Raw genomic sequence first — 102142 nt, 5'->3', positions numbered from 1 at the left:
GTCTCATATTTCGCTGCGCTCAATTTGAGCCGACCCCCCCCTCCAGGGGAGGATAAGCAGGCCCCCTACCCCCGCATCCTGGCCTTCGTGCCGGCGACGATCTGCATGGCGACGCCGGCGATCCAGGCGATGAAGACGAGCCAGGTCAGCGCGCTATGCGGCTCCAGCCGCAGCACGATGACGGCCACCGACACGAACGCGGCGAGCGTGGCGCACAGCGTGCCGGCGGAGCTGAGCAATTCGGCGGCGTCGATCTGGCTGTGGGCTTCATCGAACGGCATTTGCGGCGTGTCGATGCCGAGATAGAAGCCGACCACGCCGAGCAGCATCATCACCAGCAGAAAGCCCTGCGTGGTGAGCGAGGGTATCGTCGAGCCGACATAGGCGCCGACGAACAGCCCGCACGCAGCGCCAGCCATGGCAAGGCCAACGCGCTCCAGCACATGGGCAGCTTTGCGAAAACGAAAACGCATAACGGGCCTCATGGGGCTTGAGTGCGCGACAGGTTAGGCCTGTTTTGCGGCGGGTGGAAGGTAAGGTGGGTTACGGATGCGTGAGGTGAGAACGTGAGGGGCGCGATATGCGACCCACAATTTCCTCCGTCGTCCTGGCGAAAGCCAGGACCCATTACCCAAGGAAGACGTTTGGCGAAGAGCGGTTGTCCGGTACTCCTACCGCGCGCCATCGATAGACCTCGCGGTATGGGTCCTGGCTTTCGCCAGGACGACAGCGGAGTTTGTGGCCCCGCTATCGCGTCGCATCCCTACCGCGCCCCGAACGTGGTCTTGCCGAACAGCTGCTTCTGCGTCGAGGGCTGCGAGCGCCAGTATTGCGGCGGGGCTTCGACCTCGCCGCCGAGTTCGGCGGCGGCGTGCCAGCCCCAGCGGGGGTCGTAGAGCATGGCGCGGGCGAGCGCGACCATGTCGGCCTTGCCGGATGCGACGATGTCCTCGGCGTGCTTCGCTTCCGTGATCAGGCCGACGGCGACGGTCGGCAATCCCGTTTCGCGCTTGATCGCGTCGGCAAACTGCACCTGGTAGCCGGGGCCGAGCGTGATCTTCTGCAGCGGCGAGACGCCGCCGGAGGAGGCATCGATCCAGTCGGCGCCGCGCGCCTTCAGCGCCTTCACAAATTCAATCGTCTGCGGCAGATCCCAGCCGCCCTCGACCCAGTCGGTCGACGACACCCGCATGCCGACCGGCTTGTCGTGCGGGACTACGGCGCGCACCGCGTCGAACACTTCGAGCGGAAAGCGCATGCGGTTCTGCAAGCTACCGCCATATTCGTCGGTGCGCCTGTTGGAGATCGGGGAGAGGAACTGATGCATGAGATAGCCGTGCGCGCCGTGCAGCTCGATGGCATCGATGCCGATGCGCATCGCGCGGCGGGCCGAATCGACGAAGGCCTCGCGGATGCGCTTGAGTCCGCTGGCATCGAGCGCCAGCGGCGCGGCCTCGCCCTCCTTGTGCGGCACCGCGCTTGGCGCCACCGTCTGCCAGCCGCCCTCACTCACCGGAATCAGCTGGCCGCCGTCCCAGGGACGCGCGCTGGAGCCTTTGCGGCCCGCATGCGCGAGCTGCATCGCGATCGCCGTGCTGGAGTGCTTGCGCACCGAATTCATGATCTGCTTCAGCGCCGCCTCGCAGGCGTCGCTGTAGAGCCCGAGGCAGCCCGCGGTGATGCGCCCGATCGCCTCGACATGGGTCGCCTCGATGCAGAACATCGCCGCGCCCGACAGCGCCAGATTGTTGATGTGGGCAAAATGCCAGTCAGTGGCGACGCCGTCGTCGGCCGAATACTGGCACATCGGCGACACCACCAGACGATTCTTCAGCGTCAGGCCGCGCAGCTTGATCGGGGAAAACAGGGCGCTCATGCGGGGGAGTTCCGGAGATGGAGGGGGCGATGGAGGGAGTGTAGTGAGGGACGCGCGGATTTCCAGCGGCGCGGCGGACATGGCGGCTAGCGGCGCCGTGCATTGCGCTGCGGGTTTGGCGGAAGCCGTCGCCTCACATTCCGCCGTCGTCCCGGCGAAGGCCGGGACCCATAGCCATAGGGAGAAGTTTTGCGAGGATTGGTCGTTCGGGATTAGCACCACCCCAAATCGATAGACCTCGCGGTATGGGTCCCGGCCCCCGTGCGCAATTGCGCACTAGGCCGGGACGACGGCGGAGGGTGTGACGCGCCCCCTACTCCACCATCGTGAACTGCAGCAGCAGCGTACGCTGGAGAAACGAGAAATTGTCGTCGGAGACCAGCGTCAGCACGGTCTCGCCGTCGGCGGTGACGTGGGCGTCGATGCCTTCCATGTTGTCGATCTCGTGGCCGAGATCGGCCGCGAACAGCTCGGGGCCGTCGACCAGCGTGTTCGGCGCGATGGATTTGAGCGGAATCGCGCGGATGCGGATGTTGACGCCGGTGAACCAGGAAAACTTTCGCTCGAGGATGAGAAGCTCGCCGGAGGGCAGCAGCACCGCATCGCTGATGTCGAATTTTTCGGTGCGGCGGACGCTGAACTGGCCGGGCGTGGCACCGCCGATCAGGAACGCGACGAGATTGCCGTCGGCATCCAGTCCGCGCTCGGAGAAGGCGATCAAGGTGCCGGCGAGCGGCTGGCTCTTTGACACGTCCTTGGGCACGAATACCAGCGCCTCGAGCCCCTTGTTGTAGGGCAGCTTGCGCACGCCAGGCGGCACCGGCAGCACCTCACCGCGGGCGCGGGTGCCGCCTTTGGCAAAGTCGTAGCGCATGATCTGGTTGACGCGTTCGAGGCCGACATAGACCAAATTGCCATCGCGCGCGATTGACTCCGAATCATACCAGAGCCGCTTCTCGGTGATCGGCCGCCCTTCCGCATTGAGCAGCGGCGCGGCCTCGACATTGTCGAGCCCGGTCATCTCGCGGCCGGAATAGCGGATGGCGCCGGTGAACCAGCCGCCCTGATCGGAGATCGCGAGGAAGCGCTCGCCCTTGCTGTCGAGAAAGCGGAAACCGGACAATCCGCCGAAGCCGCGATAGGGCGAGGTCAGCACCAGGCCGCTGCGATATTGCAGCGAGCCGAAGCGCACGCGCGAACGGTCGCGCGGCTCGAACGCGGCAATCGGCCGCGCGTTGACCTCGATGGCAACCGGCTCGGTGACGGCGCGCTCGACCAGCGGCGGCTCGGCCGCAATCCGCGCTTGCGCAAATCGAGAGATTGCGAGGGTGGAGAATCCCGCCGCCGCGTGGCCAATAAAGCTGCGGCGGGATTGATGCTTGCTCACGAATGCAATTTGCGGCGCGGACGATTGGGAGCTTGCGTGGGCGCGGTGTTGGTCTCGCTGAAGAGTTCGGCGAGTTTCTCGGTGATGGCGCCGCCGAGCTCCTCGGCATCCACGATCGTCACCGCGCGACGATAGTAGCGCGTCACGTCATGGCCGATGCCGATCGCGATCAGCTCGACCGGCGAGCGGGTCTCGATCTCCTCGATGATGTGGCGCAGGTGCCGCTCGAGATAGTTGCCGGCATTGACCGACAGCGTGGAATCATCGACCGGCGCGCCGTCCGAGATCATCATCAGGATCTTGCGCTGCTCGGCCCGGCCGAGCAGGCGCTTGTGCGCCCAGTCCAGCGCCTCGCCGTCGATGTTCTCCTTCAGCAGCCCTTCGCGCATCATCAGCCCGAGGTTTTTTCGCGCACGGCGCCACGGCGCATCCGCGGACTTGTAGATGATGTGCCTGAGATCGTTGAGGCGGCCGGGATTGGCCGGCTTGCCGGCGGCAAGCCAGGCCTCGCGGGACTGGCCGCCCTTCCAGGCGCGCGTGGTGAAGCCGAGAATCTCGACCTTGACGCCGCACCGCTCCAGCGTGCGGGCGAGAATGTCGGCGCAGGTCGCCGCCACGGTGATGGGGCGTCCGCGCATCGAGCCGGAATTGTCGAGCAGCAGCGTCACCACGGTGTCGCGGAACGTCGCCTCCTTCTCGTGCATGAAGGAGAGCGGATGATAGGGATCGGTCACCACGCGCGACAGCCGCGCGGGGTCGAGGATGCCTTCTTCGAGGTCGAACTCCCAGGCGCGGTTCTGCTGCGCCATCAGCCGGCGCTGCAGCCGGTTGGCCAGACGCGCGACGATGCCTTGCAGATGCGCGAGCTGCTTGTCGAGATAGGCGCGCAGCCGCTCCAGCTCGTCATGGTCGCAGAGGTCCTCGGCGGCGATGATCTCGTCGAATTTCGGCGCGAAGGCGTGGTATTCCGGCCCGCGCGGCTCGTTGGCCCCGCGCGAATTCGGCCGCGTCGCCTCGCCCGGCGTCTCGTCGTCGCCGAGTTCGCCGTCGTCGAACGTATCCGAGGTCGAGGCCTGCGCGCTTTCCATCGCGCTCTCGCTCAACTCCTCGCTCGAGGCCTGGGCCTGGTCGGCGCTCATCTCCTGGGCGGCATCGGAATCGGGCGAGCCCTCGGCGCCGGACTGGTCGTTGTCGCCATCCCGGTTCTCGTCCTGATCGTCATCGTCCTCGCTGTCGGCATTGCGCTCGTCACCGAGCTCGAGCGCCGACAACAGATCGTGCACGGCGTCGCCGAACCGGGTCTGGTCCTCGACGAGGTGGTCGAGCCGGTCGAGCCGCCTGCCGATCTTGTCTTCGAGAATGGGCCGCCAGAGGTCGACTACCTTCTTCGCCGCCGTCGGCGGCGCCATGCCGGTCAGGCGCTCGCGCACCAGCATCGCCAGCGCGTCGGCGAGCGGCGCATCGGCGCGGTCGGTGATCTCGTCGAACTTGCCGCGGTGGAAATGGTCGTCGAGCATCGCGGTGAGGTTTTTGGCAACGCCGGCCATGCGGCGTGCGCCGATCGCCTCGACCCTTGCCTGCTCCACCGCCTCGAACACGCCGCGCGCCTGCGGATTGCCGGGCATCAACTTGCGATGCAGTTTTGGGTCATGACAGGCGAGCTTGAGCGCGATGGAATCGGCGTGGCCGCGCACGATCGCGGCATCCCGCTTGGTCATTTTTCGCGCCGGTTCGGGCAAACGGGCTTTACCTGGCGCAAGGCCCGGACGCTCGGCGGCGAAGCTGACGTCGAGCTCCGGCGTCTTGGCGATCGCCTTGAGGCAGGACGCGACCGAGCGCTTGAACGGCTCGGTCGGGGCTTCCTTGGTGTTGCGGAATTTGGAGTTGGAAGTGGTCATCTGACCCTATCTGTCGTCCCGGCGAAGGCCGGGACCCATAACCACCGGCCACTATTATTTCAGGAAACTATCAGCGTAGCTTTATCCGAAACATCACGCGGTATGGGTCCCGGCCTTCGCCGGGACGACATATCGCGAGAGATATCAGCTCAGCGCCACGTTGACCGCCGATTCCGGCAGCTCCGCGTTGAAGCAGCGCTGATAGAACTCGGCGACCAGCGGACGCTCGAGCTCGTCGCACTTGTTGAGGAAGGTGACCCGGAAAGCAAATCCGATATCGCCAAAAATGTCGGCGTTTTCCGCCCAGGTGATCACCGTGCGCGGACTCATCACCGTCGACAGATCGCCATTGGCGAACGCGTTGCGGGTGAGATCGGCGAGGCGCACCATCTTGTTGACGATGTCGCGGCCCTCCGTGGTGCGATAGTGCCTGGCCTTCGCCAGCACGATCTCCACTTCCTCGTCATGGCTGAGATAGTTCAGCGTGGTGACGATCGACCAGCGGTCCATCTGGCCCTGGTTGATCTGTTGGGTGCCGTGATAGAGGCCGGAGGTGTCGCCGAGGCCGACGGTGTTAGCGGTCGCGAACAGCCGGAACGACGGGTGCGGCTTGATCACCTTGTTCTGGTCGAGCAGCGTCAGGCGGCCGGAGACCTCCAGCACGCGCTGGATCACGAACATCACGTCGGGACGGCCGGCATCATATTCGTCGAACACCAGCGCAACGTTGTTCTGGAGCGCCCAGGGCAGGATGCCGTCGCGGAATTCGGTGACCTGCTTGCCGTCACGGACCACGATCGAGTCCTTGCCGACGAGGTCGATACGGCTGATATGGCTGTCGAGGTTGACGCGCACGCAGGGCCAGTTGAGCCGGGCAGCGACCTGCTCGATATGGGTTGATTTGCCGGTGCCATGATAGCCGGTGACCATGACGCGGCGGTTCTTGGCGAAACCGGCGAGGATGGCGAGCGTGGTGGCGCGGTCGAAGCGGTAATCGGAATCAACTTCGGGCACGTGAGGATCGACGGCGGCATAGGCCGGCACTTCGAGATCGCTGTCGATCCCGAACACCTGGCGCACCGACACCTTCATGTCGGGCAGACCGGAAATTTCCTCAACTTTGGACAGGGCGGCGGTCGTCATCAATCCTCCGAGGCCCCGGGCGGTCCCGAGACCAGTTATTTGCACGTTGAGCTGCGGCTGGGTGCGTTTGCGAACCTATCAGAGACAACGTGCCGGCAGAAGCCCGCGCCACAATCAAAGTTCCGTTGTCTTTTCATTTAGATAAGCAAGGAACGCAGTTTTTGGAGGGCTGCCTTGCGAATCACGCTTGAATTTCAGGCGGGGTGCCCGGCCCTGCCTAAGCGAATGGCACTTTTACCGCGGCCCGTTACTTATGTAGGGTCAGAGCTCCAAAGCTCCAGCCCAACACGAAAGACGACGTGACGTCCTTTCTCGATCCCTTTATCGCGTTCGTCTCGGCCCATGCGTGGCTGGCCTATTTGACCCTGTTTCTGGCGGCACTGCTGGAGGCCGTTCCGGTGGTCGGATCGGTGGTTCCGGGCTCGACCATCATCCTGGCGCTGAGCGCGCTGGTTCCGGGTGGGGAGCTCAAGCTGCAATGGGTGCTGCTGGCGGCGGCGCTCGGTGCGGTCCTGGGTGACGGCTCGGCCTACTTGATCGGCCACCGGCAGCAGCGTGAGATTCTCGACGCCTGGCCACTGGCCAACTATCCGCGCGTCGTCGAGCAGAGCGAAAGCTTCTTCAACCGCTTCGGCACCTGGGCCGTGTTCTTCGCCCGCTTCGTGCCGCCGATCCGCGCCTTTGTCCCGGTCACGGCCGGCGCGCTCGGCATGGCGCCGGCGCGCTTCTACGCCATCAACATCCCGGCGATCCTGCTCTGGGCACCGGCGCATGTGCTGCCGGGTGTTTTGGCGGTGTCGGCCCTGCACGAATATGCCGGGCTGCCGCATCATGAGCACGTCGGCAAGCACATCTGGATGCTCAGCGTCGTCGGCGTGGCGATCATCGCGGGACTGGCGATCTGGACCATCCATCGCCGCCACGGCGGCGGCGTGGCGGCTGCGAAGCCGCGGGGTTAGGACTTACCCTCCTCTGGAGGGTAAGCGCAGTTCGTTGCTTACGGGAACTGCGATCTGAGTCTCACTGCGCCTGATCAGGTCTTCAACTCCACAGCTCCCGATCTCCGCCCCGGCGCCGGCCCCACATAGCGCGCACGCGGGCGGATCAGCTTGCCGTGCTGCAACTGTTCGCTGGCATGAGCGATCCAGCCGACGCTGCGGGCCATGGCGAACAGCGCCAGCTCGCTGCCCGCGGGTAAGCGCAACGCATGCACGAGCACTGCGAGCGCATAGTCGATGTTGACGAGCTCGCCGGTCGCCTCTGCGATGCGCTCCGGCACCTCGCGCGTGAATTTGCGCGGCGCACCGGCGCGGGCCAGCGCATTCAGCAGCGACTGCGCGCGCCGGTCGCCGCGCTTGTAGACGCCATGGCCGAAGCCGGCAAAGCGCTCGCCGAGCGCGACGCGTTCGCGCACCATCGGCTCGACGTCACGATCCACCAGCGTCTTGACCAGCTGCGAGGCGAGCACGCCGGCGCCGCCATGCTTCGGCCCCTTCAGCGCCGCGAGGCCGGCGATGACGGCATCATAGAGATTGAGGCCGGTCGAGGCCGCGCAGCGCGCAGTGAAGGTGGAGGCGTTCAATTCATGCTCCGCCAGCAGCACCAGCGCGCGGCGGATGAGATCAGCGGCGTGCTTGTTGTCGGGCGCCCAGGCGCGCGCGATCTGCTGGTGCAACGGCTCGGCTGACGGCTCGGAGTTGAGCATGGTCGCGACCAGGAGCCGGACGATGCGGGCACCGACCATCGCACGTCCATCATGCGCGCGGGTGAAGGCGCGCGGGTCGGCGCTCGATGCAAGCGCCAGCACGGCGATGGCGCGATCGATCGGCGCGGCACGGCGCGCGGCCTGCGCGATCGCGCGCATCTCGTCGGAGACCACTGGATAATTGTCCGGCGCAAAGGGATCGACGCCCGAGACATCCCAGAGCAGCGTCGCGGTGTGCTCCAGCGTGTCGTTCTCGGCGAGATCGACGCAGTTGACGCCGCGGTAGATCGCACCGTCCTCGGTGATGGTCGAAATCTCCGTGTCCATCACCGGCAGGTCGGCGTCGAAGCTGCGCAGGCCGCGCGGCTCCGGCGACGGCACGCGGCGCTCCTTCAGGGCGCGGACGTCCTCGGCGCGGTAGCGGTTTTTTCGCGAGTCCTGCGTCGGCTCGGAGCGGATCAGGCCGCGGCTGACATAGGCGTAGAGCGTGGCCGGCGAGATCGCGAGCTCGGCGGCGGCCTCGCGGGCGGAGAGATAGAGCTCCAGAGAATTTTTCATATTGATTTATGTAATCAAGATTGATCAATCTGTCGAGAGGCCCGACTTTCCGCCTGTGAACAGGAGATTTGGGCCATGACCATCCACCTCACCAAAAGCCAGATCGGGCTGGACGGCGTTCCCGCGGCTGAAACCGTGCTGAGCCATGTCGACGGCGAGTGCGGCGAACTGATCATCGCCGGCGAGCATGTCGGCCGACTGGCCGCCACATCGAGCTTTGAGGGCGTCACCGCCCGGCTCTGGAACGGCGCCAGCAGGAGCACGCTGAGCGAAGCCAATGTGCGGGCCAGCCTCGGCGCCGCGCGCGAGCGCGCCTTCGCGCGACTGCCCGATCTTTTGCCGGCGACGCGCGGCATGGCCGTCATCGACGGGTTTCGTGCGGCCGTCGCGGGCCTGCGCGCAGAGAACGGGCTGGAGGATGAGGCCATCATCGTCGGCGCATTTCCGGTGATCGCCGGCGCACTGGTCCGGCGCGCCGGGGGTCTCGACCCCGTCACACCCGATCCGAACGCGAGCCATGCCGCCGATACGCTTCGGATGCTGCGCGACACGTCACCGGAGCCGCGCGAGGTCGCGGCGCTGGACGCCTATTTCGTCACGGTCTGCGATCACGGCATGAACGCGTCGACTTTCACCACGCGCGTGGTGGCCTCGACACAGGCTGATCTGTTCGCCGCGGTGACGGCAGGCTATTGCGCGCTGACCGGGCCCCTGCATGGCGGAGCGCCGGAGCCGGTGCTGGAAATGCTGGATGCGATCGGCTCCAGCGAGCGGATCAAGCCGTGGGTCGACGCGGCGCTGGCGCGCGGCGAGCGGCTGATGGGCTTTGGCCACCGCGTCTATCGGGTGCGCGACCCGCGCGCCGATGTGCTCAAGGCCGCCATTGAACGCCTCTCCGCAGGTGGCGCCGACCTGCCCTTCGCCGGCGAGGTCGAAGCCTATATCCGCGCGGCGCTGCGCAACAAGAATCCGGACCGGCCGCTGGAGACCAATGTCGAATTCTTCACCGCGATCCTGCTCGACGCCCTCGCCATCCCGCGCCAGGCCTTTACGCCGATCTTCGCCGTCGCCCGCGCCGCCGGGTGGACCGCGCACGCGCGCGAGCAGCAGCGGACGGGGCGGCTGATCCGGCCGAGTTCGTCGTATGTCGGGGCGACGCCGAAGGAGTGATGAAGCCGAATGGAGCGAAGTCCTCCCCCTCTCCCGTTGTGGGAGAAGGGAAGAGGACCGAGCGTGCGGCGCTAGTCACGGCAAGAAGGCTTACGCTTCCCGCACGACCGTCTTCAGGTAATTATACGCCTTGATGATCTCGATCAGGCGGTCCTCGGTCGAGCGGTCGCCGCCATTGGCATCGGGGTGATGCTGCTTCACCAGCGCCTTGTACTTGCTCTTGACGTCGGCGAGCGTGGCGTCGGGGCCGAGGCCCATCACCTGGAGCGCCTTGCGCTCGGCGTTCATCACCTTGCGCGTCTCGGGCTTGGGCGGGGCTTCCGGGCCCCGGCGCCAGGTGGCGCGGCCGTTGAGCTCCGAGAACATGCTGAACGGATCGAAGGCGCCATCGATCTCGGCTTCCGCACCCTTCTTGACGCCGCCATTGGCGCCCATCTTCCAGGTCGGACGGTGGCCGGTCAGCGCGTCCTTCTGGTAGCGCGCCACGGCATCGGCGTTCATGCCGGAGAAAAAATTGTAGGACTGGTTGTACTCGCGCACATGGTTCAGGCAGAAGTGCCAGTACTCGCGCGAATTCTCGCGGCCCTTGGGCGCGCGGTGGGCGCCCTTGTTCTGGCACCCGGCCCACTCGCAATTGACCACGGTGTCGCGCGGCTTCGCTTCCGGCTTGCCCTTGGTCGGCTTGACCCGGATGGAGTCGAAGAACTTTGATGAATCGATCGGCATGACCAACTTTGACTACGCAATGCCAAAACCTTCAAGTCTTGACATTGCGATTAGGACAAAACCCCCATAGCCGAAGCTTGCCTTCGGCGAAGGCCGGCCGCCGAATGCGGCCTATGGGGCATTGACTGAGTACGATCCGCGCACCTTAAAGGCACACATGATAAGTAAAGATCTAGCTACCAGAGACATTATCAGCAACAAGTTGCAGGAAGCTTTCGCGCCGGAAAGCCTGCAGGTCGTCGACGAGTCACATCTGCACGAGGGCCATGCCGGCCATCGGCCGAGCGGCGAGACGCACTTCCGCGTTTATATCGTGTCTGCGGCCTTCAAAGGGAAGAGCCGGGTCGAGCGCCATCGCATGATAAATTCAGCGCTGACCGCGGAACTCTCCGGCAGCGTTCACGCGCTGGCGATCCATGCACAGGCGCCGGGGGAAGACGGGAGCTAGCTTACCCTCCCCTGGAGGGGGAGGGTCGCTACGCATGAAGCGAAGCGCAATGCGTAGCGGGGTGGGGTGACGGTCTATCCGCATCGAACACTGCCCGAGTGGAGAGATCACCCCACCCCGTCTCACATTTCGCCACGCTCAATGTGAGCCGACCCTCCCCCTCCAGGGGAGGGTAAGAGAAATCAAAACGACGTCCCTGCCCGCCGCGGCTTGGCTTCCTCGACCTCGGCGTCGCGCGGCACCGGTGAAATACGGAGTGCGGTGATGCGGTTGCGCTCGCGGCGGAGCACGCGGAAGCGGAAGCCGTGGAAAGTGAAGCTCTGGCCGCGGTCGGGGATCGAACGCGCCTCGTGAATGACGAGGCCGGCGACCGTGGTTGCCTCTTCATCGGGCAGATGCCAGTCCATGGCGCGGTTGAGGTCGCGGATCGGCACCGAGCCGTCGACCACGACCGAACCGTCCGGCTGGGCCCGCACGCCGGCGACCACGACATCGTGCTCGTCGGAGATATCACCGACAATCTCTTCCAGAATGTCTTCCAGCGTCACGAGACCTTCAACCTCGCCGTACTCGTCGACGACGAGCGCGAAATGAGTCTTGCGACGGCGGAACGCCTTGAGCTGCTCGGAGACCGGCCGCATCTCCGGCACGAACCAGGGTGGCAGCGCGATGGTGGAGACATCGATGCGCGAGGTGTCACCGTCGGAGGCGCGGATCGCGCGCAGCAGGTCCTTGGCGTGAAGCACGCCGATGATGTTTTCCGGCTTTTCGCGCCAGAGCGGGATGCGGGTGTACTCGGTCGCCAGCACCTCGCGCACCAGTTCCTCCGGCGGCAGGTCGGCGTTGATCATCATCATCTCGGTGCGATGGATCATGACGTCGGAGACCTGAAGCTCGCGCAAATCGAGCAGACCGCCGAGCATGTCGCGGTCCTGCTTCTCGAACTTGCCTTCATGGTGCAGCAGGTCGACCGCGCCGCGCAGGCGCTCGGTCGGCGATAGGATCGCCTGGTGCTCGCCCGCAAGCCCGAACAGGCGCATCAACAGCCGCACCACGATTTCGACCACGTGAAGCAACGGACCGAGCACGTACATCGTCAGCCGCATCGGGCGCGCAACCGCCAGCGCCATGCGGTCCGGCGCGTTGATCGCGATGGTCTTGGGCAGAACTTCGGCGAAGATCACGACCAGCACGGTCATCACGCCGGTCGCATAGAGCACGCCGACATCGCCGAACCAGCCCGTGAAGATGCTGGTGGCCAATGCGGATGCACTGATGTTGGCGATGTTGTTGCCGAGCAGCAGCGCGCCGATCAGGCGCTCGCGCATGTCGAGCAGCCGCGAGACGACGTCGGCCTCGCGATTACCCTGCTTGGAGAGCCGCAGCATGCTGGCGCGCGAAGCGCCGGTCAGCGCGGTCTCGCTCGCGGCGAAGAATCCCGAGACCAGGAGGCAGAAAATGACGATGGTGAATCCAAGCCAGTCCATGCACCACTCGAGTTTCTTGCTTTGACGCGTTTTCTTTACGCGAACCGGTATCGCTCGAAAACGCTTTAGCGCCGTTCAGCCGCGCATCACGCCTTGCACGCCAGCTTGTCCTTGAGGAAATCACGCACCGGCGCCGGTTCGACGTCCTTGGCGATGACGGCGCGCCCCACAGCCTCCAGCAGGATGAAGGTGAGCTTGCCGCGCTTGACCTTCTTGTCCTGCGCCATCAAGGCCATCAGCGCGTCGGCGTCGCTGAGCCCCTCCTGCGCGAAGCCCGCGATATCCTGCAAGCGGGTCGGCAGGCCGGCCTCAACCAGATGACGCTCGATGCGCGCGGCATCCGCCTCGCCGATCATGCCGAGCTTCGCCGAGAACTGCGCCGCCAGCGTCATGCCGATCGCGACGCCCTCGCCGTGAAACAGCCGATCCGAAAAGCCGGTCGCGGCTTCCAGCGCGTGGCCAAAGGTGTGGCCGAGATTGAGCAGCGCGCGTTCGCCGGTCTCGCGCTCGTCGCGCGAGACGACGCCTGCTTTGGCGCGGCAGGAGGTCGCGATCGCATGCTCGCGCGCCGAGCCGCCCTTGAAGATGTCGGAATGGTTCTTCTCCAGCCAGGTGAAGAAGGCCTCGTCGCCGAGCACGCCGTATTTGGCGACCTCGGCATAGCCGGCACGGAATTGCCGCGGCGACAGCGTGTCGAGCACGGCAGTGTCGGCGATGACAAGCACCGGCTGATGGAAGGCACCGAGCAGATTCTTGCCCTGCGGCGAGTTGATGCCGGTCTTGCCGCCGACGGAGGAGTCGACCTGCGCCAGCAGCGAGGTCGGCACCTGCACGAAATCGACGCCGCGCCGCAGGATCGCCGCGGCGAAGCCGGCGAGATCGCCGACCACGCCGCCGCCGAGCGCGATGACAAGATCGTTGCGCTCGATCTTTGCGGCGATCAGGGCTTCGCTGACCTTTTCGAGGCCGGCATAGGTCTTCGAGATCTCGCCTTCTTCGACCACGACGCGCGAGGTCGGAATGCCGGCAGCTTTGAGCGATGCCTCGGCGGGCTCGAGCCAGTGCTTTGCCACGGTGCGGTCGGTCACAACAGCGGTGCGCACGCCGGGGCGCAAGGCAGCGATCCGTTCGCCGAGCGAGGCCAGCACGCCGCGGCCGATGACGATTTCATAGGCGCGATCGCCGAGCGCGACGTCGACGATGACGGGATCGGAATGCTTCAAAGGTGCGGTCATCGTGCGGCACTCGCGACGTCGGATGGTGGTTCGCCACACAGATGCGCGTGCAGCGCCTCGATCGTTTCGTCGACGATCCGGTCATGCGGCACGTCGCGCGAGGCGATGGTGAGGTCAGCATGGCCATAGACCGGCTCGCGCTCGGTGAGCAGCCGGGTGACGGTTCCCTCGGGATCTGGAGTTTGCAGCAACGGGCGGTCGGCCCGGCGGCGGACGCGGCGCATGATGACGTCGTGGTCCGCCTTGAGCCAGATCGAGACCGCCTTGGCGGCGATGCGCGCCCGGGTCTCCTCGCGCATGAAGGCGCCGCCGCCGGTGGCGAGCACGATCGGCCCGCCGTCCAGGAGACGCGCGATCACCCGCGCCTCGCCGTCGCGGAAATGCGACTCGCCGTGGCGCTCGAATATCTCCGGTATGGTCATCCGGGCGGCCGTCTCGATCTCGGTGTCGGCGTCCACGAATGGCAGCTTGAGCCGCGCCGCCATGCGCCGGCCGATGGTGGACTTGCCGACCCCCATCATGCCGACCAGCACAATCGAGCGCGCGCCAAGGGCCGACAAAATGTCGGTCTCAGGCGAGGCAGAGGCTGGCAACGCGGCGTCGGACATGTCCCTCGCTCGATCTGGCGCAAGATGCGACATCCGGCCACCTATACTACCCCCCGAGCGGCCCTCGCCAGAGGACTCTTGCCACGAAACGGCGAACATGTTGGATGATTTCATTGGTTAATTTGCCTATCTCAGACCTCGCCCGAGACCTTGCCCGATGCCCAGCCTGTTCCGCTTCCTGACGGTCGTCGCCGTGATCGCCGGCATCGTCTATGGCGTGCTCTTCGCGCTGGCGAACTTCGTCAATCCGAAGTCGCGGGAAATGACAGTGACGATCCCGCCTGACAAATTTCTCAAGAAATAGCAGCTAGGCTTGCGCCCATGCGCACCAAGCCCTCCGATACCAGACTGACCGGCCTGTTCCTCGACATGCTCGCGGCGGAACAAGGCGCCGGCGCCAATACGCTCGATGCCTACCGCCGCGACCTCACCGACTTCTCGGAATTTCTGGCCCGCGCCGGCCAGAATTTTGTGGATGCCGAAACGCAGACGTTGCGCGCCTATCTCGCCGATCTCGACGCGCGCGGCTTCAAATCCTCCAGCGTGGCGCGGCGGCTGTCGGCGATGCGGCATTTGTTCCGCTTCCTCCTGAACGAGCGCATCCGCAGCGAGGACCCCGCGGCGATCCTGTCCGGGCCCAAGCGCGGTCGCGGCCTGCCAAAAGTGCTGTCGATCGCCGATGTCGACCGGATGCTCCGGCGCGCCAAGGAAATGAGCGAGGCGGCGGATGCCTCGCCTGCGCAGCGGCTGCGCTCGCTCAGGCTCTACTGCCTGCTCGAGGTGCTCTATGCCACGGGCTTGCGCGTCTCCGAGCTGGTGGCGCTGCCGCGCACGGCGGCCAAGCGCGACGCTCGCATGATCGTGGTGCGCGGCAAGGGCGACAAGGAGCGGCTGGTGCCGCTGAACGAGGCCTCGCGGCAGGCGATGGTGGATTATCTTGCGGCGACCGAAGCCGCAAAGGGGGACAAGAAGAACAGCCTCGCCGCCTCGAAATGGCTGTTTCCCTCCTTCGGCGAGAGCGGGCATCTGACGCGGCAGCATTTCGCCCGCGATTTGAAAGAACTCGCCGTCGCCTCCGGCCTCCAGGCCCGGCTGGTGTCCCCGCACGTGCTGCGCCACGCTTTCGCCAGCCACCTGCTGCACAACGGCGCCGACCTGCGCATCGTGCAGACCCTGCTCGGCCACACCGACATCTCCACGACGCAGATCTACACCCACGTGGTCGAGGAGCGCCTGAAGAGCCTGGTGCGCGACCTGCACCCGCTGGCGGAGAAGTAGGTCGGCGGAGGAAAGAGCCGTCGCCGGGACGACAACTCCGCCTTGACTTCGACCCGATCTCCGCAGAAAGAGCCGGGGCCTCATGCGTGATTTGGCTGGCGCCCTAAAGAGCACACAGGCCAACTCATTGAATAACCTATACTTCTGTCCGCCAAGCCATAGCAAAGCCAACCCCGCTTCGCCGCCTCGTCCCGTCCCCCTATATTGAGTTGATGCCAGACCAGATGCGCAGCTATCTCGATTTCGAAAAGCCGGTCGCCGAGCTCGACTCCAAGCTCGACGAATTGCGCACGCTCGCTGCCTCCGGCACCGATATTGCCGACGAGATCGGACGGATCGAGGACAAGGCGGCGCAGGCGCTGGCGGACCTCTACACCAACCTGACGCCGTGGCAGAAGACGCTGGTCGCGCGCCATCCGCAGCGGCCGCATTTCTCCGACTTCATCAGGGGCCTGATCACCGAATTCACCCCGCTCGCCGGCGACCGCAAATTCGGCGAAGACGAAGCGCTGGTCGCGGGCTTCGGCCGTTTCCGCGGCGAAGCGATCTGCGTGATGGGCCAGGAAAAGGGCGATTCCACCGACAGCCGCATCAAGCACAATTTCGGCATGGCGCGGCCCGAAGGCTATCGCAAGGCGGTGCGGCTGATGGAGATGGCCGAGCGTTTCGGCCTGCCCGTGCTGTCGATCGTGGATTCCGCCGGTGCCTATCCCGGCATCGGCGCGGAAGAGCGGGGACAGGCCGAGGCGATCGCGCGCTCGACCGATGCCTGCCTGTCGCTTGGCGTGCCGAACGTGGCAATCATCACCGGCGAGGGCATGTCGGGCGGAGCCATCGCCATTACCACCGCCAACAAGGTCCTGATGCTGGAGCACGCCATCTACAGCGTGATCTCGCCGGAGGCGGCGTCCTCGATCCTGTGGCGCGACGGCACCAAGGCGCAGGAAGCCGCCAACAATATGAAGATCACCGCCCAGGACATGCTCCGCTTCGGGGTGATCGACAGCATCCTGAAAGAGCCGGTCGGCGGCGCCCACCGCGATCCCGCCACCATGATCGCCACCACGGGCGAGGCCATCGAAAAGGCGTTCGACGAGCTGCGAAACCTGGACGCGGACGCGATCCGCAGGCAGCGCCGTCAGAAATTCCTCGATATCGGCCGGAAACTGGGCTGATTCGCCCATTTTCGTGTCCCGGACGCGCTGCAGCGCTCTTGCGCTGCTGCGCAGAGCCGGGACCCAGCTGGCTCCAAAGATCAGCATCCGCGTGGGCCCCGGCTCTGCAGCGCACCGCTGAAGAAGCGCTGCGCTGCGTCCGGGGCACGAAAGGCTGCCCGGTAACCCCGCGTTAACCCTTTTTTGGCCCAAATCAGCGATCTCAGTCCTTGTTCGGCTGGAAGGCCCAAGTTACGTCCCAAGTCGGGCTCAAAGTAGCGTCAGGTTTAGTTTCTGTTGACCATGCCACTGGGCCAACGGGCTCGTGATCCCCGCTCGGGTTGCGACGTCATGACCCAGAGGTTAGAATTTTAATCAATGGCTTCAGGGCATAAGCGCTGGGGTTTGGTCTGCAAAAGCCGGTCTTGACCAAGGCGTCACGACGGGTCCGGATGTCCGGTCAGTCCATGCTCCAAGATTGGGGTTCGCGCGCGATGCCCGGCACGGTGTGGGGTCCATCTTGAGTTCTCGTTCGCTTGCTCGCGCGCTCTTGGCTTCGGTTGCGCTGCTGACGGCCAGTGTTCTGCTGGCCGGCTGCGACACCGATCAGGTCTCGCTCGCGACCAACGCCAAGGCCAATCAGCCGGTGCCGCCAAAGCTTCTCGCTGCGATGGTCGAGAAGGACATGGACCTGCAATCGCCGATCCTGGTGCGCCTGTTCAAGCAGGAAGCCGAGCTCGAGGTCTGGAAGCAGACCCGAAGTGGCCAGTTCGCGCTGCTCAAGACCTACCCGATCTGCCGCTGGTCCGGCGATCTCGGACCGAAGGTGCGCGAAGGCGATCGCCAGGCGCCGGAGGGCTTCTACTCGATCAATCCCGGCCAGATGAATCCGCAATCGGCCTACTATCTCTCCTTCAACACCGGCTATCCCAACGCGTTCGACAAGGCGCTCGGCCGCTCCGGCTCGCAGCTGATGGTGCACGGCGACTGCTCGTCGCGCGGCTGTTACGCGATGACGGACGAACAGATCGCCGAGATCTATTCGCTCGGGCGCGAGTCCTTCTTCGGCGGCCAGAAGGCGTTCCAGCTCCAGGCCTATCCGTTCAAGATGACGCCGGTGAACATGGCAAAACACCGGAACAATCCGAACATGCCGTTCTGGAAGATGATCAAGGAAGGCTATGATCATTTCGAGGTGACGCGGCAGGAGCCGAAGGTCGATTTCTGCGAGAAGAAGTACGTCTTCGACGCGACCCGCGCGCCCGACGCCAAGCGCGATCCCGTGTTCGACGCCTCGGCCAAATGCCCGGCCTATGTGATCCCCGAGGATGTCGCCAGCGCCGTGCGCGAGAAGCAGGCGAAGGACGAGGCGGAATACGCAAAGCTCGTCGCCAAGGGCACGCCGGTGGCGCGCATGAACACCGGCATCGACGGCGGCATGAACAAGATCTTTGCCGCCAAGATTCCGGAAGGCTCGACCGGCCTGTCGGAAGGCGCCGAAGGCAACACACTGCAGATGCTGGCGATGGCGAAGGCGCCGGGCACGATTCCCGGACACGTCAATCCGCCCAAACCGAACCTCGAGCAGGCCGCCGTCTCGCCGCGGCAGGAGCAAGAGCCTGTCGTCGCCGTGGCCGCGCCCGCCGCCACCCGCGTCGCCGCAGCGCAGCCGGTCGAGAAATCCGGCGGCTTCTTCTCCGGCCTCGCGCGCAAGATGGGCATGGGCACGGCGGACACCACCGCCTCGGCTCCGCCTGCAGCAGCCGCCACGCCGGCCGCGCCCGCCAAGCCGGCAGCCGCCGCGACAAAACCCGCCCCACAGCCCCAGGCGCCGAAATCGATCGTCGCCGTGAAGCCGCCCGAGCCGGCCAAGCCGGACACGAGGCTCGCTGCGACGCGCCCGACGCTGAAGCCGTCGGTGTCGGGTGGTGCGGCTGAAACGAGCAGTGCCCAGTTCGCGGGTGCCGCCCCCGTGGTGCCGGCGAACTCGTTCGACAGCCGGTTTTCGGCGGTGAAGTGAATTCGACCGCGATGGTTCCAATCTCTCGCTCAACTCAAACCTGAAGCTGTTGTCTGCTGCGACAACATCTCCCCGTCACCCTGAGGTGGCCGCTTCTTCAGCGGCCCTCGAAGGGCGACGGCCCGGCTGACGGCTTGGCCGTGCATCCTTCGAGGCTCGCTGCGCGGTGCATTTGCACCGCGCGCATCGGGATGACGGGATTGGCGGGATGCGCGTGGCTCGAGATTAGTTGGAAGCCGTAGCGAACCAGACCTACGGCGCCAGATACCGCAGCAACTCCGGATTGCCCCGCACCTCCCCTGCCGCGCCCTGCAGCGCCACGCGGCCGCGGTCCAGCACATAGGCGTAGTCGGCGACACGCAGCGCGAGGTCGAGGTGCTGCTCGACGATGATGACGGCAATGTTTTTGGCTAAATCGATCAGGCGCTCGGTGATTTCCTCGATGACGCCGATCCAGACGCCTTCGGTCGGCTCGTCCAGCAGAAGGAGCTTGGGATCGCCTAGCATGGCGCGGCCGATTGCGAGCATCTTGCGTTCGCCGCCGGAGAGCGTGCCGGCGGGCTGATCGAGGCGCTGGCCGAGCTTCGGGAAGATCGTCAGCACTTGGTCGACGGCGTCGGCCTTCTTGCTCGCGAGCGAGCCGACCGCGAGATTGTCGCGCACGGAGAGGCGCGCGAACACCGAATGCTCCTGCGGGACATAACCGATGCCGGCGCGCACGCGCTCCTGGGTGGCGCGGCGGCTGATGTCGCGACCGTCGAAGGCGAGCTCGCCGTTCCACGCCGGCAGCTCGCCGACGATGGTCTTCATCAGCGTGGTCTTGCCCGCGCCGTTGCGCCCCAGCACGGCGACGCCGCCGCGCCAGGGAATGCCGAGGTTGACGTCGAACAGGACCTGGCTGCGGCCATAGCCGGCGTCGAGATGCTTGATGTCCAAAAATTCAGGCACGGCGCAGATAAATCTCCTGGACGGCTTGGTTGGCCTGGATCTCGGATACGGTGCCTGATGCCAGCACCTTGCCCTGGTCGAGCACGGTGAGGCGATCGCAGATGTCGCGGATGAAATCGAGATCGTGCTCGACGATGACGAGCGAGCAATGCTTTTTGATCGGTTGCAACAACTCGCCGGTGACGCGGCGCTCCTCCAGGCTCATGCCGCCGGTCGGCTCGTCGAGCAGCAGCAGCTTGGGCTTGCCCGCGAGTGCCATCGCGATCTCCAGCCATTGTTGCTGGCCGTGCGACAGCGCCGCGGCGGCATCGAACGCGCGATCGGCGAGACGGAATTGCGTCAGCATGGCCATGACCTGATCGTGCAGCACGCCGCGGGTGCGCGAGAACACCAGATCGAACAGCGAGGACTGCGCCTGCAGCGCGAGCAGGATGTTGTCGTACAGCGTCAGCGTCGGCAGCACACTCGTGATCTGGAATTTCAGGCTCATGCCGGCCCGCGCACGCTCGGTCGGCGTGAATGCGGTGATGTCGGCGTTGACAAAGGAGACCTTGCCCTGCGTCGGCACCTCGGCACCGGCGATGCATTTCATCAGCGTGCTCTTGCCGGAGCCGTTCGGGCCGATCAGGCCATGAAATTCGTTCTCGCCGACGGTGAGCGCAGCACCGTCGAGCGCGGTGAGCTTGCCGAAGATTTTCTTGATGCCGGCGGCCTCAAGGAGCGGCATTGCGCTTCTCCTTTTTGCTCTCCTTGGGCGTGCCGCCAAAGCTGCCGACGCGCTCGCGCTCCCCTAACACGAAACTGATCAGGCCGAGCGGCCGGAACAGGATCACGAGCAGGAGCAGCACGCCGAGGATGATCGGCCAGATCTCGCGGTAATTGTCCGACAGCCAGAAGCTGACGCCTTCGACGATGACAGCGCCGATGACCGCACCGATCAGCGTACCGGAGCCGCCGAACAGGACGTAGAGCACAACCTGGGTCGACACGACGACGCCGACCATGTTGGGCCAGACGAAGCCCTCGTGGAACGCATAGAGGCTGCCGGCAAGGCCTGCGACGGCGCCGCCGATCGCAAAGATGATCGCCTTCAGATGCTGCGCCTTGTAGCCGAAGAAGGCGATGCGCTGCTCGTTCTCGCGCAGGCCGGCGAGCGCGAGGCCGAACTGCGATCGCACCAGGTATCGGCAAAGCAGGTAGACGACGACGAGAATCCCGAGCACGAGATAGTAAAAGGCGGGCCCTTCCGAGAACTCGTAGCTTCCCACCGTCATCGGCGCGATCGAGGGGATGCCGTTCTGGCCGCCGAGATAGTACCAGCCGCGCGCGAGCCGGTCGGCGGCGTAGGACCCGGTCAGCGTGCCCAGTGACACGAAGATCACGCTCGACGGGTGCCGGCCGAGCAGCAGGAAACCGCCGAGCAGCAGCGCGAAGGCGAGGCCGATCATGGTTCCGGCTGGGAGCACCAGGAAGATGTTGGTGATGTCGAGATCGCGCGCGAGCAGCGCCACGCCATATCCGGCCGAGCCAAAGAACAACGCCTGGCCGAAACTCATGATGCCGGCATAGCCCCAGACCAGATCGAACGACAGCGCGAACAGCGCGAGGATGATCACGCGCGTCGCGAACACCGTGAGATAGTCCTGCAGCAGGAGCGGGGCGACCAGCGCCGCGACGAGCACCACGCCCTCGACGATCGGCAGGATTTTTCGGCCTGCCCTGTCTTGTCCTGCCGCTGCGCCCTCAGCCATCGCATCAACCGGTTCGTCGCCGACATCGGCAGCGATGGCCTCTCTTACCACACTCATGGACTTCGGCATTCCGCCTCAGCATTCCTCATTAGCATTCCTTGGGATCGACGAGCCCGTCGCTGCGGCCGACGATCTCGTAATTGCCGCCCTTGGCGACCGCAGTGTACATCTTCATCTTGCAGTGCCGCTTGCCCGGCACCATCTCGGCCGGTCCACCCGGACCTTCGGCGATCTTGGCGTGATCGAGTGCGGCCGCAACCGATTCACGGTCGATCTTGCCGGCTTCCTTGACGGCGGCCTCCCATAGCTTGAGGCCGCGATAGGTTCCGGTCGCGGCGCTGCCGGCGGCGAACAGGAAGTTGCCCGGAAAGTCCTTTTCGTAGGCCGCCTGGATCTTGGCGTCGAACGGATTCTCCTTGGTCAGCACCTTGAAATAGTCGAGACAGCTTGCGAGCCCCTCGATCTCGCTGGCCTGGTTGATGTTGAGCGTGTTCTCGTCATAGTAGACGCAGGCGAGACGGCCACCGTTCTTGAGGAAGCCCGCTTCATAGAGCTGCTTGAAGAACGGGCCGACGCCCGGCGGAATGACGGTGTTGAAGACGACGTCGACCTTGTTGGAGATGATGCGGTTGACGGTCGAGGAGAAGTCGACCTGGTCGAGCGGATAGTATTCCTCGAACACGACCTCGCCGCCGCTCGCTTCGATCACCTTGCGGGCATAGACGTTGAGCGTGTGCGGCCAGACATAGTTGGCGCTGGGCAGCGCGAATTTTTTGCCGCCATTCTTGATCAGCCACGGGATGAATTCATCGCACTGCTGCGCCGGCGTCGGTCCGGTGCAGAACAGATGGGGCGTGCACTCCTTGCCCTCGTAAAGCTGCGGATAGATGTAGAGCGTCTTGCCGCGCGCGACGATCGGGTCCTTGATGGCGTTGCGCATCGACGAGGTGATGCCCCCTAACACCATGTCGACCTTGTCGCGCTGGATCAGCTTTCGCACATTGCCGACGGCGACGGATTCGTTCGAAGCGGTATCCTCGATGTAGAGCTCGAGCGGACGGCCGAGCAGGCCGCCGGCAGCGTTGATCTCCTTGATCACCATTTTTGCGACATTGGCGTCGGCATTGCCGGCATAGGCGATCGGGCCGGTGAGGTCGGTCGCGATGCCGACCTTGATCGGGCCTTCGGCTGCGTTTGCCCAGCCGGCCGGGATCACCCAGCTGCCGGCCCCGGTCGCGACCGCGCCGGTGGCGAAGGCGAAATTGCCGAGAAAGCGACGACGGGTGAGATTGGTGCGATCTGCAAACATACTTAAACCCCTTTTCCAGCGATGAGGCCCTGTGGCCGGAATTTGATGAAGACAATGGCAAGGACGAAAACGAGGACGTCGGCGACGACCGGCGCTATGACCCACGGCAGCGCAGCGCTCAGCGTGCCGATGACGCCGGCACCCGCGACCGGTCCGATGAAGGAGCCGACGCCGCCGACCATGACCGCGACGAAACCCTGGATCAGGAAGCGCAGGCCGAGATCGGCGAACAGGCTGAACACCGGCACGATCAACGCGCCGGCGAGGCCGGCGAGCGCTGCGCCGAAGGCAAAGGTGGCGCCGTAGATCAGCGGCGTGGAGATGCCGGACGCCCGCGCCAGCGCCGGGTTCTCCAGCGTGGCACGCACGCGCAAGCCGAAGCTCGTGCGCGACAGAAGGAGATAGCACCCGGCCATCACGAGCAGCGTGATGACGATGATGGTGAAGCGCCAGGCCGAGATGTGCATGGCGCCGATATCGATGGAGCCGCCGATCGGCTCGGGCACGGTGAGATAGAAACCGCCGATCAGGCCGCGCACGGATTCGCGGATGATCAGGCCGAGCGCATAGGTGCCGAGCATGGCCACGATCGGCGCGGCGTAGAAGCGGCGGATGATCAGCGCCTCCAGCACGAAGCCGAGCGCGCCGACGACGAAGGGTGCAGCGACCATGCCGGTCCAGATCGGCAGGCCTTTGGCGTAGGCGAGATAGGTGATGTAGGCCCCGAGCAGGACGAACTCGCCCTGCGCGAAGTTGAAGATGCCCATCATGCTGGCGATGATCCCGAGCCCCAGCACGATCAGAACGATGATCGCGCCGAAGCTCAGGATCTCGAACGCTGCGACGAACGCGTTAGCCATGCGCTAGAGCCCTTCCCGTTCCGATGTAATCGGAACGGGGCTCTAGATTCTTGTTTTGACGCGTTTTCTTGACGCGAACCGGTCTCCACTTCGCTTGAAAACGCTCTAGTGTTCCGATCGCCTGCATCAATGCCTCTCTCACATCTTCTTCCAGTCGCCGACCTGCTCGAAGGCATGCGCGGCGCGATAGATCGTGGATTCCTCGAACATGCGGCCGACCAGCATCAGGCCGACGGGCAGGCCGTCGATCATGCCGCAGGGCAACGACATCGCGGGATGATGGGTGATGTCGAACGGCGCGGTGTTGGAGATCATCTCCAGCGCGCGGGCGACGTAGTCCTCGCGGCTGGCGGTCGGTTCCGGCAGCTTTGTCGCCTTCATCGGCGTCGTCGGCAGCAGCAGCAGGTCATATTCGCCGAATGCCTTGTCATAAGCGGCGGTCAGGCGGCGGGAGATGTTGAGCGCCTTGCCGTAGTAGCGCGGACCAAAATTGTTGTTGATGTAGGTGCCGAGCAGCAGGAACAGTTTTGTGGTCTCGGACAATGAGTCCGCTTGCCGGCGCCAGCCACGATGGAAATCCATCAGCGAGGTCGAATAGAGGTCGGACCGGCTGAGGCCATAACCGTCGCCGTACATCATGGTCTGGGTCATGCCCTCGGTGCCGATCGGCGTCCAGATCGCGGGCCCCATGAGATGCATCGGGATCGAGACGGTCTCGACCGTGGCGCCGAGATCCTTGAAGCGTTTGGCGGCCTCGCGCACGCTTTCATTGACGGCGGCTTCGGCGGTCGCCTGCTCAAAGCCTTCCTTGAGGATGCCGATCTTCATGCCCTTTACACCTTGGCCGAGCGCCTTGGTGTATTCTTCGAGCTTCGGAGCCTTAATGCGGGGATCGTAGCCGTCATCGCCGGCGAGCACTTCGAGCATTAGCGCGTTGTCGGCGACGGTGGCCGTCATCGGGCCGGTGTGATCGACAAAGATCTCAATCGGCATGATGCCGGTATAGGGCACAAGGCCCCAGGTCGGCTTCATGCCATAGGTGCCGCAGAACGAGGACGGCATTCGGATCGAGCCGCCCTGGTCGCCGCCCATCGCCATGTCGGCTTCGCCAAGCGCGACGACGACGCCGCTTCCCGAGGACGAGCCGCCGGCCGAATAGCCCATCTTGTAGGGATTATGCACCGGGCCGACCGCCCCGGTGTGGCTGCCGCCGGACATGCAGAAGGATTCACAGTGAGTCTTGCCGAGGATTTCGCCGCCGGCGTCCAGTATGCGGGTGACGACAGTGGCATCGAAATCGGGCACGTAGCCTTCCAGCGTCGCCGAACCGTTCATCATGGGCACGCCGGCGAGCATGATGTTGTCTTTCAGCGCGACGGTCTTGCCTTTGAGCTTGCCGCTGGCGGCGCCCTTCACGGTCGACTTGCGATACCAGGCGTTGCGCGGGTTCTCCTCCGCCGATGGCCGATAACCCGGCGTGCGCGGATATTTGACCTCCGGCACTTCGTCCGGCATCGCGCCGACCAGATTGTAGGCCTCGATCGAGCCCTGCATCAGGCCGCGGAACGAGGCGACGTCTTCATCGCTCAGCGCAAGGCCGCACTGCTCGGCGACGCTGCGAAGCTGGGTGGGCGTGGGAAGGGCAACTGTCACGGGCGCTCTCCTTGAGGCTTCTTGATCCCTGCTTTTGGACGGAAGCCCTGATGGCCCGCCCGCACAAGGTGGGCCATCTGGCTTCGCCTCGATATTACAGACGGAAATATTTTCCTTTTCAAGTATTATTTTGAATCCGAAGCGCGTGCGTGATCGCGGCGCCGGCGTCAGACCGGCTTGATCAGCCTGAAGTCGAGGCCATCGGCCTCCGCGAGATACATCGGCATCCGGGCGTGACCGTTGCGAATGCTGACCGGGCCACGAGCGCCGCCATACACAATGTTACGCGCCGCCGCGAGCATCGGACCCATCGCCAACGTACCGGCCTTGTTGGCCACGGCTTCGAGGAAACGCATTCCCTCATAGGTGGATTGACCGAGCGAGCCGATCGGGGGACCGCTCGGCCCGAACATCAGGCGATAGCGGCTTTGGAAGTCATCGTTGGCCCGCGAGCCAATGCCGGGGAAATAACCGGAGGCGCAGAACAGGTTCTCGCTGTTGTCGGCGCCGATGCCGAGCAGCACAGTCTCGTCCATCGCCCCGGCCAGCCGCAGCGTCGTCGCGGCGAGGCCGCATTCGCCGAATGCGCGATTGAAGGTGATGCTGTCGGTGCCTATCAGCGAGATCAGCACCACGTCCGGCCGGGCGGCGCGAATGCGCGCCAGATGCGGCTCATGGTTGTCTTCGCCGAGGGGAACGAACTCCTCGCCGACGACATGCCCACCGGCCTCTTTGATGTAGCGCTTCACGGCGCGGTGCGACTGCCAGGGCCAGACGTAATCGCTGCCAATCAGATACCAGCGCGCCGCCTTCTTGACGTCAGCCAGCCAGTGGATCGAGGGGCGGCTCTGCCAGCGCGGTGTCTCGCCGATCGCCATGACGCCCGGGGTTTGCTCGCCGCCCTCGTACACGGGCGTGTAGATATAGGGAATGCGGTGGCGCGTGGTGACCTTGCGCAGCGCCACGCGCACCGCGCTGGTATGCAGCCCGACGATGAGATCGACCTCATCGAACGCGATCGCCTGCTCGGCGCGGGTCAGGATCTCGTCGAGCGGGCCGCCGGCGTCGTAGACCGAAAGCTCGATCTCGCGTCCGAGGACGCCGCCGCGCTTGTTGATCTCGGCCACCGCGAGCTGCGCACTGCTTGTCGCGCACGGGCCCCAGACGCCGGGCGAGCCGGTGCAGCAAATAAAGCCGCCTATGCGCAGCTTGTTGCGCGCGCCGGGGCGCTTGAAGAAATGTGCGTCGACCGGAGACAGGTCGAAGTCGGCCGCGGGCGACGACAGATTCCTGAACAGCAAAGACGGCGGCAACGCCGGGCCGCCGTGAGCCGGGAAATTTACCGTCGCGCGCACGCCAACTCCTGTCTGGGACCAGACTTGAAAGCACATTCAGCAGGCGGCCGCGGCTTCCGCCCTTTTGTTAGGCAAACATCCTATTTTGAAAATATTGAATATTCAAGAATTGAAGTGCATATAGATGCAGCATTGATTGCAAGACATTCACTCAATTGGGTCAAGACGAAGTCTTAGCCGTGGCAAAACCGTCGAAAGAAAACTCCCCGATCACCGAACACCTCGCTTATTTGCTCGCGCAAGCCAACCGGGAGATCAACCGGCAGCTGGAACTGCGATTGAGCAAGGAAGGGGTTCCCGTCGAGCAGTGGCGTATCCTGAAAGTCCTGTCGGACGGCAACGGCCATTCGATGGGCGAGCTTGCGGGCGCTGTGCTGCTCAACCATCCGACGCTGACCAAGATGATCGATCGCATGGTCTCCGACACGCTGGTCTATCGCGTGCAGGACCCGAACGACCGCCGCAAGGTGCTGATGTTCATCTCCGACCGCGGCAAGGTGCTGTGCAGGAAGCTCAACTCGCTCGCAGTGGACCAGGAGGAACACATCCTGGAGAGCTACGGCGACAAGTCGACGAGCGAATTGAAGCGGCTCTTGGAGAGCCTGATCGACAGCTCGAATTGAATGGTGGCGCAGCTCAACGTCACCGTCGTCCTCGACAGCAGAGTGAGTTGGGACGCCATCAGCCCAACAAACGCTGTCGTCCCGGCGAAGGCCGGGACCCATAGCCACAGGATTGGGTTTGGCGAGGACAGTTAGTTGCGTCTTCGCGCGTCACGACGACCGCGCGCAACCGATAGATTCCGCGGTATGGGTCCCGGCCTTCGCCGGGAAGACGATGTGGCGGGAGCTGCTCCCACATACTCACTGTCATCGCCCGATTTAATCGGGCGATCCAGTATTCCAGAGACTTAAGTGATTGAGCCGAGAGGCCGCGGCGTACTGGGTCGCCCGGTCAAGCCGGGCGACGACAGGGGAGAGTGAGGCGCGAGTTTCGCGCCTCACAATACATTCGAGCCTTACGCGTACCGCCCGTGGCAGTGTTTGTACTTCTTGCCTGAGCCGCAGGGGCAGTCCTCGTTGCGGCCGATCTTGCCCCAGCTGGCGGGGTTCTTCGGATCGCGCTGGGCGGCGGACACTGCATTCGCCTGCGCTCCGAGCGTGACGCTGGCAAGCGCCATCTCGTCCTCGCCGGTGTTCGGGTCGAACTTGTGGGCTTCCATCGCGGGCAGCACCGGCGCTTCTTGCTCCGGCGGGATGATCTCGACCCGCATCAGCTGCGCGGTGACGGCCTCGCGCAAGTGGGCGCTCATCTCCTGGAAGAGGTTGAAGGCCTCGGTCTTGTACTCCTGCAACGGATCGCGCTGGCCGTAACCGCGCAGGCCGATGACCTGGCGCAGATGGTCGAGCATGATCAGATGCTCGCGCCAGAGATGGTCGAGCGTCTGCAGCAGAATGGTCTTCTCGACGTAACGCATCACGTCGGGACCCCATTGCGCGACCTTGGCCGCCATGTGCTCGTCGGCGCGGGTCTCGATGCGCGTCAGCAGCTCCTCGTCGGCGATGCCCTCTTCCTTGGCCCAGTCATCGACCGGGAGGTCGAGATCGAGCACGCGCTTGAGCTCTTCTTTCAGGCCCGCGACGTCCCACTGCTCGGCATAGGCGTGTTCGGGCACGTGCTTGGCGACGAGGTCGTCGATGAAGGCGTGGCGCATGTCGCCGACCGTTTCGGCGACGCTCTCGTCTTTCATCAGCTCGACGCGCTGGTCGAAGATCACCTTGCGCTGATCGTTCTGGACGTTATCGAACTTGAGCAGGTTCTTGCGGATGTCGAAGTTGCGGGCTTCGACCTTCTGCTGCGCCTTCTCCAGCGCCTTGTTGATCCAGGGATGGATGATCGCCTCGCCCTCCTGCAGGCCGAGACGCTGCAGCATGCTGTCGAGGCGATCCGAGCCGAAGATGCGCATCAGATCGTCTTCCAGCGACAGAAAGAACTTTGAGCGGCCGGGGTCGCCCTGGCGGCCGGAGCGGCCGCGGAGCTGATTGTCGATGCGGCGGGATTCGTGACGCTCCGAGCCCATGATGTAGAGGCCGCCCGGCTTCGTCACGGTCTTGGCGGGCTTTGAGCCCTTGGCCGGCTCGATCTCGACGGTCTCTTCAGCCTTGAGCACGATGTCGCGGAAGCGCTCGACGTCGGCCTTGATCTGCTCGATCTTCTTCGCCTTCTCGGCTTCGTCCTCGATGCCCGCAGTCTCCTTCGGAATGCGCATCTCGAGCGAGCCGCCGAGCTTGATGTCGGTGCCGCGGCCGGCCATGTTGGTCGCGATCGTGATCGCGCCGGGCACGCCGGCTTCGGCGACGATATAGGCTTCCTGCTCGTGGAAGCGCGCGTTCAGCACCGCGAACAGTTTTGCCGGTTTGCCGGCACGGGCCGCGGCGTAGAGCTTGTCGAGCGCGTTCTCCTTGCCGAAATCGATCTGCTTGTAGCCGTTCGATTTGAGGAATTCGGCGAGCACTTCCGACTTCTCGATCGACGCGGTGCCGACCAGCACCGGCTGGAGCCGCGCATTGGCGCGCTCGATCTCGGCGAGGATCGCGCCGTATTTTTCCTTCTGGGTGCGATAGACCTCGTCGTCCTCGTCCAGGCGGCCTACCGGCACGTTGGTCGGGATCTCCACGACCTCGAGCTTGTAGATGTCGAACAGTTCGTCGGCTTCGGTCAACGCCGTGCCGGTCATGCCGGCGAGCTTTTCATACATCCGGAAATAGTTCTGGAAGGTGATCGAGGCCAGCGTCTGGTTTTCCGGCTGAACCTGCACATGCTCCTTGGCTTCCAGCGCCTGATGCAGTCCTTCGGAATAGCGGCGGCCCTGCATCATGCGTCCGGTGAACTCGTCGATGATGATGACCTCGTCGTCGCGGACGATGTAGTCCTTGTCGCGCGTGAACAGCGTGTGGGCGCGCAGCGCCTGGTTGATGTGGTGCACGACGGAGACGTTCTCGACGTCGTAGAGCGACTCGCCCTTGAGCTGGCCGGCGTCGCGCAGCAGCGTCTCGATCTTCTCCATGCCTGCTTCGGTCAGCGTCACCGTGCGCTGCTTCTCGTCGACCTCGTAATCGGTCTTGTCGAGCTTGGGCAGGAAGCCGTCGATGGTGTTGTAGAAGTCGGAACGGTCGTCGAGCGGGCCGGAGATGATCAGCGGCGTACGCGCTTCGTCGATCAGGATGGAGTCGACTTCGTCGACGATCGCGTAGAAGTGCGGCCGCTGGACCATGTCCTCGAGCCGGTACTTCATGTTGTCGCGCAGATAATCGAAGCCGTATTCGTTGTTGGTGCCGTAGGTGATGTCGCAGGCATAGGCCGCCTTGCGCTCGGAATCATCCAGGCCGTGGACGATCACGCCCGTGGTCATGCCGAGGAAGCTGTAGATCTGGCCCATCCAGGCGGAGTCGCGGCGGGCGAGATAATCGTTGACGGTGACGACGTGGATGCCCTTGCCCGCAAGCGCGTTGAGATAGACCGCCAGCGTCGCAACAAGCGTCTTGCCTTCGCCGGTCTTCATCTCGGCGATGTCGCCCTCGTGCAGCACCATGCCGCCGATCAGCTGGACGTCGAAATGGCGCTGGCCCAGCGTGCGCTTGGCGGCCTCGCGCACGGTGGCGAAGGCCGGCACCAGCAGATCGTCCAGCGTCTTGCCCTCGGCGAGCTGCTTCCTGAACTCTGCGGTGCGGGCCTTGAGCGCCTCGTCCGACAGTTTGGTGAGTTCGGGTTCCAGCGCATTGATCGCGTTGACGCGGGACTGATATCCCTTCACCCGCCGGTCGTTGGCGGAGCCGAAAAACTTGCGGGCGAGCGCGCCGATCATGCCTAGTTCCTGTGTTCGCGATTTAACCGCATTGCAGCCAAGAGGTTGTCACCCGCTTGCCCATCAACTCACCGTGACGCCCGTGGTGCCACTAGCCGGCCTGCAAGGGGCATCCGCCATATGGGTGGGAATTGAGCAAGTCCGGGTTCAACGGCCAAAAACGCAGCAAAATAAACGCCATCGCCATGGACGCGACCGCGCAGAGATATGGCCCGGTCAGGGCCTTGTCAACGGCGGCCGCATTGCGGCTAATTCATCATTTTGACAGACTTTTCGCGTTGCCAAGCCTCCTTGATTGGGCGAGTGTCCGCCCCGCTCAAGCAGCCCCCAGCTTCAACAAAGGATTTTGCATGACCACCTCGTTCCCGGTAACGAAAACCGGCCTGCGCTTCGGCCTCGCCACCGCCCTTGTGGGCTGCCTTGCGCTGGCGCTGATCGCGGGTCCCGGCCGGGCTGCCGACGACCCGGTCCTGGCGAAGGTCAATGGCTTGGACATTAAGAAGAGCGACGTCGCACTGGCCGAAGAGGAACTCGGGCCGAGCCTCGCCCAGATGGATCCGGCGACCAAGGACGAGAACGTCCTTTCGTTCCTGATCGACATGAAGATCGTTGCCAAGGCCGCCGAGGACAAGAAGATCGGCGATAGCGATGAATTCAAGAAGCGCCTGGCGTTCGCCCGCAACCGCCTCCTGATGGACGGCCTGCTCGCCAGCGAAGGCAAGGCGGCGACCACCGACGATTCCATGAAGAAGGTCTATGAGGAGGCCTCCAAGCAGATCACCGGCGAGCAGGAAGTGCGCGCCCGCCACATCCTGGTCGAGACCGAGGACGAGGCCAAGGCGGTGAAGGCCGAGCTCGACAAGGGCGCCGATTTCGCCGAGCTCGCGAAGAAGAAGTCCAAGGATCCGGGCTCCGCCGACGGCGGCGACCTCGGCTTCTTCACCAAGGAGCAGATGGTGCCGGAATTCTCCACCGTGGCCTTCGCGCTCGAACCGGGCAAGATCTCCGATCCCGTGAAGTCGCAGTTCGGCTGGCACATCATCAAGGTCGAGGAAAAGCGCAGCCGCAAGGCGCCGGACTTCGCCCAGGTCAGGCCCCAGATCGAGCAGTACGTGACCCGCAAGGCCCAGGCCGATTATGTCGCCAAGCTGCGCGCCGAAGCCAAGGTCGAGCGGATGGACCAGCCGGCGGATGCGGCGAAGACCGACACCAAGCCGGCCGACGCGGCTAAGCCTTCCGATGCCAAGCCGTCAGACAACAAGATGGCGCCGCCGGCGAAGAAGTAAGAATTCGCTGTCACTTCGCGGACGCCAATAGTATCTAACGTCGCAATGGCCGGGCTTTGCCCGGCCATCTGCATATCCAGATCCCATCAAGGCGCCTCGCTATGTCCTCAACCGTCTCCCCGCTCGCCCCGAAACACGTTCCCGACATGCCCGTGATCGCGGGCGTCAGGCTCGCGACGGCCGAGGCGGGCATCCGCTACAAGAACCGCACCGACGTTCTGCTCGCGGTCATGGACAAGGGCACCGCGGTCGCGGGCGTCTTCACCAAGTCGAAATGCCCGTCTGCGCCGGTGGAATGGTGCCGCGCCAAGCTGAAGAGCGGCAAGGCGCAGGCGCTGGTGGTCAATTCCGGCAATGCCAATGCCTTCACCGGCAAGACCGGCCGGGCCTCCACCGCGCTGACCGCGAAGATCGCGGCCAAGGCGGTCGGATGCAGCGAGAGCGAGATCTTCCTCGCCTCCACCGGCGTGATCGGCGAGCCGCTCGACGCGACCAAGTTCGACGGCGTGCTCGGACGCCTGGCCGAGAGCGCGGAGCCCGCGAGCTGGCTCGACGCGGCCAAGGCAATCATGACCACCGACACCTTCCCGAAGGTCGCGACCGCGACCGTCAAGCTCGGCAAGGCCAGGGTCACCATCAACGGCATGGCCAAGGGCGCCGGCATGATCGCCCCGGACATGGCAACCATGCTGTCTTTCATCTTCACCGACGCGCCGATCGCGCCGGCCGCGCTGCAAGCCCTGCTCAAGCGCGGCGTCGAGGATACGTTCAACGCTGTCACCATCGACGGCGACACCTCGACCTCGGACACGCTGCTGGCTTTCGCGACGGGGGCAGCAGCCGATCACGGCGCGCCGAAGATCAGCCGCGCCAGCGATCCGCGCCTGAAGGCTTTTACCAAAGCCTTTTACGGCGTGCTCGCTGATCTCGCCGAGCAGGTGGCGCGCGACGGCGAAGGCGCACGCAAGCTGGTCGAGATCACGGTCGAAGGCGCCAAGACCAAGGCATCGGCGCGCAAGATCGCGATGTCGATCGCAAACTCGCCGCTGGTCAAGACCGCAATCGCGGGCGAGGACGCCAATTGGGGCCGCGTCGTGATGGCGGTCGGCAAGGCCGGCGAGCCCGCCGACCGCGACAAGCTCTCGATTTCCTTCAACGGCATCCGCGTCGCCAAGAGCGGCGCGCGCGATCCGTCGTATGACGAGCTGCAGGTATCGGAAGCGATGAAGGCGCCGGAGATCGCGATCAAGGTCTCGCTCGGCCTCGGCAAGGGCCGCGACCGCGTGCTGACCTGCGACCTCACCAAGGAATATGTCGCGATCAACGGGGACTACAGGTCGTAAGTCCTCTCTCTCAATCCAACGCGGGCAGCCCTTCTTAGCGATGACCGACATCAAACTGACACTGGTGGTGGCGTGCGCGCTTGTAGACGCCGACAAGCGCGTCCTGATCGCGCAGCGCCCCGAGGGCAAGACGCTCGCCGGCCTCTGGGAATTTCCCGGCGGCAAGCTCGAGCCCGGCGAGCGGCCGGAGCAAAGCCTGATCCGGGAGCTCGCCGAGGAGCTCGGCATCACCGTCGCCGAACCCTGCCTGGCGCCGTTGACCTTTGCGAGCTACGCCTACGAAACCTTCCATCTGTTGATGCCGCTCTACGTCTGCCGTCGCTGGGAAGGCCTGGTTACGGCGCGCGAAGGCCAGAGCCTCGCCTGGGTCCGCGCCAACAAGCTGCGCGACTATCCAATGCCGCCCGCGGACATTCCGCTGATCCCGCATTTGATTGATTTGCTGATGTGAGCTCCGCGTGCCCCGGACGCAGCGCGTAGCGCTGCCGAGCCGGGGCCCAGAAGCCACGAACTGGGTCCCGGCTCTGCGCAGCAGCGTAAGAACGCTGCAGCGCGTCCGGGACACGTCACTCTTTCCTCAACTTCTTCACCGCCTCCGCCAGGCTGGCCTTCGCCGAACCAGGCTTGAGCGGCTGCTGCTGGCTTGCATGCGGCGCCCAGCCGGAGAGCCAGATGATGTCGAACGTCGCGCGGATGCGGCCGTCGGCGTCGGCAAAGCGCTCGGCATAGATTTCAGCCAAGCGCAACAGCGTCGCGCGCCGGCTCGGCGTGCGGCGCCGCTCGATCAGCACATTGGCCGCGCCCATGCGGCGGATATCCTGCATCAGCGCGAACACATTGGCGTAGCGGACCACGACGCGATCGACGTCGGTGACCGGCAGCGCAAAGCCCGCCCGCTGCAATAGCGCGCCGATGTCGCGCAAGTCAGCGAATGGCGCAACACGCGGCGACACGCCGCCCTCGCATTCGGCTTCCGCGGCGGCAAAGGCCTGGCGCAGCTCGGTGAGGCTGTCGCCGCCGATCATCGCCGCCAGCAGCAGCCCGTCCGGCTTCAGCGCACGGCGGATTTGCGCCAGCACGCCCGGCAGGTCGTTGACGAATTGCAGCGCCAGCGCCGAGACGACGAGATCGAGGCTGTCGGCTGCGAAGGGCAGCTTCTCCGAACCCGCAGCATCAAGAGCGATCCGCTGAAGTGACGGCAGCTCTGTGCGTAACGCTGCGAGACCCTCGCCAGGCGTCCAGAGATCGGCCGCCGCGCCAAATTCGCGCATCACCGCGGCCAGCCGCTCGGACATATCCTCAGCGACGCGATCGAGCAGAAAGCTCGCCGCACCTTGGGCCTGCGCGCGGCGCTGCCGCGCGTGCAGCAAGGCGCGATCGAACAGGACGGGCGGATTTTGCGAGTGACTTTGCGAGTCATGGGCCATGCCGCTGGTTACGCCGATCTCGACGGTTCTGGCAATCCGGTGCGCGCGGAGCTAGCCTCTCCCTCCATGGAAGCCGATACTGCCCCCTCCCGTTCCATCTCCGCACCGCTGCGTGCCGCATGGGCAGCCGGGCGCCACGTGCTGGCGCGCGCGGCAAGGCTCGCGCTCGACGTTGCGCTGCCGACGCTGTGCGTGTCCTGCCGCGAACCGGTCGATGGTGAAGGCGTGTGCGCGGGGTGCTGGGCGCGGCTGTCGTTCATCGAACGGCCGTACTGCCCGCGGCTCGGCATCCCCTTCGTCTATGATCCCGGCCCCGACATGCTGTCGATGGAGGCAATTGCGAGCCCGCCGGCCTACCAGCGGGCGCGCGCGGCTGTGCGCTATGACGACGTCGCGCGCACGCTGGTGCATGCGCTGAAATACCAGGACCGCACTGATCTGGCCCCTGCCATGGGTCGCTGGATGGCGCGCGCCGGCGGCGAGTTGCTCGCTGGAGCCGACATGCTGGTCCCTGTTCCCCTGCATTGGCGACGGGCCTGGCGGCGCCGCTACAACCAGTCCGGGGCGCTGGCGCGCGTGATTGAGCGTCAGAGCGGCGTCAGAGTGCGGGGCGAGGTGCTGCGCCGGGTGCGCGCCACCGAGCAGCAGATCGGCCTGTCGCGTGCCCAGCGCGCCACCAATGTACAGGGCGCATTCCAGGTATCCCCCGACCGTCAGGCCGAGGTTCAAGGCCGCCGAATCGTGCTGATCGACGACGTCCTGACGTCAGGCGCGACGCTGGATGCCTGCGCACGGGCCTTGCTCCGCGCCAAGGCGGCCCAGGTGGACGTGCTAGTGTTCGCCCGGGTTGTCGAAAGCCGGTGAAGTCCCATATAATTCAATGAATTCCTGATAAGAAAGCGCTGGACGCCATGACTGCTGCTATCGAGATCTACACGAGGCCGGGCTGCGGCTATTGTTCCGCTGCCCGGTCTCTGCTGACCCGCAAGAAGGCGGCCTTCACGGAATTCGACGTCACCAAGAACTCGTCCTGGCGCGACGCGATGTACGATCGTGCCGGCGACGGCGCGACCTTCCCGCAGATCTGGATCGGCGGAACCCATGTCGGCGGCTGCGATGACCTCTACGCGCTCGACCGCGACGGCAAGCTCGACGGGATGCTCGAAAGCATCAAGGCCGTCTCATGAGCCAGGATCAAGCGAAGGAACATCAAGCCAACGATCGTAGCTTCACCGCCGCCATGGTGCAGATGCGCACCGGCCTGATGCCTGAGCCGAGCCTCGATCAGGCAACGAAGTTGATCCGGCAAGCGGCGGCGAACGGTGCCGACTACGTGCAGACGCCCGAAGTCAGCAACATGATGCAGCTGAATCGAAAGGCGCTGTTCGAGCACCTCCAGAGCGAACAAGACGACACATCGCTGAAGGCCTACCGCGCGCTCGCGGCAGAGCTAAAGATTCATATCCATGTCGGCTCGCTCGCGCTGCGGTTCTCGCCCGAGAAGGCGGTCAACCGCTCCTTCCTGATCGGGCCCGAGGGCAATGTGCTCGCGAGCTACGACAAGATCCACATGTTCGACATCGAGCTGCCGGACGGCGAGAGCTACCGCGAATCCGCCAATTACCAACCGGGCGAGACCGCCGTAATCTCCGACCTGCCCTGGGGCCGCATCGGGCTGACGATCTGCTACGACGTGCGCTTCCCCGCGCTCTATCGCGCGCTCGCCGAGAGCGGCGCGTCCTTCATCACGGTGCCGTCCGCGTTCACTCGCAAGACCGGCGAAGCGCACTGGCACGTGCTGCTGCGTTCGCGCGCGATCGAGACCGGCTGCTTCATCTTTGCCGCCGCGCAAGCGGGCCTGCACGAGAACAAGCGCGAGACCTATGGTCATTCGCTGATCGTCGATCCCTGGGGCGAGATTCTCGCCGAGGGCGGCGTCGAGCCCGGCATCATCATGGCGAAGATCGACCCCGCCAAGATCGAGACGGCGCGGAGGGCGATCCCGTCGCTTCAGCACGGCCGCCGCTTCGGCGTCACCGACCCCAAAGCAGGCCCCGACCACCTGCATCTCGTGCGGGGATCGGCATGATCCGCTACGCGCTCCACTGCGATCGGGGCCACGCATTCGAAAGCTGGTTCCAGAGCTCGTCCGCGTACGATTCGCAGGTGAAGCGCAAGCTTGTGACCTGCCCGGCCTGCGGCTCGGCCAAGGTCGACAAGGCGATCATGGCCCCACGCATCGTCGGCAAGAAGGGACGCGGACGCGCCACGCCGCCGCCGGAGCCGGCCGCCGCGACAGCGCCCGAGGCTGCACCCTCCGGACCGACATCGCTGCTGATGGCGCAGGAGCGCGAGCTGCGCGCCAAGCTGAAGGAACTGCGCGATCACATCGTCAAGAACGCCGACAATGTCGGCGAGCGTTTTGCGAACGAAGCCCGCGCGATGCATTACGGCGACAAGGAGCACCGCCCGATCTACGGCGAGGCCTCGCCCGACGAGGCCAAATCGCTGATCGAGGAAGGCATCGAGGTCTCGCCGCTGCCGACGCTGCCGGAAGACCGGAACTAGACTCCCACCAGCACCGCCACGCCGATCACAATCAGCGCGATGCCTGCAAGCTCACGCGGCGCGATCGGCTGCTTGAACGAGTAGTAGGCGACGCCTTGCGCAAACAGAACCTCGATCAGTGCGAGCGTGCGGACATTGGCGGCCGCCGTCAGCGCGAAGGCCAGGAACCAGAACTGCGAGGCGAACGCGCCCATGAAGCCGGCGAGCAGCGACGGCTTCCACAAGACCAAAATCGCCTGGAGCACCTTTGGCGCACGCCAGAGCAAGTAGACCGTCAGGATCAGCGTCTGCACGAACAGGCCGAGCACCAGCGTGAACGACGCGGCCGTCACGAACGAGACGCCCGGCACGTTGATGATGGCGCCGCGAAAGCCGACCGCGGACAAGGCGAACGCCGCGGCGGCGACGAGGCCGGTGATAGTCGGCTTCAATTCGGCAAAGCTCTTCTCGCCGCCAGGCCGCAGCGCGGTGATGACGACACCGACGGTGGCGATCACGATCGCCAGCACCTTCAGCCAGGTCAGGTGATCGCCGAGGAAGACGAAGCCGAAGATCGCAGTCTGGATCGCCTCGGTTTTCAGATACGCGGTCGTCACCACGAAGGAGCGGTCGTTCATCGCCAGCAGCATCAAGCCGGTGGCAACGATCTGGCTGAGCGCGCCAAGCAGCAGCCAGGGCCAGAACACCGACGGCGGCATGCCGAGATGATCGCCGGAGACGACCAGCACGACGCCTAAGAACAGCACCGAGAACGGGAAGCCGAACAGGAAGCGAATATTGGTCGCGCCCCAGGTCCCCAGCGGCTTGGTCAGCGACCGCTGCATTGCATTGCGCGCGACCTGCCCGAGCGCGGCGACGATCGTGAAGGGAATCCAGAGGCTGGCGACGGTGAGCATGGGTGGAGTGGCTTATGCAGGAAAGATCGGGTCAACCTGCAAGCTGCAGCCCACGTGGTCAACCTCACGGACGTCATGGGAGCGATGCCCGTGCCACAAACTCCACTGTCGTCCCTGCGAACGCAGGGACCCATACCGCGGAATCCATCGGGGGCGGATGGTGTTAGAAGCGCGGGCTAGCAGCCTTCCCAAAACTCCTCCCTGGGGTTATGGGTCCCTGCGTTCGCAGGGACGACAGCTGTTGCTTGGCAGCATCAAACCAGCAAATCGCTCAAATCCCGCCACTCGGGGTTATCGCGCTCGATCAGTTCGATCTTCCAGTCGCGCTTCCAGCGTTTGAGCTGCTTTTCACGCGCAATCGCTTCGTCCGCGCGCTCGTAGGTTTCGGTGTAGACGAGGCGGTGTACCCCATAACGCTTCACAAATTTGGAGCCCTTGCCGTTCCGATGCTCTTCTAGGCGCTTCTGGAGCGAGTTGGTTATCCCGATGTAGAGCGTCCCATGACGCCGGCTGGCGAGGATGTAACGAAGTACATGCTCGGAATGCCCGTTCCGCTAATTACGACGCCCGGTGGTTATGGGTCCCTGCGTGCGCAGGGACGACACCGTTCTTGCTGAAGCGGTTCGCGCCCCACTCACATCACACCATCCCTTCCGCCACGACCATGTAGTTCACGTCCATATCAGAGGAGAGCGTCCACTTGTCGGCGAAGGGGCTGTAGACGACGCCGGTCTGCTCGGTGATGACGAGGCGATTGTCGAGCAGGTATTTCGTCAACTCGTCGGGGGTAACGAACTTGTTCCACTCGTGGGTGCCGCGCGGCAGCCAGCGCAGGACGTATTCGGCGCCGACGATGGCAAGCGCAAAACTCTTCCAGTTTCGGTTCAGCGTCGAGACCACCATCAGGCCGTTCGGCTTCAGCAGCGCCGCGCAGTGCTTCAGGAACATGCCGACGTCGGTGACGTGCTCGACCACCTCCATTGCCAGCACGACGTCGAAGCGCTGGCGCGGGTCGACTTCCTCGACCGTGGTGCAGCGATAGTCGATCGCAAGGTGGCCCTTGTCGGCGTGCAGCTTGGCGGCGGCGATGTTGCTCTGGGACGGATCGATGCCAATGACCTGCGCGCCCAGCCGCGACAGCGGCTCGCAGAGCAGGCCGGCGCCGCAGCCGATGTCCAGCACGCGCAGGCCGCCAAGGCAGTTGAGGCTGCGCACATTGCGCTCGAACTTGCGGCAGGCGGCATCGCGGATGTAGCCGAGCCGCAGCGGATTGATCCGGTGCAGCGGCGCCATCTTGCCCTTGGGGTCCCACCACTCCGCCGAGAGTTTTGAGAACTTCGCGATCTCGGCGGCGTCGACGGTCGAGCCCGGCTGGGGGGCTGCGGTTACGGAAGTATCTTGCTGCATGCTCATGGTTACGCGCGGTCCTACCGCGTGGTGATCGAACTGCGGAAGGCGAGCGGCGAGGCGATGGTCTTGATCGTCTCGATCCCTTCGCCGACGCCGCGAATGGTCACGTCGCCATAGTTGAGAATACGTCCAAGGATCGTCTGGTTGACGTCGACGCTCTCAACCTTGTCCAGCGCCATCTCGAAGGTGCGGCGCTTGATGAAGCCGGTCTTGTGCACGACCCGCAAATTGGTGACGTCGGTCTCGGTGGTGAAGCGGTGGAACCAGCCCCTCACGGTCCAGTAGAGCGCTGCCAGCGCCGCCAGGCCGGAGGCGACGAGACACAACAGCACGAGCCCCTCGACGATGGTTTGCCGGGACAGGATGAACAGGATGAGGGCTGCGATCCAGGCCAGAATGGCAGGAAAATAGAAGATCCAGTGCGCATTGGTCGAATACAGTACCCGCTCGCCCGGCTGGAGGATCTCGTCGATATAGCGCGCCATAATCTCGATTAACCCATTACCCCCGTCTCCGAGGCCGCAGGACCCGCTTGCCCCCGGCCCCGTCGCTATGTATACGCGCGGTCGGCATCCGCGGGCCCGTCTCGCGCGGGTCACCATACTTATCCTTATAAGGGAATGCACGCGTCGTCATGAGCCGCCTCGTGATGAAATTCGGCGGCACATCCGTCGCCAATATCGAACGTATCCGCAACGTCGCGCGCCATGTGAAGCGTGAGGTCGACGCTGGCCACGAGGTGGCCGTGGTCGTCTCCGCGATGTCCGGCAAGACCAACGAGCTGGTGGCGTGGTGCAGCGAGGCCTCGCCCATGCACGACGCGCGCGAATATGATGCCGTGGTCGCCTCTGGAGAACAGGTCACCTCCGGCCTGCTCGCCATCGCGCTCCAGGGCATGGGCATCCAGGCCCGGTCCTGGCAGGGCTGGCAGATCCCGATCAAGACCAGCGACGCCCATGCCTCGGCCCGGATCGAGGACATCGACGGTAGCGAGATCATCAGCCGCTTCAAGGAGCGGAAGGAGGTCGCGGTCATCGCCGGCTTCCAGGGCATCAGCCCCGCGACCGGCCGCATTACCACGCTCGGCCGCGGCGGCTCCGACACGTCGGCGGTCGCGATCGCCGCCGCCGTCAAGGCGGACCGCTGCGACATCTACACCGACGTCGATGGGGTCTACACTACCGACCCGCGAATCGTGCCGAAGGCGCGCCGGCTCGACAAGATCGCGTTCGAAGACATGCTGGAACTGGCTTCCCAGGGCGCAAAAGTGCTCCAGGTCCGCTCGGTGGAACTCGGCATGGTCTACAATATGCCGATCTTCGTCCGCTCCAGCTTCGATAAGCCCGAGGATATCGACCCGCATGCCAACCAGCCGCCCGGCACGCTGATCTGCAGCGAGGAGGAGATCATGGAAAGCCACGTCGTCACCGGCATCGCCTTTTCGAAGGACGAGGCCCAGATCTCGGTGCGCCAGATCGAGGACAAGCCCGGCGTCGCGGCGTCGATCTTCGGCCCGCTGGCCGACGCCAACATCAACGTCGACATGATCGTGCAGAACGTCTCCGAGGACGGCAAGACCACCGATCTCACCTTTACGGTGCCGGCCGCCGACTACACCCGGGCCAAGGAGACGATCACCGCGGCCAAGGGCCAGATCGGCTATGCGCGGCTCGACACCGCCACTGACGTCGCCAAGATCTCGGTGATCGGCAGCGGCATGCGCAGCCATGCCGGCGTCGCCGCCCAGGCGTTCTCGGCCCTCGCCCGACGGAATATCAACATCCGGGCCATTACAACCTCCGAGATCAAATTCTCGGTTCTGATCGACACCGCCTATACCGAGCTTGCGGTGCGCACCCTGCACACACTCTACGGCCTCGATCAGACTTAGACGAATTTTCTCTTAGCGGTCGCAGCAAACGCGAAGGTGTACACACATTCGCGTCTGGCAGGCGTTTTGCTTGGCAAAACAAGCCTCAATTCGCTATACGGCGGACAGGGTGGGCTGCCAGAAACTGTGCCCCAGTGGAGGCGGTGCTGATTCGGCTCAGGCGATGGCTCCGGCGATTGCCCGGGCCGGGGCCGGATGAGCAAATTCGTTGTTTTTCTGGATTTTCGGGCGAGCCGCCGGAGCCCCTCTCGGGCCCGGCTGAGTGAGGAGATTGGCGGCACATGCGGAGCGCGTCGGGAGGTCCCCGCGTCTTGTTGAGACGGCTCCGCGAAACCATGGCGGAGCAGGTCTCGGCCCAAGAGCGGCTGGACAAGATCGTGGTGCTGATCGCCGCCAACATGGTGGCCGAGGTGTGCTCGGTCTACGTGCTGCGCGTCGACAACACGCTCGAACTCTACGCCACCGAAGGCCTCAAGCGCGAGGCGGTGCACCACACCGTGCTGAGCGCCCATGAGGGCCTGGTCGGCCTCGTCGCCAGCGAGGCGACGCCGCTCAATTTGAGCGATGCGCAGAGCCACCCGGCGTTCTCGTTCCGCCCCGAGACCGGCGAAGAAATCTATCACTCCTTCCTCGGCGTCCCGATCCTGCGCGCCGGCAACACGCTCGGCGTGCTGGTGGTGCAGAACCGCGCCAAGCGCACCTATGTCGAGGAGGAGCTCGAGGCGCTGCAAACCACCGCCATGGTGCTGGCGGAGCTGATCGCCTCCGGCGAATTGTCGGCGCTGGCCCAGCCCGGCCAGGAGCCGGCCGCGCGGCATTCCATGCAGAAGGTCGGCGCCATCCTGTCGGAGGGCATCGCGCTCGGCCATGTCGTGCTGCACGAGCCGCGCGTCGTCATCAAGGACTACATCGCCGAGGATCTGCCGAAGGAAATCAAGCGGCTCGATACCGCGCTCGCGAAGCTGCGTTCCGATCTCGACCGCATGCTGGAGCGCGGCGACGTCGCCGAAGGCGGCGAGCACCGCGACGTGCTCGAAGCCTATCGCATGTTCGCCAACGACCAGGGCTGGTCGCACAAGCTGCACGAGGCCGTCGCCACCGGCCTCACGGCGGAAGCCGCCGTCGAGCGCGTGCAGTCCGACACCCGCGCCCGCATGCTGCGTTCGACCGATCCTTATTTGCGCGACCGGCTGCATGATCTGGAAGATCTCGGCTACCGGCTGATGCGGCAGCTGGTCGGCCAGGACCACGCGCCCTCGCGCGAGCAATTGCCCGACAATGCCATCGTCATCGCGCGCGCGATGGGACCGGCGGCGCTGCTCGACTACGACCGCAAGCGCCTGCGCGGCATTATCTTGGAGGAAGGCACCGCCAATTCCCACGTCTCGATCGTGGCGCGCGCGCTCGGCATTCCCGCGGTCGGCGAGGTGCCGAACGCGCCCGGCATCGCCGATCCCGGCGACGCCGTCATCGTCGATGGCACATCCGGCTCGATCTATGTGCGTCCCTCGCAGGAAATCGAGGCGGCCTTTGCCGAGCGTGTGCGCTTCCGCGCCCGCCGCCAGGCGCAATATCTGGCGCTGCGCGACCGGCCCTGCGTCACCAAGGACGGCGAGAAGGTCGAGCTGCTGATCAACGCCGGCCTCGCCATCGACCTGCCGCATATCGAGGACACCGGCAGCGCCGGCATCGGCCTGTTCCGCACCGAGCTGCAATTCATGGTCGGCCAGAGCCTGCCCCGCACCAGCGACCAGCTCGCGCTCTACCGCACCGTGCTGGATGCCGCGGGCAGCAAGCCGGTCACCTTCCGCACGCTCGACATTGGCGGCGACAAGGCGCTGCCTTATATGGAGACGGTGATCGAGGAAAATCCCGCGCTGGGCTGGCGCGCGATCCGGCTCGGGCTGGACCGTCCGGGCCTGTTGCGCGGCCAGATCCGCGCGTTGCTACGCGCCGGCGGCGGCCGCGCACTGCGCGTGATGTTTCCGATGATCTCGGAGGTTGCCGAGTTCGACGCGGCCAAAGCGCTGGTCGAGCGCGAGTTGACTTACTTGCGCCAGCACGGCCACACGCTGCCGGAGCGCATCGACATCGGCACCATGGTCGAGGTGCCGGCGCTGCTCTACCAGCTCGACGAGTTGCTGAAAAAAGTCGACTTCATCTCGGTCGGCTCCAACGATCTGTTCCAGTTCCTGTTCGCGGTCGACCGCGGCAACGCCAAGGTCTCGGAGCGGTTCGACACCATGTCGGCGCCGATCCTGCGCGCGCTTCGCGACATTGCCCGCAAGTGCCATGCGGCGAAGAAGTCGCTCTCGCTCTGCGGCGAGATGGCCTCGAAGCCGATCGGCGCGCTGGCCCTGATCGCGTTGGGCTATCGTTCGCTGTCGCTCTCGGCGAGCGCGCTCGGCCCGGTGAAGGCGATGGTGATCGATCTCGATGCCAGGAAGGCCGAAGCGATGCTCGGCCCGCTGCTGGACGCACCGGCCGGCAGCGTCTCGATCCGGCAGAAGCTGACGGAGTTTGCCGAGGCCGAGGGCCTGGCGTTGTAGCGGGCCTGCCCGCTCGCGCGCTCCGCCCTCCGTCCGCCCTTTGAGACCAGAACCGATGTCGTCACTCCCCGAAGCCAAACTGGACGTCCTGCTTGCGCATCACGCCTCGCTCGAGGCCGAATCGCTCGGCCAGCTCGCCTCCGAGCGCTACGTGCAGATCACGCGCGAGCTCGCCGAGCTCGCGCCGCTGATCGAGGCGGTCAAAGCCTATCGGGCCGCGGTCAAGGAGTTCGCCGACATCGAAGCGCTCATCGCCGATCCCGCGACGGATGCCGAGATGCGTAGCATGGCGGAGGCCGAACGCGACGAACTCAATCTCAGAATCGAAGAGCTCGTGCAGAAGATCCGCGTCGCGCTCTTGCCCAAGGACGCCATGGACGACCGCAACGTGGTGCTGGAAATCCGCGCCGGCACCGGCGGCGACGAGGCCTCGCTGTTCGCGGGCGATCTGTTCCGGATGTACGAGCGCTTTGCCAGCCTTCAGGGCTGGAAGGTCGAGGTGATCTCGGCCAGCGAAGGCACCGTCGGCGGCTACAAGGAAATCATCGCCGAGGTGCAGGGCCGCGGCGCATTCTCCAAGCTGAAATTCGAATCCGGCGTCCACCGGGTGCAGCGCGTGCCCGACACCGAGACGCAAGGCCGCATCCACACCTCCGCCGCAACGGTCGCCGTGCTGCCGGAGGTCGAGGACGTCGACGTCGACATCAAGAACGACGATCTGCGCATCGAGACCATGCGCGCGCAAGGCGCCGGCGGCCAGCACGTCAACAAGACCGAATCGGCGATCCGCATCACCCACATCCCGACCGGCATAGTCGTGATGATGCAAGACAGCCGCTCGCAGCACAAGAACCGCGCCTCCGCAATGAACATCCTGCGCTCGCGCATCTACGACGCCGAGCAGCAACGCGTCGATGCCGCTCGTTCCGCCGAGCGCAAGGAGAAGGTCGGCTCCGGCGATCGCAGCGAGCGGATCCGCACCTACAACTTTCCGCAAGGACGCGTCACCGACCATCGCATCAACCTGACGCTCTACAAGCTGCCGCAGGTCATCGCGGGCGAGGCGCTCGGCGAGCTGATCGATGCGCTGACCACCGAGCATCAGGCCGCGCAGCTCGCAGCCCAGGGCGCTGCGGCGTGACCGGCGCGTGAGCAATCCCTTCACCGGACTATCCGTCGAGGGCGCGCGGCGTGCGCTGGCGGCGCAACTGCGATCGGCGCAGCAGGGCGAAGCCGAACTCGACGCCCGTATCCTGCTGGGCGCGGCGCTTGGCCTCGATCTCACCGGCCTGGTTGCGCAGGGCGCCCGCCTCCTCACCGACGCCGAGGCGTTGCAGCTCGCGCGCCATGGCCAGCGGCGGATCGCGGGCGAACCGGTGGCGCGCATTCTCGGGGTCAGGGAATTCTGGGGCCTGCCATTTCGTCTGTCGGAAGCAACGCTGGTGCCGCGGCCCGATACCGAGACCGTGGTCGAGCTCGCGCTCGAAATCTTTCGCGAACGGCGAGCCTCCGATCAAGTGCGCATCGCCGACATCGGCACCGGGTCGGGCGCGATCCTGCTGGCGCTGCTGCACGAAATTCCCGGCGCTTTCGGCGTCGGCACCGATCTCAGCCTGACCGCGCTCGACACTGCGAGGAGCAATGCCGCAGCCCTCGGCCTTGGCGAGCGTTCCGCCTTCGTCGCCTGCTCCTATGCGGCAGCGCTCAGCGGCCCGTTCGATCTTATCGTGTCGAATCCGCCCTATATCCCCTCGGGAGAAATTCCGAAACTGGGCATCGAAGTGCGCGAGCACGATCCGCATCTGGCGCTCGACGGCGGCAACGACGGTTACGACGCCTATCGCGCCCTGATCCCGCAGGCGGCGGAACGCCTCGCGCCGGGCGGGGCGCTGATCGTCGAAGCCGGGCAGGGCCAGGCGCGAAATATTGAAACCTTAATGGTGGCTGCCGCATTGGTAGCGGACAGGCCGCCTAGAGCCGACTTGGCGGGTATCCCGAGGGCCGTTTCGGCCCGAAAAATGCCCCTATAAAAGCCGGATTGGGCTGCAAAAACCTCTTGGAATATCCCGTTGGAACGACTACCTTCTGCTCAGCACATCGGTGTCGGCCCCGTAGACTTACGGGCGAAAGCCGGGCTCTCGGGCGAGAGCTTCACTGATTTACGGTTCCAAGCGAGGTCCTGTGAAGCGCGATGGCCATTTGTGGCGCGCTGCTTCCGACCGCAACGTGAACGAAAGCCTGAAATTGCGCGCGAAGACTAACGCAAGAAACCAGGGCTTGTTTTGGCAGGCAAAATGAATGGGTTCGCTGGCGATGAATGCTGGCGGGTGGGGAACGCGTCCTTGTTGAACGCGATGGTCGACGAACATCGGCAGGGCTCAATCCGCTCGTGCGCGCGGTGCGTACGAGAAGCGTGAACCGTTGTCATTAGGTCACTCTCGGCAATCAGTAGTGCGTGCAACCTTTAGGGCTGGAATTAAAGGCAGGACATGAGAAACGGTCAGAACAAGCAGCGGATGCGCAACCGGAATAACAACAACAATAACAACAATCATAACCGGCGCGGCCAGAACCCGATGACCCGGGTCTACGAATCGAACGGTCCCGACATCAAGATCCGCGGCACCGCTTCGCACATCGCCGAGAAGTACCTTCAGCTCGCACGCGACGCGCGCTCTTCCGGCGATCCGGTCGCTGCCGAGAATTACTACCAGCACGCGGAGCATTATTTCCGCTTGATCGCCACCGCCCAGGAGCAGTTCCGGCAGAGCCAGCAGCCGCGCGGCGACGAGCCCATGAGCAGCAGCAGCGACGACAGCGAGGACGACGGTGAGAATTTCTCGAATTTCGGCCAGGAGCCGGGCTTCGTTCCCCAGCCCCAGCAGCCGACTTTCGTGCGCGACGGCCAGCGTGACCATCAGCAGCGTGATCATCAGCCCCGCGACAATCAGCCCTATCAGCGCGAGAACCAACAGCCGCGCGAGCACCGCGAGCGCGACCACCGTCCGCAGCCGCAATATCAGCCGCAGCCCCAGCCGCAGCCGCTCCCGCTGAACCAGCCGCAGCCTGTCGTCGCCGAAGCCGGCAACGTCGATCGCCTGCCCTCCTTCATCACCGGCGCACAGCCGCAGGTGAACGGTGGCGAGGGTGGCGGTGGCGGCGAACGCTTTCCGAGGCGCCGCCGCCGGCCGCATGGCGGCCCGCGCCCCGAGCGCGAAGCTGCTCCGGCCGCCTCGAGCGACGATCTCGCTCCCGGCGAGTAAGCCGCAACGGTTCTCCTGATTTGTTGAACTGCATCGTCCCGGCCCTGGCCGGGACGATTTGCTTTCAGGTGTGCGTCACCGTCGTCGAAGACGGCACCAGCACCGGCTTCAAGGAGGGAATCAGCCGCGCCCGTTCCCGCTTGGCGGGGATCGCGCGGTAGACCTGCTTGGTGGCCTCGACGATATGGACGCCGGCAAATGGCAGCGACAACGCCGCGCCGGCCCGCTCCCACATCTGCGCCGATTTCAATACCCACCGGCCAGCATAGGGCGGCATGAACAGCGCCTCGCCCCAGGCGGTCGGCGTGAACCAGGTCTGGCGCAACAGATCCGTGATCTGCGAGCGCGAATAGGGCCGGCCGTGGCCGAACGGCGTATTGTCGGAGCGGGTCCACACCCCGCGCCGGTTCGGGATCACCGCCATGACACGGCCCGACGGCGACAGCACCCGCCACACCTCGCGCAACAGCGCAGCCGGATCATCCGACATTTCCAGCGCATGGACCAGCAGGATGCGGTCGACCGCGGCGTCCGGCAGCGGCAGCGAGAATTCGTCAACCAGCGTGGCCAGCGCAGGACGCCCCGTTGGCCATTTCAAGACGCCCTGGGCCGCCGGCATGAAGGCGAGGCAGCGCTCCGCATCCTCGCGGAACAATCCGAGATAGGGCGTGGGATAGCCGATGCCGAGCACGCGCTCGCCCTTGGCGCTCGGCCAGCGCTCCTTGATGCCGCGATTGATCATCTGCCGCGCCACGATCCCGAGGCGGCGGGAATAGAACTCGCGGAGATCGACGACGTCGATGGTCATGACGGCAATGTAACATGCGCAAGGCCGCCGCCGCGCGCTGAATATTGCATTGCCTGCGCAACGTTAACGCCATATTTGTCAGGCGGGGCTGAGCCCGATGGAGATGTCATGGCCGCCGAAATTCGTACTTTCAGCTGTTTAAACGACAATTTCGGCTATCTGATCCACGATGTGGAAACCAAGGCGACGGCGTCGGTCGACGCGCCGGAGGCGGGCCCCATCCTGGCGGCACTCGACCGCGAGGGCTGGCAGCTCACCGACATCCTGATCACCCACCATCACGGCGATCATGTCGGCGGGGTCGCCGAACTCAAGCAAAGATACAATTGCCGCGTCGTCGCGCCGCATGACAAGACGACGAAGATTGCAAACGTCGACCTGCGCGTCGCCAATGCCGACGTGGTCAAGGTCGGCACCCTGCTGGCGCGCGTGCTGGAGACGCCCGGCCACACCCTCGACCACGTCTCCTACGTTTTCGACACCGAGAAGACGCTGTTCGCCGCCGACACGCTGTTCTCGATCGGCTGCGGCCGCGTGTTCGAGGGCACTTATCCGATGATGTGGGATTCGCTATTGAAGCTGCGCGCCCTGCCCGACGACTTCAAGCTCTATTGCGGCCACGAATACACGGCGTCGAACGTCAAGTTCGCACTGACCGTCGAGCCCGACAATGCGGCGCTCCAGGCACGCGCGGCGGAAGTTGCAAAGCTGCGGGCCGAGAACAAGCCGACCATTCCGTCACTGCTTGGTGATGAGAAGCGAGCAAACGTGTTCCTGCGGGCTGATGAACCCTCGGTCGCAACCAGGCTACACATGAAGGGTGCGGATGCCGCCGCGGTGTTCGGCGAGTTGCGCGAACGCAAGAACAAGTCCTGACGGGGATCGATGCCGACCGCAGCCCAGATCATCGCGCGCCTTGAGCTGCGGCCGCATCCTGAAGGCGGGCACTATCGCGAGACGTTTCGCGACCAGACCACCGACGCCAACGGCCGGTCGCGCTCGACCCTGATCTATTTTCTGCTCGCGCGCGGCGAGCGTTCGCATTGGCATCGCATCGATGCGGTCGAGATCTGGCATTACTATGCCGGCAGTCCGCTGGCGCTGCGCATCGCCCACGAAGGCTGCTCACAACACCAGGTACGCCTCGGCACCGACCTCATGAGCGGCGAGCGGCCGCAGGCGATCGTGCCGGCACATGCGTGGCAGACCGCCGAGACCACCGGCGAATGGACCTTGGTGGGCTGCACCGTGGCGCCCGCATTCGAGTTTGCAAAATTCGAGCTGGCGCCGAAGGGCTGGGAGCCGTAGGCCCCGGAAAGACAATTAGCGCTTGCGCAGTACCATGTCCTTCGCCGCGATCAGGCCGCCGCCGGCGATCAGGATCGCGGCGATGGCGATGTTGGCGCTGGCCTTGGCGAAGCCGGCGGCGATGAGGAAACCGGTCGAGAGCAGCGGCGTCGCGTAGGACGCCGCACCGAGCACGCGGATGTCGCCGCGCTTCATGCCGATGTCCCAGGCGTAGAACGCGGCGCCCACCGGACCGATGCCGAGCGCGATCACGGAGAGCCATTGCAGTGTGGTCTCCGGCCACACGGTCGTCTCGAGCGCGGCATGCATCAGCGCGGCAAGCGCTGCGGTGGCGAGGCAAAATCCGGCGACCGCATCGGTCGGCACCGCTTTGAGCCGCCGCGACAACACGGAATACGTCGCCCATACGAAGGCTGCGACGAAGGCGGCGATCAGCCCCGGCAGCTGGCCGGGCGCGAAGCCGCTCGTATTGCCAGCGAACAGCAGCACTGTGCCGACGAGGCCGAGTACGGCGCCGATGACGTGGTGCACGGCAAGCCGCTCGCCTGGCAGTAACGACGAGAACATCACGATCAGGAGCGGCCACAAATAGTTGAGCAGGCCCGCTTCAGCTGGCGGCGCGAAGCGTAGCGCGAGGAAATAGAGCGCGTGATAGCCGAACAATCCGCCGACGCCGACGACCCAAACGACGAGCGGCTGGCGTAGGCTTTTCGCCGCCTCGCCACGGCCGATCCAGGTGAGGAAACCGACCAGACCGCCGATCGCAAAGGTCATCGCGGCGAGCTGGAAGGCCGGGATTATTCCGGTCGCCACCGTCATCACGGAGAGCAGCGACCACATCAGGATTGCGGTCAAGCCGATCAGCGTCGCGGTGCGGGGAGTCATCGGCGAATACTTCCGTCATGGCCGGGCATAGCCGTCTGAAGAGCGGCGTCGCTTCCGCTCGCCCGTGCCCGGCCATCCACGTTCTGCCGTGGCGACCGCTGTTGTAAGGCCGTGGATGCCCGGGACAAGCCCGGGCATGACGAAGCTACCGATATGTGCGAACGTGATGCGATCGCATCACACCATGTACTGGCCGCCGTTGACGGTCAGCGTCGAGCCGGTGATGGCGCCGGCTTCATCGGCGGCGAGGAACACGACCGCGCGCGCGATCTCCTCGGGCTCGCCGAGCCGGCCGATCGGGATCAACGGCAGGATGGCCTTTTCCAGCACGTCCTTCGGCACCGCTTGCACCATCTCGGTGTTGATGTAGCCCGGGCAGATCGCGTTCACGGTGACGCCGCCCTTGGCATTCTCCAGCGCCAGCGCCTTGGTGAATCCGATCTCACCGGCCTTCGCCGCGGAATAGTTCACCTGGCCGAACTGGCCTTTCTGTCCATTGATCGAGGAGATGTTGACGATGCGGCCGAACTTGCGCCCGCGCATGCCTTCGATCACCTGGCGCGACATGTTGAACAGCGAGCCGAGATTGGTGCCGATCACCGCATTCCATTGCTCCAGAGTCATCTTGTGGAAGGCGCCGTCCTTGGTGATGCCGGCATTGTTGACGAGCACGTCGATGGGCCCGACCTCGGCCTCGACCTTCTTCACGCCCTCGGCGCAAGCGTCGAAATTGCTGACGTCCCATTTGTAGACGGCGATGCCGGTCTCGGCCTTGAACTTCTCCGCCGCGGTATCATTGCCGGCATAGCTCGCCGCGACCTTGTAGCCGGCCGCCTTCAGCGCCTTGCTGATCGCCGCTCCGATGCCCCGCGTACCACCCGTCACCAATGCAACACGTGCCATATCGTATTCCTTCCCTTGGACTCTTCGGACGTTTCTGAGTGATCGTTTTTAGATGCGGATTATGCGGGACGTTTGACGGACATCAAGAACAAAACGCCCGGCATCAAGCCGGGCGTTTCTCTTTAGTCGAGGCTTTCACAGTTGCGAAGAATATTTGATTTGCAACCGCCGCCTTTTTAATCGCGTGCAACGCACTCAATCACGTGTGCAGCGCACGCGTCAGTTACGCGTAAGGTAGTTTCAATCGCGCGCGATGCACATCGCAATGCCCATGCCACCGCCGATGCAAAGCGTGGCAAGGCCCTTCTTCGAGTCGCGCTTCTGCATCTCGTGCAGCAGCGTCACCAGCACGCGCGCGCCGGAGGCGCCGACCGGATGGCCGATCGCGATCGCGCCGCCATTGACGTTGACCTTGGAGGTGTCCCAGCCGAGGTCCTTGTTGACGGCGCAGGCCTGTGCCGCGAAGGCCTCGTTGGCTTCGATCAGGTCGAGGTCGCCGACATTCCAGCCGGCCTTCTTCAGCGCAGCGCGCGAGGCCGGGATCGGGCCAGAGCCCATGATCTTCGGATCGACGCCGGCCTGCGCCCAGGACACGATTCGCGCGAGCGGCTTCTTGCCTTCCTTGGCAGCCTGCTTGGCGGTCATCAACACCACGGCAGCGGCGCCGTCGTTGATGCCGGAGGCCGAACCTGCGGTGACCGTACCTTCTTTCTCAAAGGCGGGCTTGAGCTTCGCCATCCCGTCAAGCGTTGCACCATGGCGCGGATATTCGTCGGCGCTGACGACAACGTCGCCCTTGCGGGTTTTGATGGTAACGGAGACGATCTCGTCGTTGAACTTGCCGGCCTTCTGCGCGGCCTCGGCCTTCTGTTGCGAGGCGACCGCGAACTCGTCCTGCTGGGCGCGCGTGATCTGCCATTGGCGCGCGACGTTCTCGGCGGTGTTGCCCATGTGATAGCCGTTGAAGGCATCCCACAGGCCGTCCTTGATCATCGTGTCAATGAACTCTACATTGCCCATCTTGACGCCGCCGCGCAGGTACTGGGCGTGCGGAGCCATGCTCATGGATTCCTGGCCGCCGGCGACGACGATTTCGGAATCTCCGTTGAGCAGGGCCTGATAGCCGAGTGCAACGGTGCGCAGACCCGAGCCGCAAAGCTGATTGACGCCCCAGGCCGGACTCTCCACCGGAATCCCGGCGGCAATCGATGCCTGGCGGGCCGGGTTCTGGCCCTGAGCTGCAGTGAGAATCTGGCCCATGATGACTTCCGAAACGCGGCCGGGCTCGATGCCACCGCGCTCCAGCGCGGCCTTGATGGCGATAGCGCCAAGCTCGTGGGCGGGAAGGGTCGCGAACGCTCCGTTGAAGCTTCCGACCGGGGTGCGGGCGGCGCTGACGATGACGACATCGTCTGTCATGGGCATCTCCTGGGGTTGAAGGGGGCAGACGGGGCTGGGAAACGGCTCGCCAGTCTCGGACGGCATCCTGTTAACGTCGTTGAGGCATGTCAATCGATAGGTGGCCGAATTCATGCCGCAGCGCATTCAAAATAGCGTTCTTGGCGATTTCGCAAGCACGTTTTTGCTGCCCGATTAACCGTGGCGCACAAAACGGTAGCGTGACCCCTTTGAAAATGCTTATTTTGTTGCGTTGCGTACTCTTCCCGCCCTGCGGCATTTGCCCGCCGGGTTCCCGTTCTCCGCGTTTTGCAAGTGAGAGCCCATGGCGAAATCAGACCAACCCACCACCATCAAGAAATACGCGAACCGGCGGCTCTATAATACCGGAACGAGTACTTATGTGACTCTGGAAGACCTTGCCGCCATGGTCAAGGACGGCGAAGACTTCCTGGTCTACGATGCCAAGACCGGCGACGACATCACTCGCTCCGTGCTCGCCCAGATCATCTTCGAGCAGGAGAACAAGGCCGGCCAGAACCTGCTGCCGACCACCTTCCTGCGCCAGCTCATCCGCTTCTACGGCGACAGCATGCAGATGGTGGTGCCGAAATATCTGGAGCAGTCGATCGCCACGCTCACTCAGGAGCAGGAGAAGTTCCGCAAGCAAATCGCCAACTCGCTCTCCGGAACCCCGTTTGCGCCGCTGGAAGAACAGGTCCGCCGCAACATGGAGCTGTTCCAGCAGACTTTCTCGATGTTCAAGCCGTTCGCGCCCACTACGGGCCGCCCGGGGACAACCACGGCGGAGCCCGAGCCGGATGCGAGCGCCGAGCCGGCAAAAGACACCAACATCGACGATCTGCGCCAGCAGATGAAGGAGATGCAGGAGCGCCTCGAGCGGATGTCGAAGAAGGAAGAGTAGGTCCTTCGTGCGCCGGAGCGGCCGCGCCCGCGGGCGCTTTTCCTGGGGTCACTGCGGCGCCGCCAACCGACCTGGATCGTCTCCGAGCGCCTGCTCACCCTAGGGCCGAGGCATACGCCATGTCCGACCGAACCGCGCATTGGGACCACGTCTACACCACCAAGGGCGAGTCTGAAGTCAGCTGGTTTCAGGACACCCCGACGATCTCGCTGGAGATGATCCGCGCGGCCCGTCCAGATCATGCGGCCGCGATCATCGATATTGGCGGCGGCGCGTCGCGATTGGCCGATAGCCTTCTGCAGGAGGGATATCGCGACATCGCCGTACTGGATCTCTCAGCCAACGCGCTTGAAACCGCAAAGAAACGAATCGGCGCGGCTGCCGCAACGATCGACTGGATCGTCGCCGACGCCACGACATGGCGGCCGGCGAAGACATACGATGTTTGGCACGATCGCGCGGCATTCCACTTCCTGACCGATCCGCACGACAGGGCAGCTTACGTCGAGCGCCTGCGATCGGCGGTTGCAGCCGGCGGCTACGTCATCATCGGCACCTTCGCGCTGGATGGTCCGGAAAAGTGCAGCGGCCTACCTGTCCAGCGGCATGACAGCGCAAGCCTTTCGGTGGAGCTCGGACCGGCCTTCGAACTCATCGAGACGCGCAGCGAGACGCATCATACGCCATGGCATTCGACACAGGCCTTTCAGTTCAGCCGGTTCAGGAGACGGGCTGCTTAAGGCGTCGCCCCGCGCACGCTCAGGCCCATAGCTTCGCGGTGCTTCCGCAATTCGTCATTGCGAGCGCAGCGAAGCAATGACGGAGTTCGCGGAAGTAGCTAGCTCAAGCCGCCAACTTCACTGCATGCGCAAAGTCCCAATAGAGCTTGCGCGCTTTGGTGTAGAACGGGCCCGGCTTCAGCTCGCGGTCGTCGATGCGGATCACGGGCGCGACCTTGGCGAAATTGCCGGTGGAGAATATCTCGTCGGCGGCGAGGAAGTCCGCATAACGTAGCGTCTTTTCGACCACGGTGACGCCGTCGGCGCGGAGCAGACCGATCACGCGCTGGCGCGTGATGCCGTTGAGGAAGGTGCCGTTCGGCACCGGTGTGAAGACCACGCCATCCTTGGCCATGAACACATTGGAATTGCCGAACTCCGCGACATTGCCGAGCATGTCGAGCATCAGCGCGTTGTGGAAGCCACGGGAAGCGGCCTCCGACAGCGCGCGCGAATTGTTCGGATAGAGGCAGGCCGCCTTGGCTTCGACCGGCGCGCATTCCGCGGTGGGCCTGCGGAACGGCGACAGCGTGATGGCGTTGCCGACGGGTTTGGGCATCGGCGCCTCGTAGATGCAAAGGCACCAATTGGTGGTCTCGGGGTCGAACAGCACGCCGCCGCCGGCACCGTTCTGCGCCCAGTACATCGGACGTATATAGAGTTCGGCATTGGCCGAGAAGCGCGCCAGGCCCTCGCGAGCGAGCGTGAGCCAGGTGTCGGTCTCGACCACCGGCTTCAGGCCAAAATTGATCGCGGATTGATTGGCGCGGGCGATGTGGCGGTCGAGATCGGGCGCGACGCCTTCGAAGGCGCGCGCGCCGTCGAACACGACCGAGCCGAGCCATGCGGCATGCGTTCGTGGGCCCATGATCGGCACGTTGCCGTCGTGCCATTTGCCTTCGAAGAAGGTCCAACTCGGCGAATATTCGATGGGCTTTTTGATCTCGGCCATGACCGGCCTCCCTTGGAAAGATCGAGGCACTATTATCCCAATTCCTAAAGGATTTCCTGCGGGGAAATGGTGCGTTACCCTCTCCCCTCGTGGGAAGGAAAGATCCATGCCGCTCGATCCGCTTGCAAAGCGTCTGTTGACCATGATGGATGCGGCTGCGCCGCAGGCACGGAGCCGGCCGAGCGTGGAGGCGCGGCGGCAATCCCTGGCGAAGCTGATGCAGTTTGCGCGAGCCGAGGCACCGGATGTCACGACCTTCGACGGCAGGCTTCCCGGTCCCGGCGGCGAACTGCCCTATCGCCTCTATGTGCCCGCGAGCGCCGGTGAGCGTGCGCCCGGCTTCGTGTTCTTTCACGGCGGCGGCCTCGTCGCCGGCAGCATTGCGACGCACGACCGGATCGCGGCAGCGCTTGCGCACGCGACCGGCTGCCGGCTGGTCTCGGTCGATTACCGCCTCGCGCCCGAGCACAAGTTCCCTGCTGCCGTCGACGACGCGGTCGCCGCCGCCGAATGGGTCGCGCGCGAAGCCTCCTCGCTCGGCATCGACGCCGGGCGGCTGGTGGTCGGCGGCGATTCCGCCGGCGCGACGCTAGCCGCGATCGTGTGCCAGGACGCCGCGCAGAACGCCGGCCTCTCGATCGTCGCGCAATGCCTGATCTGCCCGGTGCTGGATTTCGAAGAGACCTCGCCCTCGCGCGAGACGTTCGCCGAAGGCCATCTGATCGATCGCGCGACGATCGAGGCCGATCTAGCCGACTATTTGCCCGACGGCATCGACACCGCCGATCCCCGCATCTCGCCGTTGCGCGCAACGCAGCTCGCGGGCCTGCCGACCGCGATCATCCACACCGCCGAATTCGACCCGATGCGCGACGAGGGCAATGCCTATGCACGCAAGCTGCTCGCCGCGGGCGTTACAATCGAGCACGTCTGCCACGACGGCATGGTTCACAATTTCCACGCCATGGGCGCCATCCTGCCGCAGGCGCAGCTCGTGCTGTCGCTGATCGGCGAGCAGGTGCGGCGGGCGGTGGAGACCTGAGGCGCGGTTGGGCCCCTCTCCCCTTGTGGGAGAAGGGAAAGCTGCGTCACGCGCGCGCGTTGAGGACGGCCCTTGCCGCCACGACGTAGTCCGGCCAATGCGCGTCAGCATAACGCTCGGCCTGGCGCGCGCAGGTAACGTCGGGCGCGTGCGCTGCTGCGATCATCCGCGCAAAACGTTCTTCAGCCACCGTCGCGTCGTCGGTCACGGGCGACGGCGCCGCGGTGGCCATTGCGGTCGGAGCCACGGCGAGTCCCATCAGTCCGGCGAGCAGGATGCGGCGTGACGTCTTCATGGCTGTCGTCCTTCGTTAGGCGGCCCGCACTCTGGCGCGCGAGTGTGTCGGTGCGATCACGGTAGAGTAACCGCGCCCATCTGCGCAGTCCACCGCTCGCGGATAGCGCTTGACCACACGAACGATCACGTTCCATCTAGCAAGCGATCTCGTCATCAAAGCGCCACGCCCCGGATGGTCACGTGTTCCACCGCAGCCAATTGTTCCGCCCGGCCTTGCGCGCCTTCGCAATGGGACTGCTCTGCCTGATGGCGTCGGCAGGCACCACTTTCGCGGCTGAAGCCGACGAGAACGTACCCGCAAAGCCGGCTGTTCCGAACATCTATCTCGATCTGCGCACGACCTATGCGACGATCCCGGCCGGGACGCTCGGGCTCGGCTTCGGCAACAATTCGCTCTCGGCGGCGCTCGAAGCACTGGCGGCGCGTCGAGGCGTGGCGCTCCCGAACGGCCTTCCGGCCGCGAAGTCAATCGCCGTCGACCTGCCGCTGACGGTCGACGTCAGCGATCGCGTGTCGCTCTATGCCGGTGTGTCCGGCTCGACGACGGACATCGGCGGCGGCTGGACGCCGTTCGACATCACGAGCTGGAACATCGGCGTGCAAGCGGACCTGTACCAGCAGAACGGCGGGAGGATCCCGACGATCACGCTGCAATCGACCCTGACGCAGTCGGTGCCGAACGAACCGGGCATGACGACCTCGTTCAATAACATCCTGGAATTCGACTACGCGCTGGACGAGGACGAGACGCGGGGCTGGCTCGCCGGCATGCAATACACCCACACCGACATCGCCATACAATTCGCCAGCATCCGGCCGAACAACATCCTCTATGCGGGTGGCTATTACCAATGGCCGAGCAACTGGAAGTTCACGGGGCGCCTGGGCGTGCAATCGTTCGGCGGCGCGCAGCTTGGAGGCCGGACGCTGGCGGAGCCCTTCACTCAACCGATCCTGCGGCTCGACCTCGACCGCATGGACGACAACGACAACCGCCTGTTCGGCATCACAGCGCAGATCGCGTGGATGCCGAAGCCGTCCTACCAACTGACGCTGCGGACGCCACTCTACGCGGTACGCAACTGACGGCGGTAGAGCGCAACAAATGCGTTCGTTGGTTACCGCCCCCGCCGCCGCGCAAGGCGGCGGAGTGACGGCGCGAGCCGATCAGTCCGGCACCGGCACGTCGAATGTGTTGAGCGTAACGGAGACCATGCAGTAGACCCCGACCAGATAGGACAGCTCGGCCGCGCCGTGCTCGCCGAACTCCCTGACCGCAGCCCGATAGGTCAGCTCCGGCAGCACACCGCCGTTCACCAGCGCCGACGCCACGTCGTAGGCGACCGCTTCCTGCTTGGTGAGATCCACCGGCCGCTGCCCGGCGACGATGGTCGCGAGTTTTTCGTCGGACAGGCCGCGTTGCTCGGCGACCAGCACGTGGGCGTAGAGCTCGTAGCCGGAGCGGAAATGCGAACCGGTGACGAGGATCGCGACCTCGCGCACCGCCGCCGGCAGCAGCGGATTCGATGCGATCGCCTTGACCAGCTCCCATATCGGCTTGCCGAAGCGCGGCTCGCGGATCCAGGGATTCCAGGGCCCGAGCAGCGCGCCGTCGTCGCGCATGTTCACAAAGCCCTTGAAGTGGTCCTTGATGCCCGCTCGCATGTCGTCATAGAGCGGCTTCTGTTCGTCGGTCAGATCTTTCGGATCGAGAATGGGAAGACGCACGGCAGATCTCCTCGTTGAGAAGGCGCGAAACTCGCCCGCACGCGCGCGCAAGGCAAGTGAAGTTGCCGTGACATGAAGGGGCGCCGCCGGCATCAAGTCGACTCGGACGCGCCGGCAATGGTTGCGGTCAGCGCCGCTACTCAGGACTCTGCGGGCTCTGTGGATTGACGACGTCGTCGACCGCGAGCGTCAACGGCTGCGCGGTATCGAGGAACGACGACAAGGCGGCTTCGAACGGCGCTGGATCCAGGCCGCGCGCTTTCAGCCATTCGGGCTCGTAATAGGTCTGCCGGTAGCGTTCGCCGGAATCGCAGATCAGCGTCACTAGCGATCCCGTCTGGTTCGCGTTTCGCATCTCGGCAGCGAGCCGGCACAGCGCCAGGAAGTTGGTTCCGGTGGAGCCGCCCACCGCGCGGCGCAGCCGGCGCGACAGCACGTTCATCGCCGCGATCGACGCCGCATCCGGGATCTTCATCATGCGATCGACCACGCCCGGCACGAAGGAGGGTTCGCAGCGCGGCCGGCCGACGCCTTCGATCAGCGAAGGTCTTTCGCAAGTCCGGGAGCGATCCTGGGAACGGAAGCAGTCAAAGAAAGCGGAATGCTCGACATCGGCCACGCACAGCCGCGTCGGATACTGGCGGTAGCGCAAATAGCGGCCGATGGTGGCCGAGGTGCCGCCGGTGCCCGCGCCCATCACGATCCAGTCCGGCAACGGACGCGTCTCGCCCTTCAATTGCGTGAAGATCGACTCGGCGATGTTGTTGTTGCCGCGCCAGTCGGTGGCGCGCTCGGCAAAGGTGAACTGGTCCATGTAGTGGCCGTTCAGGCGGGCGGCGAGCGCGGCGGCCTCCGCATAGAGCGCGCGACCGTCGTCGATCAGGTGGCAGTTGCCGCCATAATGCTCGATCGCGGCGATCTTCTCCGCCGACGTCGTGCGCGGCATCACGGCGTAGAACGGCACGCCGATCATCTGCGCGAAATAGGCTTCCGAAACCGCGGTCGATCCCGACGATGCTTCGATAACGGGCGTGCGTTCGCGGATATGACCGTTGCAGAGCGCGTAGAGGAACAGCGAGCGCGCCAGCCGGTGCTTCAGGCTGCCGGTCGGATGTGTGGACTCGTCCTTCAGATAGATGTCGATGCCGGCCAGCGCCGGCACGATCAGCCGGATCAGATGCGTGTCGGCCGTGCGGCACTGGTCGGCCTCGATCGCAGCCACGGCCTCGTCGACCCAGCCGCGGCTGTAGGCTGGTGCGACCGGATCTTGCTGGCGGAAAGGAAGTGGCTGCATCGACTGAACCTCTCATGATGCGGATCGTGCATCAATAGCTTCCGCTCAGAACTCCAGCGGCGCGTTGTCGACGACTTCCTTCATCACGAAAAAGGTGCGGGTCTGGCGTACGCCGGGCAGCGCGATCAGCTGCTCGCCATGGATGCGGTTGAAATCCTCCATGTCGCCGACGCGGATCTTCAGGAAGTAGTCGAAGTCGCCGGCGACGAGGTGGCAGTCGAGCACGAACTTCAGCTTCGTAATCGCCTGCTCGAAGATCGCGAAGCTTTCCGGCGTCGAGCGATCGAGCACGACGCCGACCATCACCAGCGTGCCCTTCGCCACCTTCTTCGGCGCCACCATGGCGCGGACGGCAGCGATAAAGCCGTCCTCGAACAGGCGCTGGGTGCGGCGATGGCAGGTGGCGGGGCTGATCGCCACCGTCCCGGCCAGCTCTGCGTTGCTGAGTCGGCCGTTATTTTGCAGCAATCGCAAGATCTTAAGGTCGATACGGTCGAGCCGTGACGACATGAAAGAAGCTTTCTCTTATGGGCCGATTGACGGAAGAAATTAATGCTATTTTGTCGGCGCCCGCAACAATGTCCTCATATATTACGCAGTATTTGAGAGCACATTTTGTCCGGCCGATGCTAGGCGCAGGGGGCCAATTCAACGCCAATCGGGATCACCTCGCATGCTGGAAAAATTCGCCCGCTATCCGCTGACCTTCGGTCCGACGCCCATCGAGAAGCTGGAGCGGCTGTCAAAGCACCTCGGCGGCGATGTCGAAATCTATGCCAAGCGCGAGGACTGCAATTCCGGCCTCGCCTATGGCGGCAACAAGCTGCGCAAGCTCGAATACATCATCCCGGACGCGATCGCCTCGAACGCCGACACGCTGGTCTCGATCGGCGGCGTTCAGTCGAACCATACCCGCATGGTCGCGGCGGTCGCCGCCAAGATCGGCATGAAGTGCCGCCTGGTGCAGGAAGCCTGGGTGCCGCACGAGGACGCCGTCTATGACCGCGTCGGCAACATCATGCTCTCGCGCATCATGGGCGCCGACGTGCGCCTCGTCGACGACGGCTTCGACATCGGCATCCGCAAGAGCTGGGAGGAGGCGATCGAGGAGGTGAAGGCTGCGGGCGGCAAGCCCTACGCGATTCCGGCCGGCGCGTCCGTGCACAAATTTGGCGGCCTCGGCTATGTCGCCTTCGCCGAGGAGGTCCGCAAGCAGGAAGCCGAGCTCGGCTTCAAGTTCGACTACATCGTCGTCTGCACCGTCACCGGCTCCACGCATGCCGGCATGCTGGTCGGCTTCGCCGCCGACGGCCGTGCGCGAAAGGTGATCGGCATCGATGCCTCGTTCACGCCCGCACAGACCAAGGCGCAGGTGCTCTCGATCGCGCAGAACACGGCCAAGCTCGTCGAGCTCGGCAAGGACCTCGTCGCAGACGACGTCGTGCTGATCGAGGACTACGCCTATCCCGCCTATGGCGTGCCGTCGGAGGAGACCAAGGAGGCGATCCGCCTCACCGCGCGGCTCGAAGCCATGATCACCGACCCCGTCTATGAGGGCAAGTCGATGCAGGGTCTGATCGACCTGACGCAGAAGGGATATTTCGAGAAGGGCGCAAAGATCCTCTACGCCCATCTCGGCGGCGCACCGGCGCTGAACGGCTATGGCTATACGTTCCGGAACGGCTGAGAGGCTTAGTTCGGGCCTCACACACCGGTGTCGTCCCGGACAAGCGTCAGCGCAGATCCGGGACCCATAGCCACAGGGAGTGGTTTGGCGAAGACTTGCAGTTCGGTACTCCTACCGATCGCAATCGATAGATTCCGCGGTATGGATCCCGGATCTGCTCTCCGCTTCGCTGCGCTTGTCCGGGATGACGATGCGGAGGGAGTGGTGGATGCTAAAGTCCGTAGCCCTACCGCGTCCGCACGATCTGCAGCAGCTCGTCTCCGTAATGCTCGAGCTTCTTGTCGCCGATACCGGGCACGTTACGCAGTTCGTCGAGCGTGGTCGGCCAGGCCCGGACGATGCCGTCGATGGTGGCATCGTGCAGCACGACATACGCGGGCACACCGCGCTCGCGCGCGATGTCTGACCGCCAGGACCGCAGCCGCGCACGCAATTCAGGATCGACATCGCCTTGCGCCGCGCTTGCCGCAGGCGCGAGGTCGCCGCGGCGGGATTTGGCGCGGCTTGACCGGATACGAGTGCCGGGCGCTTCCTCGCGCAGCCACACCTCGACCTCGCCGCGCAGCACGCCGCGCGAGGAGTCCGTCAGCTTCAGCGCGCCAAAGGCTTCGCTGTCGCTCTGCAAATGCCCCATCGCCATAACCTGCCGCAGCACGGTGCGCCATTGCTTCTCGTTAAGCTCGCGGCCGATGCCGAACACCGAGAGCTTGTCGTGGCCGAACTGCGTCACCTTGTCGGTGAGGCGCCCGATCAGCACGTCGATCAGGTGCATGGCACCAAAACGCTGGCCGGTGCGATAGACGCAAGAGAGCAGCTTCTGCGCCAGTACCTTGCCGTCGCGCATCTGCGGCGGCGTCAGGCAATTGTCGCAATTGCCGCAATTCTCGCCGTGCAGGGTCTCGCCGAAATAGCCGAGCAGCCGCTTACGCCGGCATTGCGCGGTTTCGGCGAGACCGACCAACGCGTCGAGCTTGCCGATCGAGACCCGCTTGAAATCGTCGGATGCCGCGGATTCGTCGATCATGCGGCGCTGCTGCACGATATCGGAGAGGCCGTAGGCCATCCAGGCCGCAGACGGCTTGCCGTCGCGGCCGGCGCGCCCGGTCTCCTGGTAATAGGCCTCGATGCTCTTGGGTAGATCGAGATGGGCGACGAAGCGCACGTCCGGCTTGTCGATACCCATGCCGAAGGCAATCGTCGCGACGATGACGATGCCGTCCTCGTTGAGGAAGCGGTCCTGGTTGCGCGAGCGCACGCTGCTGTCGAGCCCGGCGTGATAGGGCAGTGCCGCAATGCCGGCATCGTCGAGCGCGGCGGCGACCTCCTCGACCCGATTGCGGGACAGGCAATAGACCACGCCGGCATCGCCCGCATGGCGCTCCCGAATGAACTCCTTCAGTTGCGACACCGCATTGCGCTTGTCGACGATCTCGTAGCGGATGTTTGGCCGGTCGAAGCTGGAGACGAATTGCGGGCTGCCCCCAAGCTGGAGCCGCTCGACGATCTCCTTCCGCGTCAAATCGTCGGCGGTCGCGGTCAGCGCAATGCGCGGCACGGTTGGAAAACGCTCGGCGATGATGGAGAGCCCGACATATTCGGGCCGGAAATCATGGCCCCATTGCGAGACGCAATGGGCTTCGTCGATCGCAAACAGCGCCACCTTTGCCTGCGCCAGCATCGACAGGCAGCGCGGCGTGACGAGACGTTCCGGCGCGACATAGAGCAAGTCGAGATCGCCTGCGATCAGGCGGCGCTCGATGTCCGAGGCCTCCTGCGGCGTCAGCGACGAGTTCAGCGCGGCAGCATTGACACCCGCCTCGATCAGACCGGCGACCTGGTCGCGCATCAGCGCGATCAGCGGCGACACCACGATGCCGCAGCCTTCACGCAGCAACGACGGCAATTGATAGCACAACGACTTGCCGCCGCCGGTCGGCATCAGCACCAGACAATTGCCGCCCTCGGTGACATGCCGGATGATCTCGCCTTGCGCGCCGCGAAACCCCGGCAGACCAAATACCGAATGCAGCACCGAGAGCGCGTCGCGGCCGTCGGCCGGCGCAGGCAACGAAGCGGTGGAGGAAGCGGACATGGGCGGAGCGGAACCGGACCGTGAGATTCGACAACAAGGCCAGTCGCATGACGGCGCAGTCGTGGCAAGACTGTTTGCGCGGCAAGACGATGTCTTCCCCTCTCCCCTTGTGGGAGAGGCCGGCATAGGCGGCCTTTGGCCGCCGTACTTGGAACGCCGATGCATCGCATCGGCTATGGCGTAGCGGCGAGACGGGTGAGGGGTTTTGTCTGCGAACTCGATCGAGATTGCTTGCGGAGACGACCCCTCATCCGGCGCTTCGCGCCACCTTCTCCCACAAGGGAAGAGGGGAAGAAGAAGGCTCCTTACGCCCCAATCCTTCGCAACGCTTCCGCGACCGTCACGATCGGCATGCTGCGCTTCTCGGCCGCCTTCAGCGCGTGACGCAGCAGATTCGGCGAGCAGCCATAGGGGCTCGGCGCATCCGCAACGTCATGGCCATAGAAGATCAGCCAGCCGCCGCTTGCGATCGCCGCGTCGAAATAGCGATCGATGCCGGACGAATCGATCTCGCAATCGACCAGAGGCGAGGCACGCAGGAACTGGAGGTCGACGACGTCGCGATTGACGCCGGGAAGGATGCCGCGCGCCGAGCGGAAGGCTTTTGCCAGCTGCGGCTTGCGCCAGACCGAGGCGAGGCCATACGGATAGGCGAAGTTCTCCAGCACGATCGAGGAATCGATGGCACGAAAATAGCTGCGGTTCCGCTCGATCTCACGTGCCATGGTGGCCTCGTTGAGATCGACCGCGCGCAGATGCGAGAAGGTATGGCAGGCGATCTCGTGGCCGGCGCGATGAAGCCGCACGATCGCCTCATTCGACAGTCCGCGCCAGTGATCCCCGGGCTGGTCGATCAGGCTGCCGGCCAGGTAGAACGTGCCGCGGCCGCCATGCTGCTCCAGCAGCGAAGCGCCCTCGCCCGCGGCACTGTCGGGCGCATCATCGAAGGTAAAGCTGACCATTGGCGCATGAGGCGGCAATCTGTGCGGCGCGGCGCGAAAATGCCGGGCCAGCCGATTGCTCATGCGTCCCTGGAGTGCCGACCACACGATCGCGTTTCCTGTTTGCCCGACCTCGTCACTGAAGCATTCATGTGTCGTTTGAGGCAAGCTTCACACTTTATTAGCCCTAACGCGAAATCCGTAATCTGAACCTAGCGCGCGAGCAGCGGGGCTTTGGTGTCAGCAGCGAGATATTGCAACCAGTTGCGGAAAAGTGCCGCTGCAGCGCTGCCGGCCGCGATATCGGCGCGCAACGTCAGCGCGGGCAGATCGTTCGTCAGCGCCGGATGACGCTGGTGCCTCACCCGTTTCTCGAATCGGGCAAGTTTCTCTTCCGTCTCTGCGTCAAAATAACTCACGGGCAGGTGCGGATAAGTCTCGCGCTCGCGGGCGAGATAGCGGCCGATGTCGCGCAGATATTCGCGCTGGAGCGACAGCGCGTCGTATTCGGGATGGCCCTGGAAGAAGACGAACCGGCTGGCATATTGCCGAACGAAAATGTCGATGCCGGCCTCGGCCGAGCGCGTCAGCACCTGATAGCCGGCCTGCGTGAGATCGCTCTCGGCGACTTCGTTCAGACGCGAATGCGAAACCTTGAGCGGAGCAGGCGCCGCACGTGTCAGCGCATCATCGGTGACCGGCTCGCAGTCGAAGATGCCGTGACATTTCGCCGGCAGCCGCCGCCGTCCGATGCGGTCGAGATGCAGCACCGCCGCATGCGCGGCCAGGCACGACCAGATCGTCGAGCGCGTGTTGACCTTGGCCCAGTCGATCAGCTCGGTGAGATCGCGCCAGTACGGCTCCTGGTCGAGCTCAGGCGCGACCGGTTCGGCGCCGGTCACGATCAGCCCATCGAACTTGTGCCGTTTGAGATCGGCGAGATCGGAATACTCGCTTTCGACATGCCATTTCGCTTCGGGCGAGCGTTTCACCGACGGCAGCGAGAAGCAATGGAAGCGGATGCGGCGTGGCCCGGCAGCGGCCTGGAGCAGCTTCATGAACTGCCGCTCGGTCGCCTTCAGCGCCGGGTCCGGCATGTTGTTGATCAGCCCGATGGTGAGCTCGGCGCCGCCATGATCGCGCGCGAGATCGACCTCTCCGGGCACCAGGGCCGGGCTCGAGATACCTTGATCCCTGTCGATCAAGAGCGTCATCGGCGCCGCCGCCTACTCCGCGGCCTGGAGACGCGCCGACGGGCAGGCCTTTTCCAGCGCCTGGTCGATGTCCTCGATGATATCCGCGGCATGCTCGATGCCGATTGAGAGGCGGATCGTCTCCGGCAGCACCCCGGCGACGCGCTGCTGCTCGGCCGACATCTGCCGGTGCGTGGTCGAGGCCGGATGGCAGGCCAGCGACTTGGCATCGCCGATATTGACCAGACGCGTGATCAGCTTCAGCGCGTCGTAGAAAGTCTTGCCGGCTTCCATGCCGCCCTTGATACCGAAGGTGAACAGCGAGGAGGCGTTGCCGTCGAGATATTTCTGCACCAGCGGATAATAAGGGCTATTGGGGAAACCCGTGTAATTGACCCAGGCCACGCGCGGGTCGGCACGCAGGAATTCGGCGACCTTGCGCGCGTTCTCGACGTGGCGTTCCATGCGCAGCGCCACGGTCTCGATACCCTGGAGCAGCAGGAAAGCGTTGAACGGCGACAGCACCGAACCCATGGTGCGCTGATAGATGCTGCGCGCGCGCTCGATATAGGCGGTGCGGCCGAACCGCTCGGCATAGACCAGTCCGTGATAGGAGGCGTCAGGCTTGTTGTAGCCCGGGAAGCGCTCGGCATGCTTGGCCCACGGGAAATTTCCGGAATCGACGATGGCGCCGCCGAGCGTGGTGCCGTGGCCGCCCAGGAATTTGGTCAGCGAATGCACGGCGATGTCGGCGCCGTAGTCGAACGGCTTGAGCAGGATCGGGGTTGCAACCGTGTTGTCGACGATCAGCGGCACGCCATGCGCATGCGCGATTTTGGCCAGCGCCTCGATATCGCAGACATTGCCGGCGGGATTGCCGATGGTCTCGGCGAACACCGCGCGGGTGTTCTCGTCGATCAGTTTCTCGATCGCCTCAGGCTTGTCGCTCTCGGCGAAGCGGCCGGCGATGCCCTGGCGCGGCAGGATGTGGGAGAGCAGCGTGTGCGTGGTGCCATAGAGCTGCGGCACCGAAGCGATGTTGCCGCCATGGTCGGCGACGTTGACGAAAGCGAAATGCAACGCGGCCTGGCCGGTCGCGACCGCGAGCGCGCCGACGCCGCCTTCGAGCTGGCTGATGCGCTTCTCCAGCACCGCGCTGGTCGGATTGGCGATGCGGCTGTAGCGATAGCCTTCGGCTTCGAGATTGAACAGGGCTGCGCCATGATCGGCGCTGTCGAAAGCGTAGGCCGCGGTCTGGTAGATCGGCACGGCGACCGCGTGCGTCGTGGCTTCGGGTTCGTAGCCGGCGTGAATAGCGATCGTCTCGTTGCGCATCGTCCACCTCCACGTGGGGCGGGCCGCACTTAATTGGCCTTTATGGGCATGTGCGTTGTCCGCCGTCCCCGTGTTAGAGGCGGGTGGTAAAGCGGGCAATAATTCGCCTAGAGATCGAGGAAGTAACCCTAACGGTTGTTGGAGAATTGCCCGAAATTTGAATGAAATTGGATTGATGAATTCGGGCGTCTGGTGCAGCAGGCACTATGCCCCTCCTTCTCCCCTTGTGGGAGAAGGTGGCGCGAAGCGCCGGATGAGGGGTCTCTAACCGCACGGTAAGTCTACATTCGCGGAGAGAGACCCCTCACCCGTCTCGCCGCTATGCGGCGAGCCACCCTCTCCCACAAGGGGAGAGGGAAAGGCTGTCAATGCGGCAACAGCGCGAGGGGCTCAGGCCATCATCTCCCACAGACTATGTGTGAGCACGCCGGCACGCTTCTCGATCGCGGCCGCCGCATCGAGTGCGAGGTCCTCGCGGTAGCGGCCGGCGATGAGCTGCACGCCGATTGGCTTGCCGTCGTGCAGCGCCACCGGCACCACCGCGCCGGGCAGGCCCAGCACGTTGATCGCGGAGATGAAGCGGATCTCGCCCCAGAAGATCTCGCGGACGCGCTCGGCGCTGATCGTGTCCTCGCGCGGGCCCGGCGTTGGTTTCACCGTGGTCGGCGCCAGCACGACCGGATACTCCTCGAAGAACAATTGCCAGGCGCGAATATGGCCGCTGCGCGCGGCGGTAGCGCGCATCCAGGCGGGAAGATCGAGCACGCTCGCCTTGGCCTTCATGCCGTTCCACGCCTTGTGGAAGTCTTCCGAAGTCACCTTCAGCATGCCGGTTTCCAGCATCACCACCGTCTCGTTGGTGATGATGTCGCACCAGGTCTGCCAGACGCCGTTGATGTCGGGCACATCGACCTCGCTGACGCGATAGCCGGACCGCTCGAGATGATCGGCAGCCTGGCGCAACGCCGCGGCGACCTGCGGATCCACATCCATGTCCTCGGGAATTTTGGCGAGCGCGACCTTGATCGGTCCCCTCGGCTTCGGTCCGACCAGCGGCGCCGGCACCCACCAGGGGTCGCGCGGATCGCGCTGGCTCATCACCTCCAGCGCGAGGCGAACGTCGCCGACGTGGCGGGCGAGCGGCCCCTGCGCCGACATCAGATGCGCCAGCATCGGCCGCTCCGCAGTTGCGCTTCCGTTGAAGGCGGGAATGCGCCCCTGCGTCGGCTTGATGGTGGCAACGCCGTTGCAATGCGCCGGCCAGCGCAGCGAGCCGCCGATGTCGTTGCCATGCGCGATGGTGCCGATGCCGGCGGCGACCGCCGAGCCTGCGCCGCCCGAGGAGCCGCCGCAGGTGATGTTCGGATCCCAGGGATTGAGCGTCAGCCCGTGCAGCGGATTGTCGGTGAAGCCGCGGAAGGAGAATTCCGGCGTATTGGTGAGGCCGAGGACGATCGCGCCGGCTTTCTTCAGGTTGCGCACCACCGGCGAGTCTGACGGCGCGACGAGGTCCTTGTTGGAAGGAACGCCGTTGAAATTGGGCCGGCCTTCGTAGTCGACGTTCTCCTTGATGGTGATGGGAACGCCGTGCAACAAACCAAGCTCGCCGTCCTTGGCGCGCTGCTTGTCGGCCGCATGCGCAGCCTTCAACGCTTCCTCGCCGAGATCGACGACGACCGCATTCAGTTTGGGATTGACCGCGCGCATCCGATCGAGATGCGCTTCGACGGTCTCGACCGCAGAGATTGCGCCGGCGCGGATCGCGGCCGCAGTCTCCACCGCCGACCATTGCCATGCCGGCCCCTTCGGGCGGCGCGCCGCGGTCGGTTTGCGTGGTGAGGACTGCTTTCCGATCCTTTTGACCGTCTTCGCCGCCTTTTTGGCTGTCTTCTTCGCTGCTTTGGCTACGGCGCCCTTGCGGGCGGTGTCCGTCTTGCTCGAGGTATCCGCTACTTTTTTCGAAGCGCTTTTCTTCTTGGTCGCCGCCTTCTTCGCCACGTCGCATTCTCCTGAAATTGCGCAGCGAAGTTACGGACGGCGCGTCGCTGTGTACAGACGCGTTTCTGCATGGCGCGTTGTCATGCTTCTTACTCGGCGGGGCATGCCGCGACTGCGGCCTGCGTGCGGTCAAGCCGGAGGCTCCACAGCGCCAGCACGAGGCCGACCGCCGTAATCCCCGCCGCGACCAGCGGCAGTGCGGAGAGGCCGAGCCCGCGGTCGATCGTGAGGCCGCCGGCCCAGGCGCCGAGCGCATTGCCGAGATTGAACGCGGCGATGTTGAGGCTCGAGGCGAGCGTCCGTCCGCTGGGGCCGGCCGCTTCCAGCACGCGAAGCTGGAGCGGCGCGACCGTTGCGAATGCGGCGATGCCGAGCAGCAGGATCAGCGCGATGGCGAGGAGCTTGATCGACAGCACGGCGGCAAGACCAAGCAGCACGGTGGCAAGCGCGGCGAGCGTGCCGATCAGGGCGCGCGCGAGGCCATGGTCGGCGAGCTTGCCGCCGGCCACATTGCCTATCGCAAGGCCACCGCCGAACACCAGCAGGATTGGCGAGACCGCCGCCTCCGAAAAGCCGGCGAAGCGCGTCAGGATCGGCTGGATATATGTGAACACGACGAATAGGCCTGCGAAGCCGAACACGGTCATGGCAAGGCCGAGCAGAACCTGCGGACGGCCGAGCACCGAGACTTCCTCGGCGAGCGAGATCGGCTTGTCGCCGTTGCCGACATGGCCGGGCACCAGCAGCGCGACCACCGCAAAGGCGATCACGCCGATCACCGTCACCGCCCAGAACGCCGCGCGCCAGCCCAGTATCAGGCCGAACCAGGCGCCGAAGGGAACGCCGAGCAGGGTTGCAACGGTCAGGCCTATGAACATGGTCGATATCGCGGAGGCCCGCTTGTCCTCGGCAACGAGACTGGTTGCAACCACCGAGCCGACACCGAAGTAGGTGCCGTGGGCGAGCGAGGTCAGCACCCGCGCCGCCATCAACAATTCGTAGTTCGGCGCCAGCGCACAAGCCGCATTGCCGATGGTAAAGATTGCCATCAGCGCCAGCAGCACCGTCTTGCGCGGCATTCTACGTGTGGCCAAGGTCAGCACCGGGGCTCCGACGAATACGCCGAGCGCATAGCCGGAGATCAATAGGCCCGCGACCGGCACGGAGACGTGCATGTCCGCGGCGACCTGAAGCAGCAGGCCCATGATAATGAATTCGGTAGTGCCGATGCCGAAGGCACCGGCAGTGAGGGCGAGGACGGCGGCAGGCATGCATGGCTCCGATGAATGGGTACCGAGCCACGCAGATAGAAGCAGGGCAGCAAAACCATTAGGATGTCCACAATCCAATGATTTGTGACGTGAATTCAACATGGCCCGTTTCGACACCAACCGCTCCGCCGAGATGGAAGTCTTCGTCGGCGTCGTCGACCTCGGCGGCTTCACCCAGGCTGCGCGAAAACTGCGCTTGACGCCATCGGGGGTGAGCAAGCTGATCTCGCGGCTGGAGGCGCGGCTCGGCACGCGGCTGATCAACCGCACCACCCGCAAGCTCACGCTGACGGAAGAAGGCAAGGCCTTCTACCAGCACTCGGTGCGCATACTCGCCGAGATGGAGGAGGCTGAGCGCGAGGCCGCCTCAGGCGCTGCGCCGCGCGGCCGCCTCGCCGTCAACAGCAGCATTCCCTTCGGCATGCTGCATGTTATGCCGCTGATCCCGCGCTTCCTGGAACAACATCCCGACGTCACGCTCGATCTCGTGCTGACCGACACGCTGATCGACCTGATGCAGGAGCGCGCCGACGTCGCGATTCGTGTCGGCCCCTTGCGAGCTTCACGCCTTGTCGCGCGAAAGCTCGGCACCAGCCGCATGGTCGTGGTCGGCGCGCCGGATTATCTGACCCGCTTCGGCACGCCGAGGACGCCGGCGGATCTGGCAGATCACCGCGGCATCGGCTGGACCTTCCCGCGCTCGATCCGCGCCTGGCCGTTCAAGCGCGGCAAGCGCACTGAGGAAGCCGCACCGCCGCCGGCCGCCCGCGCCAGCGACGGCGAAGTCGCCCGCCGCCTCACCCTCGGCGGCGTCGGCCTCGCCCGCCTCGCCCTCTTCCACGTCGGCCCCGACATTGAAGCGGGCCGCCTCGTGCCGGTTCTCCAGAGTTACAATCCCGGCGACCGCGAAGACATCCACGCCGTCTATGTCGGCCACAGCGCACCACTGCCTGCGCGCGTGCGGGCGTTCATCGACTTTCTGGCGGAGCATGTGCGGGTAAGCGACCCGGCGCTGAAGCGGGCGGGGGATGGGAGGTGGCGGCTAGTGGGATCGGATACATGAAGGTCGGAAGCGTGGTCAGCGAGAAGCTCGCAAAACAATTCGCCGACGCGAGCGCGTTTGGATTGGCCTGCGCCAGGAACGCATACGAGGGCGAACGCACCAAGTCGCTCTGGCTCCAGTGCATGGGGACAAGGCCCACAGCTACGACACATTTGATGACCTTCTCGACGTTGCAGACATTCAACGAGTATTCCTGCATACCGCCGCTCGGCGATGACCAGGTAGTCCAGTTCCGTCTTGACGGCGGCACGCCAAGCCATGTCAGGCTGCTCTCATATGCCTTCAGCTCGGCGAATGGGCTCGCAGTGGCTGCATCGCTATTACTTCGTCACGATCCGGCGCGTCGGCACGACGGTGCTAGTCGGCGCCATCGGCGACAGCGAGAACGTCAGCCATGTATTCCAGCCGGCCGGCCGATTTTCTGCGGCGAACTCGCCGTACCCCTTCAGGTTCAAATATCCCTGCCAGTCTCCAACCGGAAACAGGTATCCGATCTGAGGACCGACTCCCACTACGCGCGACCGGAAACCGCCGAGGATCGGACGCTGACCAAAATCGTCCGTGATCTGTTGATAGTAGTAGCCGACGAGTCCGACGAAAAGCTGCTTCGACAGAAACTGCGAAGCACCCCAGTCAATGTGAAAATCGATGCCGTTCTGGTACTGCGTGTCAGGATTTTTGAAATTGTAAGTGAAACCGGCGACGGCCGAAAATTCGTGCCCCAACTTCTCATTGAAATAGGTGTAGCCGCCGCCGCCGTCGATCGCGCCGTGGCCAATGCCAAGGTTCGCAAGGCGGATCGGATCGTAGGCGCCAACGGGGATGTCACCGGTCAAATAGGTCATGAAATTGTGGACGCCGGCATTCCACTTCAGCGTTACCTGCGGATACAGATCTCCCACGGAGGTGATTGAATCAGAGAGCGTGCCCGTGCGCGTTGTCGCAAAGGGCCCGACGACCGTCGTCAGTGTGCCGTCGAGCGTTGCGGCGGATCGGCCAAACAAGCCGGTGATGCCGACCGCCAATTGTCCGCCGAGTACCGGGGTCGCGAACGTATACGTCGGATTGAGCAGCAGAAGATCCGCCTGCGCGTTTAGACGCAGATTTAAATCAACATTGACGTTAGCGGGGATCCTGCCGACGCGGATTTCTCTTGCGGCGGCTGCACTACCGAAGGCGGACACGCTGGTGTGATAGTAGACTTCGGCCATTGACCAGCCAGGCACGGCAGGCACTGCTGCGAGGCTGCTGAAGCGGCCTGGAAGCCAATATGAAACACCATCCTCATCGGCATATGCGGTGTTGGAGAACAATCCGGCCGCTGCCAACGCTAACCCGATCGTTGCGCCAACCAGCCGACAATGGGAGTTTGATTCCGATATGCACCGCATCATCTGCTTGTCCTCCTGCCCACGTACAGACAGCGTATCAGGCCACGCTTCGATGTCTCGCGCCAAGATAGCGAGCTGCTCAGATTGCGCTCCGGCTGTTGCGATGAAGTCACGCCGCCGTACGATCCGCTCCGTAAAAATGAAGGACAGTACCCCTGACCTCACTGTGCTGAGCCATTGTTGCTGTAGAGCTGTAACGATTTCGCAGCGTTGCGAAAAGAGCGAGTCAGTAACGGCGACATTCCGACTCCCAACGGTTAGCCTGGCGTGGCGCATTCAACACTCGACACCAGGACACGATCTGAGGTAGAGTGCCCGTGCGTGTTGGGAGTATATTGTGATGCATATTCGCAAAATTACTGATCTCCCCGCCTTCATCGTCAAAGCTCCAGCATTTGTACGGCAAACGTAGCGACGAGCACGAACTGGTCGGAGCACCAGTCGTGCACGAACGATATTGATTCAGACCAAGACGGAAACTGCCCCGAGTTGCAGATGTTGGCGACGCGCCGCCGACCGTGAGAGAAGATTCGTAATCCAGAAAATTCAGATCAATTCGGTTTTCGGGAGTTAGCCAATGACGAGCGCCTCGAACCTGCATCAACGAGTTGCGTCACGCATTCTGCTCGGATCTCTTTTGCTCCTACCATTGGCGACTGTAGACGCCCAAGGGCAGCAAACCACCGGGGCACCGGGTTCGCCGGGAGCGACGACGACTATTGACGGCAGATACCTGCCAAATCCCACTCAGCCGTTCAAAGGCGAGATCAATCCCAACGCGGTGCAATCGAAGCCGTATTGGCCCGCGCTTGTCACGCCGCCGAAGGGCGCGCCCAATGTACTTTTGATTATGACCGACGACGTCGGCTTCAGCGCACCAAGCACGTTCGGGGGCGTAATCCCGACACCGGCCCTGGACCGCATCGCCCAGACGGGTCTGCGCTACACAGCCTTCCACACCACAGCGCTTTGCTCGCCGACGCGGGCCGCGCTCCTCACTGGGCGCAACCATCACTCGGTGAATACCGGCGTCGTCGTCGATCAGGCGACAGGCTATCCCGGCTACAACAGCGTCATCCCACGCGACGCCGTCGCCATCGGCGAGATCCTGCGGCAGAACGGCTATGACACCTCATGGTATGGCAAAGATCACAACGTGCCGCAGTGGGAGGGCACGCAAGCCGGCCCCTTCCATAACTGGCCGACCGGTCCCATCAAGGGCTTCGACTACTATTACGGTTTCGTGGGCGACGACGCCAGCCAGTGGCAGCCGAACAATCTCTTCCGCAACACCACCCCGATCCAGCCCTTCCTGGGCAATCCCGGCTGGAATCTGATCACCGCCATGGCCGACGAGGCGGTCGGGCGCATCAAGATGCTGAACGACGTCCAGCCCGACCGGCCATTCATGATCTACTACGCGCCCGGCGGCACGCACTCGCCGCATCATCCGACGCCTGAGTGGATCAAGAAGATCAGCGACATGCACCTGTTCGACAAGGGCTGGAACGCGCTGCGCGAGCAAATCTTCGCCAATCAGAAACGGCTCGGCGTGATCCCGCAGAATGCCCAGCTCACGTCCTGGCCGGACAGCATCCCGCAGTGGGACACGCTGTCGCCCGAGGCGAAGAAGCTCTACATCCGCGAGGCCGACGTCTATGCGGCGTACCTGGCGTATACCGATTCCGAAATCGGTCGCGTGATCCAGGCCATCGCGGACACTGGCAAACTCGACAATACGCTCGTCATCTACGTCAGCGGCGACAATGGCGCGAGCCCGGAAGGCACGCTGCACGGCCTGTTCAACGAGTTCGCGGTTGCGAATGCCGTGCATCCGACGGTCGAGATGAACATGAAGTTCTACGACGCCTGGGGCTCCGACCAGACTTACCCGCACTACGCGGTGGGTTGGGCCTGGGCCTGGGACACGCCGTACAAATGGACCAAACAGATTGCATCTTATTTTGGCGGCACCCGCAACGGCATGGCCATGGCCTGGCCGGCGCGCATCAAGGACGCCGGCGGCATCCGCAATCAGTTCCATCATGTGATCGACATCGCGCCGACGATTCTCGAAGCCGCTGGCTTGCCGCAGCCTGTGATGGTCAATGGCATCGCCCAGAAGCCGATCGAAGGCGTGAGCATGGTCTATTCGTGGGACAACGCCACCGCGCCGGGCCAGAGGACGACGCAGTACTTTGAGATGTTCGGCAAGCGCGCCATCTATCAGGACGGCTGGATCGCCTCGACGCCTCCGCTGAGCCCGCCTTGGGACCTCAGTTTGGCGGAGCCGCCTACGGACGTCATGAACGCGTTCCGCTGGGAGCTCTACAATATCAAAGAGGACTGGACGCAGTCGAACGATCTCGCCGCCAGGATGCCGGAAAAGCTGCGCGACATGCAGCAAGTGTTCGCGATGGAGGCTACGAAGTACCAGGTCTTCCCGCTGGACGACACCCGCCTGACCAGGTTCATCTCGCACAAGCCGAGCTACTCGGCGGGCCGGACCGTCTTCACCTATTCGGGTGAGCTGAGCAACGTGCCGTTCCCGGAAACAGGTTCTGCGCCGAGCCTGCTGAACCGGTCGTACACGGTCACCGCCGAGGTCGACATTCCCCAAGGCGGCGCCGAGGGCATGCTGATGACCGACGGCGGCCGGTTCGCCGGCTACGGCTTCTATCTGCTGCGGGGCAAGCCGGTGTTTACCTGGAATCTGGTCGCCCTGGAGCGCGTCAAATGGCAGGGCAAAGACGCGCTCGCGCCGGGCAAGCACACGCTGGAGTTCGACTGGAAATATGACGGCCCGGGTCTGGGCAAAAGCGGCACAGGCAGCCTGAAGGTGGACGGCAAGGTCGTGGAGAGCCATCCCATGCCGCGCAGTCTGCCCATCACGCTGATGTGGGATGAGACCTTCAATGTCGGACTCGATACGGGCACTTCGGTGGACGATCAGGACTACCAAGTGCCATTCAAGTTCACCGGCAAGATCAGCAAGCTGACGGTGAAGCTCGGGCCGAACGAGATGTCATCCGCAGAAAAGGAGTCGGTCGCGACAAAAATACGGGACAAGCAATAGGCTTTGCCGGCAACGCGATGTATGGCGGGCAGCCCATGCCAGGCTGTCCGTCTCCATACAAAGCGCGACTTGGAAAAGCGGAACGTATGCTGGAGGCCTCGTGAAAGCTCGCGGTTTCGTCACTATCTCAGCTTCCCTGTCAATTGGCATCCTGCTCGACGGATTTTCGGTGTCCCTCGCGCAAACCGCCAACGAAAGGCCCCAGGATATGCTCGCGGCTCAGATCCGCATGCAAGGCTTTGCGTGTGATAAGCCGCTCGGCGCCAGCAAAGATAAAAAGCGCTCCAAGCCGGATCATGCTGTGTGGGTTCTCAAGTGCGGCAATGCCAGCTACAGAATTAGCCGCGCGCCAGACATGGCTGCAGCGGTGACCCGCTTGAAATAGCGATAGTAGACGTGGCGAAGCCGTCTCGCAGGAAATCGCGCCGGACCCAGAGCCGCCAACGAGAAGATCCACCTCGACAAATTGCCGGCGTGCGATCGAAGCGATCGGCAGGCCCGGCGAAGGCCATGCTACTGGCCCTTGCTGCTGCGAGCATCGCTGTCGCGAGCGGCGCTTCGTCATGGTATTTTTGGAGCAATAGTCGCCCATCAACTGCGCCGCCCAGTGCGCAGAGTGCGTCACTCCATTTTGTCGGCAGCGAGAGCTGTGCCAGCGCTCCTCTTATGGCCATCGCGTCTTGATCGTGTTCGCGATCAGGACAAGCCAACGTCGGACCTGCGCAAAAATCAAAAATTCATCATGAACACGTTGCTGAGCACGCCGGCCGAGCATATCGCGCTTCCAGGGATCTCTCAGCAATGCATCAAGCGTCGTCGCGATCTCGTGTGGATCCTCCGGATTCGTTACCAGACATCCATCCAAGTCGGGACGTATCTGCTGCCGGAGCCCTGCGGCATTCGATCCCAAGACAGCCGCGTGCTTCCACATAGCTTCCGTCGCGGTCAACCCGAATCCCTCTTGCAATGAGTTCTGCGCCACGATGTCCGAACAGCGCTGAAGCGCATTAACGAGCAGCGCGTTGTGCTTCGCCGAATTCATGGGCAGCAAGATGATCGCGATGTCGTCTTGGAATTTTGGCTCCAAGCCCACATAGGCGTTGCAGAGTTTGGCCAGCACCTCCTTGCCCTCCGGATCGTCCTCGACCGATGCGGGATCGGGACCTGCTAAGACCAGGCGAGCCAATTGCACTGAGTGTCGATGCCGCTCGCCCAGGCCAGTTTTATTCTCCAGATCGCGCTTCAGGCTCACGAAGCCGTTCATCAGCGGGAGAAAGCCCTTCAACCGATCCCAGCGCGAGATCTGGGTTACGATCGGATGATAGAGAAGTCCGATATCCTCCGGCTCTATAGCAGGCGCCCAGCTTCCGTCGCGCTGGAGCCGTTCCGCTGGTTTGGGGAATGGCGGCGTTAGCATCGGACCGGGCGGACGGATCAGGGCGCCGTTGGCAAGGATGCCGACAAGCTTGTGGACCGATAGATCCCGGTTCTTATGGGTGAGCGGGTCGATGGCCGGATGCATGATCGTTGCCCGTCCGGTGAGGCAGCCGGGAATGTATTCTGGGGCCGTGAACACAGCCTGATCATAGGCGGATGCGCATGCGTCAAGGAAGGTCCACGCCGCGCGGGTCTCAGGTGTTTTCCGATCAAGGCCGATATGGCACCGCCAGATCGCCGCTATGTCCATTCTTTTTCTGAGGATCGCACCCGCGCCCAACGGCTGAGGGTCGTGGATAACGAGCACGTCCCCCGACGAGATGTGGCGCGCAACCGCTTCCGCGGTATCGTGACTGATCTTGTCGTAGAGTTCGCGCTCCGCTTGTCCAAGGTTTGCATCCCCGTGGCCATGGATCAGGTTATGCAGCCGCTTGGTCAGCCGGAAGAACTCCTGATCATCGGTCTCCATCACCAGCCAATTGGCGTCGACGCCGAGTTCGCGCAGCAACGCGAGCAGCGGCGGCAGCAACTCGGCCACGCCGCCGCCGCGACTGGTGCTGCTCACCATCCACACTCGGTGTCCCTTCAGCGTGGGAAGCAGGCTCGCCGCCTCCTGACGCAGCTCCCGCACCGCCATGCTAAGATGCGCAATGCCCTCATAGTCGTCGAGCGAAACGTGATGTCGCGATTCGATCAGACGCGCCATGATAGAGTTACCGGATCGCTGAGAATGCCGGCATTGCGCCGCACGCCGGCCGGGACGAAGTCACCACTTTCAGGCCACCGCGGAACCCAAGTCGCGGCAGTCAGTTTTATTCCACGCCAAAGGGTGCCCTGGCTGCCACGTAAGAGGCGGACCGAGGTCGAGCTATTTCTGTTTCGATAGAGAACATCGGGTATCGACCAATGTTCCAGAATCACGAACCCAGGCCTCAAATGAGCAGTGTTGCGGCGCTCCTGACACAAAAGCAGCATCTGCTCAGCCGCCTGGAAGAGTATCCGGGCCCCAATGAGCGGGAGGAAATCGAACGTCTCCTTGAAGAGGTGGATGCCCGATTGAACGCCGTGGACAGACCGGATCGGCTTTGAAGTCCACACTCGATCAAGAGCGGTCCCAGCGTGATGGCTTTGATCCGAGGGCAATATCGCTTGGCGGGCAAGTGATGCCGGGATCAGGAACGATTCGCTTCCAACGCTCCCGGTACTGCTCACGCGCACCGCAGCTGCAAGCAGCCGGATTCGTCGAGCGTTATACTTGCGTTGAAGCAGTGGCTCTCGCGATCCAGCATGTCGCGCAGCCACTGACTATCTGCTGGCGCAGCGCGGTTAAGCCGGAATTTGCGTAACTGATATGGCAGCATTGTTAGGCTGACGAGCATGCCATCGGCGACCCGCAACTGCGGCAGATAGAGAAGAACCAGATCGTCGCGAAACGCCTCGTAACCTTCAATGCCCTCATAATCGCTAATCAAATCGCCGCAGCCATAAAGAATCAGGCGGCCGCGATAGACCTCGATCCCCTTGGCGTGGTGCGAGGAATGTCCGTGTATCAGATCCGCACCGGCTGCATCGACCAGGGCATGCGCGAAGCGACGATGCTCGGGCGGAATAGCATAGCCCCAATTGCCGCCCCAATGGATCGAGACGACAACCAGGTCGCCGGCCTTTCTGTTCTCCGAGACCTCCTTCCCGATCCTCCGGGCCGTATCCGCCGAGAAGTCCGGGAGCACGTTGACTCCGGTGCGGTCGGGTCCAGCGCGCCAGGCCGGCGGCACGCCACTGTCCGTAGCAGCGCATGCATAAACCAGCACGCGGCCTTTGCCCGTCACTGACACCAGTCCCGGCGCACACGCATCGCGCAGATCAAGGCCTGCGCCTGCGCTCGCAATTCCGGCCGTGCGGACCGCATGGAGCGTATCAATAAGGCCTTGCTCTCCCCAGTCCAGCACATGGTTGTTGGCGAGCACGCAGCAATCAATCTTGCCGTCCAACAAGGAGGCGAAATTCTCCGGACTCATGCGGTAGTTGATGCCTTTCGGCGCAGGCGTCGCGCATCGTGTCACGCTTGTTTCCAAGTTGACGATACGCACGTCCGGCTGATGTTCCTGCAAGTCGCGCAGCGCGTCGCCCCACGGGTACGAAGGCTCGACATGGCGCGGGATAGGTCCATTCACCCGCTCTGCGAGAGCGATGTACTCCGTCGCCGAGCGCATGAAGGGCTCATACAGGACGGGTTCGCACGGCCACGGCAACAGCTGATCAATGCCGCGGCCCATCATCACGTCCCCACACAGGGCAAGCGAGATCATTGCCATGTTGACCGGCTCGGCGCCGCTTCCCTCTTCGCAGCCAGCACGACATTCTGCCGCGGAAACACATCGGACTTCGGCCGCAGCTTCACGCCCGTTCTCGCCGTTTCCGGCTATGTTCAAACCACTCCACTTGTCGCACCCTGTAGGCCTTGGCGCCGCCTGGAGTCTCGACTGCCACGGTTGCCCCTTTGCTCTTTCCGATCAGTGCCTTGGCGATCGGCGAAACCACTGAAATCTTGCCGTTGCTCGGGTCGGCTTCCGGCTCGCCCACGATCTGCCAGACGCGCTTTTCGCCGGTGTCCTCGTCGATCAGTGTCACGGTTGCGCCAAACTTGATCGTGTCGCCGGAAAGCCTGGACACGTCGACGATTTCGGCGCGCGCCAGCTTGTCTTCCAACTCGGCGATTCGAGCCTCATTGATATCCTGCTCCGCTCGCGCAATCTGATATTCCGAATTCTCGACCAGATTGGGATCGTCGGCGATCGCCTCCTGAATGCGCTGAACAAGAGCAAGTCGCTCGACGCGAATGCGGTGCCTCAGTTCATCTTCAAGGGCGGCGTGACCCGCGGCCGTCATGGGAAGCTTTGTCATCGCGATTCCTGGACAGGTTCACACATTTACACCGGCGGCACAGTTCCCCCACGCAAAAGCATGTTTGCGCCAATCCGCCGCGCCTGACGCTGCCAACGGAGCGCGAGGACACAGGTTCCATTATCCGGTGAATGCCGTTGCTTTTTCCATTCCGCAGACTGCGGCGGGGCAGCCGCGTCCAAAGGCAACCAATCGCGCCGGGACTTGTTTGGACAGTGGGGAACGGACGATCGACGTTGTCCGTCTGAAGTACCTGGACTGAGAGCTGCACAATGAGAGCACCGCCAGCAGCTCGGGGCGCGGGTTTCGCCGGTTTCGAAATTCTCGAGCATCCGGCCGATGCAAAACTGCGCGCGCGGGGGGCGACCCTGGAAGAGCTGTTCGCCCATGCCGCAGAGGGGCTGATGAGCTACTTGTTCGGCGGCGCGACCCCGCAAGCGCAACCGGGGCAGACGGAGACGATCCGGATCGATGCTCCCGACCTCGAGGCTCTGCTGGTCGACTGGCTTTCGGAGTTGCTTTACCGCGCCACCGCGGAACATCGCGCTTATGTCGATTTCCGCATCATTGAAATTTGCGAGCATAAGCTGATCGCAAGCGCCCGCACTGTTTCCTCAGAAGCAATCGACGACATCAAGGCGATCACACACCACGAGCTTTCGATTCGCAGACAGAACGGCGGTTGGGAGGCTAGCATCGTTTTCGATATCTGATTGGAGAACGCCATGCGCGCCATTTCACCCGCCGACCTCAAGCAGACCGGCCCCTGTACGTGGGACATCCCGCGCAGCTTTCGCAATGACATGCGCGCGACCGCGCGGCTGTTCGCGGATCAGCCCATGCTTGACCATCTGTTTGGCGAGCGCGCGCTGGAGCAACTCGTCAACATGACCACGCTCCCAGGTGTGCAGGAACCAGCGCTGGCAATGCCAGACATCCATCAGGGATATGGTTTTCCGATCGGCGGCGTCGCCGCGATCCGCGCCGACGAGGGTGTCATTTCCCCGGGCGGTGTGGGCTACGATATCAACTGCGGTGTGCGCCTGCTGGCAAGCGAGGTATCGCACGGCGAAATTCGGGACCGTCTGCCGGCGCTGGCTACCCAGATCCAGCGAGACGTTCCGACTGGCGTCGGCCGCGCCGGGCGGATCACGCTCGACGAGCACGCGATGGATCTGGTCCTCAATACTGGATTGCGCTGGGCGATCGGGGCTGGCCACGGCGATGAGGCAGATGCGGAAGTCGTCGAGGAGCGCGGCTGCCTTGCGGCGGCGAATGCCAACACCGTTCCCGACCGGGCGAAAAAGCGCGGCGCCGATCAGCTTGGCACGCTTGGGGCCGGCAACCACTTTCTTGAATTGCAGCGCGTCGAGCGGATCTACGATCAAGAGTGCGGTCGGGCATTCGGTCTGTTCGAGGGCCAGGTCACGGTGCTGATCCACACGGGCTCGCGCGGACTTGGGCATCAGACCTGCACCGAATACGTACGTCGAATGGACGTTACGATGGCGAACTACGGCATCACCCTGCCCGACCGCGAACTATCCTGCGCCCCATTCCACTCTCCCGAGGGGCAGGATTATTTTCATGCCATGGCCGCCGCGGCCAACTTCGCCTGGTGCAACCGCCAGGTCATCACGCACGAGGTGCGTGATGCATGGAAGCGGGTGCTGGGGAGCAACCAACCGCTCGCTATCGTCTATGATGTTTCACACAACATCGCAAAGCTCGAAGAGCATCGAGGTGTGCCTTGCATCGTGCATCGCAAGGGGGCAACGCGCGCGTTTGGGCCCGGCCACCCGGAACTTCCGGAGCGCTATCGCACGACCGGCCAGCCAGTCTTCATTCCAGGTTCGATGGGGACTGCGTCCTACGTACTCGCCGGGACCGAAACCGCGATGCGGGAGTCCTTCGGATCCGCTTGCCACGGCGCCGGCCGGGAGCTTTCCCGCCACAAGGCAAAGAAAACGATCAGCTATGACCAGCTCCGCGCGAGCCTGCGCCTCGCCGGAATCGAAGTTCGCGCTGGCTCCGCCAGGGGGCTGATCGAAGAGGCGCCGGAGGCCTACAAGGCGGTGGACGAGGTTGTCGATGTGACGGCGCAGATCGGGATCGCCCGGAAGGTCGCACGGCTACGTCCAATCGCGATCATCAAGGGATGATTGCCCCCCTGGATGGCTGGAACAGACTCTGACGAGAACGCGCGAGATCGGCGCAATTTTTGGAACTCGAGCAGATGGACTCCGTTCTGCAGATAACCTCGGCTGCGGCCGCCCGCTTCCCGGCAACACAGAGCCTGGCGCGGCCAGGCCAAGGCGAAACGCGAGTACTCGGACTCAAGATGGAGGGCTTAGCATGGCTGGAGAGAGTAAGTTGCCAGTCCGCAGCGAACCTGTTCGTAGCATCGCGGAATGGCGCCCGTTTGAATCATTCCGTCGCGAAATCGATCGCATGTTCGACGATTTCATCGGCGGATTTGGACGGTTTCCGTTCCACTCGGTTGCGCGGGAAGACCTTCCGTTCGTCAGCTCACCGCCCGTCGACGTGGTTGAAAAGGAGGATGCATTCCAGATCACCGCCGAACTCCCCGGGATGGACGACAAGGATGTCGAGGTGAAATGCACCGACAGCACGCTGACGATCAGGGGTGAGAAAAAGGTCGAAAAGGAAGAAAGGAAGAAAGATTACTTTGTTTCCGAGCGCCGGTTTGGCTCCTTTCAGCGGGCGTTTCGTATTCCCGAGACCGTTGATCCGGGAAAGATCGACGCGTCCTTCAAGAACGGTGTGCTGACGTTGACGCTCCCGAAAACCGCCGAAGCGCAGAAGCGCGAGAGGAGGATAGAGGTCAAGAAATCCTGACCCATCGGACTTCGTCCGAGACGAAACTTAACCAGCGTTTCGCACCGGGATCGCTCGTGACTGCTATATCCCCGGCGATCCCAACATCGGCGCGCGGGCACTGCCAGTCGCGCCTTGGGAGCGCGAACAATTCCTGATTTCCACGATCGGCATTCCACAACGCCTCGCCTTGCTCGGCGTTCGGGAGAGCGAGGAAGAGACCGACCGACGGCTTCGCATGGCCGTACGCCTGTCCGTCAGAGGCAGCCGGCCATTGCCCAAGCACGATGCACAGTGAGGAACTCCGTTCCATTCGACCCGTCGTCGCATGTGGGAGCCGCCATCACCGAGCGTCGGTAGCTTGTAGGCCTGTTGCGAGGCTCAGTCCCTCGAAACGATAAATGGACCCCGCAGCAAAGCGTTGTTCGTTCCCAACATTCTCGCAGCTTCACCGGCCTCTTGCGAGGAATTGCCAGCCGGAACTCAGGAACGCGAGCGTGTGCATTCTGTTGAGTGCAAGACAGATCACGATTGGCTGCGATATGGTTCCTGTGCGACGAAGGCGCGGCGGCCCTCAGGCTATTACCATGCTGGCCGATGATAGCGCCGTCCGCTCCGTGCTGCTCGAAAATGGCGCGTTGCGCGATTCTCTTCCCGACGCCATTGCGCACGGCCACGGCGAGTCCGACTGAGCCGCTCTGGCCACCGCGTCGGCGCGACGAGCGAGTCGCGGCCACGGCGTCTGACGACATCGATCCAGGGGACTGGTTCGCTGTCTGTATTTCTGTCGCCGCCCTCAGATGTTTGCATAACGGAGAACGCGCATGAACCGGACGGTCGAACTTTTGACGCAGGATCAGAGCTGCTGGATGGATGATCTCACCCGGCGAATGATCCGCAGTGGCGATCTGACGCGGCGGGTCGCCGAGGAAGGCCTGCGCGGCATCACGTCGAACCCCGCAATTTTCGAGAAGGCGGTGGCGGAGGGGGCTGACTATGACCAAGACATCGCGCACGCGGCCGCGGCAGGCCGCTCCCCCGCCGGCATCTACGAAGAATTGATTGCCGCCGACGTGCGTGATGCCTGCGATATCCTGCGCCCGGTGTATGAGGAATCCGATGGCGTCGACGGATTCGTAAGCCTCGAAGTGTCGCCGCACCTCGCCCATAATACCGAGGCCTCGATCGAGGAGGCACGGAGGCTGTGGAAGCTGGTCGGCCGGTCCAACCTGTTCATCAAGATTCCCGGCACGCCGGCTGGGGTTCCGGCCGTCGAGCAACTGCTGTTCGAGGGGGGATTAACGTCAACATCACCCTGCTGTTCTCGATCGCCCGTTACGAGGCCGTGGCCGAGGCCTACCTGCGGGCACTTGAACGCCGGCTCGAGGCCGGTCGATCGATCAATCGGATCGCTTCGGTCGCAAGCTTTTTCCTCAGCCGCATAGATGTGCTGGTCGATAGGTTGTTGCGCCAACGCATCGTGCCCGATCGCCCGCCTTCCGATCCCGACCCGCGCAGTCTTCTGGGCCGGGTCGCGATCGCCAATGCCAAGCTCGCCTACCGGGCATTCGGCCACATCCTGGAGAGCACTCGCTGGATTGCGCTCGCCGAGAAAGGGGCGCGTGTGCAGCGAATGCTGTGGGCGAGCACCAGCACGAAGAGCCCGAACTATCCGGATCTCATGTACGTCGAGCCGTTGATCGGCCCGATGACCATTAATACGATGCCGCGCAAGACCATCGCGGCGTTCCGCGACCACGGTACCGTGGGAGCCACCGTCACACACGGCATGCCGGACGCCGAGCGCGTGATGGCGGATCTCGAGCGGACCGGCGTGCGGTTCGACCTGGTCGCGGCCGAACTCGAGAATGATGCGGTCCAGAAGTTCATCGATCCCTACGATAAGCTGCTCAATCAGATCGCCACCAAAGGCGATCGCGCCATGACGTTCCGCGACCTGAATGACTTGCAGACGGAGGCTAGGCGGCTGCGGCGACTGGTGATCCGCATGACGACGGAAGCGGGTTCGGGCCACCCCACCTCTTGCATGTCGTGCGCCGACATCGTCGCGGCGCTTTTCTTCCGCGAGATGCGCTGGGACCCGAACGATGCGGCAGCGCGCAATGTCGACACATTCGTTTTGTCGAAGGGCCATGCCGCGCCGATCCTGTGGGCCGCACTGCATGAAGCCGGCGCCGTCAGAGAGGACCCGCTGTCGCTGCGCCGGATCGACAGCACGCTGGAGGGCCATCCGACCCCGCTGAACCCGTGGGTCAGGATCGCGACCGGATCGCTTGGACAGGGCCTCGCCGCGGCCAACGGGCTCGCGGTGGCGAACCGCCTCGACCACATCGATGCTCGTGTGTTCTGCCTGCTCGGCGACGGCGAGTGCTCGGAAGGCTCGGTGTGGGAGGCGGCGCAGTTTGCTTCGCTCAACGGCCTCGCAAACGTGACGGCGATCGTCGACGTCAATGGTCTCGGCCAGAGTGAGGCGGCGCCCTATCACCACGACAGCAGCGTGTTCGCGCGCCGGTTCGCGAGCTTTGGCTGGCGAACCATCGAGATCGACGGCCACGACATGGCAGCAATCCTTGCGGCATTTCGTGCTGCGCGCGACGGAGGAGGCCCGACCGCAATCCTCGCACGCACCATCAAGGGCAAGGGAGTCTCGTTCCTTGAGGGAGCCGATGGATGGCACGGCAAACCGCTCGACCGCAGACAAATGTCCCAGGCACTCGACGAACTGGGTGATGCCGGACCTGCGCCCGCCGTCGAGGCACGCCGGGTCGGCCAGGTGGCAGGCCCGCAGCCTGCGGCCACGGCGCCCTCGGCACCAGCGTATCGGCTGGGCGACAAGGTCGCGACCCGCGTGGCGTTCGGGCACGCATTGGAGAAGCTCGGCGCGGCGAACCCCGCCGTCGTGGCGCTTGACGGCGACGTGAAGAACTCGACCGGGGTTGGGGCGTTTGCAGCCCAATATCCGGATCGATTCTTCGAGAGCTTTATCGCCGAGCAGAATATGGTCGGTGTCGCCCTCGGCCTTGCGGCGGCAGGTAAGGTCCCGTACGCGTCGACGTTTGCGTGCTTCCTTACGCGCGCCTACGACTTCATCCGCATGGCGCAGTATTCTCGGCCCGCCCACCTCGTTCTTTGCGGCAGCCACGCCGGCGTGTCGATCGGCGAGGACGGTCCGTCCCAGATGGGACTTGAGGACCTCGCGATGTTCCGCGCGCTGATGGAGAGCACTGTTCTGTACCCGGCGGATGCGGTCAGCGCCGAGCGGCTGACCACGACGGCGGCGGACGCGAACGGCATCGTCTACATCCGGACCACGCGGCCGAAGACGCCGGTAATTTATCCCAACACCGAGGAGTTTCCGATCGGCGGCAGCAAGGTGTTGCGCGCATCGCCGCATGATCGGCTCACCGTGGTGGCGGCCGGCATAACCGTGCACGAAGCGCTTGCCGCCTACGACATGCTCAACGGGCGCGGCATTCCGATCCGCGTGATCGACGCCTATTCGGTCAAGCCGCTCGACGACGACACGGTATCGACAGCGGCTCGCGACACCGGGGGTCTCATCGTCGTCGAGGATCATGCGGTCGATGGCGGTCTTGGCGATGCGGTGACCGTTGCGGTTGGTGCGATCGCTCCGGTTTACCGTCTCGGCATCAGCCAGCTGCCGCGCTCCGGCCCTGGCCCGGCGTTGCTCGACCGCTTCGGCATTTCGCGCAGCGCGATCGAGCAGCGCGTGCTGCAGCTTGCGGCGTGACTACTGAGGGCGCTATGGCGCAAACGTAGGGGCGGCATTTGCGCCCGGGAACAGGTCAGGAAGGGACGATCGAAGCGATGTAGGATCACGCGGCGCACCCTGCGCTATCAAGAGTTCCTTTTCGAGGTGCGCGAATTTCCCGCTCATCCCCGCTCACGCTTCACTTGCCGCGCGCTTGAAAACTCGCGTTGGCGAGCGTCGGTTCCAAGGCGAATTTCACCGCCGGGCGCCTTCGAATCTGTTGGAAATCATTGGCGCGACAGCAGTTGATGGAATCGGAAATATGCATTGCCAGATTTGGTGCAGCGATGGCCAAGGCGAGCGTAGGCAACACCAACACACACCTCGATCACCAACGTGTCGCACCTGAGGGCCGGTTTCGGCGACCGCGGCTGTACGTCGTTGGCGAGGCACCCGGCGCCGAGGAAATCGCGCAGGGCCGGCCCTTTGTCGGTCCGGCCGGCAGGGCGCTGCGCGAGATGCTGGACGAGGCTGGGATCGACCCCCAACAGGTACGTCTGGCAAACGCGATCCCTTTCAGGCCAATCGCATATTCCAGGGACCGCAAGCCACGCAATCGCAGCCCAACGATCGAGGAAGTCGATCACTATGGCGCAGCTGTGCTGACCGACATCCGGCGTTCCAAACCAGGCGTCATCGTTGCCCTTGGCAACACAGCGTCCCGCCTGTTTGGCGAATCGCAATCGATCCGCGTGACGCGCAAGGCAAAGCTTCAATTTGAAGGCCATCCGCTCCGCATCACTTTCCACCCAGCCTATGTCCGCCGTTTCGGCGGACGTAACGGCGACGCTTGGGGTCAGGCGGTCGCCGATCTGCGGCGGGCTTGGCAAGAATCGGCTGCTCACCTGGATCCGAAGCGTGCTTGAAGATTTCGACGAGGCAGGCCGGTGAGGAGTTGGCGCTTCGTCGACCGCGATGTCACCTCGCGCCTTATCTCCCTCCCCTAGTTTCCGGGGTGTTGACTGAAAGCGCTCTCCGCCGCGGCTCATATCCGATCCGTCACCCGGTCCACCCATCAACCGGATGGATTCTGAATTCGACCCCAGGTGCTCTTGGTGCCCCAGATTCCCGAGCGCAGCGCCTCGAGCTGCACGATCTGGCTGTGGTCAACGAACAGATTGACCTCGTTTCCGTAGTTCTTGACGTACCATTCGAATACCGGCGGGTCGGCTGCTTCGAACATCACCTTTTCGAGCCCGAGCTGATTGATGATGCGGGCGACCACATCAGTGCGCCACGTGCTCACGTTCTCGGTGATCCCTTCGCTTTCGATCATGATGATGTCGGCGCCGGCATCGAGCGCACGCTCAGCTTGAGCGATCAGCCAGCCGACATCCTTGGTGCCCTCGGCTGCGAGCTCCTCAGCCGACGTGCTGCCGCCAGCGCCGAACTGAATACCCAGTTCGGGCTTCGCCTTCAGCCCCGCTTTCTTGACCTTCTGCACCACCCGCAACAGGCTATCGGTCGGCAAGCTGATGAAGCCCGTAGAAATCTCGATCACGTCAAAGCCAAGCGCCCTCGCCTCCTCGATGTAGCGATCGATGACGTCCGCGCCGAAGCGCATGACATTTTCGATCCAGCCACCGGTTGAGACGTAAACATCATGATCGTGTGCCAATTTGTTGATCGACCAGACCGCCTCGGCCGGCATGAGCGCAAACGAGCCGCCAGCATATTTGAAGCCGTCGACATAGGTGCCGACCGTTTCCAGGATATCGGCAAGATGGCGGGGACCATACGCGCTGTAATAGGGACCTCGGATCTCGGTGATCCCGATCCGCCGCGGCTTGGCCGAACGCGCCGCCCGGGGGATGAAGGAAAACGTGGTTTCTGCCATGGCTTCGTCCTCCTCAGAGATTTATGCGCGCCTCGATGGGCGCAACTCGGATGTCGCCGAGGAGCGACGTGAGGGCCGCAACCGGGCGCTCATCCAGCGTTGCGATCACCTCGGCGAGTGCGTCGCGCTCGGAAGCGTTCGTAAAGGCGGACGTGACGCGATCGAACTTGCGGCGTGCAGCGGTCCAGTCAAATGGCTTGGTATGAAAGCCGTGATAATCGTCGCGCTGGGCACGAAACACGCTTCCGTCCTCCTGTTCGATTTCGAGATCGGCAGGGAGCCTGTGCGGGAACTGCGCCGACAGGTTCGAAGCTGGCGTGACAGTCACCTTGCGCAGCAACATCTGGACATCGGCGGCGGCGATTCGCTCCGGTGCGTATTGTTCCGGCTGCACTTCGCCATCGATTAGCGCAACTGCCAGCATATAAGGCAGACTGTGATCCGCCTCCTCCTTGGTTCGCACGGTTCGCTTGTCGCCTTCCTCGCCACCGCCAATGATGCGATGGGCTACCGCAAACGTCTTGAGCCGGATTGCAGAGACTGCAGTTACCTCGAAGCCAAGGCGAGCACGAATGTCGAGCGCCGCGTCGAGCGCGGATTGGGCGTGGATCTCGGCATTGTGCCGTTTCACGATCGTTCGGCGTACGCCTTCCAGATCCTCTTGTCGCCAATCAATCTCGAAGGGACCGGCGATCACCTCCTTAAATCCCTTGGTGCCCTCGAATACCGTTTCGGGTCCGGTGATTCCGCGGCTTGCGAGCAGCGCGGCGTGTGTCGCCGACATCGCTGTATTTGGATAAGCTAGTCCCTTCCAGTGAGACAGCGCGCCCGTGCGCGTGACACGCAGCGCATTGTTGGCGGTGCCGCTGATCGCCATCGCATGCGCGATCCGCGCGGGCGGCAACGCCAGCGCCTTGGCCGCACCTGCAGCGGCGGCGTACGCCCCCTGTGTGGTATGATCAAAGCCCCTGTCGCGGACCGGAGCGACATCGCTTAATCGGGTGTGGATCTGGTAAGCGACAGCGAGCGCGGTGAGTAGATCGGCGCCACTCGCCTCCCGCATCTCGGCCGCGGCCAGGACTGCGCCGAGATTGTCGGATGGATGGCACGTCTCGCCAGCCGCGACATAGCTGTCCATGAAATCGAGGTAGCGGCTGAGAGCGCCATTGTAGAACGCGGCGCGGTCCGGCGCGGTGCGGCCGCCGCCGATGAGCGTGGAGCACGGACGACCGCCAAGCTCGGTGACAAGGCCGCGGATCGTCGCGATTGGTGGAGCATTCAGTGCCCCGATGGCCACTCCGATCGTGTCCAACACACGAATTTTCAGCTGCTCCAGCGCCCGCTCGCTCAAGTCCTCCAGCCGGGCACGTTCCACAAAGCTTGCAAGCTCCTGTACCTCGGTCATCACTGCGGGTCCCTCGTCTCGATCCCCGCCGGGGGGTACCTCGTCGCAATGCCGGCGGAAAGCCGCCGCCTTGGCGGCAGGGGCTTCCGGATGGCGGTCAGTCGCTACGTGCAGACTGGTTCGTCGCGAATCGACGTTGGCCACACCATCATTGGCGGCGACACGCATTCCCTAAGCCGCCTGCCTGCGATGCAGTATCAACGTAACAGCGTTAAGACGGTTGCAACGGAGACGCGAGCGGCTATGAGCGCGCTTAAGCAGAATGACCAGTCGCGCTCGTCGGCGGGCCGCACGGATGCGGTCGTCGTGTTACGCCGTCTAGGCAGCTTGCGTGTGCTGACCGCCGGGCCGCGAAATTTGCTGCAGTGAGGCTGCGGTTGCGTCGCGTTCGTGGCTTCGCGCGATATCGCCCAAGGAAAGGATGCCCACCAACCGCTTTTGCCGATTGAGCACCGGCAGCCGCCTGACTTGAATATCGCCCATGTTCCAGGAAACCGTCTCAAGGTCCTGGTCCTCGAAGCAATATTTGACGTCAGGGGTCATGACTGCCTTGATCTGGGTGTCCGGTCCGCGGTCTTTTCCAAGCACGCGGATGGCGAGATCACGGTCGGTGATCATTCCCACGAGGTAGTCACCTTCCGCAACCGGCAAAAGCCCAACGTCAAGCCGCGCCATCGCTTGGGCTACATCTCCTACCGTGTCCTCGGGTGTGCAAAGCTGAACGTCCGAGGTCATCACATCAGACACTTTCATGGAAATCCTCCGCTCTGATTGGCCTCCCGCACCCAGTGACATTTGGCGTTCCTGAGCGGCGGATGAGCCACCTGCGGCCGATTCCGGCTGCGCCTCCGGCCCGCCGTTAGGTTCGCTTGCGGCTTCCCGCTGCTGTGCGAGGCCTTCCTGCACGAGTTGTTGGTCCCCGAGCATCTGGCCGATGATCTGCTTCGTCTGCGCTTCCAGCTTTGTTCGGAACCTGGTCATGGCTTTCTCCTATCAAGTAAGGCGGCAGCTATGAGAATGTTTCCTTGCCAATCAGGAACTGATCGCAGCATTCGGCGGAACCCTCCGATCTAAACATCCGCTTGAACGTCGTGTTCCGCGGCCCCGACCAGGCCCACCTCAGGTCCATGCGCATATCCGGGCGGCTTAGTCCGTTCCGGTGCATTAATCGATTGCGCAGCGGACATCCGCTTTCCGCATCATTTCTCCGCTACTGGTCCTGCTGGACCCACCAATCGGATCTGCCTATCCGGCTCAGACCTCAATCAGGGCATAGGGGCGACCGGTGGGCTTCTCGATTGACCGAGCGACGTTGTAGACCGGGGCGCCTCCGGGTGTGTGTCCCTCATAGCGGCCCCGATGAGCGTGGCCGTGCACTACCGCGCTCACCTTAAATCGATCGATCGTTTCGCCGAGACGTGATGAGCCGAGGAACGGAAGAATCTCCAGTGGCTCGCCCTCGACCGTATCGAGAATCGGCGCATAGTGAAGGACGACGACAGCCTGCTTGCTCGCCACCGCGCGCATCGCATTCTCGAGGCGCGTCGCCTCGTTGATGGCTTCGGCCACCAAGGTCTTGACGGCGGCCTCGCCGAACGATGCAAGCATGCGACGGCCAAATCCGCCGATGAACCCCTTCACACCGACGAAGGCGACACCGTCGATCTCGTACGACTGTCCATTGAGCAGATGCATCCCGGCGCCCTTCAAAATTCTCTTTACGTCTTCCGTCTGCCCGGATTCGTAGTCGTGGTTTCCGAGCACGCCGACAACAGGAATCGAGCAAGCGCGCAAATCCTCTGCCAGAAGTTCCGCTTCGGACGGCTTGCCGAGGTCAGTGAGGTCTCCGCAAAGAACGAGCACCTGGGCCTTGGTCGAGAGCTCGGCAAACAGCTCCCGAAAGGTCAACGTGCGGTCCTCCTTCACGTGGAGATCGCCAATGGCAGCGAACGTGAGCTTCTCGGATTCTGTGGACATCGCGCTACTCACTGTCCACGTCCGCGTCGACAAAACCCCACTCATCGATGGCCAGCTGATAATCGATCTGCGAGAACAGGCGGCCCCGACATATCTTCACACGCGGAGGAGGAAGCTCGAACTGGGTCTTCAGGCGGGCGACCAGTTCGTCCATCAGCCAGCGCGGCACGCAATCGCGCTCACTCGGGTAGGCCCAACGGAAATTGAGCAGGTGCGCCAGAAGAACCTCCCAATGCAATTCCATGTGGGCAAGCAGACGCCGCCAATCGATTTGATCATGCTGTTTGAGAATGAGATGCGCAATATCCGCGCCGTCGTAACGGTGCCGCAGCTGGACGAAGGCCTTGGACCAGATCAACTCCGTCGGGGCGATAACGCGCATCGGCGTACCGAACACCTCAATGCGCGGCGCGGTTTCGAACCACTGGTCCGTCACCGGAGCCATGCCATGCCAGAACGCGAAGATCACATCGAAAAAGTACTCATCCTGGAACACCTTGCCGAGCCAGCGCTCATCCTCGATTTCGACGGTATATCCCAGGTCGCGGAAGTGGTTTAGAATACGTGGATAATCACTCGGCTTGCAGACGATATCGAGATCCTTGGTCTCGCGCACCAAGCCGGTATAGGCGCTGAGCGCATACGTCCCGGCCAACAGAAACGGAAGGTCGAGCTTCGCGAGCTCGCGCAAAGCCCGCGCGTAAAATACTTCGGCGCGGGCCGATGGCGCGGTCGGCCCGGCGGCTGCATCGACCGTCATGGATCCGGTGACTGGTCTGATTTCCTTCACCATGAAGGCTCATTCAAAGCTCATCGGCTTCGGCCATGAGGATGCCTGTCTGACAACCGAATAGACCATGCAAGGTTCCCTCGGCCCGGATCCACCGGCAACAAGGGGCCGCGGGAAAGACCTGGGCCGCGCTATCACGCCGGCGGTTGTCCGCGCTTAGCGTGTTCGAACAGAGTTTTCCGATCGCGCCAGCGACTTTCGTGCTCCCAGGCTAGATTAAATCGTTGACTCTCGGCTGTCACTTTGTTGTTCGAGCCAAGGTGGCAGCGAGCGCCTTCCGCAGAGGCTCGAACGCCGCTTCATGCGAGATGAGGCGAGTCGCTTTCCGACAGCCGCCAGCCGTCGCGATCGCAGAAATCTCGACGTCGTCGACGCTGCTATCGACAGGATCGAGGTGCTGCGGTCAACGCGATACCCGTCCGCTGCTTCGATGCTGCCCGCTCCGCGCCGCGCCGCCTGATGGACAAGGCGGCTGGCGGTGAAGGCTGGCCTCTGCTTTGCGGCCGCCGGCCGCCTTCTGTGGTGTGGCGGGTCTAAGGCCCACGCCTGGCCTTGTAGCGCGCAAGCCACTGTCCGATCCCTTCGACACCGTCTTCGTCGAGGGTCCGATGGCCCGGACCATCGCCGATCTCGCATTGATGCTAGATGCGATGACTGGTTTCCATGCCGCCGATCTGATATCGCGCGAGAAAAAGCATATGTCGTTCCAGAACGCGGCAGCACGACCTAACTGGGCGGCACGGGTCGCGAATTCCGAGGACCTTGATCTTCTACCGGTCGCCGGTGACATCCGATCGGGCTTCGGCCGCGCGATCGACCGGTTGCGGTGCGCCGGTTGCGCGATGACCGAGGCTACTCTCGACCCCTCCGGTGTACCCGGTGTCATCCGCGCGCTCCTGCTTCGCCTACCTTGCGACCTGGGGCAAGCATTAGCCGCAATCGCGCGCGAGCTTCACGCCTGAGGTTGCCGACGACGTCGGCTATGGCGAAAACCTGTCCGCCGCTGACATTGCAGGCGCGATGGCGGACCGGGCGGCGCTGTATCGGCGCGCCGTGAGCTTCTTTGCGGATTTCGATATCCTGATCTGTCCGACCACACAGGTCACGCCATTGCCCGTCGACGTCCGCTGGCCGACCGAGATCGATGGTCGGGCGTCCGAGACCTATATCGACTGGATCATGATCACTTACGTCTGGTCCATCCTCGGATGCCCCGCGCTCGCAGTCCCGGCCGGCCGCGATCGGAATGGCATGCCCGTTTCGTTGCAGATCGTCGGATCTCCGCACAGCGACGAGCGGCTTCTCTCCTTTGCCGCCCGCATCGAGCAGGAATTCAAGCATGGCATATTTTGTGGGGGTTGACGTCATGGCGGCGGACATGCCTCACGCCAATCGCTTGACTGTGGGCATCACGGCGATCGTGGCCGACGAAGAACGCCGCATGATCTCGCAGCGGGCGGAGGACCTCGCCGACGTCATTCGCGACCTTGCGCGAACTGGAGTGACATCTCTCAGCGGCGTGACACGGGCCCTTACGGAGCGCCGCACCCCCCGCGGCGGAAGGGAGTGGACCGCCACGCAAGTTGCTCGGGTAACCGCGCGACTCACTGTATAAGCCTCTTCGGGGCCCATCATTTTTTGCAAGCCAAAAAGGCCTTCCGTCCACATGATGTGGGGGCATGCACTACGACGGAGCCACATTATCTTGTGGTTCGGAATCGACTCACCTATAAGGCGAACATCTTGTCCACTCGCTTCTGGGGGCCGGGCTCGATCTGAGCGTCGGTTGTTCCGGGGGTGAGGTCCGGGTGGCAGTTGCTACTTCGGATCAGGTCGCACCCGAGGGATGCACACTGCGCCTTCGGAGCCTTGGGGATCGGACTTCGCTCTCGGCGGGTTGGAAGCTGACCGTAGCCCTCACTGTTACGGGGACCTATCGGACGGTTGGCAGCTTTTCTTTCTCCGTCAGCGTGGAGGGTCGCGGGCAGTTCTTGACAGGCACCGCCAAAAAGGTAGGCGGACCCGGAAGGAGCGCGTCGGATGACCAGGACATGCAAAAAGGTGCCAAGCGATTGGCGCCCGCTATCGCTGCGATCTGCTCCGCAGCAATGATCCACTCGCTTCTGGGGGCCGGGCTCGATCTGAGCGTCGGTTGTTCCGGGGGTGAGGTCCGGGTGGCAGTTGCTACTTCGGATCAGGTCGCACCCGAGGGATGCACACTGCGCCTTCGGAGCCTTGGGGATCGGACTTGATCTTGGCCGAGGGCGGGCGAACCGATAGAGCCTCACACCACTGGCGCGTAGATGGTCAATGATCTCTGCAAAAGGCTCAGGTCGCGAGCGGTGCTTCATCGATCTTGGGCGGCGGTGAAGCAGAGCGGCCTGTCGTCCCCTAGCGAAACGACCGTTGGTGCCATCAAGAGTTACGATGAGAATTGGCTCAACAATGTCGAACAAATCAGTAAGCGCCTACGCAACAGCACGTTCGCCTTCGATGGAGAAAAAGGCATCACCATCCCCAAGGGGAAGGGAAAGGGCTTTCGTCCATTGGTGATGGCCCCCATCGACAACCGCATTGTACGTCGAGCGATCCTCGAAGTGCTGCAAGGCTTTGGCTCTGATACATCGCCGGCTCGAAAAAGATGGCCCGGTGTGCCCGCCGTGAAGCAAGTCATGGAAACAAGGACGAGCGTGGGCGGTGTCAAGAACCGCGGCGTGCCTCATGGACTGTCGCTGATCGACGATGCGGTTCGCAGCGGCAAGTCGTGGTTTGTCAGATCTGACATCAAAGACTTCTTCACTCGCATACCCTTGGCACGGGTGAATGAGTTCGTTTCCGATGCCGTTGCGGATCAAGAATTCACAGAACTCTTCAAGATCGCGCTTGCCACAAACCTAAGCAACAAGGCCGAGCTGGAGGAGCGCGATCAGTTCATCCTCTTTCCCGACGCAGACCTCGGTGTCGCCCAGGGCTCTGCCTTATCCGCGCTCGCAGCAAACATCGCGCTCCGGGATTTTGACGAGCAGATGAACGGTCGAGGCATCGTATGCGTCCGGTACATCGACGACTTCATCATTCTGGGACCCACCAGAGCAAAGGTTATGGCTGCTTTTGCTTCGGCGCGGGATCGATTGGCCTTGATGGGTATGGATGTCTACGACGAAAACGATCGCGCCGCTCGACAGTCCGGCAAGTTCGACGAGGGCAACATCCACGATGGGACTGACGTGCTCGGCTACAGAGTTTCGGGGACCTCACGACAACCCTCGTCAGCCGCCACCGCCGCTTTCTTGAGGAAGTGCGACGAACTGGTTGCGCAAGCGAAGAAGGAGATGAGGCTAGCAGTATCGGGACAGTCATCCTCGCACGTGCTGCGCTATCACCAAGCAATGGTGTTGCTGCACAAGACTGTCAGGGGCTGGTCACAAGCGTTCCGCCATACCACCGCAACCCATGTCTTCACGAATCTTGACGCAGAAATCGACCGCCGCATTCAAGAGCTGAGGAAGTTCGCCTACACCCTGACACAGGGGGCCACCGGGGAAGTGCGACGGCGAGTGATGGGTGTGCACGTTCTATCCGATACTGCCACCCTTCCCCTTCCAACGATGTAGAAGCCGCAATTGGGGACGCATTGGGGGTCACAATGGGGGCACAGCGCCCCGCCACGCCTACAACCTATTGATTTTGCTAGGGTAGCGTGGCCATCTGTATGGCGGAGAGAGTGGGATTCGAACCCACGGTACGGTTTCCCGCACACACGCTTTCCAAGCGTGCGCCTTAAGCCACTCGGCCATCTCTCCGGAGCGCTCTCTCTTGAAGGGGCGCCAATGATTTTGCAAGGGATCGCGGGTAAATCGGGTGAATTTTCCGTAAGCTATTGTATTTTCTAGAGAATCTCTGCACCCAACCAAGCAGCCTGGAACCGCCCGTTGGGTGAACCGGGGACCGGTTTGACACGACGATTCTACAGAGAACGCCAACCGCCTGGGGTCGCCGTGACCATTCACAACACCATCGCCGCGCTCAGCCTGATTTCGGCCCTGGGCGCCGCCTTCGCCGCGCCGGCTCTGGCGCAGGTCTGCACGCGCCAAGGGGCCGAAATCAGCTGCGACGATGGGCGGCGGGGGATGCTTTCGGGCGACGCCATCATCTGGCCGGACGGCACGCGTTCGAGCGCCTCGCGGCATCCGAGCGTGATCATCGGCAACAAGAGTTCGGTGCATGTCGGGCCCGGCGTGTTCGTCGGCCAGGGCAACGGCATGGTGCCGCTGGATGATCCCAACGCGCCGAATAAGCGGCGCTGCGCGATTCTGGATGGGGTGTCGTATTGCTATTGAGGTGCCCGGCAGCACGAGGCCGTCATGCCCGAGCTTCCACGGCCTTACAGCCCACGGCAAGACGCGGATCGCCGGGTCAAGCCTGGTCAAGCCCGGCAATGACAGCGCATAGAGCCCCTCACCCCGTAAGAACGGGCAGAAGGAGAAGATTCAGATCAACCGCACGCCGGAGATCGCCGACTTCAGCCAGCGCAGCGCTTGCGGCGGCTGGGCGGCGAGCGGGGCGACCGCGGCCTTTTCGGTGCGGCACTTTTCCAGTTCGGTGACGAAATCGGCGGACCATTGCTGGATGGTGTGGCCGCGCAGCTTCTTCATCATCGCGTCCCAGCGCATCTTGCGCTCGGTGAGCGGCATCGCGGCAGCGACCGCGATCGTGCGCGCCATGCCATCGATGTCGTGCGGATTGACCAACAACGCGGTGTCGAGCTCGTTGGCGGCGCCGGCGAATTTCGACAGCACCAGCACGCCGGGATCGGCCGGGTTTTGGGCGGCGACATATTCCTTGGCAACGAGGTTCATGCCGTCATGCAGCGGCGTCACCACACCGATCTGCGCGGTGCGATAGAGACCCGCGAGCACGGTCTGGCTGAAGCCCTTGTTGAGATAGCGGATCGGCGTCCAGTCGACCTCGCCATGGCGGCCGTTGACGTCGGTGACTAGGCGCGCGACGTCGTTCTGGAGATTGCCATAGGCCTCGATGGCTCCGCGCGAGGGGTTAGCGATCTGCAGCAGCGAGATGCCGCGCGCGAGCTGCGGATAACTGGTCCAGAGCCGATCGAACGCGCTGATGCGATTGACGAGGCCCTTGGAATAGTCAAGCCGATCCACGCCGATCGCGAGCCGCTCGCCGTTGAGGCTGCGGCGCAGCCGCGATACGTCGGGATGGGAGGCCGATTTCGCGGCATAGACGGCGAACTTCTCGGCATCGATGCCGATCGGAAACACTTGGCAGCGCGTGCGGCCATGCTGCGAGCTGACAATCCCATCCTCTATGGTGAGGCCGAGCTCGCCGCCGACATAACCGAGAAAATTCTCGCAATCCTCCTGGGTCTGGAAGCCGATGAGATCGTAGGCCAGCATCGCCGTGAGCAGCTCGCGATGATTTGGCACGCCCTGCATCACAGCGGTCACGGGCCACGGCGTGTGCAGGAAGAAGCCGATCGGATCGTCGACGCCGAGGTCGCGCAGCTCCGCGCCAAGCGCAAGGAAATGATAATCCTGCACCCAGAACGCGGTCTTGGGCTTGCGGAAGCGCAACAAAGCGCGCGCCATGAAGGCGTTGACCTCGCGATAGCTAAGGTAGTCGTCCTGGGAAACGCGGATCAGATCGCTGCGCGAATGCAGCGCCGGCCACAGCGCCGAATTGGCAAAGCCTTCGTAATAGCCGCCATAATGCGCCGCAGGCAGATCCAGCGTCGCGATCGCGCCGGTGCCGAGCGCCTCGATCTCGGCGAATGGTTCCTTCTGATGGCCGTCGCGCACGCGGCCCGAGGACCCCACCCAGATCGCTCCCGAATGTTCCACAACCGGGAGCAAGGCCGCAGCCAAGCCCCCCGTCATGGGTTCGTTGGGTTTGCCGCGCGCAACTCGATTTGAAACGACGACTAAGTTCACAGGTCGTCCCCTCCTGTTCATTCCACCCCGTTTAACTGACGTTCATCAATATGGTTCCTGATCATCGTTTCAACCAATTGAAACCAAAATCAGGCGGGCACGTTGGAACCTGTTTGGCTCGCGGAACCCCCGGATTCTGCTGCAAGAACAGAGTTCGCGGGCCCTATATCGCGCAGCACGTGCTTCGCGACGGAACTGCGTCGCTCGCATTGTGTCTACCGCCTGGTCCCGTCTTGCCCTTACCTGGCGTCGTCCAGCAGACGCGCGAGAAACTCACGCACGTCGCTCGGCGCATCGAAGTGACCGTCAACGCCGATGACGCGACGGCCGACCGAGAAGGCGAGCCCGTTCACGTCCGGCATGATCGCGAACACGGTTTCGTCGGTGACGTCGTCGCCGATGAAGATCGGGCGGCGCCCCCTGAATGGTTCATGCTTCAAGAGTTCCCGCACGCCGGTCGCCTTGGTGAAGCCGGAATGCTTGATCTCGCAGACAAACTTGCCGGGCAGCACCTCGATTGGCGCGTTGGGCAGGTCGGCGCGGATCAGCGAGACGGCTTCGAAAATTGCCTTCTCCGCATGTGGCGCGAGGCGATAATGCAGCGCCAGTGAATAACCTTTGTCCTCGAGCAGAATGCCGGGGCTGAGCTTCGCGATCGCGGCGAGCCGCCGCTTCAATTCCTTGTCCATTGGCGGGGCGTGCGCGGCCGCGGCTTCATTGTCCACCGACAAGCGCATTTCCGCACCGTGGCCGCCGACCGCGCGATAGACGTCGGGCGCGAAGATCAGGTCGATGTCGTTGAGCGAGCGGCCGCTGACCAGCGCCAGCGCGCCTGACGTGCGTTCGACCAGCCGGTTCAGGGTGTTCGACAGCCCCGGCGGCACCCAGACCTCGCGCGGCGTCGGCATCAGTTCGAGCAGCGTGCCGTCGATGTCGAGCAGAATCGCGGTCTTATCGAGATGCGGCACGAGCGCATGCGGCACCGGCACCGCGTCCGGCGCCTCGCCGTCATCGGGCAGGATGCGCTTTTGATCGAATGCCATTTCCGCCAGTTCCGATTTCATCAGCTTACTCCATAAAGGCGAGCGGGCGCGCGACTTGTTCGAGCGATTTGCGCTCCGCCGAGACGGCATAACGCCACGCCACGATCGCGGCCGCGATCATCAGGATTGCCCCCAGCAAATAGCCGGCGAACACGCTGTTGCGTGATCCCGTGTCGATCAGCACGCCGAACAGTGCCGGCCCGATCACACCGCCGATGCCGGTGCCAACCGCGTAGAACACCGCGATCGCCAGCGCGCGGACCTCCAGCGGAAAGGTCTCGCTGACGGTGAGATAGGCCGCGCTTGCAGCTGGCGACGCAAAGAAGAAAATCACCATCCAGGCGATGGTCTGGCCCTGTGCGCTCAAGGCGCCGATCGAGAACAGGTAGCCCGACAGCGCCAGCAACAGGCCCGAGACGCCATAGGTGAGCATGATCATGGTGCGGCGGCCGAGCGTGTCGAACAGGCGGCCGAGCAGCAGCGGGCCGAGGAAGTTGCCGGCCGCGAACGGCAGCAGATACCAGCCGATGTGATCGGCGCTGATGCCATAGAAGTCGGTCAGCACCAGCGCAAAGGTGAAGAAGATCGCATTGTAGAAGAAGGCCTGGGCGCTCATCAGCACGAGACCGACCAGCGCGCGCTGGCGGTATGTGAAGAACAGCGTGTGCACGACCTCGCCCAGCGGGGTGTGGTCGCGCATCTTCAGGCGGACCATGGTGAAGCGTCCGTCGTTTGCATCCTGGCCGCACCCGACGACAGAGCGCTCGATCTCGTCGACGATCGCATGGGCCTGATCAGGCCGGCCGTGGACCATCAGCCAGCGCGGGCTCTCGGGAATCCACATCCGCATCAGCAATACCACAAGCCCGATGGTTGCGCCGATCAGATAAGCGAGGCGCCAGCCGAGATCGGGTCCGATCAACGCGGGGTCGAGCAGCACGATAGCGGCGACGGCGCCCATCGCGGCGCCGATCCAGAAGCTTCCATTGATGATGAGATCGGTCCAGCCGCGATAGCGCGCCGGCACCAGTTCCTGGATGGTCGAGTTGATCGCGGTGTATTCGCCGCCGATGCCGGCACCGGTGAGAAATCGGAACAGCGCGTAGCTCGCAATGTCCCAGGACAGCGCGGTCGCGGCGGTTGCCGAGAGATAGACCGCGAGTGTGATGAAGAACAGCTTCTTGCGGCCGATCCGGTCGGTGAGCCAGCCGAAGCCCAGCGCGCCGAGCACCGCGCCGGCGAGATAGGCGGAGTTTGCGACGCCGAGATCGAGATTGGTGAAATGCAGCGCCGGGCTCTGCTTCAGCGCACCGGATAGCGCACCAGCGAGCGTCACCTCGAGGCCATCGAGGATCCAGGTGATGCCGAGCGCCAGCACGACGCGCGTGTGAAAGCCGCTCCACGGCAGGGCATCGAGCCGTGACGGAATGCTGGTCTCGACGATACGCTCCGCCGCGACTGCCGCCGAGACCTTAGGGCCAAAATCCAGCGTTGGGCTTTGCTGCAATTCCATCGCGTTGTTGCGTCTGACCAATGCCACGTTACACGCGACGTGGACCGATTCGATCCGATCATGGGAGCGCGGCATTCCGTCTGCCACCCGCAACAACGCCTGCGGCGAAGGCAGGTTCCCTTGGGAACACCGCCCGGGCTCGTCCGTTTGCGGTAGAGCCGCAAGGAGTTGACGCATGGCTCAAGTCAGAAAGACGACACATTCTCGCAAAACCGGATCTCGAAAAGCCGGATCGCGAAAGACGGCGCGCCGGAAGACCAGCGCGCGGAGCAGCACCACCGCGCGCAAGCATTCGAAACGTGCCGCGCCGAAGCGCTGGTCGCAGCGCGTCACCAGGGAGAGCGACGCGCTCGACCTGAAGCGCGGTGTATTCAAGCTGACCAGCCCGAAGAGAATTGCAGCATCACTGAAGCGCTCGGCCGAGCACAGCTCACGCCGCAAGGCGGGCGCCTATCGCTCTGCGCTGTCGATGCTGACGTTCTATATCAACCGTGCGGGAACGAACCTGCCGAAGACGCAGCGATCACGATTGGAGCGTGCGAAGGTGGAGTTGAAGCGGGCGTTCGGGAAGGAATGATTCGCGGGACAGGCCTTCACGCCGCTGTGGTCCTGGACAAACGAGCGCTGATCCAGGACGACAGTGGCGGCGGCGGACCGCTACGCCGCCCTGATATTCGCCATGAAGCGGTCGAGTTCGGCGCGCAGGCGGGTGCTCTCGGACGACAGCGTCTTGGCCGAGTTCAGCACCTCTTCCGAGGCCGAGCCGGTCTCGGCGGCGCCGCGGTTGACCTGGCCGATGTCGGTGGCGGCGGTCTGGGTGCCCTGCGCGACGGTCTGGACGCTGCGGGCGATCTCTTGGGTGGCGGCGCCCTGCTGCTCGACGGCGCTGGCGATCGAGGTCGAGATCGACGATATCTGGCCGATGGTGGCGCCGATCTCCTTGATCGCGGCGACCGATTCGGCCGTGGCTCCCTGCATCCCCGCAATATGCGACGAAATCTCGTCCGTCGCCTTGGCGGTCTGGCTCGCCAGCGACTTCACTTCGCTGGCAACCACCGCAAAGCCGCGGCCGGCCTCACCCGCGCGCGCCGCCTCAATGGTGGCGTTGAGCGCAAGAAGGTTGGTCTGCTCGGCGATCGCCGTGATCAGCTTGACGACCTCGCCGATCTGCTGGGCGGCATGCGAGAGTTTGCCGATCCGGCTGTCGGTTTCCTTGGC

Annotated in this window: 92 protein-coding genes and 1 tRNA gene; 41 read left to right on the top strand and 52 right to left on the bottom strand. The window is 63.9% G+C overall.

The window, feature by feature from the left end; all coding sequences use genetic code 11:
* Positions 1 to 65 precede the first annotated feature (65 nt).
* The 5 genes from FXV83_RS18465 to cobS form a co-directional block, all read right to left on the bottom strand.
* Complete coding sequence (locus FXV83_RS18465) at positions 66 to 473, bottom strand: hypothetical protein (protein WP_148740821.1); 408 nt, start codon at positions 471 to 473, stop codon at positions 66 to 68.
* Between the two features lie 290 nt (positions 474 to 763).
* Positions 764 to 1876: an NADH:flavin oxidoreductase/NADH oxidase gene (locus FXV83_RS18460; protein ID WP_148740820.1), complete on the bottom strand. Its 1113-nt coding sequence runs from the start codon at positions 1874 to 1876 to the stop codon at positions 764 to 766.
* Between the two features lie 313 nt (positions 1877 to 2189).
* Positions 2190 to 3263: an esterase-like activity of phytase family protein gene (locus tag FXV83_RS18455; protein WP_148740819.1), complete on the bottom strand. Its 1074-nt coding sequence runs from the start codon at positions 3261 to 3263 to the stop codon at positions 2190 to 2192.
* Positions 3260 to 5161, bottom strand: a complete 1902-nt coding sequence (gene cobT / locus FXV83_RS18450; protein WP_148740818.1) for a cobaltochelatase subunit CobT — start codon at positions 5159 to 5161, stop codon at positions 3260 to 3262. Before cobT ends, FXV83_RS18455 begins: the two co-directional genes overlap by 4 nt.
* A 144-nt stretch (positions 5162 to 5305) precedes the next feature.
* Positions 5306 to 6304 carry a cobaltochelatase subunit CobS gene (gene cobS / locus FXV83_RS18445; protein WP_148740817.1) on the bottom strand — a complete coding sequence of 333 codons (999 nt, stop codon included), beginning with the start codon at positions 6302 to 6304 and terminating at the stop codon, positions 5306 to 5308.
* A gap of 299 nt (positions 6305 to 6603) precedes the next feature.
* Between cobS and FXV83_RS18440 the strand changes: the two genes are divergently transcribed.
* Positions 6604 to 7263: a DedA family protein gene (locus FXV83_RS18440; RefSeq protein ID WP_148740816.1), complete on the top strand. Its 660-nt coding sequence runs from the start codon at positions 6604 to 6606 to the stop codon at positions 7261 to 7263.
* A gap of 74 nt (positions 7264 to 7337) precedes the next feature.
* Here the strand turns inward: FXV83_RS18440 and FXV83_RS18435 are convergent, their stop codons facing one another.
* A complete protein-coding gene (locus FXV83_RS18435) occupies positions 7338 to 8567 on the bottom strand; it encodes a citrate synthase family protein (protein WP_148740815.1) in 1230 nt (409 codons plus the stop codon).
* Between the two features lie 75 nt (positions 8568 to 8642).
* Between FXV83_RS18435 and FXV83_RS18430 the strand changes: the two genes are divergently transcribed.
* Positions 8643 to 9737: a citrate synthase/methylcitrate synthase gene (locus FXV83_RS18430; RefSeq protein ID WP_148740814.1), complete on the top strand. Its 1095-nt coding sequence runs from the start codon at positions 8643 to 8645 to the stop codon at positions 9735 to 9737.
* A 90-nt stretch (positions 9738 to 9827) separates the two neighbouring features.
* Here the strand turns inward: FXV83_RS18430 and FXV83_RS18425 are convergent, their stop codons facing one another.
* Positions 9828 to 10463 (bottom strand): J domain-containing protein, encoded by a 636-nt coding sequence (locus tag FXV83_RS18425; RefSeq protein WP_148740813.1) that lies wholly within the window; start codon positions 10461 to 10463, stop codon positions 9828 to 9830.
* Between the two features lie 157 nt (positions 10464 to 10620).
* Here FXV83_RS18425 and FXV83_RS18420 point away from each other — a divergent pair, with 157 nt between their 5' ends.
* On the top strand, positions 10621 to 10911 hold the full coding sequence (locus FXV83_RS18420; protein WP_148740830.1) for a BolA family protein: 291 nt from the start codon (positions 10621 to 10623) through the stop codon (positions 10909 to 10911).
* A gap of 182 nt (positions 10912 to 11093) precedes the next feature.
* Here FXV83_RS18420 and FXV83_RS18415 read toward each other — a convergent pair whose 3' ends face one another.
* From FXV83_RS18415 to FXV83_RS18405, 3 genes are all read right to left on the bottom strand, one after another.
* Positions 11094 to 12398, bottom strand: a complete 1305-nt coding sequence (locus FXV83_RS18415) for an HlyC/CorC family transporter (RefSeq protein WP_148740812.1) — start codon at positions 12396 to 12398, stop codon at positions 11094 to 11096.
* Between the two features lie 86 nt (positions 12399 to 12484).
* Positions 12485 to 13633, bottom strand: a complete 1149-nt coding sequence (aroB, locus tag FXV83_RS18410) for a 3-dehydroquinate synthase (RefSeq protein ID WP_148740811.1) — start codon at positions 13631 to 13633, stop codon at positions 12485 to 12487.
* Positions 13630 to 14241: a shikimate kinase gene (locus FXV83_RS18405; protein WP_148740810.1), complete on the bottom strand. Its 612-nt coding sequence runs from the start codon at positions 14239 to 14241 to the stop codon at positions 13630 to 13632. Before FXV83_RS18405 ends, aroB begins: the two co-directional genes overlap by 4 nt.
* A gap of 157 nt (positions 14242 to 14398) precedes the next feature.
* Here FXV83_RS18405 and FXV83_RS18400 point away from each other — a divergent pair, with 157 nt between their 5' ends.
* From FXV83_RS18400 to FXV83_RS18385, 4 genes are all read left to right on the top strand, one after another.
* On the top strand, positions 14399 to 14545 hold the full coding sequence (locus FXV83_RS18400; RefSeq protein WP_148740809.1) for a histidine kinase: 147 nt from the start codon (positions 14399 to 14401) through the stop codon (positions 14543 to 14545).
* A 17-nt stretch (positions 14546 to 14562) separates the two neighbouring features.
* A complete protein-coding gene (gene xerD / locus FXV83_RS18395; protein ID WP_148740808.1) occupies positions 14563 to 15519 on the top strand; it encodes a site-specific tyrosine recombinase XerD in 957 nt (318 codons plus the stop codon).
* 212 nt (positions 15520 to 15731) lie between these two features.
* Positions 15732 to 16694 carry an acetyl-CoA carboxylase carboxyltransferase subunit alpha gene (locus FXV83_RS18390; protein WP_148740807.1) on the top strand — a complete coding sequence of 321 codons (963 nt, stop codon included), beginning with the start codon at positions 15732 to 15734 and terminating at the stop codon, positions 16692 to 16694.
* 499 nt (positions 16695 to 17193) lie between these two features.
* Complete coding sequence (locus FXV83_RS18385) at positions 17194 to 18693, top strand: L,D-transpeptidase family protein (protein WP_235939811.1); 1500 nt, start codon at positions 17194 to 17196, stop codon at positions 18691 to 18693.
* A 252-nt stretch (positions 18694 to 18945) separates the two neighbouring features.
* On the opposite strand, the gene FXV83_RS18380 is transcribed toward FXV83_RS18385, so the two are convergent.
* The 7 genes from FXV83_RS18380 to FXV83_RS18345 all read right to left on the bottom strand — a co-directional run bounded on the left by FXV83_RS18380 (position 18946) and on the right by FXV83_RS18345 (position 26569).
* On the bottom strand, positions 18946 to 19641 hold the full coding sequence (locus tag FXV83_RS18380) for a branched-chain amino acid ABC transporter ATP-binding protein (RefSeq protein WP_148740805.1): 696 nt from the start codon (positions 19639 to 19641) through the stop codon (positions 18946 to 18948).
* Positions 19634 to 20368, bottom strand: a complete 735-nt coding sequence (locus FXV83_RS18375) for an ABC transporter ATP-binding protein (protein ID WP_187435989.1) — start codon at positions 20366 to 20368, stop codon at positions 19634 to 19636. The genes FXV83_RS18380 and FXV83_RS18375 overlap by 8 nt, the downstream gene beginning before the upstream one ends.
* Positions 20355 to 21461 (bottom strand): branched-chain amino acid ABC transporter permease, encoded by a 1107-nt coding sequence (locus FXV83_RS18370; protein WP_148740803.1) that lies wholly within the window; start codon positions 21459 to 21461, stop codon positions 20355 to 20357. Before FXV83_RS18370 ends, FXV83_RS18375 begins: the two co-directional genes overlap by 14 nt.
* Before the next feature lie 19 nt (positions 21462 to 21480).
* Complete coding sequence (locus FXV83_RS18365) at positions 21481 to 22701, bottom strand: substrate-binding protein (protein ID WP_148740802.1); 1221 nt, start codon at positions 22699 to 22701, stop codon at positions 21481 to 21483.
* A gap of 2 nt (positions 22702 to 22703) precedes the next feature.
* A complete protein-coding gene (locus FXV83_RS18360) occupies positions 22704 to 23561 on the bottom strand; it encodes a branched-chain amino acid ABC transporter permease (RefSeq protein ID WP_148740801.1) in 858 nt (285 codons plus the stop codon).
* Between the two features lie 138 nt (positions 23562 to 23699).
* The gene (locus tag FXV83_RS18350) at positions 23700 to 25214 is read right to left on the bottom strand and encodes an amidase (protein WP_148740800.1); all 1515 of its coding nucleotides are present in this window, start codon (positions 25212 to 25214) and stop codon (positions 23700 to 23702) included.
* Between the two features lie 167 nt (positions 25215 to 25381).
* Positions 25382 to 26569 (bottom strand): substrate-binding domain-containing protein, encoded by a 1188-nt coding sequence (locus tag FXV83_RS18345; RefSeq protein ID WP_187435988.1) that lies wholly within the window; start codon positions 26567 to 26569, stop codon positions 25382 to 25384.
* Between the two features lie 179 nt (positions 26570 to 26748).
* Here FXV83_RS18345 and FXV83_RS18340 point away from each other — a divergent pair, with 179 nt between their 5' ends.
* A complete protein-coding gene (locus FXV83_RS18340; protein ID WP_148740798.1) occupies positions 26749 to 27192 on the top strand; it encodes a MarR family winged helix-turn-helix transcriptional regulator in 444 nt (147 codons plus the stop codon).
* 395 nt (positions 27193 to 27587) lie between these two features.
* Here the strand turns inward: FXV83_RS18340 and secA are convergent, their stop codons facing one another.
* Positions 27588 to 30434 (bottom strand): preprotein translocase subunit SecA, encoded by a 2847-nt coding sequence (gene secA / locus FXV83_RS18335; RefSeq protein ID WP_148740797.1) that lies wholly within the window; start codon positions 30432 to 30434, stop codon positions 27588 to 27590.
* Between the two features lie 350 nt (positions 30435 to 30784).
* Between secA and FXV83_RS18330 the strand changes: the two genes are divergently transcribed.
* The 3 genes from FXV83_RS18330 (at position 30785) to FXV83_RS18320 (ending at position 33514) form a co-directional block, all read left to right on the top strand.
* The gene (locus FXV83_RS18330; protein ID WP_148740796.1) at positions 30785 to 31720 is read left to right on the top strand and encodes a peptidylprolyl isomerase; all 936 of its coding nucleotides are present in this window, start codon (positions 30785 to 30787) and stop codon (positions 31718 to 31720) included.
* Positions 31721 to 31821: 101 nt separating this feature from the next.
* Positions 31822 to 33063: a bifunctional glutamate N-acetyltransferase/amino-acid acetyltransferase ArgJ gene (gene argJ, locus FXV83_RS18325; protein ID WP_148740795.1), complete on the top strand. Its 1242-nt coding sequence runs from the start codon at positions 31822 to 31824 to the stop codon at positions 33061 to 33063.
* A gap of 40 nt (positions 33064 to 33103) precedes the next feature.
* Positions 33104 to 33514 (top strand): (deoxy)nucleoside triphosphate pyrophosphohydrolase, encoded by a 411-nt coding sequence (locus FXV83_RS18320; protein ID WP_148740794.1) that lies wholly within the window; start codon positions 33104 to 33106, stop codon positions 33512 to 33514.
* A gap of 115 nt (positions 33515 to 33629) precedes the next feature.
* Here FXV83_RS18320 and FXV83_RS18315 read toward each other — a convergent pair whose 3' ends face one another.
* Positions 33630 to 34490, bottom strand: a complete 861-nt coding sequence (locus tag FXV83_RS18315) for a methyltransferase domain-containing protein (RefSeq protein WP_148740793.1) — start codon at positions 34488 to 34490, stop codon at positions 33630 to 33632.
* Between the two features lie 66 nt (positions 34491 to 34556).
* Here FXV83_RS18315 and FXV83_RS18310 point away from each other — a divergent pair, with 66 nt between their 5' ends.
* From FXV83_RS18310 to FXV83_RS18295, 4 genes are read left to right on the top strand one after another with little or no spacing between them, the layout of a single operon-like run.
* On the top strand, positions 34557 to 35354 hold the full coding sequence (locus FXV83_RS18310) for a ComF family protein (protein ID WP_148740829.1): 798 nt from the start codon (positions 34557 to 34559) through the stop codon (positions 35352 to 35354).
* A gap of 47 nt (positions 35355 to 35401) precedes the next feature.
* Positions 35402 to 35677 (top strand): glutaredoxin 3, encoded by a 276-nt coding sequence (grxC, locus tag FXV83_RS18305; RefSeq protein WP_148740792.1) that lies wholly within the window; start codon positions 35402 to 35404, stop codon positions 35675 to 35677.
* Entirely contained in the window at positions 35674 to 36579 is a 906-nt protein-coding gene (locus FXV83_RS18300) for a carbon-nitrogen hydrolase family protein (protein ID WP_148740791.1), read from the top strand. Before grxC ends, FXV83_RS18300 begins: the two co-directional genes overlap by 4 nt.
* The gene (locus FXV83_RS18295) at positions 36576 to 37058 is read left to right on the top strand and encodes a DUF1178 family protein (RefSeq protein WP_148740790.1); all 483 of its coding nucleotides are present in this window, start codon (positions 36576 to 36578) and stop codon (positions 37056 to 37058) included. Before FXV83_RS18300 ends, FXV83_RS18295 begins: the two co-directional genes overlap by 4 nt.
* On the opposite strand, the gene FXV83_RS18290 is transcribed toward FXV83_RS18295, so the two are convergent.
* The 4 genes from FXV83_RS18290 to FXV83_RS18275 all read right to left on the bottom strand — a co-directional run bounded on the left by FXV83_RS18290 (position 37055) and on the right by FXV83_RS18275 (position 39849).
* Entirely contained in the window at positions 37055 to 37954 is a 900-nt protein-coding gene (locus FXV83_RS18290) for an EamA family transporter (RefSeq protein ID WP_148740789.1), read from the bottom strand. The genes FXV83_RS18295 and FXV83_RS18290 overlap by 4 nt on opposite strands.
* Before the next feature lie 254 nt (positions 37955 to 38208).
* Positions 38209 to 38475, bottom strand: a complete 267-nt coding sequence (locus FXV83_RS18285; RefSeq protein WP_148740788.1) for a GIY-YIG nuclease family protein — start codon at positions 38473 to 38475, stop codon at positions 38209 to 38211.
* Between the two features lie 118 nt (positions 38476 to 38593).
* A complete protein-coding gene (ubiG, locus tag FXV83_RS18280; protein WP_187435987.1) occupies positions 38594 to 39367 on the bottom strand; it encodes a bifunctional 2-polyprenyl-6-hydroxyphenol methylase/3-demethylubiquinol 3-O-methyltransferase UbiG in 774 nt (257 codons plus the stop codon).
* A 14-nt stretch (positions 39368 to 39381) separates the two neighbouring features.
* Entirely contained in the window at positions 39382 to 39849 is a 468-nt protein-coding gene (locus FXV83_RS18275) for a PH domain-containing protein (RefSeq protein WP_148740787.1), read from the bottom strand.
* Positions 39850 to 39998: 149 nt separating this feature from the next.
* Between FXV83_RS18275 and FXV83_RS18270 the strand changes: the two genes are divergently transcribed.
* From FXV83_RS18270 to FXV83_RS18250, 5 genes are all read left to right on the top strand, one after another.
* Positions 39999 to 41255 (top strand): aspartate kinase, encoded by a 1257-nt coding sequence (locus tag FXV83_RS18270; protein ID WP_148740786.1) that lies wholly within the window; start codon positions 39999 to 40001, stop codon positions 41253 to 41255.
* 281 nt (positions 41256 to 41536) lie between these two features.
* Positions 41537 to 43804 carry a phosphoenolpyruvate--protein phosphotransferase gene (gene ptsP, locus FXV83_RS18265; RefSeq protein ID WP_148740785.1) on the top strand — a complete coding sequence of 756 codons (2268 nt, stop codon included), beginning with the start codon at positions 41537 to 41539 and terminating at the stop codon, positions 43802 to 43804.
* Positions 43805 to 43859: 55 nt separating this feature from the next.
* Positions 43860 to 44945 carry a peptide chain release factor 1 gene (prfA, locus tag FXV83_RS18260; RefSeq protein WP_148740784.1) on the top strand — a complete coding sequence of 362 codons (1086 nt, stop codon included), beginning with the start codon at positions 43860 to 43862 and terminating at the stop codon, positions 44943 to 44945.
* A 7-nt stretch (positions 44946 to 44952) separates the two neighbouring features.
* A complete protein-coding gene (gene prmC, locus FXV83_RS18255) occupies positions 44953 to 45834 on the top strand; it encodes a peptide chain release factor N(5)-glutamine methyltransferase (protein ID WP_187435986.1) in 882 nt (293 codons plus the stop codon).
* 459 nt (positions 45835 to 46293) lie between these two features.
* Positions 46294 to 47067: a DUF4167 domain-containing protein gene (locus FXV83_RS18250; protein WP_148740782.1), complete on the top strand. Its 774-nt coding sequence runs from the start codon at positions 46294 to 46296 to the stop codon at positions 47065 to 47067.
* Positions 47068 to 47131: 64 nt separating this feature from the next.
* Here the strand turns inward: FXV83_RS18250 and FXV83_RS18245 are convergent, their stop codons facing one another.
* Positions 47132 to 47875: a class I SAM-dependent methyltransferase gene (locus FXV83_RS18245; protein ID WP_148740781.1), complete on the bottom strand. Its 744-nt coding sequence runs from the start codon at positions 47873 to 47875 to the stop codon at positions 47132 to 47134.
* Positions 47876 to 47983: 108 nt separating this feature from the next.
* Here FXV83_RS18245 and gloB point away from each other — a divergent pair, with 108 nt between their 5' ends.
* Together gloB and FXV83_RS18235 are read left to right on the top strand one after the other, a co-directional pair.
* Positions 47984 to 48751: a hydroxyacylglutathione hydrolase gene (gene gloB, locus FXV83_RS18240; RefSeq protein WP_148740780.1), complete on the top strand. Its 768-nt coding sequence runs from the start codon at positions 47984 to 47986 to the stop codon at positions 48749 to 48751.
* Positions 48752 to 48760: 9 nt separating this feature from the next.
* A complete protein-coding gene (locus tag FXV83_RS18235) occupies positions 48761 to 49183 on the top strand; it encodes a cupin domain-containing protein (protein WP_148740779.1) in 423 nt (140 codons plus the stop codon).
* Positions 49184 to 49198: 15 nt separating this feature from the next.
* Here the strand turns inward: FXV83_RS18235 and yddG are convergent, their stop codons facing one another.
* The 3 genes from yddG to FXV83_RS18220 form a co-directional block, all read right to left on the bottom strand.
* Positions 49199 to 50068 carry an aromatic amino acid exporter YddG gene (gene yddG, locus FXV83_RS18230; RefSeq protein ID WP_148740778.1) on the bottom strand — a complete coding sequence of 290 codons (870 nt, stop codon included), beginning with the start codon at positions 50066 to 50068 and terminating at the stop codon, positions 49199 to 49201.
* 177 nt (positions 50069 to 50245) lie between these two features.
* Complete coding sequence (gene phbB / locus FXV83_RS18225; protein WP_148740777.1) at positions 50246 to 50971, bottom strand: acetoacetyl-CoA reductase; 726 nt, start codon at positions 50969 to 50971, stop codon at positions 50246 to 50248.
* A gap of 240 nt (positions 50972 to 51211) precedes the next feature.
* Positions 51212 to 52390 carry an acetyl-CoA C-acetyltransferase gene (locus FXV83_RS18220; RefSeq protein ID WP_148740776.1) on the bottom strand — a complete coding sequence of 393 codons (1179 nt, stop codon included), beginning with the start codon at positions 52388 to 52390 and terminating at the stop codon, positions 51212 to 51214.
* Between the two features lie 304 nt (positions 52391 to 52694).
* On the opposite strand from FXV83_RS18220, the gene phaR reads away from it, so the two are divergent.
* Positions 52695 to 53294, top strand: coding sequence for a polyhydroxyalkanoate synthesis repressor PhaR (gene phaR / locus FXV83_RS18215; protein WP_148740775.1), 600 nt, complete (start codon positions 52695 to 52697; stop codon positions 53292 to 53294).
* 119 nt (positions 53295 to 53413) lie between these two features.
* Complete coding sequence (locus FXV83_RS18210; protein WP_148740774.1) at positions 53414 to 54034, top strand: class I SAM-dependent methyltransferase; 621 nt, start codon at positions 53414 to 53416, stop codon at positions 54032 to 54034.
* A gap of 103 nt (positions 54035 to 54137) precedes the next feature.
* Here FXV83_RS18210 and FXV83_RS18205 read toward each other — a convergent pair whose 3' ends face one another.
* On the bottom strand, positions 54138 to 55025 hold the full coding sequence (locus FXV83_RS18205) for a branched-chain amino acid aminotransferase (protein WP_148740773.1): 888 nt from the start codon (positions 55023 to 55025) through the stop codon (positions 54138 to 54140).
* Between the two features lie 106 nt (positions 55026 to 55131).
* Here FXV83_RS18205 and FXV83_RS18200 point away from each other — a divergent pair, with 106 nt between their 5' ends.
* Positions 55132 to 56067 carry an alpha/beta hydrolase gene (locus FXV83_RS18200; protein ID WP_148740772.1) on the top strand — a complete coding sequence of 312 codons (936 nt, stop codon included), beginning with the start codon at positions 55132 to 55134 and terminating at the stop codon, positions 56065 to 56067.
* Positions 56068 to 56113: 46 nt separating this feature from the next.
* Here FXV83_RS18200 and FXV83_RS18195 read toward each other — a convergent pair whose 3' ends face one another.
* Entirely contained in the window at positions 56114 to 56362 is a 249-nt protein-coding gene (locus FXV83_RS18195; RefSeq protein ID WP_148740771.1) for a hypothetical protein, read from the bottom strand.
* 215 nt (positions 56363 to 56577) lie between these two features.
* On the opposite strand from FXV83_RS18195, the gene FXV83_RS18190 reads away from it, so the two are divergent.
* Positions 56578 to 57450, top strand: a complete 873-nt coding sequence (locus FXV83_RS18190) for a hypothetical protein (RefSeq protein ID WP_148740827.1) — start codon at positions 56578 to 56580, stop codon at positions 57448 to 57450.
* 81 nt (positions 57451 to 57531) lie between these two features.
* On the opposite strand, the gene FXV83_RS18185 is transcribed toward FXV83_RS18190, so the two are convergent.
* The 3 genes from FXV83_RS18185 to FXV83_RS18175 all read right to left on the bottom strand — a co-directional run bounded on the left by FXV83_RS18185 (position 57532) and on the right by FXV83_RS18175 (position 59896).
* Entirely contained in the window at positions 57532 to 58092 is a 561-nt protein-coding gene (locus FXV83_RS18185) for a carboxymuconolactone decarboxylase family protein (protein ID WP_148740770.1), read from the bottom strand.
* 136 nt (positions 58093 to 58228) lie between these two features.
* Positions 58229 to 59386 (bottom strand): PLP-dependent cysteine synthase family protein, encoded by a 1158-nt coding sequence (locus FXV83_RS18180; protein ID WP_148740769.1) that lies wholly within the window; start codon positions 59384 to 59386, stop codon positions 58229 to 58231.
* Positions 59387 to 59431: 45 nt separating this feature from the next.
* Positions 59432 to 59896 (bottom strand): Lrp/AsnC family transcriptional regulator, encoded by a 465-nt coding sequence (locus tag FXV83_RS18175; protein ID WP_148740768.1) that lies wholly within the window; start codon positions 59894 to 59896, stop codon positions 59432 to 59434.
* A gap of 163 nt (positions 59897 to 60059) precedes the next feature.
* Between FXV83_RS18175 and FXV83_RS18170 the strand changes: the two genes are divergently transcribed.
* Positions 60060 to 61073, top strand: coding sequence for a 1-aminocyclopropane-1-carboxylate deaminase (locus FXV83_RS18170; protein ID WP_148740767.1), 1014 nt, complete (start codon positions 60060 to 60062; stop codon positions 61071 to 61073).
* Between the two features lie 226 nt (positions 61074 to 61299).
* Here FXV83_RS18170 and recQ read toward each other — a convergent pair whose 3' ends face one another.
* The 6 genes from recQ to FXV83_RS18140 all read right to left on the bottom strand — a co-directional run bounded on the left by recQ (position 61300) and on the right by FXV83_RS18140 (position 69903).
* Positions 61300 to 63165: a DNA helicase RecQ gene (recQ, locus tag FXV83_RS18165; RefSeq protein WP_148740766.1), complete on the bottom strand. Its 1866-nt coding sequence runs from the start codon at positions 63163 to 63165 to the stop codon at positions 61300 to 61302.
* A 305-nt stretch (positions 63166 to 63470) separates the two neighbouring features.
* Positions 63471 to 64214 (bottom strand): polysaccharide deacetylase family protein, encoded by a 744-nt coding sequence (locus FXV83_RS18160; RefSeq protein WP_148740765.1) that lies wholly within the window; start codon positions 64212 to 64214, stop codon positions 63471 to 63473.
* A gap of 104 nt (positions 64215 to 64318) precedes the next feature.
* A complete protein-coding gene (metA, locus tag FXV83_RS18155; protein WP_148740764.1) occupies positions 64319 to 65320 on the bottom strand; it encodes a homoserine O-succinyltransferase MetA in 1002 nt (333 codons plus the stop codon).
* Positions 65321 to 65332: 12 nt separating this feature from the next.
* Positions 65333 to 66634, bottom strand: coding sequence for an O-acetylhomoserine aminocarboxypropyltransferase/cysteine synthase family protein (locus FXV83_RS18150; RefSeq protein WP_148740763.1), 1302 nt, complete (start codon positions 66632 to 66634; stop codon positions 65333 to 65335).
* 390 nt (positions 66635 to 67024) lie between these two features.
* Positions 67025 to 68632 carry an amidase family protein gene (locus FXV83_RS18145; protein WP_148740762.1) on the bottom strand — a complete coding sequence of 536 codons (1608 nt, stop codon included), beginning with the start codon at positions 68630 to 68632 and terminating at the stop codon, positions 67025 to 67027.
* Between the two features lie 89 nt (positions 68633 to 68721).
* Positions 68722 to 69903, bottom strand: coding sequence for an MFS transporter (locus tag FXV83_RS18140; protein WP_148740761.1), 1182 nt, complete (start codon positions 69901 to 69903; stop codon positions 68722 to 68724).
* A 100-nt stretch (positions 69904 to 70003) separates the two neighbouring features.
* Here FXV83_RS18140 and FXV83_RS18135 point away from each other — a divergent pair, with 100 nt between their 5' ends.
* Positions 70004 to 70966, top strand: coding sequence for a LysR family transcriptional regulator (locus tag FXV83_RS18135; protein ID WP_148740760.1), 963 nt, complete (start codon positions 70004 to 70006; stop codon positions 70964 to 70966).
* A gap of 320 nt (positions 70967 to 71286) precedes the next feature.
* On the opposite strand, the gene FXV83_RS18130 is transcribed toward FXV83_RS18135, so the two are convergent.
* Positions 71287 to 72360: a SphA family protein gene (locus FXV83_RS18130; protein ID WP_148740826.1), complete on the bottom strand. Its 1074-nt coding sequence runs from the start codon at positions 72358 to 72360 to the stop codon at positions 71287 to 71289.
* Between the two features lie 574 nt (positions 72361 to 72934).
* On the opposite strand from FXV83_RS18130, the gene FXV83_RS18125 reads away from it, so the two are divergent.
* Together FXV83_RS18125 and FXV83_RS18120 are read left to right on the top strand one after the other, a co-directional pair.
* Complete coding sequence (locus FXV83_RS18125; protein WP_148740759.1) at positions 72935 to 75433, top strand: arylsulfatase; 2499 nt, start codon at positions 72935 to 72937, stop codon at positions 75431 to 75433.
* A 100-nt stretch (positions 75434 to 75533) separates the two neighbouring features.
* Positions 75534 to 75818, top strand: a complete 285-nt coding sequence (locus FXV83_RS18120) for a hypothetical protein (protein ID WP_148740758.1) — start codon at positions 75534 to 75536, stop codon at positions 75816 to 75818.
* Between the two features lie 279 nt (positions 75819 to 76097).
* On the opposite strand, the gene FXV83_RS18115 is transcribed toward FXV83_RS18120, so the two are convergent.
* The 3 genes from FXV83_RS18115 to greA form a co-directional block, all read right to left on the bottom strand.
* Positions 76098 to 77576, bottom strand: coding sequence for a glycosyltransferase (locus FXV83_RS18115; protein WP_148740757.1), 1479 nt, complete (start codon positions 77574 to 77576; stop codon positions 76098 to 76100).
* A 502-nt stretch (positions 77577 to 78078) separates the two neighbouring features.
* Complete coding sequence (locus tag FXV83_RS18105; protein WP_148740755.1) at positions 78079 to 79185, bottom strand: CapA family protein; 1107 nt, start codon at positions 79183 to 79185, stop codon at positions 78079 to 78081.
* 82 nt (positions 79186 to 79267) lie between these two features.
* Complete coding sequence (gene greA / locus FXV83_RS18100; protein WP_148740754.1) at positions 79268 to 79774, bottom strand: transcription elongation factor GreA; 507 nt, start codon at positions 79772 to 79774, stop codon at positions 79268 to 79270.
* A gap of 272 nt (positions 79775 to 80046) precedes the next feature.
* Between greA and FXV83_RS18095 the strand changes: the two genes are divergently transcribed.
* The 6 genes from FXV83_RS18095 to FXV83_RS18075 all read left to right on the top strand — a co-directional run bounded on the left by FXV83_RS18095 (position 80047) and on the right by FXV83_RS18075 (position 87271).
* The gene (locus FXV83_RS18095) at positions 80047 to 80487 is read left to right on the top strand and encodes an archease (RefSeq protein ID WP_148740753.1); all 441 of its coding nucleotides are present in this window, start codon (positions 80047 to 80049) and stop codon (positions 80485 to 80487) included.
* Entirely contained in the window at positions 80488 to 81936 is a 1449-nt protein-coding gene (locus FXV83_RS18090) for an RtcB family protein (RefSeq protein ID WP_210250740.1), read from the top strand.
* Positions 81937 to 82129: 193 nt separating this feature from the next.
* On the top strand, positions 82130 to 82633 hold the full coding sequence (locus tag FXV83_RS18085; protein ID WP_148740752.1) for an Hsp20/alpha crystallin family protein: 504 nt from the start codon (positions 82130 to 82132) through the stop codon (positions 82631 to 82633).
* An 803-nt stretch (positions 82634 to 83436) separates the two neighbouring features.
* Entirely contained in the window at positions 83437 to 84057 is a 621-nt protein-coding gene (locus tag FXV83_RS44105) for a transaldolase family protein (RefSeq protein WP_235939809.1), read from the top strand.
* Entirely contained in the window at positions 83958 to 86384 is a 2427-nt protein-coding gene (locus FXV83_RS18080) for a transketolase (protein WP_235939801.1), read from the top strand. Before FXV83_RS44105 ends, FXV83_RS18080 begins: the two co-directional genes overlap by 100 nt.
* A 188-nt stretch (positions 86385 to 86572) precedes the next feature.
* On the top strand, positions 86573 to 87271 hold the full coding sequence (locus tag FXV83_RS18075; RefSeq protein ID WP_148740751.1) for a uracil-DNA glycosylase: 699 nt from the start codon (positions 86573 to 86575) through the stop codon (positions 87269 to 87271).
* Between the two features lie 149 nt (positions 87272 to 87420).
* On the opposite strand, the gene FXV83_RS18070 is transcribed toward FXV83_RS18075, so the two are convergent.
* The 5 genes from FXV83_RS18070 to FXV83_RS18050 all read right to left on the bottom strand — a co-directional run bounded on the left by FXV83_RS18070 (position 87421) and on the right by FXV83_RS18050 (position 92417).
* Positions 87421 to 88242, bottom strand: a complete 822-nt coding sequence (locus FXV83_RS18070) for a phosphosulfolactate synthase (protein WP_148740750.1) — start codon at positions 88240 to 88242, stop codon at positions 87421 to 87423.
* Positions 88243 to 88255: 13 nt separating this feature from the next.
* Entirely contained in the window at positions 88256 to 89647 is a 1392-nt protein-coding gene (locus FXV83_RS18065) for an MmgE/PrpD family protein (protein ID WP_148740749.1), read from the bottom strand.
* A 318-nt stretch (positions 89648 to 89965) separates the two neighbouring features.
* Complete coding sequence (locus tag FXV83_RS18060) at positions 89966 to 90400, bottom strand: CBS domain-containing protein (protein WP_148740824.1); 435 nt, start codon at positions 90398 to 90400, stop codon at positions 89966 to 89968.
* 501 nt (positions 90401 to 90901) lie between these two features.
* On the bottom strand, positions 90902 to 91624 hold the full coding sequence (locus tag FXV83_RS18055; RefSeq protein WP_148740823.1) for a metallophosphoesterase family protein: 723 nt from the start codon (positions 91622 to 91624) through the stop codon (positions 90902 to 90904).
* A 4-nt stretch (positions 91625 to 91628) separates the two neighbouring features.
* Positions 91629 to 92417 (bottom strand): nucleotidyltransferase family protein, encoded by a 789-nt coding sequence (locus tag FXV83_RS18050; RefSeq protein WP_148740748.1) that lies wholly within the window; start codon positions 92415 to 92417, stop codon positions 91629 to 91631.
* Positions 92418 to 92911: 494 nt separating this feature from the next.
* Here FXV83_RS18050 and FXV83_RS44940 point away from each other — a divergent pair, with 494 nt between their 5' ends.
* The 3 genes from FXV83_RS44940 (at position 92912) to FXV83_RS18035 (ending at position 96028) form a co-directional block, all read left to right on the top strand.
* Entirely contained in the window at positions 92912 to 93376 is a 465-nt protein-coding gene (locus FXV83_RS44940) for an amidase family protein (protein ID WP_187435985.1), read from the top strand.
* 58 nt (positions 93377 to 93434) lie between these two features.
* The gene (locus tag FXV83_RS44935) at positions 93435 to 93776 is read left to right on the top strand and encodes an amidase family protein (protein WP_148740746.1); all 342 of its coding nucleotides are present in this window, start codon (positions 93435 to 93437) and stop codon (positions 93774 to 93776) included.
* Positions 93777 to 94717: 941 nt separating this feature from the next.
* A complete protein-coding gene (locus tag FXV83_RS18035) occupies positions 94718 to 96028 on the top strand; it encodes a reverse transcriptase domain-containing protein (protein ID WP_148740745.1) in 1311 nt (436 codons plus the stop codon).
* A gap of 99 nt (positions 96029 to 96127) precedes the next feature.
* Here the strand turns inward: FXV83_RS18035 and FXV83_RS18030 are convergent.
* Positions 96128 to 96217 (bottom strand) — tRNA-Ser (locus FXV83_RS18030).
* A 195-nt stretch (positions 96218 to 96412) separates the two neighbouring features.
* On the opposite strand from FXV83_RS18030, the gene FXV83_RS18025 reads away from it, so the two are divergent.
* Complete coding sequence (locus FXV83_RS18025) at positions 96413 to 96754, top strand: hypothetical protein (RefSeq protein ID WP_148740744.1); 342 nt, start codon at positions 96413 to 96415, stop codon at positions 96752 to 96754.
* A 150-nt stretch (positions 96755 to 96904) separates the two neighbouring features.
* Here FXV83_RS18025 and FXV83_RS18020 read toward each other — a convergent pair whose 3' ends face one another.
* The 3 genes from FXV83_RS18020 to FXV83_RS18010 all read right to left on the bottom strand — a co-directional run bounded on the left by FXV83_RS18020 (position 96905) and on the right by FXV83_RS18010 (position 100924).
* The gene (locus FXV83_RS18020; protein WP_187435984.1) at positions 96905 to 98368 is read right to left on the bottom strand and encodes a trehalose-6-phosphate synthase; all 1464 of its coding nucleotides are present in this window, start codon (positions 98366 to 98368) and stop codon (positions 96905 to 96907) included.
* A 239-nt stretch (positions 98369 to 98607) separates the two neighbouring features.
* Positions 98608 to 99432 carry a trehalose-phosphatase gene (gene otsB / locus FXV83_RS18015; RefSeq protein ID WP_148740742.1) on the bottom strand — a complete coding sequence of 275 codons (825 nt, stop codon included), beginning with the start codon at positions 99430 to 99432 and terminating at the stop codon, positions 98608 to 98610.
* 4 nt (positions 99433 to 99436) lie between these two features.
* Entirely contained in the window at positions 99437 to 100924 is a 1488-nt protein-coding gene (locus FXV83_RS18010) for an MFS transporter (protein ID WP_148740822.1), read from the bottom strand.
* A gap of 175 nt (positions 100925 to 101099) precedes the next feature.
* On the opposite strand from FXV83_RS18010, the gene FXV83_RS18005 reads away from it, so the two are divergent.
* On the top strand, positions 101100 to 101501 hold the full coding sequence (locus FXV83_RS18005) for a DUF3175 domain-containing protein (protein ID WP_148740741.1): 402 nt from the start codon (positions 101100 to 101102) through the stop codon (positions 101499 to 101501).
* A gap of 80 nt (positions 101502 to 101581) precedes the next feature.
* On the opposite strand, the gene FXV83_RS18000 is transcribed toward FXV83_RS18005, so the two are convergent.
* The coding region (locus FXV83_RS18000) for a methyl-accepting chemotaxis protein (protein ID WP_235939799.1) at positions 101582 to 102142 on the bottom strand (561 nt) is incomplete at its 5' end.

Source organism: Bradyrhizobium hipponense (genome assembly GCF_008123965.1).
In the GTDB taxonomy this organism is placed as follows: domain Bacteria; phylum Pseudomonadota; class Alphaproteobacteria; order Rhizobiales; family Xanthobacteraceae; genus Bradyrhizobium; species Bradyrhizobium hipponense.
This window is presented reverse-complemented; position numbering and strand designations above follow the sequence as displayed.

Bases quoted from the DNA above. Each gene is read 5' to 3' on its own strand.
- FXV83_RS18320 (WP_148740794.1), top strand. From the start codon at position 33,104: ATGACCGACATCAAACTGACACTGGTGGTGGCGTGCGCGCTTGTAGAC.
- FXV83_RS18220 (WP_148740776.1), bottom strand. From the start codon at position 52,390: ATGACAGACGATGTCGTCATCGTCAGCGCCGCCCGCACCCCGGTCGGA.
- FXV83_RS18425 (WP_148740813.1), bottom strand. From the start codon at position 10,463: ATGCCGATCGATTCATCAAAGTTCTTCGACTCCATCCGGGTCAAGCCG.
- FXV83_RS18390 (WP_148740807.1), top strand. From the start codon at position 15,732: ATGCCAGACCAGATGCGCAGCTATCTCGATTTCGAAAAGCCGGTCGCC.
- FXV83_RS18210 (WP_148740774.1), top strand. From the start codon at position 53,414: ATGTCCGACCGAACCGCGCATTGGGACCACGTCTACACCACCAAGGGC.
- otsB (WP_148740742.1), bottom strand. From the start codon at position 99,432: ATGAAATCGGAACTGGCGGAAATGGCATTCGATCAAAAGCGCATCCTG.
- FXV83_RS18460 (WP_148740820.1), bottom strand. From the start codon at position 1,876: ATGAGCGCCCTGTTTTCCCCGATCAAGCTGCGCGGCCTGACGCTGAAG.
- FXV83_RS18300 (WP_148740791.1), top strand. From the start codon at position 35,674: ATGAGCCAGGATCAAGCGAAGGAACATCAAGCCAACGATCGTAGCTTC.
- FXV83_RS44105 (WP_235939809.1), top strand. From the start codon at position 83,437: ATGAACCGGACGGTCGAACTTTTGACGCAGGATCAGAGCTGCTGGATG.
- FXV83_RS18115 (WP_148740757.1), bottom strand. From the start codon at position 77,576: ATGGCGCGTCTGATCGAATCGCGACATCACGTTTCGCTCGACGACTAT.
- FXV83_RS18360 (WP_148740801.1), bottom strand. From the start codon at position 23,561: ATGGCTAACGCGTTCGTCGCAGCGTTCGAGATCCTGAGCTTCGGCGCG.
- FXV83_RS18365 (WP_148740802.1), bottom strand. From the start codon at position 22,701: ATGTTTGCAGATCGCACCAATCTCACCCGTCGTCGCTTTCTCGGCAAT.
- yddG (WP_148740778.1), bottom strand. From the start codon at position 50,068: ATGACTCCCCGCACCGCGACGCTGATCGGCTTGACCGCAATCCTGATG.
- metA (WP_148740764.1), bottom strand. From the start codon at position 65,320: ATGACGCTCTTGATCGACAGGGATCAAGGTATCTCGAGCCCGGCCCTG.
- FXV83_RS18370 (WP_148740803.1), bottom strand. From the start codon at position 21,461: ATGCCGAAGTCCATGAGTGTGGTAAGAGAGGCCATCGCTGCCGATGTC.
- FXV83_RS18035 (WP_148740745.1), top strand. From the start codon at position 94,718: ATGGTCAATGATCTCTGCAAAAGGCTCAGGTCGCGAGCGGTGCTTCAT.
- FXV83_RS18095 (WP_148740753.1), top strand. From the start codon at position 80,047: ATGAGAGCACCGCCAGCAGCTCGGGGCGCGGGTTTCGCCGGTTTCGAA.
- secA (WP_148740797.1), bottom strand. From the start codon at position 30,434: ATGATCGGCGCGCTCGCCCGCAAGTTTTTCGGCTCCGCCAACGACCGG.
- FXV83_RS18330 (WP_148740796.1), top strand. From the start codon at position 30,785: ATGACCACCTCGTTCCCGGTAACGAAAACCGGCCTGCGCTTCGGCCTC.
- FXV83_RS18245 (WP_148740781.1), bottom strand. From the start codon at position 47,875: ATGACCATCGACGTCGTCGATCTCCGCGAGTTCTATTCCCGCCGCCTC.
- FXV83_RS18200 (WP_148740772.1), top strand. From the start codon at position 55,132: ATGCCGCTCGATCCGCTTGCAAAGCGTCTGTTGACCATGATGGATGCG.
- FXV83_RS18250 (WP_148740782.1), top strand. From the start codon at position 46,294: ATGAGAAACGGTCAGAACAAGCAGCGGATGCGCAACCGGAATAACAAC.
- FXV83_RS18065 (WP_148740749.1), bottom strand. From the start codon at position 89,647: ATGACCGAGGTACAGGAGCTTGCAAGCTTTGTGGAACGTGCCCGGCTG.
- ubiG (WP_187435987.1), bottom strand. From the start codon at position 39,367: ATGAGCATGCAGCAAGATACTTCCGTAACCGCAGCCCCCCAGCCGGGC.
- FXV83_RS18180 (WP_148740769.1), bottom strand. From the start codon at position 59,386: ATGCAGCCACTTCCTTTCCGCCAGCAAGATCCGGTCGCACCAGCCTAC.
- FXV83_RS18175 (WP_148740768.1), bottom strand. From the start codon at position 59,896: ATGTCGTCACGGCTCGACCGTATCGACCTTAAGATCTTGCGATTGCTG.
- FXV83_RS18375 (WP_187435989.1), bottom strand. From the start codon at position 20,368: ATGCCGCTCCTTGAGGCCGCCGGCATCAAGAAAATCTTCGGCAAGCTC.
- FXV83_RS18055 (WP_148740823.1), bottom strand. From the start codon at position 91,624: ATGTCCACAGAATCCGAGAAGCTCACGTTCGCTGCCATTGGCGATCTC.
- FXV83_RS18070 (WP_148740750.1), bottom strand. From the start codon at position 88,242: ATGGCAGAAACCACGTTTTCCTTCATCCCCCGGGCGGCGCGTTCGGCC.
- phbB (WP_148740777.1), bottom strand. From the start codon at position 50,971: ATGGCACGTGTTGCATTGGTGACGGGTGGTACGCGGGGCATCGGAGCG.
- FXV83_RS18195 (WP_148740771.1), bottom strand. From the start codon at position 56,362: ATGAAGACGTCACGCCGCATCCTGCTCGCCGGACTGATGGGACTCGCC.
- grxC (WP_148740792.1), top strand. From the start codon at position 35,402: ATGACTGCTGCTATCGAGATCTACACGAGGCCGGGCTGCGGCTATTGT.
- FXV83_RS18150 (WP_148740763.1), bottom strand. From the start codon at position 66,634: ATGCGCAACGAGACGATCGCTATTCACGCCGGCTACGAACCCGAAGCC.
- FXV83_RS18085 (WP_148740752.1), top strand. From the start codon at position 82,130: ATGGCTGGAGAGAGTAAGTTGCCAGTCCGCAGCGAACCTGTTCGTAGC.
- FXV83_RS18170 (WP_148740767.1), top strand. From the start codon at position 60,060: ATGCTGGAAAAATTCGCCCGCTATCCGCTGACCTTCGGTCCGACGCCC.
- ptsP (WP_148740785.1), top strand. From the start codon at position 41,537: ATGCGGAGCGCGTCGGGAGGTCCCCGCGTCTTGTTGAGACGGCTCCGC.
- FXV83_RS18295 (WP_148740790.1), top strand. From the start codon at position 36,576: ATGATCCGCTACGCGCTCCACTGCGATCGGGGCCACGCATTCGAAAGC.
- phaR (WP_148740775.1), top strand. From the start codon at position 52,695: ATGGCGAAATCAGACCAACCCACCACCATCAAGAAATACGCGAACCGG.
- greA (WP_148740754.1), bottom strand. From the start codon at position 79,774: ATGACAAAGCTTCCCATGACGGCCGCGGGTCACGCCGCCCTTGAAGAT.
- xerD (WP_148740808.1), top strand. From the start codon at position 14,563: ATGCGCACCAAGCCCTCCGATACCAGACTGACCGGCCTGTTCCTCGAC.
- FXV83_RS18005 (WP_148740741.1), top strand. From the start codon at position 101,100: ATGGCTCAAGTCAGAAAGACGACACATTCTCGCAAAACCGGATCTCGA.
- FXV83_RS18270 (WP_148740786.1), top strand. From the start codon at position 39,999: ATGAGCCGCCTCGTGATGAAATTCGGCGGCACATCCGTCGCCAATATC.
- gloB (WP_148740780.1), top strand. From the start codon at position 47,984: ATGGCCGCCGAAATTCGTACTTTCAGCTGTTTAAACGACAATTTCGGC.
- FXV83_RS18420 (WP_148740830.1), top strand. From the start codon at position 10,621: ATGATAAGTAAAGATCTAGCTACCAGAGACATTATCAGCAACAAGTTG.
- FXV83_RS18275 (WP_148740787.1), bottom strand. From the start codon at position 39,849: ATGGCGCGCTATATCGACGAGATCCTCCAGCCGGGCGAGCGGGTACTG.
- FXV83_RS18400 (WP_148740809.1), top strand. From the start codon at position 14,399: ATGCCCAGCCTGTTCCGCTTCCTGACGGTCGTCGCCGTGATCGCCGGC.
- argJ (WP_148740795.1), top strand. From the start codon at position 31,822: ATGTCCTCAACCGTCTCCCCGCTCGCCCCGAAACACGTTCCCGACATG.
- FXV83_RS18125 (WP_148740759.1), top strand. From the start codon at position 72,935: ATGACGAGCGCCTCGAACCTGCATCAACGAGTTGCGTCACGCATTCTG.
- FXV83_RS18205 (WP_148740773.1), bottom strand. From the start codon at position 55,025: ATGGCCGAGATCAAAAAGCCCATCGAATATTCGCCGAGTTGGACCTTC.
- FXV83_RS18310 (WP_148740829.1), top strand. From the start codon at position 34,557: ATGGAAGCCGATACTGCCCCCTCCCGTTCCATCTCCGCACCGCTGCGT.
- FXV83_RS18105 (WP_148740755.1), bottom strand. From the start codon at position 79,185: ATGGCAATGATCTCGCTTGCCCTGTGTGGGGACGTGATGATGGGCCGC.
- FXV83_RS18405 (WP_148740810.1), bottom strand. From the start codon at position 14,241: ATGTCCGACGCCGCGTTGCCAGCCTCTGCCTCGCCTGAGACCGACATT.
- FXV83_RS18060 (WP_148740824.1), bottom strand. From the start codon at position 90,400: ATGAAAGTGTCTGATGTGATGACCTCGGACGTTCAGCTTTGCACACCC.
- FXV83_RS18010 (WP_148740822.1), bottom strand. From the start codon at position 100,924: ATGGAATTGCAGCAAAGCCCAACGCTGGATTTTGGCCCTAAGGTCTCG.
- recQ (WP_148740766.1), bottom strand. From the start codon at position 63,165: ATGTCCGCTTCCTCCACCGCTTCGTTGCCTGCGCCGGCCGACGGCCGC.
- FXV83_RS18235 (WP_148740779.1), top strand. From the start codon at position 48,761: ATGCCGACCGCAGCCCAGATCATCGCGCGCCTTGAGCTGCGGCCGCAT.
- FXV83_RS18050 (WP_148740748.1), bottom strand. From the start codon at position 92,417: ATGGTGAAGGAAATCAGACCAGTCACCGGATCCATGACGGTCGATGCA.
- FXV83_RS18415 (WP_148740812.1), bottom strand. From the start codon at position 12,398: ATGGACTGGCTTGGATTCACCATCGTCATTTTCTGCCTCCTGGTCTCG.
- FXV83_RS18130 (WP_148740826.1), bottom strand. From the start codon at position 72,360: ATGATGCGGTGCATATCGGAATCAAACTCCCATTGTCGGCTGGTTGGC.
- aroB (WP_148740811.1), bottom strand. From the start codon at position 13,633: ATGACCGCACCTTTGAAGCATTCCGATCCCGTCATCGTCGACGTCGCG.
- FXV83_RS18465 (WP_148740821.1), bottom strand. From the start codon at position 473: ATGCGTTTTCGTTTTCGCAAAGCTGCCCATGTGCTGGAGCGCGTTGGC.
- FXV83_RS44935 (WP_148740746.1), top strand. From the start codon at position 93,435: ATGGCGGACCGGGCGGCGCTGTATCGGCGCGCCGTGAGCTTCTTTGCG.
- prfA (WP_148740784.1), top strand. From the start codon at position 43,860: ATGTCGTCACTCCCCGAAGCCAAACTGGACGTCCTGCTTGCGCATCAC.
- FXV83_RS18290 (WP_148740789.1), bottom strand. From the start codon at position 37,954: ATGCTCACCGTCGCCAGCCTCTGGATTCCCTTCACGATCGTCGCCGCG.
- cobS (WP_148740817.1), bottom strand. From the start codon at position 6,304: ATGACGACCGCCGCCCTGTCCAAAGTTGAGGAAATTTCCGGTCTGCCC.
- FXV83_RS18140 (WP_148740761.1), bottom strand. From the start codon at position 69,903: ATGCCTGCCGCCGTCCTCGCCCTCACTGCCGGTGCCTTCGGCATCGGC.
- FXV83_RS18135 (WP_148740760.1), top strand. From the start codon at position 70,004: ATGGCCCGTTTCGACACCAACCGCTCCGCCGAGATGGAAGTCTTCGTC.
- FXV83_RS18315 (WP_148740793.1), bottom strand. From the start codon at position 34,490: ATGGCCCATGACTCGCAAAGTCACTCGCAAAATCCGCCCGTCCTGTTC.
- FXV83_RS18435 (WP_148740815.1), bottom strand. From the start codon at position 8,567: ATGAAAAATTCTCTGGAGCTCTATCTCTCCGCCCGCGAGGCCGCCGCC.
- cobT (WP_148740818.1), bottom strand. From the start codon at position 5,161: ATGACCACTTCCAACTCCAAATTCCGCAACACCAAGGAAGCCCCGACC.
- FXV83_RS18430 (WP_148740814.1), top strand. From the start codon at position 8,643: ATGACCATCCACCTCACCAAAAGCCAGATCGGGCTGGACGGCGTTCCC.